The following is a 115,343-nucleotide window of genomic DNA, read 5'->3' on the forward strand; positions in this document are numbered from 1 at the left end:
TGACCCAGCAGAACCTGGAAGTGGCCCAGGAGGTCGTCTACGTCCTTGAAAAAATGCATGCAGACGATCATTTCATCGATCGCTTCCTGGAATCCGTCGGTCAGTTAGGGTACCAGATTTATTTCGTTGACGGCTCCGGCCATGGGGTTACCTTTGGGCAGCCCTTTGAGCAGCAACAGCTCCCTGCAGGAACCGTGGACCGGGTACTCCAGGGTGGGAGCTACATGGGCAAGGAAGGCCTGTGGGATCAGTTTTGGATGATGGGGCATTTCGCTAATGACATTAAAAATACGATCGGCCTGCCGCTTTTGATTGATCAGGCGCCGTTTGCACTCTTTCTGAAACCGGACAGCGAAATATTGTTCTCGGATATTCATATGATGCTGGCCGGCTTTATTGCAGCCGTTGCTTTTGTCAGTGTACTGGGCGTCATCATCATGACTAAACGCCTGATTCACCCGATATCCGAGCTGTCGGAAGCTACCAAAGCGATAACAAACGACGATTTTACGTATAACCTGAAGATTAACCGGCAGGATGAACTCGGCCAGCTGGCGGACAACTTCCTGCAGATGCAGCAGCAGCTGCTGCATAATGACGTCGCGCGGAAGTCGTTTATCAACAATGTATCTCATGATTTCCAGTCGCCTCTGATGAACATTCAGGGCTATGCGGAGCTTCTCCTTAGTCCGGATCTGGAGGAGAAGGATCGACTTCAATATGCAGGCATTGTTAATGATGAAGCCCGGCGGTTATCCAATCTGACCAAACAGCTGTTGCTGATTACGTCTCTGGACCAGTCCGGATATCCCGTCAAGAAAAGCCTGGTAAGGCTGGATGTACAAATCAAGGAATCGATCAGGAAGCACCAGTGGAGCCTGCAGGACCAGAACCTGAGCATCTCCTATAAACTTGAAGAGATCGTATACGTATCCGACAGGGAGCTTCTCGCGATCGTATGGGATAATCTGCTGACGAACGCTATTAAGTATAACCAGCCGAGCGGCCATATTTTTATTGCATGCCGTGCAGACCGGGACAAGGTGATCATTACGTTTCAAGACACCGGTATCGGGATGTCGGAAGAATCCATCAGCCAGGTGTTTGAACGCTTCTACCGGGCAGATACGACCCGCAAAAAAGACGGGACGGGTCTCGGGGTGTCCATTGTTAAAGAGATCATTACACTATTAAACGGAACCATAACGCTCGAGAGTGAGCCCGGAAAAGGAACCACCTTTACCGTCATGTTACCGAGGGAAGGAAATGATGAATAAATGGAGCAAGTCTGGAGTATAAGACTTATACGCTTTGCGGCCCTTTTCGGGATTATCGGGACCTTTATCGGGTCCCAGATGTCCGGAAGTATGGATTATTCCATGCGGCCGATTCATGCGCACATCTTGCTGGTAGGATGGCTGTCGGTTTTCGCCTGGGGGATTTTTTACAAGGTGTACAGGGTGAAATACAAAAAGCTGGTTGCTGTCCACGGCTGGCTGTCCATGCTGGGGGCGCTCGGCCTGACGGTTGGCATGTGGTTGTACCGCTTTAATCCGTTTCAGCTAAACGAGACCTTTGTCATGATTCTGGTTATTGTGGGCGGTTCGCTGCTGCTGTTAGCCTTTCTGCTGTTCTCTATCATTACTTTTCTTACGGTAAAAGAATAAACAACGACATGATGGTGCGCGGATGATTTTTGTTTTTTAGTCTGTCTACTTGGCAGGGTGCATTTCACAGTCCATAACATCATCATGTCTTTATTGTTTGGATTACTAGAAAGGGCTTGCGGCCGCATTTCGCCTTCAATCCGCATTATAAATTCTTCGGCGTCACTGTAGCCCATTAGGAAGACCGTCTGAAAAGGCGGTCTTTTTGCATTTCTTACGGCTATTATTAGAAATTCCCACAGTCCATTAGGCCATATCATGTCTCTTAACAATCAATTAAAGAGATTTCCTCTTTGCATAGTCCCCTACAACAAATTATGATAGGGAGAATAGAGAGGTATAAATTACATTAGGGTGTGGGACAGACGATGTTAATAACGAAAGATTTTCTTAAAGATATTCCCCCGGAGAAAAAAAGCTTTGTTCTTGGCAAGATGGAAGCATTCAATCATGCTCTAATGGACTGCTTTAGGATGAATAATCTGCCTCACGGGTTTTGGGTGCGAAAGGTAGTTGGAACAGACATATACAAATTCAGGGTCAATAATGGGGATCGTGTGCTGTTCACTCTAAAGGAAGAGCGCGGTGAGAAAAACATCCTTTTCCTTCGCTACTGCAATCATGATGAGCAAATCCGGAGGGCGAAGGTTCAAAACCGGACCCTCGGTTCCATTCAAATAGCGGATTTTGATCCCGTCATTGCGGATTATGAGGAAAATGAGCTTGATGCTGAATTGACAAGTGAATACGATGAATACGCAAAAAAGCATGCCTACCTCAGCCTGTCACAGTTAGCCTCCATTGTACTGGAGGATGAATATATCGCGTTATTGCTGGATGAAGACAACGATGACTATCTGTATTACCTGAACGACGATCAATACGACTGCCTGAAAGTGTTGGATAAGCCTTTGCTGGTCAGCGGCAGCGCAGGAAGCGGAAAGTCGATGATCGGCATCAGGAAGCTTTTGCTTAATCAACTGGCCGGGATCCGAACCGCATATGTAACGAACTCGAATATTTTGAAGGAGCATATGTCATCGCTTTTTGATAAATTTAAAGATTCGAACACGACGGAAGATGTCGTGGATTTTACCACGTTGAATGAATATTGCCTCAGCCGATTGAGCCTTTCTCCCAAGCAGGTCGTTCAATATGCGGATTTTGAAAAGTGGTACAGAAGCGCCAGCCGGTTGGAGAAGCGAAAGCCTTTGGACGTTCTTATGGTATGGTTTGAAATTTCCAGTGTGATCAAAGGAAGCAATGAATCACTTGTTGAACCATCAGGATTTCTGAAGGAAACGGTGTACTTGGCAAAAAGCAAGCTTGCTCTTACGACGGCGGAGAAAAGCCGAATTTACCATATCGCCAAGCGTTATCATCAGTGGCTCGAGAAAAACCAGCTCGTTGACGAGAATGATCTGGCCAGAATGTGCCTTGAACAGCGGCAGACACAGCCTGCAGACTTGGCTTATGATTTTGTCGTCATGGATGAGGTTCAGGACATGAGCGAGGTCCAATTTGCGCTGCTTATAACATTGGCTAAACGTAAAGAGCATTATATGGTGCTTGGCGACGTTAATCAGAATATACATATCGGCTGGACGGCGATTAACCACCTGAAAAGCCTCTTTTTTCAAAGCTGCGGGGAATTCGAAGAGCGTAATCTGATTAAAAATTACCGGAATAGCTCTGAAATTGTTGAGTTGGTCAACAAATTGTCTGATTTACGCGAGCAGCATATTGGGCGGAACGCGTACGATATACGGGAATCTTTTATCCGAACGGGAAACCGTCCATTACTTGTCCAATATTCGCAAGAGGACCGGAAGCGTCTTTTTGAACAAATGAATGAAAGAGATTATTGCGCCATTGTCGTTGCGCACGCGGATGAGAGGGACAAGCTGCAGCTGGAAGGATATCCGACAGACCGGATTTTTACGATACATGAAATCAAGGGACTTGAATATAAAACGGTGCTGTTGGTTAATGTCATGTCAGCCTATGCCGGCTATTGGGAAACCATTTTAAACGGATGCGCAAAGGGAAATGATTTTTATCGGTTCTTCTTCAATCTCGTTTATGTCGCTGCAACACGTGCCAGAGATCAGTTATGTATCGTTGAGGATAACTCATTTAACTCACTTCTTCAGGAACTGCAGCCTTACCTGGAAACGGTGAGCCGATTTGATCTTGCTCAATTGCAGCTGGAGAGTGAAACAACGATTCAGTCGTGGAAGAAGGAAGCACAGCGATTGGAGAAAGCCGAGCTATATAAAAAGGCGCTTGATATTTACCATCGGCTTGGGGACCACGAAGGGGAAGAACGCTGCCAAAATCATCTTAAGGCTCTATCTGTTCATTATTGGGACGACATGCTGGGGGTAAGAAACGAAACAGCGATTCGTATTGAAAGAGAGAATGGAGCGCTTAGCTCTAATGATGTTTATCAGGCGCTGATTCACTTCAGCTTGAGACACAGCATTTCTTTTGACGTAAATGAACGGATTCACGTAGTTGTACAGAGTAAAGACGGAACCAGCGGGCAAACGGCTGATATCAAGATGATGAACAAAGGAGACATCCTGCAAGAGTGCTCCAGTGCTGCTTACGAAATGATGGCTCTTCAAGGTATGAAAAATAACAAAGTAACCATCCATACCAAGCTGATCTCTGAAGGGCGAAATGTCTTAATCACAGATCTCGAAGGTACCGGATATGACACTGTAATTATGGAGTATACACGAAAAGGACTGACCTTCCAGTATACGAATACAAAAGAACAATCGATCAATCGAATGCTGGATGAGATGCTTCCTGATGCTTTTGAGTCTTTTCAGAAAAATGAGACCTTGCACAATGAGGCTTTGATGCGAAAACATTTGCATAAAGCTAATGATCTTTCAGATTCCGGGCATTATGCCTTGGCGATAGAGGAATATGAGACAGCCTTTACGCTAACCCATCCGAATAATAGTGAAATGCTGTCAGCGATCTCGAGCTCGATAGGATATTGCTTTTTGCAGAAAGAGGATTATAGAAATGCTGAGCTTTATTTAAAAAAGGCGGTTTCCTGGAAGGCGCCTACTATTTTTGAAGCTTATAATAGCTTGGGCGTGATCAAGCTGAGACAGGGGGAGTTCCCGGAAGCCGCTGCATTTTTCCGAAAAGCGATTGCTTGTCATCCTGCTTATCAAGTGGCCAAAAGCAATTTGCAATTAGCCATGAGTATGATGCGGGAAGAGGAGAGAGAATCTCAACATTGGCGGTCTCTCCCCGCTATGAATGGGAAATCCGCTGGCCGCAATGACCCTTGCCCTTGTGGAAGCGGAAAGAAGTATAAGAAATGCTGCATGTGATCATAGCCGTTGTAATAGGGATTTAAGGAGGGGCGCATGGAATCATGAAGCAGCGGAATAGAAAGTCCAAAAAGAAGAAGTCAGTCAGTTGGGGGCTGGTATTATTCGAAGTCATTGGTTGGATTATTCTTGCTGGAATGCTTGCAGGCATTTACGACACCAGCAGAATGATATCCATGATCCTGAATGCTAAGCCAATCACGCAGCTTTCGGCAGATACGACAGGAATCATAAGACTAGAGGGTCCCGCTTCCAGTCCAATAGAGGTAACGGAGCAAGGCATATTGAGGAAGGGCTATGCTTTGATACAGAAGGAACCATTTTACTGGAGATGCAGCCGGGGCTGTGATTATAAACCCAATAATGGCGCCAATCCGCAGGTATGGGGAAGCATAAGCGTGTTAGGTGTTGAAGTTCAAGCAGACCGGTACCGGTTCTATAAGAGCTGGTTACCACTGAATCGTTTGACGATAGAAACAGATCATTTGCTGAGTATCTATGAAGGGGGAACAACTCGGCCGCTCCTGGTGGAGGAGCAGGATAGTACGGCGCATGGATATCATACGGTTTCCCTAGGAGAAAAGATCACGGTCATCGGGAATGCGGTTCATGGTCGGATAGAGCCTATAAAGATTGCAAATAACGAGATGCCCGCTGTACTTATTGGGGACAATATAAAGCAAATGGTTACAAAAGAGAAGAAAGAGCGAACCGCTTATACCCTCATCGGGATTCTCGTAGTACTGCTATTGTCGCCACTGATGATCGGAAGGATCCGGCGATTTCTTGGAAGGGAAGAGCGAAGAGGTTAAGGATGCGCAGCCCTATAAGGTAAGATATCTCGATAACCCACAGTATCTTGATGAAAGTCTCTATGAAGGGGACACTCCCGGCAAACAGATACTGAAGAATATGTAAAGAATATGAAGATAACGTATTTATCTGATCCGCATTTTTATGATGGTTCTTTGGCGGGTCATGCTGATATGAAGGTATTTCCTAAAGTAGAATCCTACCATCCCAATACCGACATGGCTTCTTATGGGAGGTCGCTATATCTAATGTTTAAGGAAGACGGCCAGTGGAAGATTGGTGAGGAAAAGGATTGACCTGGCTATGCCCAGTAAGACACATACTTCATATGCAGGATTCCATATATACCAAAAGACACCCAAGGGTGTTTTTTTTTTTTTTTTTGGTGTATTAGTTTTATGCAAGAAAAAACCCCGTATCACCAGAATCATCCCTAGTCTAAAGTCCAGCATTAGATACCTCCCAAGACGGTTATGTCAGATGATTAAGGCGGATATAATGGATTTATTAATCAGAGCGTGACTTATAAAGATAAAGGAGTGTTTGAATATGAAGACAGCAGAATCGTCTGCAGCGGCGCAGACAGGGAGGGTGAATTGGGTGCTGTTTAATCCCAAAACCTATGCAACGATCCTCTATTTATTGTTATCCCTCCCGTTAGGGATTATTTATTTCACCATAGCGATAACGGGACTTGCTTTATCAATCGGTCTAACTCCCCTATTTATCGGAATACCGATGTTTTTTGGAGTAGCGAAGCTGCTTGGCGGGATGGTGAATTTTGAACAAAACATCATTAGACAAATTTTAGGCTTGCCTGCTCCTGTATCGTATACCAACCATCGACAATCTGAAGCCGGGCAGAGCTGGCTGAAGCAAATGTTCGCGGGGTTTGACGGAGGGCTATTCATTCGAAACCTGCTGCTCGTATTCCAAAGATTTGTAACAGGCATTGTATTCTTTATCATTATGGTAACGGCGCTTTCACTGGGACTCGGATTTATTGCTCTTCCAGTCGTGCATATTATTCTGATGAATGAATTGCAGATAGATATTCTAGAGAATAGCCTGTTTAGCTATTTTCATATCGATTGGACATATAATCAGCAATATCTGCTGTATTTGGGAGTAGGCCTTGTACTATTCTGGGCTGCGCTTCGCGTTGTGAATGGGCTCATGCAAATTCAGCGCAGAATCCTGTACGTGGATGAGCCATATCAGCAGCTGTCAGTGCCGGTGGAAACACAAATGCATAAGGCGGCTCAGCCGGAATATGAATATTATGACTATAAAGAAGATCAGCCTGCTCAAGGGATGATGCGGCCGGCCTACAGAGAGCTTTAGAAGCTCTCTTTTTTTTAGAAAATCCACGATGTGATGCATGATTTATTGGGACATTCTCTTCGTTTTTTATTTTGAGTGATATAACAGTTATTGTTATCAGTCAAAATATTCCTCGCAATATTCCAATGACTTATCCAGGAACTCTTGCAGCTTGTCTAAATCGCTATACAACCCATGATTGGAATTAGGAAACGCAATGTAGTCATAGGTAACGCCGTGTGAATCCAAAGCATCCATCAGCAGAAATTTGAGCTGCGCAGGGACACAATGGTCTTTTAATCCGTATCCAATTAAAAACGGAACAGTATCATCTGTAATCATCCTTGCCGGGGAGATTTCGTCGATATACTTGCTATATTCCCCAGACTCCATCATAGCGTCAGTAATGGGGTAGCCGGTCATCATCGTTGCAAATTCTGCATCCGTTTCTAGTTTATCCACCTTTTTGAGCAAATCCCACTCGCTAGGTTCAAAATCAGCAGGCGCGGCAAGCTGAAACACAAACTTCACCGGGATTGCTGACTGAGATGGGCTCATCAGGGCGTAATTCATCGCCAAAGTACCTCCGGCAGATACACCGCTGGTTGCCATACCGCCGAGATCAAATCCCAGTTCTCTGCATTTTGCGTAAATGGCATCCACAGCGTTTTTTATTTCACTGTTCATAATAGAAAGGGATGCGTCAAGTCCCTTTGTCTGCAAGGTGTAATCCAGTGTCGCCGTAATGTACCCCTTATCGGCATAATATTTGCAAAAGGAGGCCATGTCCTCTTTTGAACCGGAATTAAAACTGCCCCCGTGAATGAACAAAATTAGATACTGGGTTTTCTCAGGTTCTAAACTGTTTGGTATATATAGGTCAAGCTGATGCCCGTTCTCATTTTGATAGTCCAGATTGGTGTATGTTCTTCCAACAGTATCATTCCATTCGACTTCCAACAGTTTTTGCGGCAAGGCGCCATAATAACCGGCAGTCAGAACGGCACTTAGAACAAATACCACTAAAAACAGAACTGCGTATGCCATAATCTTTCGTTTTCTGTTCATTTCTGCTTTCCTCATATCAGATTGTCTAAGAGGAGCTTCCCGCTGATTCCTCCGAGAATTGCCGCCACAACTATGATCGCAGCGACTACACCTATTTTTATCATAGTCTCTTTGCTCATAAAGCCGTTCTCCTTATCTGTTTTTCTCTATATCCTGATAATAGCGATTGGAGAGAATTTCAGCGTTCTCCCCGGCAAAGGCTTGTGCTGCTTCCTCGTCATCTTGTAATTGCCACATAAAGAAGGCGGTCATATAGCCATCGACAAAGTACAGCATATCGCCGTGGTCACCATCATTTCTGCGGAACATCAGCTTTGCTGTGGAATCGGGGATGCTGTTGTATATTTTCTGCAGGCCATTGAGCGGACTAATCGTGCTGCTATCCGTATTTCCGGTTGCAGCAAGTAATAAGGTTGGTACAGTTAGTTTACTTGCATCATAATCCCATTCGATCGCCGCTGCCAAATCCGGCCAGGTAGGACTTGCTGCAAAGACAGCTTTAATCATCGAAGCATGTTTGATGTCCGTCGCAGCATTGATAGCCCCGACGCCGCCCTGGGAATGCCCGGAAACGCCGATGCGCTCTAAATCCACTTTGCCAAAGAAGGGGTTGCTTTCCCAGTTCGCAAGCTGCGCCTGCCCGTTCATCTTCATTGCAAACCGTAGACTCATTTCGGCGGAAAATCCATTCCAGGAGTATTCCTCCTCCGTAGCCATAACGATAAAGCCCCACGAGGCTAAATGCTCCAGCACCATCGTATATTTAGAGGCTTTTACACCTGTACCGTTGCAAAAAATAACAACGGGATATTTTTCATTTTTAGTTTCAAGAGCGGAAGGATACCATATCTCATATTTCTTGTATGGCTGCAGTACGCTTGCTTCTTTATAAGAAACTTCATATGCACCGTTTTGCAAATATTTTGCTTCTATTTCTCCACCGGTCTGCACCGTCTGCGTGTAAGTTTTCGGAACAGCTGGTCGGGATGACAGCCACAGACACCCGCCAATCAGGGCGGCGGCAAGACACAGAATCACAATCACAATAATTTTCGTATTCATTCTTTTTCTCTCTTTCATTCGTACCTCTTGATGTATATAAAATTTGAATGTATATTAGCGATGGAACGAAAGTTCCAAAGCAATAATAATTTTACTGAAAAACTTCGATGAATCAAGTGATTAACTGCGATTGGAACGAAAGGGGGCAAAGCGTTCCACGATGAAAAAATACACAGAAGAAGGCAGCGATTATATACGAGCGGTCATCGGCGGGGCGGTATTCGCATTGCTTGAAAACACCAATTATGATGCTATCAAGGTGGTGGATATCTATCGAAAAGCAGCTGTGGGCAAGACTACTTTTTATCGCTATTTTGGAAACAAAGACGGCAAAAAAGACGCAATGTTTTTCAACTTAAAAGAAGGATTTCTGGAATTTTGCAGAAATCACCCCGAACTTGAACAGATAGATGATCGTTTCGGCGGCTACATCTGGGAAGAAAAAGAAAAAATGAAACTGCTCAGTCGGGAAAACTGTATGGATGTACTGGACAAGCTGATTTTATCCGTTTACGGACCAAAGGACGATCAAAATGACAACATTTATTTTCACTATATGGGCGCGGGGCTCTGGATGGGACTCATTCGAGCCGTAATCCAAAATGACTTTTGTGATGAGCCACAAGTTATCCGTGAAAAATTAGCGATTGGGTTTACGCAGCTATTTCAAAATCAGACACCGCATAATTAAAAGCCATATTTTTAGGAAAAGGAGGTTAATGATGCTGACATCCAAACAAGAAGAAAGTTTAAGTGAATTTATGAGTAAAAATCTTAGGCATACTCCTGAGCAATATGGAGTTGAGTTAGATCATGAAGGATTCTGCCATATTCATGACCTGATTAAAGGGATTAAATCGGAGAATAAATGGTCTGAAATTGCTGATTCCGATATCCTTCAGGTTGTAGAGAATTGTCCCAAGCAAAGATACGAGATCATCAATGGATACATAAGAGCCAATTATGGTCATAGTGCAGGCAGGCTCGAATATAAAGAATCCACTCCGCCGGCAGTGCTCTATCACGGCACAAACACTAAGGTCGTCGACAAGATTCTGCTCGAAGGAATCAAACCCATGGGAAGAAAATACGTTCATTTATCTGAGGGCCTGGAGTTTGCAACTTTAGCTGGCAAAAGACGCGGTGAGCTGGTTATCCTCAACGTGGATACTGTAGAATCAGCAGCCAACCATGTTAAGTTCTATGTTGCCAAGCATGGTGTTTGGCTTGCTGACTATGTGCCTCCACAGTATTTATCCGTAAAAAGGTGAGCGTATATGTCTAACAACAAACGACGCGCATACCGGGATTTATATGGCAAATATTGAGGATTTTTTTAAATTAGATATTCCTGTCGGCACGATCATCAACGCCACACCTTTTCCTGAAGCAAAAAACCTGCTATAAAACTAGAAATCAATTTTGGAGAAGAGATCGGGTTTAACATTCCTCAGCTCAAATTACACGCCATGGGCGCCCATGTATCCGCAGTGCCGAAACATCAGGTAGGATGGGTGACCCACTCAAGATGAGAGGTGATGTGACCATGTCGGGTAATTTCTGTTGCGAAATGGACCTGACCCGGTTCAGCGAAAAGAAAAGGAGCTGGCAAAAGAGCAAGTCCGGCGTTATAAAGAAATCCGCGGATTGGTGCAGCAAGGAGAGCTATATCGCCTGGTCAGCCCATTCGCCGGTCACGAAGCCGCCTGGATGTTCGTGTCTGATGATCGGAGCGAAGCGCTTGTAATCTACTTCAAGGTCCTGGCAGAGCCGAATGCGCCGCAGCGCAAACTGCAGCTGAAAGGCTTGAATCCTGCATTAAGTTATCAGGCTGAAGATAGCGGGCTTGTCCTGAATGGAGACCGGCTGATGGAGATCGTACTTACGATTTCAACAGAGCTTGGTGATCATTATAGCTATTCCGTTCACCTGAAAGCTGTCAACAGTCCTTCAACCTAGGTTGGATAGACAAACTAAGGCCCGTAAGATGAATACTTTTTAAGTGCCGTCTTACGGGTCCTTTGTTTATTGTGAGCGGCTGCGAGCAGAAGAGATGTCATACAACATCTTTTCTGCTCTTTTATTTCATATATAAATTCATAAGTATTGTAGGGGGAAATCTAATATGATACGATCCGTAAGATACTGTTCAAAACTATTAAATTCTTGTAACAGTGATTAAACGCGCAAATTATAATCGGAGGATGGTGAACTGCTGCTTACATACACAGTTTTTTTTATTTTCTTTTACATATAATGATTACTATTTCTACAGGAGTTGACAGACGTTATGAAAAAATGATGATTTTTACGTGCATGATTGTAATTGTGATATTGGCAGGATGCGGTTCAAAATCGGGTGATAAAGCAGCGGGTCCTGCAACCATGAAGACGGAAGGGAAAATATATGAGCAGGATTTTGGATCAAAATTCGAATATTATAGAACAAATGCAGTAAACAAGGTTACCTCCAGGGTCGCAATTACGCTAAGTGCACCAGAGGTGGTAAAAGAAAGAACTGATGAAGAAGCTAAGAATAGCGATACAGATTATGTAAAAGTTTTTGTGAAGGCAGAGAATGTAGGAGATGGAAATTCAACGGATATGGCTATTCGTTGGTCAAGCTTTAAAGCTTACGATGCCAACGGTAAAGAGATATCTACGTTTAGTTATACAGAAGGGTATTTGGAAGACGAATTTGAGCCCGTAGAACTGCGTCCTGGCGGGAAAAATGAAGGATTTATGTATATCCCAATTTTAGAAGGAGAAATACCTGCCGAAATCATTTATTTTGATTCTACTCTTAAAGGGGCATATACGAATCAATTCGTTTTTAAATTATAGTACGCTGTTTCATATCCTTTTATTATTTCGTAACCCCAAACGCTCCGTCCTTGCGCTATAATGTATGAACATATGGAAATGTTTAGGATAAACAAAATGTGGTAAATACATGCTACAAGGAGGAGTAGATCTGTTATGAAGAAAATCATAAATTCCAAAAAAATACTGCTGGCAACCGCCATGGCCGCCGTCGTCGGGTTGGGCTCTATCGGAGCGGAGCAAGCGATATTACCGGGCCACCAGGTGAATGCCGCGCCTGCAAGCGTAAGCGATAAGGATGTTCCAACACCATTGAAAGCGTTGAGAAGCTTTTATAAGCCTGCCTTAAAAGGCCAATTCCCGGGAGCGGTGAGCGGACTCACGGTCGGTAAAAGCACCAGACAGGATGTCATCCAAAAGCTCGGAAAACCTTCGCAGCCGCGTAAAACGACAAGCTCGTTTGACGTTTATGGCGCGCATATGGGGAATCCCGGATATGCTATCTCTTACAATAAGTCAAACAAAATCCAGGAAATGCGCTACTACGGGACGAATGTGGAACGTCACACCAATATCGGGGGCATTACGATGAGATTGGTCAAGCAGAACTGGTACGCCCCTAACTCCGTGAGCAATTTTAAGAACGGAAAAAAAACACAAACCAAGCTAACCTATAACCGCGGTGAGTATAAAATTGAATTCATCTTCAATAGCAGTACCGATCTGGATCACATCAACCTGTTGAAAAGATAATACCGAGTATAGTACCCAGTGCTTTTTGGTGCTGGGTTTCTTGTTTTTAGAGAGTTTTAGAACCAGGTAAACTAGAAATTTCGAAAAATATCCCCAATCCCCTCCGTGCAGCTCCATCAAGATATGTTACTCTAATGCCATCCCCGGCAGGGGAGATAAAATGAGTTTGGAGGTTATCAAAATGGCAGAAACGCAGGATATTTTGGAGTGGACGCTGATAGCGGAGTGCCCCATTCCGCAAGATGTGACCCCACTGCTTGTTCCCGGGGAAGTGCCGGTCGCGGCTTACAAAACTCTTCGAGACAGTGCAATCTTCACCAATAAACGATTGATCGTCAGGGATGCGCAAGGCATTACGGGGAGAAAAGTAGAGATTTACTCTTTACCTTACTCGTCCATCAACATGTGGTCTACAGAGAACGCAGGAAGACTTTTGGATACGAGCGCAGAAGTTGAAATGTGGACGCGTGCAGGTCAAATTAAAGTTAAACTGCAAAGAGGGGTCGATATCCGAAAGTTTGATATGCTGATTGCCAATGCACTTTTGAGGGATTGAGCCCAAATCTTAATACGGCGAATTGAAATTTTGCGTAATGACAGTTCGCCTCATCCAAGAACCCGCTCATTGAGCGGGTTCCTTACATTTGAACTTGAAATGATTTTTCAATCAAAACCTAACGTTTGTTGACTATAGTATCAAGAGTTTCTCGTCTAGATAAAAGCATTTTAATTACATTAAGATAAATGTATAAAGAACAAGAGTGCGAACGCGTTGGCGTAAGCAGGTAGCGGAGCTGACAAATTTGGACTGCCGACGATCGTATGGTACATACTTTTTTGTTTTTACCGATGTTATATAACCCTGCCTTGAATGGCCAATTCCCCGGGTCGGTGAGAGAGCTCAGCTTGTAAAAGAACCAACTTGCCTGTATTCCCATTTTTCCATGCCCGAGCTATCGATCCAGAAATGACACAAGCAACACCGGAACGAGCCACATTGATTATTGTCTTGTTATGAAGGAGTCCCTAGACAATCGATATTAGAACCATTTGAACTTGATCCTAAAAGGCAGTTCTTACCGAAGTGCACTGCACCTCATGAATCATGCTGGTGAAAATGAGCCGTGCTGGCTTAAAAAGCTAGCGGAGTAACAGGTGCTGGCATTGAGGTTTTCATATTGTATTGAAACAAGGTCTTATGAGTTGTTAGCTTCATGTTTAGTAGATAGTTTTATTAACATCTTTTCTAGCTAATTATAACGTTTCACGTACTGGTTAATTGTAAAAGTATATAAATTTCACAACCGTTTGTACCAATCAATATAATTATTTCATTTTGGATTCTTTTTTAGTTAAATACCTAGTTGATGCATATCTAAGAGTCTAAGTAACTAGTTCTAAAGTTCCATACCGCCTAGAAATTTAATCCTTATTAGGTATAATAGTACATAGATAAATGATGGATTTGAAATAATAAATATACATTTTCAAGAAAATTAATTAATGGAAAAGGGGAGATTGTGTTGGCGAGAAGAAGTGGTCTTATAGCTACAATTGCGAGAGAAGCCGCAAGGCAGGCAAGAATAAATGAGTCGGAGAGAAAACGATATGAACGTGAACAAATTAGAATTGCAAAAGAGCTGCAAAGACAACAGATTCAGAATGAAAAGGAAGCCAAATTACGTTATATAGAAAGCAGATTAGAGGAAACAGATGATTTGAATAATGAACTCGCTGAGAAATTAGAGGGATTATACGGTATATTAGATCACACCTTACAGGTGGATGATATGGTTTCATTTTCTTCATTGAAAATTAATGAAAAGTTTAAAGATTTTAATGTACCTATTAATATTTCTAATCCGTTAGCTAGACCCCAGTTAGATGATTATATCAGTAAGATAAAGCCACCAAATCTTTTTACAAAGTTAATACCTGGCTCGGAAAAGAAATATCAAAGAGATCTTAAAGAAGCAAAACAACAATTTGAGACTGATTTTGTTCTGTACGAAGAAAAAGAAAATGAAAGATTAGTTATATTGGACAAGTTAAAGGCAGAATATGATCATGAAAAGTCTATGTTTGAGTTAAAAGTTAGAGATAGAAATCTAGAGATTGATGAATTTGAGGAGAGTTATCGAAAAGGTGAAAGTGAAGCAGTTATAGCATATAACACCATGGTGCTTGAACGTTCTGAATATCCAACCGGATTCCCTCAAATTTTCCGACTAGCATATATACCAGATTCAAGAGAATTAGTAATTGATTACGAACTTCCAAATAAAGATATTGTGCCAACAGTAATGGAATATAAGTATGTAAAGACAAAAGATGAGATAAGTGAAAAGTCTAGAAAAATTCAAGATATTAAGAATATTTATTCAGACGTTGTAGCGGGTTTAACTCTTCGAACCATTCACGAGGTATTAGAGGCTGATCAGGGAAATGTTATTGATGTTGTAGTTTTAAGTGCTTATGTGCATTCGATAGATCCTGCTACGGGAAAAGATATCACTCCATACCTCATTTCAATTCGTGTTACGAAGGAAAAATTTGAGGAACTTGACTTGAATCGTGTGGAAAAATCAGTATGTTTGCGAAACCTAGGAGCTCAGGTGTCCCCTCGACCTGCTGAACTACAAGCTGTAAAACCAGTTGTGGAGTTTGATATGGTTGATAAACGCTTTGTTGATCATGAAGATATGCTCGGAACATTGCAAGATCTCCCCAATTTAATGGAGCTGACTCCATATGAGTTTGAAATGTTAGTTACAGATTTATTCGCGAGAATGGGATTAGATGCAAAATTAACTCGTTCATCAAAAGATGGTGGTGTTGATTGTGTTGCCTTCGATACCAGACCTATTGTAGGTGGTAAAGTAGTAATACAGGCAAAACGTTATAAAAACACTGTAGGTGTTTCAGCTGTAAGGGATTTGTATGGGACAATGTTAAATGAGGGTGCAAATAAAGGGATTTTAGTCACAACAAAAAGCTATGGTCCAGATGCCTACGATTTTGCAAAGGATAAGCCTATTGAGTTGATAGATGGTGGAGGGTTGCTCTACCTATTGGAACAGAATGGAATTAGAGCGAGGATTCTTTTTGAATAATCAATTATGAAGAGAACCTAAACAATACGAAAACCCGCTCAATTGGCGGGTTTTCGCATTATTAATGGGACGAAGTTAAAACATACAGCCCTAGCTTCGTTTAATTGTGAATTGCCTCTTCATGATTCGCTCGCCTCCATACATACCATCAAAAAATCGACCTTGATTAAACTAAAAAAAGAAGGGGCTATTAAAAACATTCTTGACTAGTCAAAGAAGCGGGTGTACTATTGTGGTATCGATTTCATAAAGTAATGTAATCTCAACTTAAGTGACAAAGTGAGGTGAATTATTATAGCGAACATATCAGATGTAGCGAAATTGGCTGGTCTTTCGGTCAGCACGGTTTCTAGAGTCATCAATAATCACAAATATGTGTCTGAAGATAAACGAGAGGCTATTCTGAAGGCTATGAAGGAGCTGAATTATCAGCCCAGCACGGCTGCTCGCCAATTAAGAGGTCAAAGCTCCCAGATTATCGGTATTATTGTACCGCGTATAACCAATCCCTTCTTCTCCTACTTGGTGGATGAGATTCAACGGATTGCTTATCAAAACGATTTTCAGATAATGATCTTCCAGAGCAACGAGGATAAAGCGAAGGAAGCATCCTTTCTGGAATTGCTTGTGAAGAAGCAGATTGATGGAATCATTATGTGTGCCATTGAGAATGATCAGGATTTTGTGGAATCGTTTACGAGGTATGGACCGATCATTCTTTGTAATGAGAGCTTTGAGAGCAGCAGTATTCCAACGATTATATTGGACCAGATGAATGGTGCGTATATGGGGATTAAATACCTGCTGGATAAAGGCTGCCGCAAGATTGCGTATTGCACGGGCGGACTATTCGATGAGAATGGCAAAGACAAGAGCAGAAATTCAGGCTTTCATAAAGCGATTACAGAATACGGGCTGAAGGTTAACCCGGAATGGATTTTTGTTGATCAGCATACGATCGATGACGGGAAGCAGATAGCCCGAAAGATCAGTGAAATGGGCGAGCATCGGCCGGATGCCGTGTTTACTGGAAGTGATGAAGTAGCTGCTGGCCTCATTGTTGAAGCGAAGAGGCTGGGAATTGCGATCCCGGAGGAGCTCTCCGTTATGGGGTTCGACGATCAGCCCTTGGCAGAATTAACGACGCCGGCGATCACCACCGTTAAACAGCCCATTCAGGAGCTTGGAAGGGAAACGGTTAACCTTATGCTTAGCATTTTGCAATCATCTAGATATGAGCCTGATAGAGAGAAATTGAAGATGACATTGGTTATTAGAGAATCTGCGTGAGCGAGAGTCCTTCATGAAAAGAATACATCGAGCAAGCAGATTCTTTTTTTTCTTCCCTGTGGTATCGATTTCAGATAACGTTTTCAAACATGCAATTTGTTACCCGCATCCTATGATGAACAAACAATTGGAGGTTATTGAAATGAAGAAGAGCTGGAAGACTGTTTTGGCTGGAGTATTAACGGCTGCCCTTATCCTGCCTGGTTGCGGCAGTGCAGGAGGCGCCAGCAGCGGAAAAACCGATGTAAGCATGTTGATTGGTAAGGAAGAGATTGCAAAGGAACTGGATGAGACGGTTGCAAAGTACAATAGCTCTCAGGACAAATATAATGTGAAGATCATTCCGCTTGCTGGTCAGAATGCGACTGAAAAGCTGACTTCATTGTATGCCTCTAAGAACGCGCCGGTTCTCATCAATGCAGGTGTGTATAAGGAATTGGAAGCATGGAAGGATAAATTCCTGGATCTGTCGGATATGCCGCTCGTTCAAGGGATCGATGAGCAATATTTAGACGCAGGTAAGGTGGACGGTAAGCTGATCGGTATTCCGACTACCATTGAAGCCTTTGGATTCCTCTACAATAAAGATGTGCTGGATGAGGCGGTGAAGGGTGACTTTAACCCGGAAACCATTCAAAGCCGCGCAGACCTGGAAGAGCTGATGAAACAGATTGAAGCGACTGGCAAAAAAGCACTCGAAATATCGCCAATGGACTGGTCCCTGGGCGCTCACTTCTCTAATGTGATGTTCACAAACCAATCGGATGATACGGCAGCGCGTCATGAATTCTTAAAGCAGCTGCAGGAAGGAAAGGTTGATCTTGCTAATAACCAGACCTTCAAGGATTGGGTAGCTACATTCGATCTGATGAAAGAGCATAACACAGCTAAGGCAGCTCCGCTATCTGCAGATTATGATTCAGCAACCCTGCAATTTGCTAATGGAGATATCGGTCTATGGTTCATGGGTAACTGGGCTTATCCGCAGATTAAAGAAGCGAATCCGGATGCCAATATCGGAGTTATGCCAGTCCCAATCAAAGAGGAAGCTGGAGCATACGGTAACACACAAATATCCATTGGTGTACCACAAACCTGGACCATTGATGCAACACAATCAACGAAAGAACAGCAGGATGGCGCTAAAGACTTCTTGAACTGGATGTATGAAGATGAGGTTGGCCAGGATTACTATGTGAACAAGTTAGGCTTCATCCCAATCTCCAAGAATAATAAGATCGAGCCAAATGATGAATTGTCAAAATCCGTATTGAGCTATTTGCAAGCAGAGAAGAATCTGGAATGGATGAATGCATTCTATCCACCGACTGGTTTCCCGGCGATGGGTGCAAGCCTGCAAAAATATCTGGATGACAAGATCGATATGACAGGCCTCGCTGCAGAGTTTGTTGATTACTGGAAGACAAGCGCTAAATAGCGCTTGTCTTCTCCCAAAAGGGGAGGGGAATTATGTATTCCGAGAAAGGGTTCATAAATAAATTTAAGGTATTCGCCTTATTCGGTGCAGTACCACTGTTTGTCTTCTTGAGTGTGGTCATCGTTCCTTTTTTACTCGGGATCTTCATGACCATAACAAACTCTACAGGTACGGATATTTCTACAGAGTTTGTAGGATTGCAGAATTACATGGCTGCTTTTAAGGATCAGAAATTTTGGGAGTCTATGAGCCTGACTTTTCAATATACATTCTGGTCATTGATTATTACGAATGTCGTAGCTTTCCTTCTGGCTTTATTAGTAACCAGCGGAATGAAAGGTCAGAATTTCTTCCGAATGGGCTTCTTCACCCCCAATCTGATCGGTGGGGTTATCCTCGGCTTTATCTGGCAGTTTGTGTTTAGCCGCATTCTTGTCTACGTGGGGACATCGATGGAAATCGGGATCTTCAGCGGCTCATGGCTTTCTGATCCAAGCACAGCGTTATGGGCGTTAATCATTGTAGGCGTGTGGCAAAATTCGGGATATATGATGCTTCTCTATATCGCAGGTTTGACAGGCATTCCAAAGTCATTGATAGAAGCTGCTTCATTGGATGGCGCGAGCTACTGGCGTACGCTGACAAGAATCAGAATTCCAATGATGATTCCTTCATTCACGATCAGTATCTTCCTGACCCTGCAGCGCAGCTTTATGGTCTATGATACGAACCTTTCATTAACCAAGGGCGGACCGTATCGTTCAACAGAAATGATCTCTATGCACGTCTATAATGAGGCATTTCTGTATCAAAATTACGGTACAGGACAAGCCAAAGCAATTATTCTCTTCCTTGTGGTTGCCGCAATCGCTGTAACTCAAGTCGTAATTATGAAGAGGAAAGAGGTGGAAGCATAATGAACTCCCGTTCGGGTAAGAAGGCAAGCAAAATATTGGCTGGCGGCGTTTCTATACTTCTGTTTATTTTATATATCTTTCCTTTTCTATTAATACTGATCAACTCTTTTAAGACTAGGCTTGAAGTTGTAGCGAATCCGCTGTCTCTCCCTAAGTCATTGGATTTCAGTAACTATATTAATGCATTTCAGACGATGAATTACGGAAGAACGGTGATGAATTCCCTGTTCATTACAGTGCTGTCCGTGCTGGTCATCCTGATCTTTGCATCGATGCTGGGTTATTTCCTGGTTCGTTGGGATTGGAAAATGAATAAGATCATTTTTATGCTCATCGTCGCTTCCATGATTATTCCGTTTCAATCTGTCATGATTCCGTTCGTAACTATTTACGGTAATCTCAATCTGCTGAACAGCCAAGGGATGCTCATTTATTTTTACCTGGGATTCGGTATAAGTATGGCCACATTTATGTACCACGGGTTCATTAAGAATGTGCCAGTTGACTTGGAAGAAGCGGCAATTATCGATGGCGCAGGCAAAAATAGAGTGTTCTTTAAAGTCGTGCTGCCGATCTTAAAGCCAATTACAGCAACGATTGCGATCCTGGATGTATTGTGGATCTGGAACGACTTCCTGCTCCCGTCATTAGTACTTGTGGATGACAATGTTCGTACATTGCCGTTATCAACATTCTACTTCTTCGGGAAATATACTTCGAATTACAGCGTAGCTATGGCGGCACTTGTGCTCGTATTGCTTCCAATTTTGTTTTTCTACTTTATTATGCAGAAAAGAATTATTGCAGGTGTGGTCGAAGGTGCGGTCAAATAAACACGATTTTGAGCAGTGTACTCACATATCATCGTAACTGCTTTTTCAAAATGTAAGGAGAATACGCAGCATGAATAGAGAATGGTGGAAAGAAGCTGTCGTCTATCAAATATATCCGAAGAGCTTTCAGGATGCAGACGGCGATGGAATGGGTGATATACGAGGCATCATTCAGCGTTTGCCTTACCTGCAGCAGTTGGGGGTAACTGTCGTATGGATATGTCCTGTGTATAAATCACCAATGGATGATGGCGGTTATGATATATCCGATTACTATTCGGTAGATCCGATGTTCGGAAGTAATGAGGATTTAGATGAGTTAATTGTGCAAGCAGATGCCCTGGGCATCAAGATCATTATGGATCTGGTTATTAATCATACCTCAGATGAGCATGAATGGTTCCAGCAGGCACTGAAGGATCCGAACAGCAAATACCGCGACTATTACATTTTCCGGGAAGGTGTGGATGGTCAGCCGCCAAACAATTGGCGATCGTATTTTGGAAATTCCGCGTGGGAAAAGGTTGAGAATGAGGATAATATGTACTATCTTCATGCCTTTACCAAGAAGCAGCCTGACCTGAATTGGGAAAATGATGAGGTGCGTGAAGCACTATATGATATGGTTAACTATTGGCTCGATAAGGGAATTGGAGGCTTTCGAATCGATGCGATTCTCAATATCAAGAAGCGCATTGAAACCAAGCAATTTGAGCCGGATGGTGAAGACGGACTTGCCTTTATCGGTCACTGGATATTGAATCAGCCAGGCATTGAGGTGTGGTTGAAGGAGCTCAATGATAGAACCTTTAAACCTCACAACAGCATGACCGTAGCCGAGGCAAATGTGCCGGATGAGAGATTGTCCGAATATATTGGCAACGACGGATTCTTCTCTATGGTATTTGATTTTAGCTATACCGATATTGATGTTCCCATCACAGGCGAGTGGTTCAAGTTCAGCAACTGGACACTCAGCGACCTGAAAAAGCATATGTACCGGCACCAATTAGTATCTCAAGAGAAGGGCTGGGGCGCATTATATCTCGAGAATCACGATCAGCCGCGGTCCATCAATAAATACGTGCCTGAGCAGGACATTCATGATTACAGCAAAAAGATGCTGGCTACATTGTTCATGATGATGCAAGGAACACCGTTTATCTATCAAGGACAAGAAATCGGCATGACGAATACTCAGATGGACAGTATGGACGATTATGATGATATCGCTACCCATGACCAATATCAACGCGCTCTGCTCGCGGGACTAAGTGAAGATGAAGCATTTGCAGCGACGAATCGCCGCAGCCGGGACAATTCAAGAACGCCAATGCAGTGGGATACATCCAAGAATGCCGGTTTTTCTACTTCGGATAAGACATGGATGAAGGTCAACAGGAACTATGACCAAATTAACGTCGCTTCCCAGCAGCATGAAGCATCTGTGCTTCATTATTACAAACAGCTGATAGCCTTGCGCAGAGAGGGTAAATATTCCGAGACGATCGTTTACGGGGCATTTTTACCGGCAGAGACTGATCGAGAAGAGCTTTTTGTATATCAACGTGTGCTTGGTGACCGAAAGCTCCTTATTGTCATCAACTTCTCGAATCAGGACCGGAGTTATCCGGTTGATCGTGAATTTCATAACGTGGTTCTGTCCAACTACGCTGAGATCGGCCTGAATGCGCAGCATGAATTGAATCTGAAGCCTTATGCAAGTGTAATCTTGTCCAATGACTAAAGGAGACTTATCGAGATGACCATAAAAAATAAAGCAATGCTCATCACTTATGCGGATAGTATGGGCACCAACTTGAAAGATCTAGCCCATGTGCTGGACAAGCACCTGGACGGAGTTGTCGGCGGCGTTCATTTGCTGCCTTTTTATCCTTCCTCCGGAGACCGCGGATTTGCGCCAATGGATTACACCAAGGTTGAAGAAGCGTTTGGTACATGGGAAGATATTGAGCGGATCAGTGAAAAATACGATTTCATGATGGATTTCATGATCAATCATATCTCGCAGCAGTCCCCTTATTTTCAGGACTTTCTAGCCAAGAAGGATGAGTCCATGTACAAGGATATGTTTATCCGCTACAAGGACTTTTGGCCAGGAGGCGAACCAACGCAGGCTGATATCGATCTGATCTATAAACGCAAGCCGCGTGCTCCGTATGTGGAGGTAACGTTCGCAGACGGTTCATCTGAAAAGGTATGGTGTACGTTTGATGAGCAGCAAATCGATCTGGATGTAACGACAGAAACGACGCGCCGCTTTATTGAGGAGCAGCTGACCTTCTTGGCGAATAAAGGGGCAACCATTATCCGTCTCGATGCGTTTGCTTACGCGAATAAGAAGCTTGGTACGAATGACTTTTTTGTAGAGCCGGAAATCTGGGATATGCTGCAGTACTGCGAGGATATCGTGAAGAGGCACGGAGCAACGGTACTGCCTGAAATTCATGAGCATTATACGATTCAGCAGAAGATTGCCGCCAAAGACTACTACGTCTATGATTTTGCCCTGCCAATGCTTGTGCTGCATGCTCTATTCAGCGGAAAGGCTGAGCGCCTGGTTCATTGGATGGAAATCTGTCCTCGGAAGCAATATACAACACTGGATACCCATGATGGGATTGGCGTTGTGGATGTGAAGGACCTGCTGACCGATGAAGAGATTGAGATGACGCGTGAATCGCTGTACAGCCAAGGGGCGAATGTAAAGAAGATTTACAGCTCGGAAGCCTATAACAATCTCGATATTTATCAGATCAATTGTACTTACTACAGTGCCCTTGGCAATGACAATGAGGCATACTTGCTGGCTCGTGCTCTGCAGTGCTTTGCACCTGGCATTCCGCAGATTTATTATGTCGGTCTTTTGGCGGGACAAAATGATATTGAGCTGCTGGAACGCACGAAGGAAGGCCGCAATATTAACCGTCATTATTATAGCCTGGATGAGATTGAACAAGAGGTTCAGCGTCCGGTTGTCCGTGATCTGTTTGATCTTTTGCGGTTTAGAAACCGCTCTGCTGCTTTTGACGGGGAGTTCTCGGTCAATCAGCATGGAGAGGGTAGACTTGTGATCACATGGACGAATGGCGATACGGCAGCAGCGCTGAAGGCGGATCTCGCCTCGAAAAAATTTACAGTAACGGAGCAGATCGAAGGCCGTACTGAGCTCATCTTTGAGCAGTAAGTGATATATCCGTTGGTCTATGGTCAGACTCCGCGCCTTCATACATAAACCCGCTCATTGAGCGGGTTTTTCTTATTTTAATGATGCAAATATTTACGAATTCGATTGGTGCATCAGCTCTTTGATTTCAAGAAATTGTGCATTCGTTATTTGCTGAGATTGTTGAATGGCGTCCAGCTTATCCTCTATTTTTTTCAATTGGAGCTGCGTTTCTTTCTGGATTTTATCGGTCTCCATTTGTGTCTTGGAGTTATCCATGATGACTAAAATGGTTAGTCCTGCGCTCAACACCGTCAATCCTCTGGCGATTTGATCTAAATCGGGCTGGTTCATGGCAATCAGGCAATCGGCAAATCCGGCTCCGATAAGTAGACCACCAATTGTGACAATCCCGGTCCTTTTCCATTTATCTAAGATAATTTTCAATGGCTGCTTCATCTAAAGATCTCCTTCAGTTAGGTAATATAGTAAAAGTGAATACGAACCTATATTTAATAAAACACAAATTATGGAATAGTTAAAGGAGATACGTAGAAGATTATGGGGTGATCTTCGGAGAGAGGTTTATCGGTTCGGAGGTTAAAGATTTCATAAAAGGAACTTCTTTTTGTGAATGGATAATGTTGACAACATATGGATCCTCGCTAATAATGAACGCATCATACTTTGCAGAGCTGAAACATAAGCTGATGTACAAGCATACAGTCCGGATTCAATACAGACGAATGAGCTCCGTGTTCGAGAACATGAACCCCCAATTTCTGTGATGATTGTCCGTCCGTAAGAATGGGGGAGAGGTAATAATCTTGCGTTTTACCGATACCGAATGATTCCAAAAAGTTTTAAATATCGTATTTTATTATAATATCCGGCGCTTGCCTTGACCTCTCTTGCAGGAGAACGTTACTCTCTGACTAAAGAAATACTACTCGGGAAACATTCGCGTTTCTCCGATGCACTGGTCGGCAAGCGCGATGATCGTACAGCTTATTAATTTGCGAAGCGGAGTTGTCGAGCCATGAATATCTTACAGCACCTAACAAGCCGAAAATATTTGCTGCGGATCTTTTTCTATTTCAACTTATCTATGGCGGGATTGTTACTTGTAACAGCCATTTCTTTTTACGTGTATTCCCAGCAGATGATCTTGCAAACGCAGAAAGAAGCCAATCAGAAGGTACTCTCGCAAATCAAACAAAATATTAATTATATTAATGATATCGTGGAGAACATTGGCATCATGGCGAGCCTGGATCCCAATGTCATCTATTTGATGAATGCCGCTAATCCCGACCCATTTATGAAATTTCAGACCCACCGCAAGCTGGATACGCTTGCCGATTCTACCACCTTCGTGGATTCCATCTTTGTGTTCAGCGGCGTAACTGATACATTTTACACCGCAGGATCAGGAACTTGGACGCGCACACATTTGAAAGCGCTTCAGGATAGACTGATGAAGCAGCTGGAATCGAGGGGGACGGACTCCTTCGCACAATTAATTCCTATTAAACTGGATGAAAGACAGCCCAATGTCGACCTCTTCTCGTTCCTCATTACCAAGAATCATCCTTCGAACGGCGAGCTGCCCAATACGGTTATCGTAAATATAAGACCGCAATGGATTTTTGAAAATATTATGAATCTGAACAATATGTCGGGCAGCAGCGACGGCACGGTGCTCGTGGACCAGCATGGGGAGATTCTGCAAACGGAGGGGATGTCCTCGCCGCCGTCGGAATCTGTACAGCATTATTTGGCCAGCTCAAACCTGTCGGCAGAAATACCGTCCGAGGTCTTCTCGATCAGGAAGATCAACGGGGACAAATATGTGATCTCGGAAACCGGCGTTGGGGTGAGCCAGTGGAAGGTTATGAACATTCTTCCCTACGAGAAAGTGATGGGCCGGGCAGATACACTGCTTGATATTACGCTGCTATTCACTTTTATCTTCCTGATGGCAAGCTTTATTCTATCTCTTGTCATTACAAATCGATTATATCAGCCGATTGGCAATCTGTTCGACTTGTTCAAACGAAACGGCATGCATTCCCCTCATTCCCATCCGCCAAATAAGGATGAGGTGAGTTTCATGTCTGATGTATACAGACTGACGCTGGATAAGCTCCAGCAGGTGAATCAGGAGGAGCGTCGGAACCATCAGATCATCGGCGACTACTACCTCCGTCGCTGGGTAACCGACAGCCGTTCGATGACTTTGGAGGAACTGGATTACTGCGCCGAGGCTAGTCCCGAGCTGTTCGCAGATGGAAAGGAGCAGTCCTGGCAATTGGTCGTCATTCTGCTCGATCAGGCACCGCTGGACGGCACATCCAAAGAACATGCTTCGCAAGAGAAATTATACCGGTTCGCTGCATGCAACATTATAGAAGAAACAGTCGGCCTGTCATTCTCTAATCGGGTTGTCGATATGAATAACGAATATATCGTCGTCATCGTTGGTGTACAGGCTGACGGGGTCGATCTTGCTGCCTTGTCCCGCCTTCTGAAGGATGCCCAGCAGACGTATAGGAAATTTTACCGCAAACGGAGCTTCTCTGCGGCTATTAGTCATACAGTAACCCATTGTAGGGAGTTGACAGCAACCTACGAACGAACGGTGCAGCAATCCATGTACCGACTGGCTTATGGCTTAGGAGCGGTCATCACACCGGAAATGGTCAAAGAGAATAACAGCCGCCATGACTTTATGATCCCGGCAGAGCTGGAGAAAAGACTCCTGGAGGGCATTAAAACCAGGGATGAGGACGCCGTACAAGCCGCTCTGGCACGGATCTTCGAGCTAATCGCCTCTATTCATTACGATTACATGACCTATGCGGTCATTCAGGTCATTCTATTAATTAAGCAGGTGCTGCGTGAACCGCCTTTCACCTCGTATGCCAATTCGGTCGAGCTGCAAAATATTAATCAAAAAGTGCTCAAGGCTGAAACGTTAGCGGACATGAGAGAGATCATCGAACATTTCCTGCGGCAAATCTATACAGAAGACCAGTCTCCAATGAAAGAAGACAGAAACAAAATGATCGTTGATACGATTAAGGAGTTTATTGAAAACAACTACTCGGACCTCAACTTGAGCCTGCAATCGATCGCAGCCTTCCTAAAAATGTCCCCAGCCTATGTCGGTAGAATCTTCAAACAATACGAGCAGAAATCGGTCGGCGACTACTTAAATGAATACAGGCTTGAGAAAGCTTGCGAATTGCTCGTTGGCAGCGCCTATAACATTAAGGAAATCGCCGATTACCTGGGATTCAACAATTCGAGTTATTTCATTACCTTATTTAAGAAGAAATACGGGGTAACGCCCAAAGAACATCGCCTGAACGTGACGCTTGGCAAATAATTTAGGGCCTCCAATAACATGTTATTGGGATGATTATCAAAAAACAAAACGAAAGTCCGGATATTTCATTGATTTTAGGATTCCGGCCCATGTGCTCCTTTGTCACAATAAAACCGCAGGACCATTACGTAGTAGCGAAAGGGTGAATGCGGTGGCAAAGAAGAAGTTTTTATCCGCTTGGCTGATTGTGTGCATGCTCGCCATGGGTATGCCGTACACAAGCGCGCTGGCGGAACAGGGATCGGAGCTGGCAGAACCAGCACCGGAAGCAGGGGAGGTTATTTATGTATCACCAAATGGAAGCGATTCCAACAATGGCTCGGCAGACGAACCGCTTCAGACGCTTGAAAGCGCCAGAGATGCGATCCGTCAGTTCAAAGCGGATGGCGGACTTCCTGATGGAGGCGTGACGGTTTACTTGAAGGAAGGCAGCTACGAACGGATGAAATCATTCGAATTGTCTGAAGAGGATTCAGGTACGGAGGATTCGCCAATCGTCTATCGTGCCTATCCGGGCGACACCGTCAGGCTGACGGGCGGCAAGCAGCTAGATAGCAACAGCTTCGTTCCGGTTACCGATTCGAACGTGCTGAATCGAATAATTGATGTCTCGGCGCGGGGTAAGGTGGTGGGGATCGATCTTAAGGCACTCGGCATCGAAGACTATGGTCAAATGAGCCGCCACGGTTATTGGAAGGCGAACGACCTCAGCTTGACCCCTCCTATGGAGCTGTATATCGGCGGGCAGGGCATGACGCTGGCCCGCTGGCCCAATGTCGGCACCGTGCAAATGAATGATATTGTGGAGCCGGGGCCGACGGTAAATGATCCGGACCTGCATCAGCGTGGAGGAACATTCAGCTATAAGTACGATCGCCCAAGATTTTGGACGGAGGCTGACGATATATGGCTGGACGGCATTTTCGGCTATAGCTGGGAGTGGTCCTACAACAAGGTAGCCGCGATCGATACGGAGAAAAAAACAATTACACTGCAATATGGAGAAATGTCGGGTATTTTTAAAAACTGGTATCCGGACTTCCATTTTGCCCAGAACCTGCTTGAGGAGCTTGATGCCCCAGGCGAATATTATATCGACCGCGCAAGCGGGATGATGTACATGATTCCGAATGCCGCGTTCCTCAGCGGGCAAGGCGAAGCAACGGTAACGATGCTCAAGGAGCCGATGATTCGCACGGTAGGCGCCTCCCATATCCGCTTCGAGGATATCGTGATGGAATACGGTCGCGACATGGCTGCGATTATTCTCGGCGGCAGCGATATCGTCATCGAGCATGCCGAAATCCGGAACTTCACGAACGGAGGCGTACTCATCAATGCACCCGGACGTTACAATTACGATGGAGTTGAAGACGAACTCAACGGGCAGAATCACGCTGTCATCTCCTCTCATCTTCAACATATCGGCGGAACGGGCGTTACGCTGAACGGCGGAGACAAGGAGACGCTCGAACACGGAAACAATAAGGTGGAAAACTCGCATATCCACGATTTTGCCTATTACCACAAGGCTTATAATCCTGGGGTGTTGTTTTCCGGCGTTGGCAATCAGGCCATAGGCAACGAAATTCACGACGCGCCTCACCCCGGCATCATCGTATATGGTAACGACCACCTGATCGAATACAACAACATCTATGATATATGTAAAGATTTTCAGGATTTAGGCGCCATCTATATGAATGCAGGTATGGTGCCCCACGAAAGAGGAACGATCGTACGGCGCAACTACTTCCACCACACCGGAGAAGACAAACACGGCGTGGAGGGCATCTACCCGGATAACATGACGATGGGTATGACGATCGAGGAGAATATTTTCTACAAGATGGGCAACAGCGCAATCAAAAGCGGCTCAGGCTCCTACATCCATGCGAGCAACAATATTTTCGTAGACACATTTGTCCCATTCGACAACTATGAAATGTTCATGAGCAAAGAGCCCGGCAACCGCGTGGATCGCGACTATATGCCGGCTTGGCGGGAACTCTTCAAGAAGTACAACGACTTCGTAGGCACGCCTTATGCCGAGAAGTATCCCGAGCTTCTGACGTTTTTCGAAGAGGACCGTTACTTCCCGACTACCAACACGTTCGAAAACAACGTCATTTACAATCCTGGGCTAACCCGCTCTGACCAAACGAACGAGCACGGCGCCAGGGACGTTAACAACCTGCTTAATTATAAGGACAACTGGATCGCAAGTGAGGACCCGGGTTTTGTCAGCCTTGCGAATGAAGACTTCAGTCTTACCGCCGATGCGGCCGTATTCGAACACATTAAAGGATTCAATCCCATCCCGTTCGAAGACATCGGTACACAAGGCAAAGTAGGCTTGTCCCATGCGCCAGACTCCATCGAAGCTTCGGGTGTCTATTTGCCCGACGACATGACGATGTCGATTGGCAAAATGGTATCGGTCGCAGCCGAAGTAGTACCTTGGAATGCGACGAACAACGGTGTCATATACAGCAGCAGCGATACGGCTGTAGCAACAATTGATGCGAAGGGCCAAGTGACCGCATTAACTGCCGGAGTGACAACGATAAGGGCCGTATCCAACCACAATGCGGACCTTTCGGACGAAATGCTCGTAACTGTAACCGAAGGCGAGGGCATTATGCATTTTACCGATTTTGAATCGGGAGGCAACGGATGGATGATCGATTCCAACCACAGTATTGTGGAGGATGAAGAAGGGAACCACTGGTATCGCATCGTGAATAAAGCGAATTCGCAGCATCCAAGACAATTCGCCGATTATGAGCTGGAATACCGCTTGAAGACACCAGAGACCATACCGGAAGGGGCAACCCTGCTCATGTATGATCGCAACGGTGATAAAGGAGGCGGATACGTTCGGTATAAACAGTCGGAAGAAGGCTCATCATGGATTATTTATAACTCGCAGTGGCAGGCGCTAGAAGAAGCTGCGGTGAGCGAAAGCGATGAACTGCAGCCTGACACCGTTTATACGATCCGGATGATTGTACAAGATGCGATGATCAGCGTCTTTGTTAACGATAAACTGGTGATTCAGGGCCGGAATGAGACGCACAACGCATCCGGTAGGGTCGGATTTTACGTAGAAAACTTCGACTATCTCGAATTTGACGACATTACCTTCTCCGTCGTGAGAATACCGATCACGGGCATAAAGCTGGAACAAGAGCAGTTAACGCTCCAAACGGGCGAACGCCAAACCTTGACGGCTCTGATTACACCCATCGAGGCAACTAACCAAAAGCTAGACTGGAGCTCCAGCAATCCTAAAGTAGTTGCTGTTACGGAGACCGGTACAGTAACAGCGATGGCACCGGGCTCGGCGGTTATTACGGCAGCTTCCGGGGACGACTCCTCCATATCGGCATCTGCGACCGTTACGGTAACCGAACAGTCGTATCCTGTAGTCCTGGCAGGCGCGCAGCTGAAGGACAAAGCCAGCTGGACCGCCTCCGATGCTGTATATGGCGGCGAGCAGAGCGTTAGAATGTTCGGAGACGGCGTATATGGATACGAAGCCGAGACGTTCGGCAGCGAACTGATCCGCTTCAAGGCGAAGTTTAGTGATTTCGGAACAGGCTGGTACGGATTCGCTGTTCGGTCCGATCGGACGGGAGATCCGACTTGGGTGAAAGCCAATAAAGGCTATCTCGTCGTTATTAAGGCGAATCAAATCGAACTTCAGAACTGGAAGCCGGGACAAACGATGATGCAAATCATTCCGAATTCCGTATTTCGCCCCGGTCAAGAGTATGATATCGAAATTGGCGCGGTACAGGTCGATAATGGCACGCGATTTATTCTCAAAGCGGATGGAAAACCTGTGTTGAACGTGCTGGATTCCGATCCGAATAATCCAATCGCGGCCAAAGGGTATTTGAACGTTTATCATTACACAGGTCCGAATAATGGTTTCGAGTTGAAGCCGATCGACAAATCGAATCCAAATCCAAATCCAAATCCAAATCCAAATCCAAATCCAAATCCAAATCCAAATCCAAATCCGATTCCAACTCCAACTCCAACTCCGAATCCGGGATCACCGGGCACCGGACCTATCTCTGGTGGAGGCGGGAACCAGAAGGATGATCTGGTCGTTGTTAAAGACGGCGATTTGACGGGAGGAAGTCAGGACAAACCGATAACGATCGGGCTAGATAAGGATAAGAACGGGGTTCTGCTGACACCGGGTATTATCGGCAAACTGGCAAAGCCGCTTGCAGTGCAAGCTGGCAAAGCAAAGCTTACCTTCTCTCCTTCCATGCTGCGGACGATAGCGGACGCGCAGAAGGAAGGTGTTGAATTGATTATCAAAGCGGTACCGGTATCCGATGATCATGCCGTCTCTCTTCCGCAAGCGGGTGGGAATGCCGCCTCATACCGACTCGTGGGCGCTCCCTATCGATTTGAACTGCTGATTAGAAGCGGCGGCACGGAGACTGTATATGCTTCGAACTTCCCGGAGCCCGTTCAAGTTTCTTTCTCGGTTGATTCGTTCAACGGCAATGGGAACTTGCTTGGGGTATATCACGATGCCGGTTCGGGCAACTGGGAATACGTAGGCGGCGAGTTCGTGGAGGCCAGCCGTACAATTTCAGCGGAGCTCAGACGCTTCAGCTCCTACGCCGTTATGGAATATAAAGCTGCATTCACAGATATTCCGGCCGGGCATTGGGCGCTAAAGGCGATTCAGACGCTCGCCGCCAAACATATCGTAAGCGGCAAATCGACAGATCGCTTTGATCCGGGCGGCGAGACGACACGCGCGGAGTTTGCAGCGATGCTCGCGAGGACGCTTAAGCTCCCGAAGGCGCAATTGAAATCGCCGTTCCAGGATGTAAAGCCAAGTGATTGGCATTCGGATGTGGTGGCGGCTGCTTACGAAGCGGGAATCATTTCGGGACGTTCGGAGCAGCGTTTTGCACCGGATGATCGGATTTCCCGCCAGGAAATGGCTATGATGCTCATGCGCGCTTACCATTATGCCGAAGGCCCTGTAGAAGCACGAGATGCTGCAAGCCGTCCGAAAGATCTGAACCAAGCATCGGAATGGGCCCGTCTGTCCATTGAGGAAGTAATGAAAGTTGGAATTATGAAGGGTTATCCGGATGGGGCATTCCAACCAAGCTTGTTTACGAGCCGGGGCGAAACAGCTCAAGCTATTTATAACTTGCTGAGCCTCTTGTAACTTTCAGTTTTTAGCCATTTTATCGCGATTTTTATATCCGATTTAATATTTTGTCAGCATTTTAAGATTTTTTTTGCACCTCCCTTATGCCATGATTTGGAGCAAGGCCGATTAAGGCATACATGGATAAGGGAGGTGAACTGAAATGAAGAAACGCCGATTCCGATTTACCAAGGGAGACCGAGAGCTGAGCCTGCTCGCGCTTCCGTCGATCATTTACATATTCGTATTCAGTTATTTAACAATGTTCGGCGTCATCATCGCCTTCAAGGATTACCGGTATGATAAAGGGATTTTGGGAAGCGAATGGGTAGGGCTCAGCAACTTTAAATTTTTCTTCATTTCCGAGAAAGCGTTTATCGTCACACGCAACACGATTATGTACAGTTTATGGTTTTGGGTCATCACAACGTTGTCTGCACTGCTCATCGCGATCCTGCTGAACGAAATATCGCGAAAGTGGAGCAAATACTATCAAACCATTATGTTTTTGCCCACCTTCGTATCTTGGGTTGTCGTGATGTTTCTTGCGCAGATTTTTCTAAACCATAATTACGGTTTTCTTAACCGTTTTTTCGAAACGATAGGCCTGGAACGCATTTCTTGGTACCTGGAGCCCGTTTATTGGCCAATTATTCTAACGATCGCTCATCTCTGGAAAGGGATAGGCTTCTCCGCGCTGGTCTATTATGCAGGTATTGTAGCCATTGATCCTTCCTACTATGAAGCCGCTCGCATGGATGGTGCAACCCGTTTTCAGATGGCCCGGAAAATAACGATACCGATGCTGTCGCCACTTATTATTATCTTAATGATTATGGCGATCGGCAACATGTTCCGCGGAGATTTCGGACTTCACTATTTTGTTTCGAATAATGCGCCGTTATTGTACAATACCACGGATATTATCGATACATTCGTCTATCGCGCACTCAGCGTTAGCGGGGATATGTCGATGGCCACGGCTGTCGGATTCTACCAATCGTTTGTTGGTCTGCTGCTCGTTGTTGGCGCCAATTACACCGTTCGAAAAATTAGCGAAGAGAACTCTTTATGGTAGGAGAACAGCCGATGGAAAACTACGCAATGCATCGAAACAAAATCTTAGACGGTCTCTTGAACTTATTTTTTATAGTGCTGTCTATTCTGATTATCGCTCCTTTCGTCCTGATCATCTCCGTCTCATTAACAGATGAAAGCACCCTTACGACGTACGGCTACACATTCTTCCCTAAGCAAATAAGCTCGCTTGCCTACGAGTTTTTGTTCCAAACGCCGCTCGTTCTGATACGTGCTTACAGTAATACTTTTTTTATTACCGTTGTCGGGACGCTGCTTAGCATTCTGATGACCAGTATTATCGGTTATGCCATATCAAGAAGGGATTATTCGCTCCGGTCTCCGCTCACCGTCTTTGTGTTTATCCCGATGATGTTCTCGGGAGGTCTGGTACCTTTCTATATCCTCATGACACAATATTTGCATATGAAAAATTCGTTATGGGCGATCATCCTGCCCGGACTGATCTCACCTTTTTATATTCTTATTATGAAAGGGTTCATGAGCAAGGTCCCGTATGAAATTATCGAGTCGGCTAAAATGGACGGGGCAAGCGAATGGCGGATCTTCTTCCGCATCATCCTCCCGCTCTCTACACCCGCACTTGCAACGCTGAGTCTGTTTATTGCCTTCAACTACTGGAACGAATGGTTCAACGCACTGCTGTTCATCGACGATGACAAGCTGGTTCCGCTGCAGCTGCTGCTTGTGCGAATCATCAACACCCTCGATTTCCTGCGCAACAACAGCCAGTATATTCAAGGGCTCGGCATTGATCTGAGCCAATTTCCGAACGAATCCGTCCGGATGGCGCTAGTCGTGCTTGTTGCCGGTCCTATGATGTTTGTGTTTCCGTTCTTCCAGCGATATTTTGTGCAGGGGATGACGGTTGGTTCTTTGAAGGGCTAATGGACGATTATGAAATGATATTGGAGGGGTTCATATGAAAAGGATACAAATGACATTGCTTCTGCTGTTATGTTCAATCGTTATATTATCGGCTTGCGGTGGCGGAAATAGCGGGAATAGTTCGAACGGAAAGCAAGGAGAAACAGCGGCACCATCGAATAATGTGGGTTCAAAGGACAATGAGGGTTCAAAGGACAGCGACCTGCCTGAAGTAGAGCTGATCTGGTATTACGGCGTATCCCAAGTATCCCCTGATCAGCAGAAAATTGAAGACGAAGTGAATAAAATCATTAAGGAGAAAATCAATGCCACTGTTAAGCTCAAGCCGATCGACTTCGGCAGCTATACGACCAAGCTGAATACAGCAAGCGCGGCGGGCGAGAAATTCGACCTCGTCTGGACGGCCAACTGGGCGTTCAATTATGATGAAAATGTGAAAAAAGGCGCCTTTATTCCGCTCGATAAGCTGCTGGATGAATACGCGCCGGAAACAAAAAAAGCGATCCCGTCCTTCACTTGGGATGCAACCAAATATAAAGGTGAGATTTACGCCGTACCGAATTACCAAACGATCACTTCGCGTTATGGCGCGAGCATTCGGAAGGATTTGGCGGAGAAATACAATTTCGACACAAGTACGATCAAGAAAATCGGGGACTTGGAGCCGTTCCTCAAGCTGGTTAAGGAAAACGAGCCGGGGATTACGCCGCTCATGCTGACCGGTCCAGGCACCAAATTTGAGCCTTTCATGTACGGCTACGATGATAGCGGCGTCAAAATTGGCGACACCACTTTCAAGACAAACACCATGGAGGAAACCCCCGAGTACAAAAGTTTTGTCGATATGATGCACAGCTGGTTCAAGAAGGGATATATCAACGATGATGCTTCAACAGTGAAGCAGATCGATTCTGTCTATAACGGAAAATACGCCACAAGTATCGAGAGCGCTATGAAGCCTGGGTACGAAGCGGAGAAGAAATCGAACAACGGCGGTTACGACGTGATCGGTATTCCGTTCACGGAAGCAACAACTCGCCGCACCTCCAATATTACAACGTTGACGGCGGTTAGCCGGACCTCCGCAAATCCTGAACGGGCGGTTCAGCTCATCGAGCTGGTCAATAACGATCCGGAGCTGTACAACTTGTTGAGTTTCGGAATCGAAGGAACACATTACGAGAAATTAGACGACAAAACCGTCAGAGTAACAAAAGGCGGCGGATATGTTGCGCAGAACTGGGTATTCGGCAACGTGTTCAACGGTTACCTGGTCGAAGGACAGGCGCCGGACACATGGGAAGTAACGAAGAAGCTAAACGAGTCGGCCTTTGTCCAACCAACCTTCGGCTTCATGTTTGACGATTCGTCTGTCAAGGCGGAGTTTGCTAACGTTAATGCCCTGAAGGCAGAATACGAGCCGCTCCTGATGACCGGAACCGTCGATCCTGAAAAGTATTTGCCGGAATATCAGGAAAAGCTTAGAAAGGCGGGTTCAGATAAACTGCGAGAGGAGATGCAAAAGCAGCTGGATGCTTGGGTAGTGGAGAACGGAAAGAAGTAAGGGATTGACAGAACGGCAAAAACCCGACCTTTCGCGGTCGGGTTTTTCTTGTTTGGTGGAGATGATGTTTTCAAAAAACGAGCACGTGAGCTTATTGATTTGTATAGTAACTCGCCAACTTGGTTAAATAGGCTGAGGTTGCTGGTTCATTCACGGATAATGTTGACATACCCACAATCCTCGCTAATAATGAACATATCATACTTTGTAGCGCTTTCACCTTAGGAGGCAGCGAGCTTAATAAGGACCCCGAACGAGTGATTAAACGAAGATTAGAATATTGTAAATAAAGCAAACGGATGGCTGAGAGGTCGTCCGATTATTTTTGTCCTAACTGGGAGCGCTCACAACAAGTGAAGGGATGATATGATGATGAACAATCAAGAGCATCAAACGTACGATGTACAAGCATGGAGAGAGCATACCGTACTGAATTTTGCGGTAAGCGAGTATGTTCAGCATGCGGCTTGGGCACAAGCAAAAGGACTCATAGCTCCATCCAAGGTGTGGATTGGAACCTGGGATGATGTACAAGCATACAGCCCTAATACATTACAGGAGAATGAGCAGCTGCAGATGGAGGATAGTTCTTTTTCGGATGACTTTCTAATTTGTGAGCGTGAAGATCAGCTGATTCTTGCAGGTCGTTCAGAGCGTGCGGCCTTGTATGCGGTTTATCAATATGCGGCTGACCGATGGGGGATGCACTGGATTTATCTTGGTGAAGCAGAGCCTTCGATTTCATCACCGAAGTCTAATCGTGAAAGCTTTGAGCTGCATTCTCCTGTCATGGAGCGCAGAGGCTTCGTGTTCGAGAATATTTACGATTTGGAATACATCAAGTCCATGGTGGACTGGTTGGCCAAAAATAAATGCAACGAAATCTTCTTCACCTTTATGCTGTGGGATTCGATTGGCGAAGGGCTTGCCGAGGAGATTAAGCGCCGGGGAATAAATGTGACGTTAGGCGGCCACAGCATGAAATTTTTCTTGGAGAAAGCGGAGAATGATTCTGCAGATAAGCTCAGTGATCATCCTTATACAGCGAAGAAACAGCTGAATTATGAGGACCTATCCTGGCAGGACAAGCTAATCGATGACATTGTCTTGTATTGCCGCAGCGTTCCGAATCTCACAAGGCTTTCTCTATGGCCAGAGGATATCGCAGATCGTGGTGGAACAGGATTTCTTAGGCACTACATTTCCTTTACAGAAAGACTTCACGACCGGTTAGCAGCTGCTAATTTCCCTCTTGATGTGGAGCATATCGCTTACAATGCCGGTCTCACGTGGCATATGCTCGAACGTGATGAGCTGGATGCATCTAAGGAGATTGATACCCTATTCGCCTATTGGGGAAGAGATTACCGCTACCCATTCGACAACAAAGCTAACCAGAGTGATGAACGGGCAAGACAATCGCTCCTGGATTGGATTAGCACCGTCCATAAGAATGACCGGAGCCTTCACGTATTTGAGTATTACAGCGATCATTTCATGCTTACACCGTTATTTCCGATGCTGCCTACGCGAATTGCAGAGGATATCATTTATTATCGGGAACTAGGCGTAGACGGAATCACTAATCTGGTCGTCCCTTGCAGGAACATGGATCATTATCCATGGAAATGGAATCACGGCTTCAATAGCTATGTATTTTGCAGGTCATTATGGGGCGCTCCGATCGAGCAGATTCTAAACGATTATTTTGCCTACTATTCGGATCAGGAACGGCCTGTGGTGATGGCATTATTTAAGGCGATAGAAGAGATTGTTACAGAACTCACTTACTGGAATGTTGAATTATTCCCTGCCCGAGCGGTCGATCCGGAAATGGCACAAGCAACACCTGAACAAGCCGCATCGATTATTGCTTTGCTAAGAAAGATTCAATCCACAGTAAAGTCGCTGATAGAGCCATCCAGCCTTGATCCCCAAGGCGGGCCTTATCGAAGTGCGCTGCATCTCATGACTCATGCAGGCGAAATTGAGCAGCGCTGGCTTAAGAAGCTTGCGGAGTAGCAGTACGGAGATGGAGGCTTTCAGAAATATCATAAATATACTTTTTCATACATTAAACCCGCTCAATGAGCGGGTTTTTCTTAGGGCGTTGTGTTTTGGAGTTATCCATGATAACTAAAATGGTTAGTCCTGCACTCAAGGACCGTTAACCCTCTGGCGAGCTGATCCAAATCGGGTTGGTTCATGGCAATTTAGGCAATCAGTAAATCCGGCTCCTATAAGTAGACCACCGATCGTAACAGTTCCGGTCCTTTTTCATTTATCTGAGATCATTTTCAATGGTTGCTTCATCTAGAGAATTCCTTCAGTTCGGTAATTATAGTAAAAGTGAATAAGAATCTATATTTAATTAAACACAAATTCCGGAATAGTTAAAGGAGATAAGTAGAAGCTTATTGGGTGAACGTCGTAGGTTGTGTCCAATTACTGGTTGCGCCCACCTGCAAACCCCTCACTTATTAGAAGCAAAACGACCTGGGATTAACGTTCTGTTTGGTTGTGTTTTTTGTTGGCGCTTTCGCTATTCGTGAAACGCATCAGGACAACAGTGTTCTTCAAACTGGTGAATCGTTAATGTCCATGAATAAGAAAAAGCTCCGAAATTCGGAGCTTTAAACTATTTTTAATAAGGTTGACCAATTTTCCTTGAATCCCATTCTACCCATATCCACATCATCATACTTCTCAATTAATGCCTCTAGACGAGTGACCCAGGAATCCCAAAGAGAACGTTCCTTAATTAGATACTTCAAATTAAATATCTGTGTGAAAATGTGATGTTGCTGTAAGTCTAGCTGTTTATCTTTACGTAATATGGTTGGTTTTGTGATAATCAGACTATTAAACAATCTACTATGGTGTGCACAACGATTTCTGAGAATTTTCAAAACGTTAAGCCAATTTCTGAGTATGTTGCTGTGTAAGTTAAACTGGCTCGATATCTTTATTTGATCATTAGTATTTAGATTGCTATAAAGACCTACAAGATTAGAGAATGTGGCCATCTCTAAAGCCACCCAAACTGGAAAAATTCCATCTCGATTCTCACGATGATGTTTTACAAATAACTCATTTGATTTACTGAGTTCATTATCTAATATTTCTAATAAGCCAAGATGTTTTTCTTCGCTAACAAAGTTACTCGGTTCTCTATATCCCAAATCAGGATAGCCGTGGGCAATCATATAGGATAATTTTGTCCTAATGGAAATCTCAATGTGTTCGATAAGCTCCATTAACATCAACCTTAGGGCTTTATCGAACTCGTAATGTCGATAGATTTTTTCAAAAGTTGTACCTTCAACATATTTATTATCTTTTTTAAAGGTAAGATCATATCCAGTGAAACGGTAATAGCTGACTCTTGATAGTACCTCGATTGCTTTTTCCTCGTCTTCAATGATCAGTCCACGTTCTTAAAAAGAGAAATCATCTCTTGATGTGTAAGAGCTGGCTTTATTCCTATTGATGAAGTCATAAAAAAGCCCCTAATAAAAAATTGGCTCGCCCTAGGCGCCAGTCAGTTGGAACTGATTAGCGGGGCGAGAACTGTTACCATAATTTTACTACCGTTGTACACTTTAGTCAACATTTTGTTGACATCAAAAGCTCTTCCCATCACAAGTGATTGGATTACTATTTGTTGTGTTTTTTAGCCGATTGTTCTTTTAGGGGTTGTTGTGGAGAAGTGTTATGAGAGAGCACTGCGAAGAAGTACACGAGGCTACTTATAAAGGGTTATAATAAATATAGGAGAAACAATTTACAACTCTGGACCCTTCTCTGAAGCAGTATAAATTATTAAAAACAAAAATAACTCTTAAGGGGGGAGTAGTTTGAATAAGGAAATTATAAAGAGTTTTAAGTTTGTTATGAGTGATGAGACCCCAGTTTTCAATTCCTATGTTATGAGAAAAGCCCAAGGTGAGATGATGAATTTAGAATTACTTTCATTAGAGGATTTACAAGAGATGTTTATCGATGAAAATATTCCTGATAGTATATTAGCTGACTTATTTAATACTGACAAAAATAATGTTAAAAAAAAGAGATATAAGTATAATATAAAACTTGGTCAAACACTTCCAAAGAAAATGATAAATGAATTGAATAATCTCTTTGATAGTTCTTCTATAGAAAAGTCTCAACGTATCGAACATGTTCTCATACCGATAAAGATTATTTTTAATCCAGAAGATGATCTTATCTTTGCACCTTACAGGGTACTTGAGAATGATGGCAGACCTTATCCGTTTTATGATCAAGAGGGCCTGCAGGAGGTTGATACTGAAGCCTTCTGCATAAGAATTAGTAAAGTAAAGAAAGAAATCCGAAAAATTTTGAGTGAAATTGTTTCCTTTTTGGGGGATTATGAATGGAATGATGAAGTTGATTTTGAATGGAAGGATGAGAAAGTAACTATTTCTGCAACTCTCTATAGGGAAGAAGATACAAAATCAGAGAGGATTTCATTGGCATTGTTCTTACAAATTTCAGGATCGCACCCATTAGGTGATCTGATTTTTGATTCAGAGTATGACCTACAAAACAATACACTGCGAATAATTACTGATAATTGTGATTTTGAAACAGATGCTGAGGTAATTCATGAGATTTTTATGAATAGTTGGGATGAAGTGCGAAACTTCGTTGAAATTCAATATGAGATTGAAGAAGAATATGAAGAAGATGATGATATGAGAACTGACTAAGAGGAAAGGGTCATGTTGTCTGATCTGGTTGAAGTATGCCAAGAGATTTTTCACTGTTTCATTCGAATATTGTATTCTTTAAGCAGTTATTTCAGAGTGCCCTCTGTAATAGCTGCTTTTTTTTTTGAATTGTAGTCGAATTAGCTTAAAAGTAAGTATAAGTTGCGGTGTTTGCTCTTTTAGATACTAGGTATAGTACTCTAGTAATACAACAGTCGACGGATTCGAGTTTTACCCCAAAAATGATCATTCCATGGTGAACGATTACTTCGGCATCGTTTTGGAGTAATTTAATTGTATATTCTATAAAAATAATCTTGTAACATGTTCTATATTCTTCTATGGAATTTGTTGCTATGATACTAGGTAGATGTCTCACACCTCAGCGCATGAACTCAGAACTAGATTATGAAGTAAGAAGCTATGATTGAAAGATAATTTGGTGGAGCTAGACATCTACTACCATAGAGATGATCACCAGGAGGGAACGAAATTGAGCACACAGAAACTTGGAGGTCCATTAGAAGGATTTGCTGAATTTAGCAGACGTGTAGCAGCAGAAGGTGCTGTACTGCTAAAGAACGAAGGACAAGTTCTTCCCATTCAAAAAAACGAAAACGTTTCCGTGTTTGGCAGAACGCAGATTAATTATTATCGCAGTGGTACAGGTTCGGGGGGCAGTGTTCATGTAACCCATACAACAAATCTGCTGGATGGCCTTCGACATAAAAAGAATATTACCGTCAACGAAGATTTAGCGGCTGTATATGAAAAGTGGATTGAGCAGAATCCGTTTGATAATGGCGGAGGCGGCTGGGCGGCTGAGCCATGGCATCAGAAGGAAATGCCTTTAAGTGATGAGCTGGTATCAGCAGCAAGAGAGAAATCCGACAAGGCGATCGTTGTTATTGGACGCACAGCTGGAGAAGATCAGGATAATGCCAATGAGCCGGGAAGCTATCAGCTAACGGCAGAAGAAAAAGAGATGCTAAAGCAGGTAACAGCCTATTTTGAACAAACTGTTGTTGTACTGAATGTATCCAATATTATCGATATGAGCTGGATGAATGATAAAGATTATGTACACCCGATTCCATGTGTCATTTACGCTTGGCATGGCGGCATGGAAGGGGGCAACGCGATTGCTGATGTATTGGTTGGAGATGTGACGCCAAGCGGTAAGTTAACGGATACCATTGCATTTTCGATCGAGGATTATCCATCCACTCAAAATTACGGCAATGAGTATAAAAACTTGTACCAGGAAGACATCTATGTAGGATACCGTTATTTCGAAACATTTCGTCCGGACCTGGTTCAGTTCGAATTCGGTTACGGTTTGTCTTATACCCAGTTCGAAATTATGCCCGAAGAAGCCAAGCTGACCGTCAAAGACGGAGAACAATATATTGAAATTGGCGTAATCGTAAAAAATATCGGCACTACCTATGCAGGTAAAGAGGTCGTGCAGGTCTATTATGAAGCGCCGCAAGGAAAGCTGGGCAAGCCTGCTAAAGGTTTAGCGGCATTTGGGAAGACGAAGGAACTCCAACCGGGTGAATCGCAGCATCTTATCGTGAGCTTTCCCGTTTCCTCCATGGCTTCGTATGATGACGCCGGTGTAACAGGGCAGCCTTCTGCTTATGTTCTGGAAGAAGGAGCATACCGACTATATGTAGGAACCAGTGTGAAAAATGTAGAGGCAATCAACATTGACGGCCAACAAGGTTACGTTGTAGAGACGCTTCAAGTCGTTGAAAAGCTGCAGGAAGCGATGGCGCCAACGGAGGACTTTACAAGAATGAAGCCTGGTGCCCGCAAAGAGGACGGTTCATATGAACTGACCTTCACGGAGGTACCGAAGCGCAAAATTTCCATGGCGGAACGGATTGAGAATAATCTGCCGCAAACCTTGGAGCAAACCGGCAATCAGGGCTACAAACTCCGGGACGTGTATGATGGAAAAGTCAGCATGGAAACCTTTATTGCCCAGCTCAGCGATCAGGATCTGGCGGTGATTGTTAGAGGAGAGGGAATGAGCAGTCCGCTTGTTACACCGGGTACGGCTTCGGCTTTCGGCGGGTTAAGCGACAGCTTGCTGGACTACGGAATTCCGGTTGCTTGTACAGCGGATGGACCGTCCGGAATTCGGATGGACAGCGGGCAGAAGGCTACGCAGGTATCCATTGGAACCTTGCTTGCGGCTACCTGGAATACAGAGCTGGTCGAAGAGCTTTATGTCATGGAAGGCCAGGAATTACTAAGCTATAACGTTGATGCTTTGCTTGGGCCTGGTTTGAATATCCGGCGCAGCCCGCTGAATGGACGCAATTTTGAATATTTTTCAGAAGATCCGCTGATCTCCGGGGTATTTGCTGCAGCGTGCACGCGCGGAATTATGAAAGGCGGTTCTAATGCCACGCTGAAGCATTTCGCCTGCAACAACCAGGAGAAGCATCGCAGCAAAGTAGATGCTGTTGTCTCTGAGCGTGCGCTTCGGGAAATATATCTGAAAGGCTTTGAAATTGCCGTGAAGCAGGGCGGAGCCAATTCAATTATGACCTCTTATAATCCGATCAACGGACACTGGGCGGCTTCCAACTATGATCTGAACACCACCATTCTCCGTGGAGAGTGGGGATTCCAAGGCATCGTAATGACGGACTGGTGGGCTATTATGAACGACGTGGTTCATGGAGGCCCTGCAGACCGGAAATATACGAACTGGATGGTCCGTGCACAGAACGATCTTTATATGGTGGTCATGAACTACGGTGCAGAAACCAATGCGTGGGACGATAATACGATAGAATCCCTGGAGAATGGGACTCTGACTCGTGGAGAGCTGCAGCGCAGCGCCGCTAATATTTGCAGATTCATCATGCAGGCACCGGTATTCTCCAGAAAACAGGTGATCGAAGAAGCGGTCGCTTCCTTTAAAGCGAATCCTTCTCTTTCTCCGGAGCAAGTTCAGGCTTTAACCGAGAACGCTCAGGTAAAACCTTCAACAACCGGTTCGACCTTTATAAAGGTAGATCAGTCAGGGAATTACCGGATTATTGTGCATATCATGTCTCCGGAGCCGGAACTGGCGCAAAGCGCCTGCAACGTAACGCTGAATGATCAGTCGCTGACAACCATTCAAACGAATGGCACGGATGGCAGATGGATCAAACAGAAGCTTGTAAAAATCGAATTGGAAGCAGGCCTTTATGAGATGAAGCTGGACTTCGTTAAACCAGGCTTGCAGATCGACTGGATCGAGTTCAAACGAGTTTAACTTAAGCTATCACCAAACGACTGATTCAACATTTGTGCAGCAGATGAAGAGACACCCCCCCCAAGGGTGTCTCTTTCACTTTTTTATGCCGAATGCTCTGCCAAAAAAAGCAGCGTATTTGCTATTTGTGATTTATAGGGGTATAGTAGATTGATTAGGATTTGACCTGATTCACATATCGCAGAGGGTTATTATTTTAATGGCTAACCTTGTGCAATATGTGAATTTTTTGTTTTTAACCGAATAAAAAATCATATAAAATTTGGAGGTGTTTCTATGCAATCAGGAACAGTAAAATGGTTTAACGCAGATAAAGGATTTGGTTTTATCGAGGTTGAAGGCGGCCAGGACGTATTCGTACATTTTAGCGCAATCACGGGTGACGGCTTCAAGTCACTTGATGAAGGTCAGCGTGTGGAATTTAATGTGGTCCAAGGCAACCGTGGACAGCAAGCCGAGAATGTCGTAAAACTCTAGATTAGTGAAACGGTCCCCGAACCTGTCGTTTGGGGATTTTTTTATAAGAGGCGCTTTGTGTTCCATTAGCTGAGAATAGGAAGGATGCTGATTTTATGCAGGTATTTGAAGACTGGAATCTAAAAGTGAAGGCAACCTTCAATGCGACAAGCAACAAAGTTGTATTAACGGTATCTGAGGCTGGAGCATTGTTAGGCTTGTCTAAAGATCAAATGAAAAGCTATGTGGATCAGAATAAGCTAACCAAAGTTCCGATCATGAGAAGTGTTCATAGATACCTTTTACTAAAGAGTGAAATCGATAGTATTGTAAAAAAGCTATAAGCAATAATCATCGGTGTCTTATAGCAGGTATTTGAAAGTAATATCATATTAAAGGGGTTGTCCCAAAATTCATCTGCGATGACTGAGGGACGCCCCTTTTTTTGTTACTCGAAGGGAGACATACAGGTTCAAATCGCATACTCGTTCAATTAATTCCCACTCACTTTGTGCTTCTAATCACAATCTCTGCCTCATTTGGATGTTAGTTTAAAGAAGGAAACAAGATCAAATTTAATCTTTTTTATATAAAGAGGAAGTTGATCGACTGGCGAATTTCAAAATCTCACTGCATCTGGATCAATTTCTTAAGGATCAGGGAGAGGCTAATCGCATCAAATTACTGGAGGATTTCAGTCTCCTCTACGATGTGGATAAGCACTACAGCCGCAAGGAGAATTTACTGTTTCCTTTCCAGAAGATGAATGGCTCCAAATTGCTGCTCAAAGTGAAGATGTCGGTTATTGCCTGACTGCACCGGATCAAGTATGGATTCCTGAAAGAGCAGCTGAACCTGCCACAGATCAGGAAGGGGAGCATTCTCCGCTGCAAGAAGGATATATCCGAATGAGTACCGGTATTTTATCAGTCAAACAGTTGGAATCGATATTAAATCATTTGCCGGTTGACCTGACTTTTATAGATGAGAATGATATTGTCCGGTATTTTTCACACGGTAAGGAAAGGATCTTCGTTCGTACCAAAGCGGTGATCGGCAGAAGTGTTCAGAACTGTCATCCTCCGCAAAGTGTTCATGTCGTCAATCAACTGCTTGCTGATTTTAAAGCTGGTGTCAGCCGATTCAAGAAATCACAGGCCAAAAGCGGATACTCTCTCAATAAGGGAAAACTTCATCGATATAAGAGTCTAGTTCATAATAATTGGCGGTTTGCCTCTATCACTTTCCTTCTTTGATCATAAGATATGCTGAGAATGAAAAAAGGAGGATTCATATGACAGCTAAAGCGAGGGTAAGCCGCCGCCAATTTGAAAGGCTGTGTCAACAGTTTGGACAAATTTTGGGCGGGGAATCGGAAGTGGAAGACGGACCGGTTTGTTTTGTGACAAGAATGACAAACCTGAGTGAAACGATTTTGGGAAGAAGAACACGTTCTCCTTTGGTTCAAATGCAAATGTTTTCGTTTGAGTCCCTTGATAGTTCAGGCCGTGCACTTTGCTTGGGTGAAACCGCAGTACACCAAAATCAGGTGAATCGGTTGATTTCGAATCTTCGTAAACGGGGGATCAAGGTAACCGCGATTCATAATCACTGGTTCAAGGAAAATCCGAGATTAATGTATATGCACTGGGAGTCCATTGACAATCCTATTAATTTTGCCAGAAAAACAAAAGAATCGATTCGATTCTTAGGTTAATCCGAGTGCGGCTGTAAAGGTGTATTTATATTATGCATGAAAGGATGAATTGGCATGAACGGACAAGTGAGCGCAAGTCCCCGCTTTAGAAGATTATGCAATCAGTTTTCTAGCATTTTAGGCGGAACGGAGCATGAAATTACAAAGGGCCCGGTTTGTTTTGTGAGCAGAAATAGAGTCATCAATGCTTCCATTTTGAGAAGAAGAACGACTTCTCCTTTAATTCGCTATCAGCTGTTTTCGTTTGAATCGCTGGACAGCTCGGGTCGCGCACTATGTTTGGGAGAAACTGCACTCTTCCAAAACCAGGTCAATCGGTTACTGACCAATCTCCGCAAAAACGGAATTAAAGTCACAGCCGTTCATAATCACTGGCTGTTTGAAGAACCGCGTCTTATGTATGTCCACTGGGAATCCATCGATAATCCTATAGCATTCGCCAGAAAAGTAAAACGTTCGATTGCGTTCCTGGGTTAATGTTCATAACGGCAGCCCCGCTCTTAAATGAGCGGGGCTGATTTTTTAATGCGATTCAGGAACAAGAATACTTGTTGACCAATCCAAATATATACAGGTAAAATACATGTAGATTTACTAACGAGCGCAATTTCTTCATTTTTATAGGAGAGAGGTGATTCTATATAAAACAGATATCTTTACGCTTTATTGAAAGCGCTTCAATTATTTGACTATAAAAAAGAGGAAGGAAGATGATATTTGATATTTCGAAAAGGAATAACACTGCTGCTTATTGGCCTGTTGAGTATGTTTACTCTGGTGCCTGTTTTTGCAGACAGCTCGGAGAGTATGGAGGTGATGAATAATGAATTAACACAGGAGGCCATTCCGAAATCAATCAAGATTGTCCCCCAGGCGCTGAATCTGAAGGTAGGGAAGGCGAAAGATATTCGGGTGATTGCCCAATTTGACAAGAAAGGCAGCGAGAATGTATCGGATGCCGTCCTTACAGTCAGTGATGACAAGGTGCTTTCTATTTCCGGGATGACGGTGACAGCGCTGAAAAAAGGTGAGGCGAAACTGATGGCAACCTATCGCGGAGTATCTGATGAAGTCCATGTAAAAGTCGATGGCAGCAGCAAGGACAGTCAAAATTCCACTTATCATTTTCAATATGACCTTCCGGAAACGATAGGAGCCGGGCAATATCTGCAGGTTCCGGTAACGTTGGAGACGGAGGAGTCCGGAGAGAACGGATACCAGGATGTGCACATTTCCTTCGGGAAGGTGGAAGGGCCGGGGGATATTTTGTTCCGGGCGGAAGACAGCTCCGGAATGATTCAATCCTTCTTAAATCAGGGAGAGTGGATGAAGTCGGGTTTTGATCTTCCTGCACAGTACCGCCAGACAGACGTCTGGACATTAAAATTCTCCAAGACGGGAACCTATACCTTCGTTTATCGCATTGTCAAATCGGACGGGACGGTCATTGCGGAATCTTCCCAAGTGGTTGAAGTGACTCCCCAATTGGAAGATTTGGGTGTGCAGATTGCCAACTTGACGATTATGACCGGTGCGTTCGGTAAAGATCAGGACGGAAGAGATGTCGGCTATACGGTTATCGTGGGAGAGCCGGGACAGTTCGCTATTGTCGATGTTGAAACGGAAAAAGTTGTCCGCACCATTGACCTTCCGGAAGTAACAGGTTCGTGGACCATCGTAACAACGGAAGACGGTACAGCTTATATTGGCTCTTATCCCAACGGGCACCTCTACAAGTATACTCCGGGTGCAGATCAATTGGAGGATTTAGGGCAGCCCGTTGCGGGGACTACTGTCATTTATGGTCTGATTCCCGGCAAAGACGGGAAAATTTATGGAGGTACGTACCCTGGCGGCAATTTATTTCAATATGATCCTGCTGGCGGAATAACCGATTTCGGCAAAATGAAGCCAGGCGAACAGTATGTCCGGTCAGTAGCTTATGATGAGGAGAGGGAAGTTCTTTATGCCGGAGTCGGAGCTCATGCGACCTTAATTGAATATGATCTTGCAACAGGAACGAAACGAAACTTATTGCCCGAGGCGTATGCAAAATACAGCTTTGTTTACGATCTCAATCTGATCGGCGGGAAGCTGTTCACAAGACTGGATCCGGAAAGTAAGATGGTCGTGATTGATGCAGCTACCGGTAAGGTGGATGCAGAGTTTACTGCCCATTCCAGAAGCGTGATTGCTGATCCGACCCGAAATGTGGCCTATTACACGAATGGCATCTATCTCTATGAATACAATTTGGATACGAAGATATCAAGCCAGGTGATAATTGGCGGACATCCTGCCGAGCTTGGCCAGACGGCTATTGGGTGGAGCTTTGTTCATTTGAATGACACGGACTATCCGGGACCGACCTTGTTCGGCTTCATCGGCAACTATGAAGGCAAAGCGTTCAAGTACAATTTGCAGACACAGAAATTGAAGGTCTTCACGCTGCCTTTGCCAGAACAGCCAACCGATATTTTCAATGTTGCGACAGGTCCGGACGGTAACATTTACAGCAACGGATACATATCCGGCGGTGTCGGTATTTTTTCTCCGGATACAAGAACCCTTGTGAAGAAAACAGGCATAGGTCAATCCGAGTCGATGTGGTCGATGGGTAACAAAATGTATTTCGGGGTTTATCCCGATGCGAAGGTATTTGAGTATGATTTAAGCAAACCGTGGAAAAGCAAACAGAACCCGCGTCAATTGTTTACAATGGCGGAGGAGAGTCAGAATCGGCCGTTAGCCATGGTCGGATCAGAGGAGCATCAGAAGCTGTTTATCGGCACTTCCCCGCAATACGGAAAGCTCGGTGGGGCTTTTGCAATCTATGATATCGCATCCGGACAAGCGGATATCCGCCGCAACTTGATCCCTGACCAAAGCGTCACTTCCCTGGTTTACAAGGACGGGAAAATATACGGCGGATCCAGTATCTATGGCGAGAGCACAGACCCCGTGGCGAAAGAGGCAAAGCTGTTCGTCTGGGATATTTCCGAGGGCAGAGTTACCTATGAAACGGTACCTGTTCCCGGAGCTACGGCTATAGGTGCATTGCTGGTGGGCCCGGAGGGGAATATTTGGGGATTGGACCAAGGGACTCTCTTTATTTTCGATCCGGAAAAGCAAGAAGTCATATACCAGGAAGATAAATTTCCGGGGCTGCGCTATTCAAGAGGGGGAGTTGCTCTTGTGCTTGGCAAGGACGGGGAAATATACGGAACAGCGCAAGGGAAATTATTCCGCGCGGATCCGGACAGCAAGGAAATAACTATTCTCCGGGATCAGGATTCGCACCGATTGACACAGGATGAATACGGCAACCTTTATTTTAAAAATGGTTCGTCAGCCTCCTACGGTAATACCCTGTGGCGTTATACGTTTGAGGATCGAACGATTTCCGTAACGAGCGTTCAACTGGACCAGAAGGAACTAAATCTGAGGGCGGGAGAGTCCGTCGTCCTGCAACCGGAGATTGCCCCTGTTATTGCCACGAATAAGACGGTTACCTGGGAATCGGATAATATAGCGGTTGCAGCAGTCGATGGCAGCGGCCAAGTAAAGGCGATGTCCCCTGGAACTGCTACGATTATGGTGACTACGCAGGATGGCGGTCTGATCGCTACTTGCAAAGTTCATGTAGAGTAGAGGAAAGGATAACTGTCCCACAAGTGAATTAAAATCAATTAGGCAGCCTTGGTCCTGAGTTGCACAGGACTAAGGCTGCTTGATTTTCTTACCATCTAAATCGCCCGAATAAGGCATCAAGTTTACTATATCTTATCTGAAGGTCAAATAAGGTCAAATTAAAAAAAGAGCCCCATCACCTTCGAAAAATGGCAGAAAACAAACTCAAATCAAAGATTACAGGCTTTAATCGACTTTGGCAAAAGAGGGTGCGGTGCATATAATGAAGATGTAAGGTCAAATAAGGTCAAACCATTGAAAGGGGTTGTGAATGATGTTTGATTTGATTCCTTTTGGAGCAAGACGCCGGGACGATGCGTTCGGGCAGATGATGAAGTCGTTCAATGACGTGTTCAGTGAGGACTGGTTTGCACCGTTTAAAAGTTCTCTGACGTCATTCAAAACTGACATTCGCGAAACGGAGAAGGCATATCTTGTAGAGGCAGAGCTTCCCGGATTCAGCAAGGACGACATCGAGATCAGTTATGCTGACCCTTACTTGACGATTAAAGCCGTACGCAAGGAAGACAACAAACTTGAAAATGAGGATCAGCAGATTATACGCAGTGAACGCAGCTACGGTGAATATGTGCGCCGGTTCATAGTCCAAAGCATCAACCCGGACGGTATTTCGGCATCGCTCAAGGATGGTCTGCTGAAGCTGGAAGTGCCAAAACAGCCGGACACCGGCATCAAGCGCATTCAAATTAATGATTAATTAATACACCATTTCAGCTTAAAAGCAGTATGATATCACACTGCCAAAAGCGCTCCCGGGCGCTTTTGGCAGTGTTTTTGTGTTTACATAAACGAAAAAAGCCTGCCTCTCTCCATATAAATTCTAATGTAAGAACCCTGACCTATCAGGCCAGGGTTCTTGTCTACCAGGCAGTAACCACCTGGTTTTTGCCCGTCTTTTTTGCCATGATTTCTGCTTCATCCGCTAATCGAATCAGCTCCGTTGGTGTGGAGACATCGCTCAAGAAAAGAGAGGAGACACCAATGCTGGCTGAGACCCTATAGGGGCGGCCTTCTGACAGCTCCCCGATTCTCTTGCGAAGCTGTTCGGCTATCCGCATTGCGAGCGGGCCGCAGGTTTTACTGGTTATTTTAAAGGGTTATTCGTCCTCAGGAATGCTCTCAATCGCGGTGAAAAATACATCCCAAAGCTCCATGCCAAACTGTTCCTTTATATAATCGCAGATTCGCTCTAATTCTTCCTCAAGGTCATACTCCAGGCATGCACGCCCCTCGCACCATAATACCCTGCACTTGAAATGCTGCTTGATCTGCTCAATCACATAATCCTGCTCTACGCATTCACGGACAGTGACGGTCATTCCTCTCACATCCTTACCTTCTACAATCTTCCGGTTTGATCGTCGTTACCTCTATTATTCAAATTTTAAATATATTTTCGACGACATTTGTCACACAGGGAGTGGGCAGGCGCAATCTGTCATTTCCACTCAAATAAAGTCATATTCCACGATTAGAGTTATAACCTCTATTCGACATGCTTTGAGTATAAAATAGGTAATATTGTTGATACATAGGAGATTGTATGGTACAGTTATCCTGTTTTTCCTCTATATTTAGTTCAATAGGCTTAAGTCAAAAGGAGGAAGTTTCTTGTTTTGTTCAAAGTGCGGTGCTTCTGTCTCTTCTGAGGCAGGATTTTGTGGTGCTTGTGGAAATGCGATTCATAAGAATAAATCAGAGATAGAAGTTCTACCCGTAAAGGTAGAACAGGATAATTCGGAAGTCTCTGCAACGAGCGAAATTGCTGTTCAGCATGAACCGGTTTTACCGGGATTGACCGGTGGGGGCGAGGAGGTACGGTACCTTAAGTTTTTGAAGCGCTATCGGACTGCCTTTGCAGGAGTATTAGGAGCGGCTATTCTAGCAGCTGTGCTTTATTTTGCGGTTATGCCGTTACTCTTTCAGGAAAAAGAAGAGCCTGTTATATTTATGGGCAATAATGAACTGTTTCTTCATATACCAAGTCAGAAGGAGCCGGTTGAGCTTAGTAGAAGGCTGCTCGTTGATGATGAGGATGAAGAAGAATGGGATAATTACGGGTCATATTATGGATATAATCAGATGATAGGTCAAATCGTTAAGATTAGTGAAGATAAAAGCAAGCTTTTCTTTATTAATCGTATTAAAAATGAAGGAACAGCTAATCTCTATTATCGCGATTTGAAGAAGAAGGCATCGAGTTGGAAGGATGAGCAGGCTGTGAATCTGGCCACCAATATTTCCAGCCTGGAGGGAAACGGATTTACGATTAGCAGCACCGGCCAAGAGGTTTTGTATGTGAAGAGGAATAATGACGAATACAAAGGTAAACTTTATTTGCACAATTTGTCGGACGAAACCGTCATTGACACACGTGTAACGAACTATTGGTACGCTGATGCGAAATCTGTAATCTACTATACGAAGAGAGACGATAACGAAGAACAAAACCTGTATGTCGTTAATACCAGTAAACTTGATGATAAGATAAAGGTTGATTCTAACGTAAACAATATTGTCCAATTCGATTCATCCAATGGGAATATATACTACACCAAAAATGACAGCAGCAAGAATGTCAATTCACAGACTCTGTACAGCAAAGAGTTGAATGAGGATAAGGAGAAGCTAATATCCAATATTGACAGCATCGTATCGGATATTAAGAATAAACAGTTTTACTATACGGTAGCTGAAGAAAAGGAATTTGAACTCTATTCTTTGGTAGAGGATGATATGGCGGAAAGCGATGGTGACATTGCAGAGCCGTTATTATCGGATTATGAGTCGTTAGTAAATACACCGTATACAGACTATTGGTCGGGTGAAACATATTATGAAGAAGAGCTCGTGACAGATTACGATTCATATAACATCGCATATGACATATATTCAGCCAAAATGTCGAGAGATCAGCTTCGACAATCGCTGAAGGAGGAATCAGTCTATGATGTATCTTTATCGCTCTATTTGTTTAGTGAGGGTAAAGCGAATAAAGTAACAGATGGGTACTACTCCAATTCTTTTAATGATCCGGGTGTAAAGACTATTTTTTATAGTAAAAATGAACGCGGCTCCATGAAGAAGTTATATCTATCCGAGATTGGGGGTGCAGAGGAGGTCCGCTCCGAGTATGAGCAGCGGTTAATGCAATCTACGGTTACTTATATGTCCAGCGGTCAAGTACATGATACGAGTTTCCTGAAAGAAGGAACTGCCATGTCAATGGCTGTGCTGTCATCTGATGAAAAGCAGCTATACTTTATCGAAAGTACAGAGTCGAATAATGAGCTGGTCTCCTATGAAATCATAGACGGCAAACCAACGAACCGGAAGCGTCTGGATGAGGATGTTGAATACTTTAATTACATTCCAACAGACTCAACCTTGTTCTACTATAAAGAAGTTCATGATGATGCAGGAGAGCTGTATCAATATGCTGATGGTGAGAGCAAACGAATATCTATTGATGTTAAACTTGGCTATACGACTTATTATCCTGAAGATAAAACGCTTCTTTATATGAAGGATTATTATGATCAAGATGGAACAGGCGATGTGTATAGATATAAGAATAAAGAATCCGTTAAAATAGCTGGCGATGCAGGAGCTTATTATTATAATGGACCCACGGAGCTTTATTATTTAGATCATCTTGAATCAGATCGGACTTATGGAAAACTTAATAAATATGAAGATAAAGGCAAGTCTGTGGAGATCTCTGATCGGGTATATTCGATGTTTTCTCCCGTGCATCGATTTAATTTTTGAAATAGAGTATCTTGAAAACGACCGAATCAGGGTCGTTTTCTTTTATTTATTAACGGTGAATATGACCATCTCGGACAAATCGGAGGCTGGACCCGGGAGTGTTCAGGGTATTATTACCATATTAATAAGGTATCTATATATACCCAGGCATGCTATACTCAGTATATCGAAATAGTCACCTAACGAATTCACATAGCGTAGAGGGTTATTATTGAAGAAGTCATAACCTTGTACCATATGTGAATTTTTATTTTTCAAGAGATTTTGCAAGAGATTTTTTAGGGATAAAATTGACATGTAATAAGTATTTGTAAAAGATCTAACAAGAGTTTTCAGATGCTTAAATTTAAATTAGGTGGTAATGAATGATGGAAACAGGAACAGTGAAATGGTTTAACGCAGAAAAAGGATTTGGCTTTATCGAGATCGAGGGCGGCAACGATGTATTTGTACATTTCAGCGCAATCGTAGGAGATGGCTACAAGTCACTTGATGAAGGCGATCGCGTCGAGTTCAATATCGTGGAAGGCCAACGCGGCCCGCAAGCTGAGAACGTAGTTAAGCTTTAATAGACAACGATTAACAAAAGCCGCAGTCCTCAGACTGCGGCTTTTGTGTTTATACATAACCCTATACACTAAAGAACCTTCCCGCATTAGCGGGAAGGTTCTTGTTCCATGCAAAAGTAAAAGGGAGAATGAGCCTTTGCACGGGTGCAACGTTGTTATTGTGTCAATTGTGGTGTGTTTACAGGAACGACTCTGGCATGAGCAGCTTGCTCGAAGGAATAAGCAAGGTCAAGCAGCTTCTGTTCGCTGTACGCTGTACCAAGGAAGGAAATACCGGCAGGAACGCCTGCTTCCACAACCCCAGCAGGTACAGTTACTTCAGGGAATCCTGTAGCAGATGCTACATAGCTTGCAGCATAAGTATCGTATGCGTTGCAGACATATGTAGGATCTTCCTTGTCAAAACGGTTGGAAGCAGGGCAAGACATCGTAGGGAAGACGATCGCATCCAGATTGTTTTCCTTCATGATTTTTTCGATTTCTTTACGAGTCTTCGGAATTTCTTTATTCACGATGTTGTTATATTCCTTGGAATACAATTTATCCGCTTCGGCCAAGGTTGTCTTCAGGCCTTCCAGGCGTGCAGGGTTTACAGGTGTATCCGAGTTCATTACTTCAGGAGACTCACTGATATCGATGACTTCCTGCAGAGTTTTAGGTCCGTTTCCTGGAACGGTGCTTAAGTATTTTTCGAATTGGCTCTTGAATTCCATATCGCCAACCGGTCCAAGCACTGGAGTCCAGAGGTATTTGGTTTGTTCGGAGAAGGACACAGGAACAACAGTGGTGCCCTTATGCAGCATAGTAATAATCGCTTGGTTTGTAATGGCGTCGATTTCTTCATTATCTCCAAAGAAATCTGTTGCGACACCGATACGCGCGGTTTCAAGAGAAGAAGCATTCAGCGTTTTAGCGTAATCCTGAACATGCTTGTCTGCAGATTTTGTAGCTTCATCTGCGCTATCTGTTCCAGCCATGGTTGAGAGCAGGATGCTTGCATCCTTTACACTGCGTGCCATAGGGCCAGTTACATCCAGGGAAAGAGAGGAAGGAACAACTCCGCCGCGGCTGGTCAATCCCAGTGTCGGTCTGATTCCTACAAGACCTGTAACATTCGCAGGACCTCTAACAGAACCGGAAGTATCTGTTCCAAGTCCGAACACAGCGAAATTCGCTGCTACCGCTGCAGCGCTGCCGCTGCTTGAGCCCGATGCATCACGGTTCAGGTTGTAAGGGTTGATTGTCAAGCCGCCCATGGAGCTGTAACCGAGTCTGCCAAAGGAAGCAGCGAGCTCGGACATATTTGTTTTTGCGATGACAATTGCACCAGCATCAATCAGCTTTTGTACGGTGTATGCGTTCTTAGCTGGATAGATATCCTTCAGCGCTGCAGAGCCGGCAGTTGTTGGCATGCCAACAACGTCATAGTTATCCTTTACGACAAAAGGAATACCATGAAGTTGGCCTCTTGGTCCTTGCGTTTTGCGCTCGGCATCCAGAGCTTTTGCCGTTTTAAGAGCGTTTTCGTTAATGGAAATAATAGAGTTGATAGCCGGGCCTTGCTTATCAAAGGCATCAATACGTTTCAAATAGTATTCAACCAATTCTTCCGAAGTGATTTGTCCGTTGTTTAAAGCAGTTGAAATTTCTTCAATGCTTTTCTCAAAGGGATCAAACCCTGTTTTTCCCGCTTCGGCATTTGCCTGATTCCACGGGAACATAGAAATGACCAGCACAATCGCTAGTAAAGCATTCAAATTAAATAGTTTCTTTCTCAACTGTGGAACCTCCTGATGTCTGTTTATTAGTTCTTATTGCTTACTTATTTCTCCCTCTCCTATGTGTATATCGGCAATAGTCCTAAAATTATGAATAGAATCCGACAAAAGTCCTCATTTTTTAGCAAAATAATTCGACATGATATAACAAAAAACGATATTTTGCCGATAGTATGTAAAGACGCATTACAAAGTTCTTAAAAATGGGGGAGACAACTTGAGAAGGAAATTGCAGTGGAACTTAAAGATTCAATTGTTGGTAACGATGATCGTTCTAGTCCTGCTGTCCACATTATCACTAGGATTCGTAGTGGACCAAAAGGTTACGAGTGATATGGAAAAAAGCTTTTATAAGGCCACACATAAGGAAATGAAGCAAGTAAGCAATGCAATGAACTTATATTTTGAAACGGTGAACGAATCGGTTCAATACTTTGCTAATCTGCCCTATGTCAAAAAGGCTGATAGCTCGATCACCTCTTATGTAGATGTGAAAGGGAAGGATGGAACGATTCAGATGACCCCATCCAAAAAGCCGGGTATGGAATCGCAGATTTACAATTCCTATTTAAATTATGCGAAGACACATCCGAATGTAGCTTATATTTATATGGGAACCAAAGATGGCGGATATATACAGTGGCCGGAAGGGACCTCGAAGGACCAATTTGATCCAAGACCCAGAGCATGGTATACCCAGGCTATTGAACAACCGGATAAGGTGATGCGCTCGGGAGCATATTCAGCTTTTACCACAAATACGCCGATTGTCAGCTCTTCCGTTACTATAAAAGACGAGAAGGGGAATATCGTTGGTGTTCAAGGTGTCGATGTAAGCTTGGAATCACTGACCAATATGATCAATGATATTAAGATCGGTGATAACGGTTTTGTCATTTTGGCCGATCAAACGGGCACCATTCTGGCACATCCTAGGCAGCCGGAGATGAACTTCAAGACGTTAAAGGATTTGAATGTGAAGGAGTTTGCCGACATCGATAAAATGGCAGACAAGAATTTTCACATCACCGTGAATGGCAAGCAAGTCCCTGTCAGCGTGTATGTTTCCCCCGAAACGGGCTGGAAATATATTGCGATGATGGACAAAGGCGAAATAGATGCTACGGTTAAAGATATCCGAACAATGATCGCCCTCATCACATCCATTATTGCCGTTGTTGCTGTTGGGATCACCCTGCTGGTATCAGGTGCAATTACGAAGCCGATCAAGGCTGTTGTGCAGTATTTGCAGCAGATCGGCAGTGGTGATCTGGCTACTGAAATACCAGAGGCCATGCTGAGCAGGAAACATGAAGTAGGCGATATGGTCCGGGCTCTGAATGATATGAAACAGGATATGCAGAATATGATTGGCGGGATTTCCGGTTCAGCGCATACCGTCTCACGGGCAACATTTAGTCTTACAGACAGTTTGGATCAGACTCAGAAGGCTTCTTCACAAATTACAGAATCGATCATTCAATTATCGACGGCTTCCAGCGATGAAGCGAGTACCGTTATGGCGGGCTCGGAGAAAGTGGATGATCTTGGAGAGTCTATTGATCAGGTAACTGATTCTACACAGGAAATATTGGCACTTGCTCATCACACCGGGGAGCTGAATCAACGCGGTATAGGCATTGTGCAGGAGCTCGTTGGGCGCTTTAACAAGACACTGCAATCTTCCGAGGAATCTGCGAAGGCCATTAAGGATGTAAGTGACAGCGCAGGAGAAATCAGCTCCATCCTGATTACAATTCTAGAGATTTCGAGACAGACTAACTTGCTGGCTCTGAATGCATCCATTGAGGCTGCAAGAGCAGGCGAGCATGGGCGGGGCTTCTCTGTTGTGGCATCCGAGATCCGTAAGCTTGCGGAGCAGTCAGCTTCTGCGGTGAATGACATCGGTCATATTATTACGAATGTAAACAATCAGGTGGGAGCTGCAGTTCAATCGATCGGAACTTCCCGGGAATTGTTTATGGATCAGGAAACGGCCGTTCGGGAAACGGAGTCTATCTTTAACGAAATTATGGAGTCTGTAGACAGCCAGACGAATAAAGCAGGCCAGGTGGACGAATATATTCAATTGATGATTGAAAAGCGTAATGAACTTATGGATGTCTTTACGAACATTTCCGCTATTACAGAGGAAAATGCTGCGATTACCCAGGATGTATCCGCTGCGGCTGAGGAGCAGCTCGCTACGATGGATGATGTAGCAAGCTATTTGTCCAAGTTAAGCGAGCTTTCCAAGGATCTGGAGGATAACATCAAGAAGTTCAATATTAACAAGTAAGCATTTGTGAAGTTTTAATAAGGGGCAAGACTGAACCGCTAATGTTTTGGGCTTGTGTAGAGGGCCGTTCCAACAGTCATCCTAGATGACCAAGGGGCGGCCTCTTTTTTCGTTGAAGGGGATGTCCATTCTGTTTCGGACCTGTGCTTCGATATTTTGTTACTCTTCGGATCAATATTTATCCGCTACCGCACCCAAAGTAACGCCTCTTACGTAAGGCTCATCGCTTAATACTCGAAGCTCTTCCGCAGTCCCTGTAACAACTACGCCCAAAACACGGATATCACTGGCATCTGGCTTCTCTTTATCTTTCTTTAGGTAGTTGTAGATACGGTTGAAATCATAATGGTGATTTCCCTCCAGCCGGACTCCCGCTTCTAGTGCGTCCAGGAACTTCTGCTCCGTTACTTCCATTGATGATTCTGATGATAGGTTAATGCCAAAACCATGTACCCATGATTCTGAGAACGGAGTGGAGTAACTTTTATTTCCGTTTCCATCGATATATGACTCTAAGTATTTTTTATTGTCATACGTGTCTACCCAATACCAGGTTTGGGTTAGTCCAGGAGGAATTAATTGTTTAACTTCGCTTAACGAGTAATCCTTATCAAAAGAAATGGCCATTTCCACTAGTTTTGCCGGGTTCATCTCCTGAAGCAGGGGAAGATCGTTGAGAATTTTGTCGTTATAGTCGATGCTCGGTATGTAAAATAACATTTCTCTTTGTCCGCTTAATCCATTGAAGCTGCGGTTATACTCATAACTGTTTTCCTGCATGTCGGCATCAGGCACTGAAAGACTTTGATTGATACTTCCAGATAGGGAAGTAAAGCTGAGGAAGGGGAATACATTATATTTCGTTTCCTTATGTGACCACGGGACAACTGCACCTTCAATGACTTTAGCAGTATAAGTCTGTAGTGTACCAGACAAAAATCCACTGTTGTTCCTTCGAGCGGTTACCACTTCATTTGGACCTGTGATTTGCATTAGGGCATTTTCACTTTTCGAGACCCGTTCAGCACTCCAGCTCGCTAAATGGGCATTTCCAATCATTGCTCCAAACAGAACGATGACAGTGACAAGTAGTGATATGATTGTCGTTCGAAAAGTCGATTTCCATTTTGCCCTCTTAATTGCCTTCGTGAAATTGCCTTTATCCTGCTGATTAAGAGGATGATTCATCCCACTTCACCCCTATACTTTAGTTTAAACTGTTGTCTCGCTTGATAGAGCGCCGCTTTAACATGTTCCATACGCAAACCGAGCAATTTTCCGATTTCCTTATACGATAGCTCCAGCTCATACTTCATAATGAGAAGCTGCTTATGAAGAGGCATGAGCTGATTTAAAACCGCCTCAACTTCCTTTTTCTTCTCTAGCAGCAGCAAGGGATCCTCCGGTAATTCGGCAGCTGGAAGGTCCATGGCGTCAATCGGTACGGTAATCCATTTTTTTCGACGGCAGAGGTCATAATATTGGTTAATTGCTACCTTATACAGCCATGCGCTAAAATTCTTTTCTTCTATGGAGTCCATATATAAAAAGGCTTTGTATACCGTATCCTGCACCAAATCCTCTGCATCGGATGGAGAGGCGCCAAGGCGGATTAGGTATTTTCGAATTTCATACAGCTTTGGCTGCAGCAGCTCATAGAGCTGTTCGGTGTCCATGCTCCACCACCTTTCATAGGTATAACGGACGGGAACATGAAATGTTAAGGATTTCGTGAAAAATTCTTCTAAAAACATATAAACGCGCAATGTATGCGCATTCCTATCATGCTATAATAGTGTCTAATATCGTCTTATCATGTTGAACATGGGAATCATGATGGGAAGGGTCAGGAGTGTGTGGGGATGAGATATAATATTTGGCGTCCGATAATTTTGATTTTAGTGGCATTCGCTACGAAAAACCTGGTTGCGAGCATATGCATGTTATTCGGTATGGCGCCTGAATCGGCTGAAAGCGCTGGATTTATAGGAATGATTGCTGCTGGATTGATTATGTATAATCGACTAACGAAGAGCCGTCGCAAATGAAGTATCGAACAAGGCTTTAAAGAAGGGTAAAATTATATATCAAGAAAAAAGCACCTTTCGCAGGTGTTTTCTTTTTTATTTTAAAGTGGGATTCAGCCATCCTCTGCTTCAGCATGAATTGATTATGAAACCTTTTGCCTGGATGAAGGGTATATTATTGATAAGTAATTTGTTGAGGAGGGTCTCCAATCATGGGAATCTTATCGAGGTTTAAGGATATTATGAACGCGAATATGAATGTCCTGCTCCATAAAGCAGAGAATCCAGAGAAGACGATTGATGAATATATGCGCAGTTTAAGCAGTGATCTTGGGAAGGTAAAGGCCGAGACGGCATCCGTTGCAGCGGATGAGCGAAGAGCGAAGAGAATGCTGGATGAATGTGCGGACGAGATCAGGAAAATGGAGCGGTACGCCGAGAAGTCGGTGGAAGCAGGTAATGACAGCGAGGCGCTTAAGTTTCTGGATCGCAAGGCAGTCCAGACAGAGAAGCTGGGCGAATTGCAGACGGCCTATGACCAAGCGGCTGAAAAGGCAGCGAAGATGAAGCAAATGCACGAAAAGCTTGCAGCGGATATAGGGCAGCTTGAAGCGCGTCATGCTGAACTGAAAGGGAAAATGGCCGATGCGAAGGCACAGCAGGCACAGAATGATCGGAATTCCTCAGCAGGCGGTGTGAGTGCTGCCTTTGATGCGATGGAGGAGAAGGCGAGCCTTGCCTTGAATGAAGCCATGGCACTGGCCGAGCTTAGAGCAGGCAAGAAGGAAGATGATCTGGACGATCTGATTGCCCAATTGGAGAAAGATCAGAATTACCAGGTAACGACCGAAGACGAATTGGCTGCCATGAAAGCTCGAATGGATAAGAAAGACTAGCATAACTATTTCTTTTTGTTATCGGGGTGAGAAGATGCCGGTTATTGAATACAAATGTCCGAACTGCGGCAGCGGTATGGTTTTTGACAGCGAAACAGGAACACTGTCTTGTCCAAGCTGCGGCAGAAAAGATGATATCGAGAATATGTCCGATCCGATTGAGACGAATGTGTTTACGGAAGACGAAGCGAAGGAATATCACTGTACCAGCTGCGGAGCGGTTATTATGACGGATGCCGAAACGGCGGCTACCTCCTGCAGCTTTTGCGGATCGGCTGTGGTCCTTGGCGATAGACTGACGGGGAAGCTGGCTCCAGCGAAAGTGATACCTTTTTCAATCAGTAAGGAAGAAGCGATGCAGGCTTTCAAAAAGTGGTGCAAGAACGGCCTTCTGACACCGAGCGGATTTATGACGGCGGACCGAATTAAAGGGATTACCGGGATTTATGTTCCATTCTGGTTATACGATTTACATAACAAAGTGGAGGTTTTTGCTCATGGCACAAGGGTAAGGACCTATACGAGAGGAGAATACCAGTATACGGAGACGAAGCATTATGACATCTACCGTAAAATTCGTCTCAATTATGTAAAGGTACCGATTGATGCCTCGGAGAAAATGAATGACGAGCTGATGGATAAACTGGAGCCTTTTCCGTACGAGCAGCTAAAGAATTTTAAGACGCCGTATCTGGCAGGTTATATAGCGGAAAAATACAGCTACGACGGGCAGCAGCTGTTCCCGCGGTCCAAGGAAAAAATCAAAGGCTATATCGATGCATATATCTCATCTGCGGTATCCGGTTATACCACGGTTAGTTACACGAACAAGCAGATTGATACCACGATGAAAAAGGCGGATTACGTGCTGCTTCCGGTCTGGATGGTGCATTATGATTACAATAAGGCAGAGCACACCTTTGCGATGAATGGTCAGACAGGCAAGGTTGTTGGCAAGCCTCCAATTAGCCGAGCGAAGGTAGCAGGATGGTTCGCAGGGATATCGGGCGTCTCGTTTCTGTCCCTGAAGCTGATATCCTGGATGATGGGGGGCGGATTCTGGTGAGTATAAGAAAATGCAGAGTCGTGCTGACTCTGCTGGTCATTCTATTTGTTTATGGAGTCGCTCCAGCTGGCATGACAGCAGCTGCGCCGGAAACCAAACAGTTAATCTTTGATAACGCGGAGCTGCTTACCCAGGAAGAGAAGAATGAGCTGAATGAGCTCGCTAATGAATACGGAGCGGATCGCGAAACGGATATCATCATCCTTACGGCTGACAGCGCTCCAAACGATGACTATGAGCAAATGACAGAGGATTTCTATGATGAATACGGACCCGGCTATGATAAGAAGCATGGAAATGCCGTCATCCTGACTATAGTGATGGCTACCAGGGATGTACACCTGGAAGGTTACTATAAAGCTGAGGAATATCTGGACAGCGGCAGACTGGATAAAATACGTAACAAAATTACACCGGCACTCTCGAGTGGCGATTACCGCTTAGCTTTTGAACAATATATTAAGACAGCTCATCGTTATATGGGCTTCAAGCCCGGCGTCAATCCGGACAATATACTGTTTAATATTTGGTTTCAGCTCGGAGGAGCAGTGGTGATTGGAGGTATTGCCGTATTTGTAATGGCTTATCGTTCCGGAGGCCGTGTAACCGTCACTCGCCGAACCTATGAGGATACAAGCACATCAGGAATTCTGGCGCATGAGGATCGTTATTTGCACACAACGACAACGAAGCGGAAGATTGAACGCAATACGGGCGGCGGCTCAGGCGGTGGCGGTGGAGGCATCTCCAGAGGCGGACACTCGCACAGCAGCAGCAGCGGAAAATTTTAAGGAGAGGGATGAACAGGTATGGGATTTTTTAAAAATCAATTTTCGAACGTGGTGGAATGGGAAGAGTTTAGAGATGATATGATCTTCTGGAAATGGAGCAACCGTGAAATTAAAAAAGGAAGTAAACTGATTATCCGCTCCGGCCAAGACGCGATCTTCGTGAATAACGGCAAAATTGAAGGAATTTTTGAGGATGAGGGAACGTATAACATCGACTCGGAAATCATTCCGTTTCTATCTACATTAAAAGGGTTTAAATTTGGCTTCAACAGTGGAATGCGGGTGGAAGTGTTATTCGTCAACACGAAGGAGTTCACGGTTAGATGGGGAACACAGAGCCCGGTTCTGATCCCGACGCCGCAGCTTCCAGGCGGTATGCCGATCCGCGCGAACGGTACCTTCAATTTCAAAGTGTCGGATTATGTGACGCTCATTGATAAGGTGGCCGGAATGAAGAACAGCTATCTGGTGGAGGATGTGAAGATACGGATTACCTCCGTGCTGGATCAGCTGCTGATGAAGTGGATTAGCCGGGAAGGCAAGGATATGTTTAACCTGCAGGCTAACGCTTCGGATATTGCCAAGGGTATTCAAGAGGATCTGGATATGCAGATGATGGGTAACGGGATGACGATTACAGGATTCCAGATCATGAGCTTCAACTACCCGAAAGAGATCCAGGACATGATTACGAAGACCGCATCCCACGAGATGATCGGCAACCTGCAGAAATACCAGCAGGTGAGCATGACCGATGGTATCGCTTCCGGTAAGGTGCAAGGCGGGGGAGCTGCTTCTGATATGGCAGGCATGATGATGGGCATGAACATGGCGAATGAGATGATGAAGAATATGAACCAGGGGCAGAATCAGGGACAGGGGCAGAATCAAGGCCAAAATCCCGCAAATAACTCATCGCAATCAGCGTCCGCCTCATCTGCATCTGACGGAAACAAGAAGCCTAATTTTTGTCCAAACTGCGGTGCGAAGAATGAAGGGGCTAATTTCTGCCCGAACTGCGGTCAGAAATTGAGCTAAGCTGAATAGTCCAGTGCTGATTCTTTTTGCTCAGCAGGATACAATACCCCGGAGCTGCAAGAGCTCCGGGGTATTTTTTAAGGACAAAGCCGGGTGTTACCCTGGGGTTCGTTATTGCTTTCTAGTGAAAGTTGTCAGACTCACTTTCCTTATACTTGCCATTGCTGTCATGCTGGGATGCTTTACGGCGATCGTTACGGGCTTGCTGCTGCTGCTGCGCATCCAGGCTGTTTACGGGGGTTGATTCCAGGTCTTTTACCGTGTTGATCAGATTCTTGTCTGGTTGGTTTGTACTCAATGGAAAGCTCCTCCTTATAATGCTGAAATAGGCTGTTCTAGTATGCGTCAGCAGCCGCCAGGATATTCGTGCTGGTTCAAAACGGATTCAGCACATGATAGAACACATTTGGCGAAGCCATGCGGTAATAGAAGCTGCACCAGCCAACGCCCTTGTTGTTGAAACGGTTCGTTGTGCTGTACACCAATCGTTCCTGCTCCAGCTCTTCGATTCTCGGTATACGGCCTTCTACATAGTCAAGAATTCGAAGCGACGCGGTATCTAAACGGCCAATCACACCGCTGTAACGGATGTCGATGACCTCCCAGCTTGAGTTGGCTTCTCCTCTGTGTAAGCATGCTCGGCATAGAGCTGTAAACCAAGCAGCGCGGCAAAAGGATTTCCTTCATTACCGTCGTCTCCCCACATCGTTGCGTATACCTCGCGGATGCCTTCCTTTTTACATACCTGCAGGGCTGTATCATGAATCTTTTTGCTGCGGAATGGTGCGCTTGCGGCATCGATCATTCTCTCGATCAGTGAATGGGTCTGTTCACTTCCGACCAATAGAGCCCCTTTCGTATCCTTGTAATGTCTGACCGGCTCCCATTTCAGGAATTCCTCGAGATGAGCAAGGGTCTGGATGCTTGGGAAGGCCTCAATCCCGAATTGATCCGCATAATCGTCAATCTCCTTCAATTCTTCATGGGAGTAGCGACCTCTCATGTATCCGAAATAAGGTTCATCTGCAATTTCGTATGTATCCTCCATATACAGCATGACGGTGCTCATGCCCATTAGCGCCATTTTGTTCAGCATAAGCTTGAAGCTGTCCACGGTGAGCACGGCGTTACGGGACAGGTCGAACATCGGTCCGATGTTATCAAACTGCTGTTTCTCTTGAATGTGGAATGAGTCGCTCTTGCGGCTGTGCTGAATGAGGAGTCCAAGGCCGCGGAAGAACTGATGCTTTCTCCCATAACGGATATAAGCTTGGCTTCCCTCAAATCCGACCTCGAGATCGCCTTTCGATCCTTCAACGTGAACAGGAATACCGTCTTCACTTATCTCTATGCCAAGCTCAGGCAAGAGCAGTTGAACACCGGGCATGATATCCGAAATATTGCCCTCGAAACGAAATTTCATTATGAAATCCCCCTGCAACCATATTTTCATAGCATACTAAAAGTTATAACATTATAATGTTTAATGTTATTAGAATCACTTGGGTAAATCAATGATTACTTTCCGCGAAAGAGTGAGTATTGTTGATAATTTTTTTATTCATTTATATAACTTTAGCTTCTTGTTATGAGTTCTAGTATTTAAAGACAAGTCAGTTCAAGGAAAAGGAGTTTAAACGCAGTGCATGACCTTAAAAGAACGAATACTCAAACCCAAATATCGGCGCTTAGGATAGTACTTATCATGCTTCTGCTATCCGCTTGTTCCCAAAGCAGTGAGCCTGAGGCGATTCCAGATCAATCGAAGTCAGAGGCTCCTACCGAATTAGTCCATATCAATACAGAGGTGAAGATTAATAAGGTCCATATCGATGCCAAGGAGGACGGTGGATGGTGGGTGGTCCCTCAAGATGCGGAGACATTAACGATCAATGTGGAAGCGGATCATGCTGATACCGTTCTGTTTTGGTCTGCTCCTACGGGTACGGAGGTTGGCAAAGAACGGGAGTTAATAGGGTATGATATCGATGGAGAAGATGGCTGGTCGCTGAAGTGGAATATCAAAGGCCAGATCCTCCATAATCATATTGACGTTCAGGTGTTAGGGATGGATGGAAAATCATTAACCCGCCAGACATTTAATCTGCATACAGCCACCGAGTACGACAATTAATATCGTTGAATCGCAGCCTCCCGGAGTTTTGCACTAATGGACATTAGACAATAGGCGTGACATCATAGTTATATCGCATAAAAATATAACAGGCGCCGTTTCAAGGCACCCAGTTCAGCATAAAGGAAGTTAGGACATGGATTTAGATCATCTGCAAAAGTCAGTCTCCTCCATCGATCTAAGAAGCTGCCTTATCAGCCGGCATGGAGCGACCGTTTTTGAATATTATCGGGATCAGCGGGCCAAGGACGAGCCTGCCAAGATTAATTCCTGTACCAAGAGCATCGTTTCTGCACTATTCTGTATCGGTATGGACCGCGGGCTTATTCCGGAGGTACCGACACCGGCGGCGGAATTCTTTCCTCAGCTTGCCGCATCTGACGACAGGCGCAAACAACAGATCACATTGGAGCATCTGCTGACGATGACAGCCGGCTTCCAATGGACGGAATTCGGCGGGCAGAAATCCTTTCCCCGAATGACCAGATCACCGCACTGGGTCGATTTTGTCTTGGAGCAGCCGTTATCTGATATACCCGGCACACGTTTTGAATACAATTCCGGTGTATCACAGATGCTGTCTGCGATCCTTTGCAAAGCCACCGGCATGACAACCGCAAGGTTCGCGGAACTGAACTTATTCGGGCCGCTTGGTATCGAAAACTATGAATGGGAGGCCGATCCGCAGGGCGTACACACCGGCGGTTATGGCTTACGAATGATTCCCGGTGACCTGTTGAAGTTCGGGCAGCTCTACCTGCAGCAAGGACGATGGGGGGATAAACAGCTCATATCCGCCGAACTGGTTCAGCGGTCTGTCCAGCACTATATTACAGCTGAGCCGCCCCGGTCTGGCGGGTATGGCTGGCATTGGTGGGTCGATGCATTTACCTCACCGGTGAATGCGGATGGACAAGCTCCCAATTTATCCATAGATTACTTTTACGCCCGCGGTTTCGGCGGCCAGTTTATCTATGTGGTTCCACAGCTGGAGACGGTTATCGTACTGACGGAGGATAAACGCAAGAAGGATCGGCATAAAACAGACGTATTCCGGGAATGGATCGTCCCGCTGCTGCTTCACTGGTAACCAGTGAAGCTTATTTTTTATCGGATGGGATTCTTGTATATCCTAAATTTCACCATTACGAGCTAATTTGTGATATTTTCCTTTATAATAGAGAAAATTCAATTCTGCTACATAACGAGTAACATTCGAGATTGCAGTAAAATGCATCTAACTTCCAATTGTTACGTATTATGTGTTATATTCAACAATCACTTGCCTGGGGATATGAACCGTTGTACGCACAGAAGGAATTATGTAGGAACTAGTGGGGGAGGTGTTTGTTTGTGAATGGCCCGAATGCCATGAAGCTGGTCTTGCTGGCAGCTGGAATTGCAATTCTTAATATTGTGGTATTGTCACCGGGATTGATAGGCGTGGAAATCGGAGGGGACAATGCGCTCCAGTCTGCTTTTGGCGTAACGGTATTATTTATGAGTCTTCTGATCCTGCTGTATGGCAGTTATGCTCTATTGTTTAAACGGCCTGTCCTGGCCCCTGTGAGGGATCTGAAATCACGTGAGGAATACATAGCGGCAGTTCAGCGTTATCGCAATGTGAAGGTATTAAAGAATGAAATCGCACAAGCCCTGGATCAGTTGGAGCGGATTGAGAAGAAGAAGCTCACCCTGCTTGTTGTCCTTCGTCAGCGGTTTGAACCTGCAGAGCTGAGCTATAAGAAGTTCCATTCTGTGATTACGGAGGTAGAGAAGCTGTTCTATCTCAATATCACGGGAATGCTGAACAAGCTCGGAGTCTTCAGTGCTTCTGATTTCTCAAGTCTGGATGACCAGCGAATATCAACACAGCGGTCTGCAAAAGTGATGCAGCAGAAGGCTGCGTTATACGAGGAATACCTGGCCTATGTCGCCGGTTATCTTGACGGTAATGAAGAGATTCTGCTGAAGCTGGATCAGCTGCTGCTGGAAATATCTTTATTAGGCAGCATTGAGTATAAAGAGATTGATGAGATGCCCTGCATGAAGGAGATCGATTTGTTGATTAATCATACTAAACTATATAAGCAATGAGAGGGGGATTGGCATGGGGAGCAAAGGCAAAGCCTTTCTGGTACTAGCTTCGATTGCCGTTGTTGTATTTATTCTTGTATATGCCGGAATTAATTTCACATCTAATTTAGGAAAAAGCCAGTCTGAGGTAAGCTCGGAGGACGCAGCCAAGAAGCTGAGTAAGATGTATGGCAAAATTTCAGTCACGACAGCTGAACCGATCAAGGGACAGATCGATCTGGACCCGGTATCGGTTGCAGATTCACTGCCTGATATTTCGAAGCACCCGGTTACCGTGGAGAATACAACAGACAGCTTCGTTGAAATTTTCTCCTCACCGGAGAAAGCGGGAACGGGCATCGATGGGTGGCTGAATGAAGTTGCAGAGGAGTTTAACAAGTCGAATACGGTGGTGAACGGCAAGCCGGTGTCTGTAAAGATCCGCAATGTTGCTTCCGGTACAGCGAAGGATTACATCATATCCGGTAAATATGTGCCGGATGCATATACGCCTTCCAATGAGCTGTGGGGGGAGATGGTGAAAGAGAGCGGTGTCAGCATTCAGCTTGTATCCAAGCGGCTTGTTGGTAATGTAACGGGAGTCGTGACCAAGAAGGACAAATATGATGCCATCATCCAAAAGTACGGCTCGTTAAATATCAAGACGCTGACGGATGCGATTGCCGCAAATGAATTATCTATGGGTTATACCGATCCATTTGCAAGCTCAACAGGCCTTAACTTCCTTGTAACTGCGCTGCGGACCTTTGACAGCGACGATATGCTCGGGGAAAAGGCAGTTCAGGAATTTGAAAGGTTTCAGGCCAATGTTCCCTTCATTGCGTCAACCACAATCCAGATGCGTGATGCGGCGAAGTCCGGTAAGCTGGACGCTTTTGTTCTCGAATACCAGACCTCTGTGAATGCAGCCGATCTGAAGACCGGGTATGTGTTTACTCCTTTTGGTGTAAGGCATGACAGCCCGTTGTATGCGGTTGGGGATGTGCCGGAGGAAAAGGTTGTTATTATTAAGAAATTTGCCGAGTTTGTAGAACAGGAGAAATACCAAAAGTTAGCTGAAGAAAAAGGCTTTAACGGGCTTAATGACTACGAGCCGGAGATGGGATTGGATGCTGTGGAGAGCAGTATCTTGCCTTCTGCACAGAAGCTGTGGAAGGAGAAGAAGGATGGCAGCAAGCCGGTTGCGGCCGTGTTCGTAGCGGATGTATCCGGCAGTATGGATGGCGAACCGATTAATCGTTTGAAGGAGTCTCTGATAACGGGGCAAAAATACCTCGGCAGTGACAACAGCATTGGCTTTGTCTCTTATTCCGATAAGGTGTCCATTAAACTTCCGATCGGAAAATATGATACGAATCAGCAGTCCATGTTCGTAGGGGCAATTAACAGTCTTCAGGCTGGCGGAGGAACGGCTACTTTTGATGGAATTGTGGTTGCGATGAAGATGCTTCAGGATGAGATCGCGCAGAATCCGGATGTGAAACCGATTATTTTTGTGCTTAGTGACGGGGAGACGAATAAAGGACATTCGCTTGAAGATATAAGAGGACTCATCGAAACCTTCAAAATCCCGGTCTATACCATCGGTTACAACGCCAATATTAAGGCACTGCAAAGCATCTCCAGCATCAACGAAGCAGCCAGCATCAATGCAGATACAGACGATGTTGTTTACAAGATCAGTCAACTGCTTAATGTTCAGATGTAATTGGGTCTAGCTGTTTGGATATAGCTCATAACACAATTAGGGAGGGGTTAACAGGTGTCATTTACGATGGAGGTCATTAATGAAGAGAAGCTCAAGACAGCTATTGAAGAGCAGGTGAAGCCGGAGCCGGAGGAAGTTAAACAGCTGAAAGAACTTGCGTCTAACAATGTACAGACGATTCTTGAACTGGATATGGATTCGTTGGAGAAACGGAAGCAGGTACTACAGTCCATCGATAGCTTCGGCATGAATACGATGAGGGCTTCCTCGGAGAAGAATTCCTTGCTGCAGGTGTCGGTCGGCAATCTTTCCAAAACCGGAGATGAAGGCGGGCAAGTCGCGAAAGGATTAACCGAGCTGCAGCTTCAGTTAAAAGATTTAGACCCGAGTGTTATCGATTTTGCCAAGAGCGGCATATTAGGCAAGTTCTTTAACCCGCTGCGCAGTTATTTTGCCAAGTATCAGAGGGCGGATTCGGTCATCTCTGACATTATTGTATCGCTGGATAAAGGAAAGAACGTATTACGGAATGACAATACGACCTTGGAAATTGAGCAGCAAGCGATGCGTGACCTCACCAAGAAGCTTCAAAAGGAAATCCAGCTTGGGATGCTTATGGATACCGAGATAGAATCCCAGATCGAAGCCGCCAAGCTGCGTCAGGAATCCGAGGATAAAATCCGGTTCATCACCGAAGAGGTGTTGTTCCCGCTGCGCCAGCGCGTGATGGATCTTCAGCAAATGCTGGTTGTGAACCAGCAGGGGATTATGGCGATCGAAGTCGTTATAAGGAATAATAAAGAGCTTATCCGAGGGGTAGACCGGGCAAGAAATGTGACGGTATCCGCTCTAAAAATTTCAGTGACTGTAGCAAGTGCGCTGTACAATCAGAGAATTGTACTGAAGAAGATCGAGCTGCTGAATCAGACAACAGACAATCTAATCAGCGGTACCTCCAAAATGCTGAAAGAGCAGGGGGCCGCGATCCACAAGCAATCGCTTGAAACGAGTGTATCCGTGGATACTTTAAAGCAAGCCTTCTCGGACGTGTTATCCGCGCTGGATTCGATCAGTACTTACAAGCAGGAAGCGCTCCCTAAAATGCGGGAAACGATTAATCAATTCAGGGAACTGGCGGATAGCGGTGAACAGCAGATTCATCGGCTCGAGCGAGGAAAGCAGCTGGGATTATAAAAAAGAGGTGCTTTTCTTAATGTGGGCAGGAACGATCTTCCTTGAAGAACATTCCTGCTTTATTTTTTATGATGATGGAGGAGTTTACAGCTTCTGGATATTACATAAGGACAATTGTGTGGAGGATCTGTTAATTATCGCTGAAGTAAGGTTAATTTTGCTCCGCTAAGTTTACAATACCTTTAGTACTATTTATTTAACAACAAAACAGAGGTGTCCGTGATGTGGTATTCGAAAACCAAGGAAGAAGTTCTAAACAGCTTCCAGGTAAGTCCTGAACGTGGTCTGACCTCGGAAGAAGCGCGATCCAAGCTGGAGCAATTCGGTCCGAACCAGCTGAAGGGCAAACCTAAGAAAAGTATGGTGGCACTGTTTTTTGAACAGCTGAAAGATATGCTCATTTATGTGCTCCTCGGCGCTGCTGTGATTACTGTTATTGTCGGGGAATACATGGATGCAGTCATTATTCTGTTCGTCGTGCTGCTGAACGCAGCAATTGGCGTGTTTCAAGAACATAAAGCAGGGAAAGCCATTGAAGCTCTGCAGCAAATGACAACCCCGAGGACGCTCGTGAGGCGTGACGGTGAAGTAAAGGAAATCGATTCCGTGGAAATTGTTCCGGGGGATATTGTAATTCTGGATGCGGGCCGGTATATCCCGGCTGATATTAGGCTGACTGAGAGTGCGAACCTTCAGATTGAGGAGTCTGCCTTAACGGGAGAATCCGTACCTTCAGATAAAAATGCCGAAGCGATTCTTGAAGACCCCAAGACGCCAATTGGAGATATGTCCAATATGGCCTTCATGTCCACCCTGGTGACCTATGGTAGGGGCGAGGGTGTAGTTGTAGGTACGGCGATGAATACAGAAATGGGTAAAATTGCCGGGATTTTGGATGAAGATACTCAGGAAATGACTCCGCTGCAGAAGAAGCTAGAGGAGCTTGGTAAAATTCTGGGCCTTATTGCCATCGGCATATGCGTCGTTATTTTTGTCATTGGGCTCATTCAAAAGCGGGATCTGTTTGAGTTGTTCCTGACATCGATCAGTCTCGCGGTTGCGGCGATTCCAGAAGGACTCCCGGCGATTGTGGCCATCGTGCTTGCTCTTGGTGTGACGAGAATGTCCAAGATCAACGCCATTGTCAAGAAGCTGCCGGCTGTGGAGACGCTGGGTTCTGTCAATATTATCTGCTCAGATAAGACAGGAACGCTGACCCAGAATAAAATGACGGTCGTGAAGCACTACACGGCTGCACCGTTAGGCGCAGAGCCTCCGGTTGAGCTGATCAAAGCCTTTGTGTTATGTTCAGATGCAACTTATGAGAATGGACATGGCACGGGTGACCCGACCGAGGTGGCATTAGTCGTATACGGTGAAAAGAACAGCATTCTGAAAAAATCGCTGGAAGCCGAATACAAGAGGGTGTCCGAAAAGCCGTTTGATTCTGACCGAAAGCTTATGTCCACCTTGAACAAGACACGTAAGGGCTACCGTGTACATACAAAGGGAGCCATTGACCAGCTGCTGCAAATTTCCACCTCTGCTGTCGTGGGCGGAGAGGTTGTTCCTTTAACGGAAGAGCTGAAGCAGCAATATCTGAAGGCTGCGGAAGAGATGTCGGATGAAGCCTTGAGGGTGCTGGCTGCAGCCTTTAAGGATACAGAGGAGCTTTTGGATCCGGAAGAGATGGAGAAGGAGCTTACGTTCCTTGGCTTCGTGGGTATGATTGATCCGCCGAGAATTGAAGTGAAGGATTCGATCCGCGAGGCAAAAATGGCAGGAATTACGCCGATCATGATTACAGGTGACCATAAGAATACAGCTGTTGCTATTGCCAAGGAGCTGGACATCGCCTCCTCCATTAATCAGAGTATGACGGGTGCGGAAATTGACGAGCTGCCCGATGAGGCTTTTGCCCGGAAGATCAAGGATATTCGGGTATTTGCACGTGTCTCACCTGAGCATAAAGTGAAGATTGTCAAGGCTTACAGAGCTCAGGGGAATATCGTGTCCATGACAGGTGATGGGGTGAACGATGCGCCTTCCTTGAAGAATGCCGACATTGGCGTGGCGATGGGTATTACCGGAACCGATGTATCGAAGGGCGCAAGCGATATGATCCTGACGGATGATAACTTCACAACGATCGTTGCGGCGATCAAGGAAGGCAGAAACATCTATGCCAATATCCGGAAGACGGTTACGTTCCTGCTGGCATGTAACTTTGGTGAGGTTATCGCGATTCTTTTATCCATCTTGTTCTTCTGGCCGCTCCCGCTGCTTGCCACGCAGATTCTCTGGATTAACCTGGTGACAGATACACTGCCGGCGATTGCGCTTGGTGTGGACCCTGGCGAAGAAGATGTGATGAAGAGGAAGCCGAGAGACCCGAAAGAAAGCTTTTTCGCAGGCGGTGCAGCGATCAATGCCGTTATTGGCGGTGTTCTGATCGGTGGATTAACCCTATTCGCTTTCCATTTGGGATTACAGGAGTTTGGATACTCCTTGGGTTCAGATCAGATTCCGGATGATGCCATGACCTATGCACGGACGATGGCCTTTGTCGTTCTTGCCGCTTCCCAGCTGTTTTATGCTTTTTCGAAGAGAAGTGCAACGAAGTCTATTTTCCAGATTGGAGTGTTCTCTAACAAGCTGCTGGTCGGTGCGGTTGTGGCAGGTCTGCTGCTGCAATACATTTCAATCAGCGTTCCATTCTTGGCAAATGCATTTAAAGTGCACAATCTTTCTTTTGCAGACTGGGGCCTCGTCATTGGACTGGCGCTGATTCCGCTTCTTATTAATGAGATTATTAAGGTGTTTGTGCGAAGCTCGAAGAAATCGTAAAGAAAAAATAATGCGGGGCATTCCAAAAGATTTATGATCTGGCGGGATGTTCCGCTCTTTTTTGTTTATAAATAGGTATGCCCATATACAATTCGCAGCTTCTTGTATGTATTGATTCATTGACAGAAATCGGCTGCAGTGATATCCTCAATCAAATTGAGGGTGATTCGTCTGTCCTTTAAGAAAACATTAAGCAGGAGCTCTTCACACGAAGAGTTTTTTCCATTTTAAACGAAAAGAATGTGATACTTTATGCAGGCTCGATTACGAATGAATGGTTTTTTAACCAAGTATTTTTCAGGGGAGTCGATGGATTACAGGCAGATCTTCGCCTTATTCCTGCCGATTCTGATTGACCAGGCTTTCATTGTCGGGCTGAATCTGGTGAATACCGCAATGATCAGTTCTTCAGGAGTAGGAGCGGTCAGTGCTGTAAATATGGTCGACTCGCTGAATATTTTTCTAATTAACGTGTTTATAGCTGTTGCAACCGGGGGAACGGTTGTTGTGGCGCAGTATAAGGGAAGCGGCAATGATCTGATGGTGTCTCGTGCGGCAGCGGGTACGGTAACCTCGGTATCCCTGATGGCACTGGTGATCGGATCCTTGATTATGATATTTCATAATCCTGTACTCAATATCCTGTTCGGATCCGCCTCGCCGGATGTGCTGGATAGCGCCCGCGTCTATCTGATCGGCAGTGGTGCTTCCTACGTAGGCATAGCCATCGTTCAGGCTGTCTGCGCTGCCCTGCGGGGGGTCGGCAAGACCAGGGCTTCACTTGTGCTTTCACTCATTATGAACTTTATGTATGTAGCGCTTAACGTGGTCTTCATCAATTTTATGGAGATGGGCATATACGGAATGACTCTTGCCGTCAACATCGCTCGTTACGGAGGAGCTGTATGTGCACTGTACTATTTGTTTAAGGTGGATGATACGTTCCATCTGCGTGTTCGTGAACTGGTTCATTTCCCGCTGTCCATGCTGCGGAAGATTATGTTTATCGGGGTTCCGTTTGCGGCAGAGCAGATGTTTTTTAACGGGGGGAAAATATTAACCCAGGTGTTTATCGTCAGCTTGGGTACTTATGCCATTGCGACCAATGCGATCGGTTCCTCTCTCGCGGGTGTGTTCCAAATCCCTGCAAGTGCTTTGTCTTTAACCGTGGTTACGGTTGTAGGGCAATGTATTGGGAGCGGGAATCTTGCGGATGCCAAAAAATTCATTAAATCCTTTCTCTGGCTGGGTTCCGCTTCACTGGCGCTTACGGGGTTAATTCTGATGCCGTTATTCCATCTGCTCGTAGGCTTGTTTGCACCGCCTGCCGAGATTGTAGATGATATTTTCTTGCTTCTCATCATCAACACGCTTGTTCAGATTCCGCTGTGGCCGATTAGCTTCATCCTGCCATCAGCACTCCGGGCGGCTGGGGACTCGAAGTTCACTTCGATTACCTCGATGCTGACCATGTGGCTGTTCCGGGTCGTGCTCGGTTATGTTCTGGGAATTGTTATGGGCATGGGAATTCTCGGGGTATGGCTGGCCATGAACTGTGAATGGGGTGTACGCGGAGCACTGTTTCTGTGGCGTTTTCGCGGGAAGAAATGGTATGCACATAAGCTTATCTAAGGTTGTTTTCGTCTAACAACAAAATAAAGGAGCTGTCACACTCTTGTGACGGCTCCTTATTTTTGTGCTTCCAGGCTTTCGATTGCTTTATCCCCACATCCCGATCAGCAGGATACCGGTTAGAGTAACGAAAGAGGATATAATCCGCTTCATGCCTTGCTGTTCCTTCAGGATGAAGATGCCAAGGAAGGCTGCGAATACGGTCCCGATCTCCCTTAGCGGACCAATATGGGCCATGGGGGCTTGCTGCATGGCAAAAAGAAACAGCAGATAGGAGCCGGGGTTCAAGACAGCTCCTAATAAAATCGTTGAACGGTTGACCTGCCACTCCCGCTTGACAGCTTTGGACCGAATTACTAGCGGCGTCAGGCCTGCAACGAATCCAATATTCGTAACCTCCAGGAGTGCCAGGGGAGAGATATTCTGCAGGTTCAGCTTATCTACAAATACATAACTGGTTGTACATAATCCAACACAGAGCGCCATAATAAAAGGCTTCAGCATTTGCCATCTTGTCCCGGATTGTACGCTGCGCGATCCAAGGCCGCTGAGAAGGAGAAAGCCGATGAGCATACAGATGACGCCGATCCATCCATAGACCGACAACGATTCCTTGAGAAACAGAACCCCGATGATCGGGACAAGCAGTGTGCTGGTTCCCCGCATGATCGGGTAAATCTGCGACAGATCGCCGAGCTCATACGTCTGGGACAGCAGCCAGGAGTATACGGATTGCAAAATAGCGGATACAAGCAGTAATCCATAAGCGCCCAAAGACAAAGGAGTCTGCCACAGCTCGATGATTAAGGATGGCAGCAGCAGGACGGTGCACATCATCATAATCATCCACAGAAATACACTTTTATTAAGACTTTTCTTCGTAAATAGGCTCCAGACAGCATGAGCCATACCGGATGCGATTACGAGCAATATAGGTATAATCATTAATACTTCAGCTTACCCTTCTGCTTCTGTGCCAGGTTCGTGAACAGGCTGCTTATCTACTACCGAGCCGTCAGCAAGACGAAGCCATGTTTTGAAATCCGATTCTCCGGCCGTCAGCTGGATCAGGCGTGCTCCCCGCAGAAAGCCTTCTTTGCCATAGGTGTTATAGCCGCTTGCCCGACCGTAGCAGAGACGTATTCCATGCAGCGTACCTTCGAAATCATTAATATGATCATGTCCGCAAAAGGTACCCATCACATCTCCCATCTCAACCATTGTAGTAAATAGTCCCGAGTTCACTTGAGGGGGGCAGACGCCTTCATACTTGTGCCCGTAACATACTTGGGTGTCCCACACTTCCTTGTATTCCGGCAGCGGGATATGGAAGAAGGCGAGCGCAGGCGTCTTGCTTTCCCGCCCTTCTGGATTCAGGCGCTTCGATTCTGCGGCAAACCAGTTGATCTGGTCCCGGCGAATCCAGTCGTAGCCAGGTACCCCCGGAAACCCCGTGTAGTCGCCTGAATCGAGAAAATACAGGTTGGCTGCCGGTTTTCCTGCAGCATCCATGAGCTCAAGCACATAATTGCCTTCACCTGTAATTTCCTCAGGTCCTGCTTCCACGAAAGAATGAGGAAGTGAAGCTGCTAATTGGACGAGTTCTTTACGGGTGATTCCGCAGCCGTGCTCTGTATCGTGATTGCCAAATACACAAGCCCAAGGAATACCTCTCTCTTCCACAGCTGCGACAGCATCGCGAAATGCCTGCTTAGGGTTCTCACACCGGGCCTCCCCCGGGGATACAGGGGCCGTGTAGATAAGGTCTCCTGTAATTACAACCAGGTCCGGCTTCTCCAGATCTAAAGTACGCTCCATTAGTTCGCGGGTGAGCTGATCCTCTGCTCTGCCGTCCATGTAATGAAGATCCGTAAACTGCATAATGGTAAAGGTCCCGTCTTGGCGGAAAGATAGCTGGCGACTCATAAAACTTCCCCCTTAAATTCGTGTTCGTTTTTATGTGGTGTCAAGTTATATCGTGTGGTTTCTTGTTGATTCTATGTCCGTTTCAAACTTCTGTCAATTCATTTTTACACTGAATTTACAATAATCTATGAAAGTTTGACATAAAAAAAGCCGAACTATAAACTGAATGAAAACAACACAATAACACATAAAACATATAATTATAATCCTTGGAGGAGACCGGATATGTCTTTAACTTATGAAGAGCGCAAGCAAACCATTCTTGCCCGGTTGAGTACGGAAGGAAAAGTTCAGGTTCATGCGCTGGCGAAGAATTTTAACGTCTCAACCGAAACGATCAGGCGTGACCTGGACCGACTGGAGAAGGAGGGAAAGCTGCGCAAGGTATACGGAGGGGCGGTTCAGACGCGGTCGGAGTGGATTGAGCCGACCTTTTTAAGGAGAACCGAAATGCATCAACCGGAGAAGCAAGCGATTGGACGGTTGGCTGCTTCACTCGTAAAAGCAGGTGAGACGGTTATTCTGGATAACGGTACGACGACCCTGGAAATTATGCGTCACCTTAAAGGTCGAGGCGATGTGACGGTTATTACGAATTCCGTGCCAATTATGGCTTGTGCACTGGAGGGTTTTCAGGGAAAGATCATTTTTGCGGGCGGCGAAGTGAATATGAACTGCCAGGCGGCGACGGGAGCTGTTGCCCATCAATTGCTGGATCAGTTCAAGGCGAACAAGGCGTTTATTTCGGCAGGCGGTATTTCATTATCTGAAGGCATTACCGATTACAATCTGGATGAAGCTTTGCTGTCCCGCAAGATCATGCAGCGAACGGAGGAAGCCATTCTTGTAGCAGATCACTCCAAGTTCGGTGTCACGACATTTGCGCAAATCGCACCTATTGATCACATATCGATGATTATTACGGATTCGGGCTGTACCGAAGAATGGGTTGAAGCCATAAACAAGCTGGATGTTGAGGTGCTTTTGAGCGAGTAGGCGGATGTTAGCTTTGCAAGGGAACTCCATAAATATTGATCACTGCGCTGCTTCTCTGTGTTTGCAATTCTATCAAATGGAAAAAGAGCATGCCTTTGCCGGATGCTCTTTTTTGCCGATGATTACAAGCCAGACGCAGCTTCCGCTGCTGCCGGTTCGCGAGGAGGATTACGCTTCAATGGCTGCGCTGAATGGGAAGATTAAAGAGTTTATGGTTGTCCCTTGATTACTATTTTATATAGTTGTTAACTATTTTGTCTTTCGACCATCCTTCTTCCATCATCCTCCACACGTATAGTGCATCTAATTGCTTGGCGTTACTTGAGATTTGCTTGAATTGCGAAAAATATTTGACTCTGTTTTTATCATAGTTGGATTTACTCATCTTTTTGCCTTTAAAACTAAACTCTGTCCCTTCTTCGAATTGTTTAGACACGCTAATCTCCTGACTTACCAGTTTTGAACCCTTGAGACTGATCGCATAGTCACCAACTACTGAACTCACTGCGCTGCTTGTTCCGTCTCTAACAATAACAATTGGTTTGCCTGTCTGTTTATGTTTAAAAACTCTAATTTTTCCTTTATCAAAACCCTGCATCCCAAGATTGAAGCCCAATCCGGAGTCATAATCCCCTTGCCCAGGGCCAGTCTGTTTTAAGCTATGTACCTTACCATTCTTGAATGTGTAAGCAAATTCCATATTATTTACTGTGCGGTATGCGAGACCTCCAAATAACTCAGGTATCCCATCTTGATCAAGATCTACAAGCGTAATTAGATTATCTGATCCATAATCTTCAGAGTTAACATATTTGCTGATTATTAGTTTATATGCATCTTTCCAGTTAGAGGTTGACTTGCTTGCGCCGTATACTGAAGATGTACAGGTTAACAATGAAAATATAAGTAGCAATGTTGTCAAACGTTTCAAAATGGTTACCCCTTTTCATATCAAACTTTTAGTTATTTCTCTTACTGCAGATATAATATCTGTTCGTTGGTTAATCCTCTTGTAGTTCATCAGAACTATCACCTCCAAATCGTAGGATAATAATACCATTTATATCGTGCGCGTGAATAGTTTTCCTGAAAAAGAAAGTCAGCACTCTGAATCTCAGCCTTGTTGGATGGATCCAAGTAATTTGATTATCCCTGCTATCTTTTTTTGTGGATTTGCAAGTAAAAAAGTCACAAAATCAAAAATACATATTGTAAACGATTACAAAATATATTATGATACACCCAAGTTACCGGAAACGTTCCCGGTAACGTTTCCGGATAGGCTGCAAGGAGGATACTGTGACTAATATTAAAGACATTGCCAAACATCTGGGTGTGTCCGTTTCTACCGTATCAAGGGCTATAAACAATCATTCGGATGTAAGCAAGGAAACCAAACGGCAAGTGATGGAAGCGATTCGTGAATTCAATTACCGACCGAATGCGATTGCGAAAGGGTTGATTCAGAAGAAAACATTTACGATTGGTTTACTTATTCCGGATATCTCGGACCCCTTCTTCTCTGCACTGGCCAATGCGGTGGAAGAAATGTTGTTTGAGTACGGATATCAGGTGGTTTACGGTAATGCAAACCGTAATCCGGACAAGGAAAAGCAGTTTATTGCCAATGCTATTTCAAGGCAATTCGACGGGCTGATTATTACTCCCGATTCCCTTGACCCTGAATTAATCCATTTGATTTCAGAGCTTCAAATGCCGGTCGTTTTCCTGAGGCGGAGGACTCCCAAGGAGCTTTCCATTCCGTTCGTAGACGTGGATCATTATCAGGCCGCTTGTACTGCGGTCAATTATCTGATCGAGCTTGGGCATAAGCAAATCGGGTTCATCGGTATGCCGGAGAAATCTTTTACCGGTTCGGAGAGATTGCGCGGCTTCAAAGACACGATGAACAAGCATAGAATTGTCTGGGGTACTGACGATATCGTCGTAGGGGGCCGGACGATTGAGCATGGTCGGGACGCCATGGATAAGTTACACCGGAGGAGTCCCGAATTGACGGCCATTTTTGCCGCGAACGACCTGCTTGGTATTGGCGCTCTGGAATGGCTGGCAGTCAACCGGATTTCCGTGCCGGAAGAAATCTCGATCATAGGCTTTGATAACCTGGAATACGCGGATCTTCACTGGATCCAGCTGACGACCATGGAGCAGCCGCGTGTTGAGATGGGCAACAGGGCAGCTAGACTGCTGCTTGATATGATCAACGACAAAGACAACAGCAAAGAATTCACAGCGCATAACATCGAAGACTCGAGCGTCGTTCCGCCATCCGAATTGATCGAGGCAAGGCTTATCGAGCGTAAGTCCTGCAGACCATTGGGATAATTGCGGCGGTCCAATAAGAGGAGGATTGATGATTTATGGTAATGGGCAGAAAGATGGTTGGCGTATTCACATCACTGGTGCTTGCCGGTGTGCTTGTCATTTCGGGCTGCGGCGGGAAGGATAACAACGCTTCCGCCAACGGGGAATCGAACAATCCAGGTAAGGGCTCAGGAAAGCTGGTTGTTTATTCGGCATTAAATGAAGACGATACCGTGCAGATCCAGAAGCAATTCAAGGAGGATACGGGGATTGAGATTGAGTATTTAAGACTGAACAGCGCCGGTGAAGCCAGCACCAGAGTACAGGCGGAGAAAAATGCACCTAAAGCAGATATCCTTGTTGGCGGATCCGTCGAGTTTTACACGCCGCTGGCTGACCAGGGCTTACTTGAAAAGTACACTTCGCCTAACGCGGACGGTCTCGACACTATGTTTAACGACCCGGACGGTTATTGGCAAGGATGGTACATGGGAGTTCTGGCGATTGCCATGAATAAAGAGCGGTTTGAGAAAGAAATTTCCCCTAAGGGTGTACAGGGACCGAAAAGCTGGGATGATCTGCGTGATCCTGCATACAAGGATGTGCTCATTATGCCGAATCCGGCAACAGCTGGAAGCGGCTACATATTTACGGCAACCCAGATTTTCCGTCTGGGCGAGGACAAAGCATGGGATTATGTCAAAGACCTTACGACAAATGTGCACCACTATGTTGCTTCTGGTGGTGATGTGGTCAACCTGACAGCAACCGGCGAATTTCTGGCTGGTATGCATTGGGCTCATGATATTATCAAATCCGGCAAGAAGGGTTACCCGATTGAAGCTGTCATTCCGGAAGAGACAGCCTTTGAGATCGGCGGGGCTGCGATTATCAAGAATGGCGGTAACACGGACAATGCGAAGAAGTTTATCGATTGGCTGCTGACCAAAGAAACCCAGGATATGAGCACTCAAATGTCGAGCCGTTATTCGGTGCGCACCGATGTGTCGCCTCCTGAAGGTTTGCCGGCGATGGATGCGCTTAAGCTTGTCGAATACGACCGTGTGAAAGCTGCAGAAATGAAAGAAGGTGTCATTAAAAAATTTGAAGAATTCAGCGGCGGCAAATAATCATGCCGTCTTCCGGAAAGGTGTGAGACATCAGTGGTCACAACAGCCTTTAAAGAGGTATGGTCTGAATTTAGAAAACTGCGAAATGAACCTGTATTAGCCTTGGTCATCATTGCAATTGTATGCATTACCGCATTTTTCGTGCTATGGCCGATCATTAAGGTGGTTAGTGCTCCGGGCTTGGCGGATTATGCACAGCTTGTCACCAATTCCCGCTGGACCCAGGCAGCGCTCAACAGCTTAATGATGACCGTATTATCTACCGCTTCATGTACCTTTGTCGCATTTATATTTGCATACACCATCTCGAGACTGAACATTCCCTGTAAGGGTCTCTTTAAATTCATTACGATTCTTCCCATTGTTTCTCCCCCTTTCATCGTGGCTTTATCCTATATTTTGTTGTTCGGAAGACAAGGCATCATCTCCAAGCATGTCCTGGGCATCAGCCTTGATGTTTACGGCTGGCACGGTCTATGGATGGTGCAGACGATCAATTTCTTTCCTTTTGCTTATGCGGTCATATACGGCGTTCTAAGATCAAATTCCACCAATCTGGAATATGCGGCGTATAACCTTGGTGCCACCAGATGGCAGGTGTTCAAGGAAGTATTTCTTCCGCTGTGCAGACCCGGAATCGCAGGCGGGGCATTGATCGCGGCCATGAATATTTTGGCGGACTTCGGCAATCCCATCATTATCGGCGGCAATTTTTCACTGCTCCCGACCGAGGCCTATATGCAGATGTCCGGCTGGTTTAACCTCTCGGAAGCTGCAATGCTCTCCACCACCTTGCTGATTCCTGCGCTTGCTCTATTTATCCTCAACAGGCGGTGGGTAGGAAAACGCTCATACGTCACGGTTACAGGGAAAGAAACCTCCCTGGAGCCTTATCCTGTGCCCGGGTATGTCAAGTGGGGAATGTTCAGCTTTTGTATGCTTGTAACCATTGTCATTATTGCCGTGTACGGTGTGTTATTCTTTGGCGCTTTCACGCAGACCTGGGGATATGACTGGTCGCTGACACTTAAGAACTTGAGCTATGTCTTTTTCAAGAAGCAGGAAGTCATCAACAGTCTGAAATTTGCGCTTATGGCTTCCGTCGGGGCGGCCTTCCTGTCCATTATTCTGGCTTATATCGTACAGCGGAAGCAGATCGGCATTAATCGGTTTGTTGACTTTTTGGCTATTTTGCCGGGTGCGGTACCCGGCGTGTTCTTAAGTCTTGGATTCGCCATGGGCTTTAGCGAGTCGCCGTTCACGCTGTCCGGTACTTCGGCCATTATGGTTCTGGCTCTTATGTTCTGGAATTTGCCGACCTGTTACAGTGCGAACCTCGCCTCGCTTCAACAGATCGGGCACTCCCTGGAAGAAGCCTCGACTAACCTCGGGGCAGGCAGCTTCCGCACATTCCGGAATGTTCTGCTGCCTTTGCTGAAGGGATCCTTTATTTCCTGTATTGTACTTTCCTTTCTCAGGTCAATTACCTGCCTTAGCGTCATTATATTCATCTACTCGGCCAATACCTCGGTTGGCACGGTTTCCATCTTAGGCCTGGTCAGTAACGGTGAGTGGGGAAGTGCATCCGCGTTTACCGTCGTGTTGATTACGATTGCTTTTACGGTTCTGGGCATCGCCAAGCTGTTGTTTAAACGGCAGGGCAAGAATCTGGAGATATAAACGGAGGTACTTATGAGCGCAGCCGAATCCATCATTAAGATTGAGAATGTAACCAAGACATTTGGAAAATACAAAGCCATCAATGATATTTCCCTGGATATCCCCAAGGGCAGCTTTACAACCCTCCTCGGTCCCAGCGGCTGCGGCAAAACAACGCTTATGCGGCTGATTGCAGGCTTTCATGATCCGGATGAGGGCGGGATTTTCATAAACGGAGCCCGTATTAACAACATTCCCGCATACAAAAGAAAGACGCCGCTGGTATTCCAGGAGTACGCCTTATTCCCTCATATGACCGTATACGAAAATATATCCTACGGATTAAAGCTGCTTAAACTGCCTAAGTCGGAGATCAAAGAAAAGGTCAATGAGATGCTGGAAATGTTCGGTCTGCAGGGAATGGAGAACCGGTTTCCCAAAGAGATGAGCGGCGGTCAGCAGCAGCGGGTTGCTTTTGCCAGAGCCTTGATCACAGGGCAGGATATCCTTCTGATGGATGAGCCTTTAAGCAATCTCGATGCCAAGATGAGAGTAGAAGTGAGGAATGAGCTGAGAGAGCTCCAGCAGCGTACAGGGGTGACGGCGATTTTCGTGACTCATGACCAGGATGAGGCACTTTCACTTTCGGACTATATCGCGGTATTTAACAAAGGGGTGATATGTCAGGTTGGAACACCGTGGGATATCTACTTTAAGCCGGAGAGCAAGTTCGTGGCTGACTTCGTGGGCGTAGCCAATTTTATCGATGGTGAGGTTGTCGGCTTTTCTGGTGAAGACATCGTCGTGAAATGCAGTGACCATGTATTTGAAGTTAACCAGACGGGGCATGCGGTAAAAGCCGGCGATCCGGTGACGATTATGGTCCGGCCCGAATGCATTTCGGTGATGCCTAACGCGGGTGAGGATAAAAGCGAAGGGTACTGCTGGAACGGATATATTCAGAAAAGCAGTTTCCTGGGGAGAATGATCCGGTACTGGGTGGACTGCGGACCTTTCCAGTGGATTGTGGATGATTCCAGTCCGAGCCAAGTGCTGAAGGGATTAGTGAATATACAGCTGGATAAAAGCAGGATCCATCTGTTGACGAAGGACCGGTGATGCGAATGCCTGTAGAGCCAATATTGTATGCGCTCAATGTGGGGCGTGGTGACAGCTTTTTCATTGAAATTCCGGCTTTGGAAGAGTCCTATGTCATTCTCATCGATGGCGGAGACTGCCAGAAGGAGATGCGGGTAACGCCTTATGCATTTATCCGGGAACGCGGGTGGAAGCGGATCGATCTGATGATATTGACGCATCTTCATCCGGATCACCTATATGGCTTGCTGGAGGTTTCTGAGCATATCCCTGTAACAGAGGCCTTACTTCCTTACCCCGAAATGAATCTCAGCATTGGAGAGCTGACTAACACCAAGGCAATTCAGACTGCTGAGTTATTAAGGGTCTACGAGGAACTTCAAATGAATCTGACCAGGCAGCAGACGTCCATCGTCAGACGTCCTCCGTTCGGAGAGAAATCGGTCTGGGCATTTGGAGAGCTGATATTAAGGCATATTGAGCCGGTTGATCCGCGGGATATGGCTGCTTACCTGACCCTTGAAGAGCTTCGAGAAGCACCTGAAGACCAGCAGGATAGGCTTCTGGAAAGGTTCGACGGACAATCGAATGCTGACAGCAGTGTACTGCTGCTGGAGCATCAGGACGGGACGCAGCTGCTGCTTCTTTCCGGTGATGCCGTGCTTTCGAACTGGGAACGCATTTTGGAGCGTGAGAAGCTTAGCCCGTATGTGTTCAAGGTGGGACACCACGGGGTCCGGGATGCATGGGATGAACAGCTGCTTGCGGCCTTATCTCCGGATTGGGTGCTCGTGACGAACCATAAGGAAGAATACGAGATGTTTCAGGACGAATGGGAAGGGCTGGTCCGGACTTCCGGCTCCCAGCTGTTTGTAACAGGAGCGAAGGATAACTCCCGCTGTCTGATATCCCGTTTACCAAGGAGACCGGAGAGGATTGAGCTGGAATGAAACCGTTAGTACGGTCTTTTCGAATGGTTGTAACCGATATTGACGGAACGCTGGTGGATTCGTTTCAAGAGATCAGTGAACTGAACAAAGAGAAAATACATGCTTTTCAAAGGCAGGGAGGAATCGTGACCCTGGCGACCGGCCGTATGGAGGATGCAGCCTATCGGTTCGTGCAGGAGATGGATATACGACACCCGGTCATTCTCTACAATGGAGGCAAAATCGTCGATTTCACTACGAATCAGTGCTATTTCGAAGCCGTTTTGACAACGGAAGTCGTTCTGGATGCGCTCCAGCTCCTCAGCAGAAATCCATTGAATATGATTTTTTATTCTGAACAAAAGCTCTGGGTCCGTGAGATCAACTCTGTGATTTCGGACTATATGAATAAAGACCGGGTGGTCTGTCATGCCTGGGAATCGCCGGACTTTCTGCTTAGAAGTAAGGTGAATAAAATTTTGATTATTCAAGAGGATCAGAACTTTGACGCTGTGCTTGAGGTGTTTCTTCCGATGGTTGGAGCCTCTTGTGAATTGGTAACTTCCGAAGCGACATATATGGAGATACTTCCGTTCGGCGTATCCAAAGGAAATGCGCTCAAGCTTTTGGCTGATCAGGTCGGGGTGGAGATGCAGGACGTCATCGCCATTGGGGACCATATGAACGATTTGGCGATGCTTCAAGAGGCAGGGTTGGGAGTAGCCGTTAATAATGCCCATCCGGATCTCAAGGAGCATGCGCAATATATTGCCCCTTCCAATTTGGAGCATGCGGTAGCGCATGTGATAGATAAATACTGCCTGAATAAAGCGCAGGAGTCGAGGTGACGAGGAAGATGAAGACGGTGCGATTGACGATGGCACAAGCTTTGCTGAGATTTTTGGATCAACAGTATATAGCGGTGGATGGACAGGAGAGCAAGTTTGTCCAAGGCGTTATGGGCATATTCGGCCACGGAAATGTGACAGGAATCGGTGAAGCGCTTGAACGCGAGGCTGGAGAACTTCTCTTTATACAAGGCAAAAATGAACAGGGTATGGTGCATGCGGCAGCGGCCTATGCGAAGCAGAGGAACAGGCGCGGGATATTTGCCTGCACCACGTCTATCGGGCCTGGTGCCCTGAATATGTTAACCGCGGCGGCAGCCGCAACCGTCAACCGTATTCCGGTCCTGCTGCTTCCGGGCGATAACTTCGCTTCACGGCAGCCTGACCCTGTCCTCCAGCAGTTGGAGTGCCCGGGAGATTACACGGTTTCCGCGACGGATCCGTTCAAGGCTGTAAGCCGTTTCTGGGACCGCATTGTCAGGCCGGAGCAGCTGATGTCATCGCTTCTTCAAGCGATGCGGGTTCTGACGGACCCGGCGGAGACCGGGGCGGTAACGATAGCGCTGCCGCAGGATGTTCAGGGGGAGGCCTATGACTATCCGGAGCATTTCTTCGATCGGAGAGTTCATTATATCGACCGGCGGCCGGCTGGAGAAGAGGCTTTGCACAGGGGAGCCGATCTCCTTATGAGCCGCCAAAAACCGCTGATCATCGCAGGTGGAGGCGTCCATTATGCAGGGGCCTTGAAAGAACTGCAGGATTTTGCAGAGGCTTTCGGGATTCCGGTTGCTGAGACGCAGGCCGGTAAAAGCGCCATTCCATGGAACCATCCCCTCAGTCTCGGGGGAGTCGGAACGACGGGAACGCTTGCGGCGAATGTTGCAGCGGCTGAAGCGGACTTGATTATCGGGATTGGCACCCGCTTGTCTGACTTTACCACCGCATCAAAGTCAGCATTTCGAAATGAGAATGTCGCTTTCCTCAATCTGAACGTCAGTTCATTTGATGCGATAAAGCTTGAGGCAGCGGCGATAACGGCAGATGCGAAGCTGACACTGGGCGCGTTGCAGGAAGAGATGACGAAACGGGACTACCATTCAGGCTGGGACATGAATGCAATCTCCGCTCTGAAGGAGGAGTGGGATCTTGAAGTGGATCGTTTGTATGCGCTGAGACATGCCGATGGATTAACGCAGACACGGGCGTTGGGTGTGATTAACGATTTTGTAGACCCGGAAGATGTAATCGTCTGTGCGGCTGGAAGCCTGCCGGGGGACCTGCATCGGCTGTGGAGAACGGAAAGGCCCAAAACCTATCATATGGAATATGGCTTCTCCTGTATGGGGTACGAAGTGAGCGGCGCATTTGGCGCTGCACTTGCTGAGCCGGATCGCAGTGTATACGCCATGGTCGGTGATGGAAGCTATCTTATGCTGCACTCGGAGCTGGTAACGGCGATCCAGGAGAGCGTCAAAATTACAGTGCTGCTGTTCGACAATCACGGGTTCCAGTGCATCCATAATCTTCAGCGCGGGCACGGCAGCGACGGGTACGGCAATGAATTCCGTTTCAGGTCCAAGGAGACCGGAGGCTTGACGGGATCGTATATCCCTATTGATTTTGCGGCTCATGCCCGCAGCCTGGGGGCAGCCTCGTATACAGCGGCAACGCCTGAAGAACTGGAAGAGGCACTTCATCAAGCCAAGGACGAAATAGGTCCGGTGCTCGTAGAAATCAAGGTACTGCCGGGAACGAATACCGATGGATATGAATCCTGGTGGAATGTCGGCGTGCCTGAAGTCTCTGCCAGTGAGAAAGTGCTCGAAGCGCACCGTCAGATGAGGAGTAAATTGTCTACCGCACGTCCTTATTAATAACAAAGGAGCGCTCCCTATGATTTATAGAACGTTTCGCCTCGGTATTCATCCCATCAATTGGGTCGGCGAGGATGTTGCAGAGCATGGAAGTGAAACGACTTTTGAGGACATCATGGCGGACATCGGGCGGCTGGGGCTTACGGGTACCGAAATGGGCAGGAAGTATCCTAAAGAAGCCGCTGTACTCAAGGAAGAGTTGGGCCGGCGCGGGATACAGCTGGTGTCGCAATGGAAATCCGTATTTATGTCGGATCCGGAGAGGCGAAAGGAAGAGCTCGCCGCATACAGGCAGCATGCGGAATTTTTGAAGGAGCTCGGGGCCAAGGTTATCAGTACGGCAGAGATTGGCGGTTCGCTGCACTGGGATCCCCGTCGATCAGCGAACGAGAGAGAGGTTCGCCGATTAACGGATGAGGAGTGGAACTGGTTTATTGAGGGGCTGCATCAAGCGGGGGAAATTGCACGCGAATTCGGAATGAAGCTGACGTACCATCACCACGGAGGGACCGTTGTGGAGAGGCCTGAGGAGATAGACCGGTTAATGGAATCGACCGATCCGGAGCTGGTTTCCCTCTTGTACGATACCGGGCATGCCTATTACGGAGGGTATGATCCTCTTCAGCTGCTGACCAAACATTACGACCGGATTGCTTATGTACATTTGAAGGATGTTCGCCAATCCGTCCTGGAGCAGGGCAGGACTGAAAACTGGGATTTTGTGACCTGCATCCGCAAGGGCGTGTTTACGGTTCCTGGTGACGGGGATCTCGAATTTGCACCGGTGATCAGGGAGCTTAACAGGCGCGGATACAATGGTTGGGCCATGCTTGAGGGGGAGCAGGATCCTGCGGTACACCCTCCATATGATTATGCACGGAATGCCATCCTGTATCTCGATTCTCTTATACGGAAGGAGGAAACCGGATGAAACCTGTCATATTCGCAGAAGACAGAGCTTTCGATTTTACAGCTATAGGACGCTTGTGCATTGACCTGAATGCGAATGAGATCAACCGTCCGATGGAGGACACGCTAACGTTTACGAAATATGTAGGCGGCTCCCCGGCCAATATCTGTATCGGCATGGCCCGAATGGGGATGAAGACGTCCTTTATCGGCAAAGTGTCGGACGATCAGATGGGTCGTTTCATCCTCCGTTATTTGAAGGAGAACGGGATAGATACAGCGGGTGTGACGACTGACAAGACGGGGGCAACAACGGGGCTCGCCTTTACGGAAATTAAAAGTCCGGATGACTGCAGCATCCTCATGTACCGTGCCGATGCCGCTGATCTGAAGCTTGCTCCCGGAGAAGTTGACGAAGAGCTTATCGCCAGCAGCAAGGTGCTCCTGGTTTCAGGTACCGCGCTTGCGAAGAGCCCGTCAAGAGAAGCGGTTCTGCTGGCTCTCCGGTATGCGAGGAGGCATGGCACCAAGATTGTATTTGATATCGATTACCGGCCGTACAGCTGGGCAAACGAAGAGGAGACGGCCATCTATTATTATGCGGCAGCGGAGAAGAGTGACATTATCATCGGAACCCGTGAGGAGTTCAATATGCTGGAGCATTTCGACAGCGGAACGCTGCGGAGTGACGAGACAACAGCAGCCCGGTGGTTTGGCTGCCATGCGGAAATCGTCATCATCAAGCACGGAAAAGAAGGGTCGATCGCTTACAAACAAGACGGAAGCGTGCACCGCGGAACCATTTTTCCGGCGAAAGTGATCAAAACATTTGGCGCAGGTGATTCATATGCGGCCGGATTTCTATACGGTCTGATGCAAGGCTGGAGTGTTGAACGCAGCATGGAGTTCGGCAGTGCGGCGGCATCCATCGTCATCTCAAGCCACAGCTGCTCGGATGCCATGCCAACCGTTTCTCAAGTCGACGACTATATTGCTGCTGCCCGATCATCCTAAACCCGGAAGGAGCTCAACGAAAGTGACACATCACACAGTCCCAGAGGTGCTTCAAAATTTTATTGGGGGTCAGTGGGTCGCATCGGAGTCCGACCAATCTGAACCTGTGAATAACCCCGCTACCGGTGAAGTTATCGCTTATGTTCCTCTGTCTTCCACCGAAGATTTAAATGCAGCTGTACTCTGTGCGAAGGATCGTTTTACTGCCTGGAGCCAGACGCCGGTTCCGCGCCGGGCCCGCATCCTGTTTAAGTATCAGCAGTTGCTGATCGACCATTGGGAGGAGCTTGCCCGGATTATTACACTCGAGAACGGCAAGAGCTATCAGGAAGCCTACGGCGAGGTACAGCGAGGCATTGAATGCGTGGAGTTCGCTGCCGGCGTGCCGACCCTGATGATGGGCAGACAGCTTCCGGACATCGCGACAAACGTGGAATCCGGCATGTATCGTTACCCCATTGGTGTTATCGGCGGTATTACGCCGTTTAACTTTCCGATGATGGTCCCGTGCTGGATGTTCCCGCTAGCCATTGCATGCGGCAACACATTCGTGCTCAAGCCTTCGGAACGCACTCCGCTCCTTGCTAATCGGCTTGCAGAGCTGTTTCATGAAGCCGGCCTGCCTGGCGGTGTACTGAATCTGGTGCACGGAGCCCGCGATGTCGTGAACGGTCTGATTAAGCATCCTGATGTTAAAGGGATCTCCTTTGTCGGCTCTCAGCCGGTGGCTGAGTATGTCTATACGGCTGCTTCCGCGGAGGGCAAGAGAGTGCAGGCGCTTGCCGGTGCCAAAAACCACAGCATTGTCATGCCTGACGCTGATTTGAATGCAGCCGTACAGCAGATTATCGGCGCGGCATTCGGTTCGGCTGGTGAGCGGTGCATGGCCTGCTCGGTCGTTATCGCAGTCGGCGAAGTCGCTGATCCGCTGATTGAAAAGCTGGTTGCAGCCTCCAATGAACTGGTCATCGGCAACGGTATGGACGAGGGCGTATTTCTCGGTCCGGTTATCCGTGATTCGCACCGGGAGCGTACCCTTGGTTACATCGGGCTTGGCGAAAAAGAGGGGGCGGTTCTGCTTAGGGATGGACGCTCCGATGCTGCTGTAAAAGGGGAAGGGTATTTCATCGGGCCAACGATTTTTGATCAAGTGACCTGCGAGATGAAAATCTGGAAGGATGAAATTTTCGCTCCCGTACTCTCCGTCATGCGCGTGGAGAGTCTGGATGAAGCGATTGAGGTGGCGAACCGATCCGAATTCGCCAACGGTGCCTGTATTTTCACTCAGATAGGAAGCCACGTCCGCAGGTTTCGCGAGAATATCGATGCCGGTATGCTCGGGGTTAATCTCGGCGTTCCCGCTCCGATGGCGTTTTTCCCGTTCTCCGGCTGGAAGAAGTCCTTCTATGGAGATCTTCATGCCAACGGCATGGATGGCGTAGAGTTCTACACCCGTAAAAAGATGGTCACCGCACGCTGGTAATCATATCGGGGATACAACAAACATGATTGTAAGCTGTTTATATCCGGCTGTCCCTGGCAGCAGAGAGGATGAAAACCATCATGGATAAACTGATATTTGGCATTATCGGCATGGGACGGATCGGGAAGATTCATGCCGAGAACCTGCTTAGGCTTCCGCAAGTGGAACTTAAGGCAGTAGCCGACCTTTACGCCGATAAATCCCTGCAAGACTGGGCATCCGCCCGAGGCATTTCTACGGTAACACGAGACAGCGCAGACCTGCTTGGCGATCCTGATATTCAAGCTGTCTTTATCTGCTCCCTGACAGACTCACATGTACCGCTTATCGTACAGGCCGCGCAGGCTGGAAAGCATATATTTTGCGAGAAACCGATCTCTCTGGACAGGGAGCAGACGCAGATTGCGCTTGCAGCCGTTCAGGAAGCCGGCGTAAGCCTGCAGATTGGATTCAACCGGAGATTTGATCATAATTTCCGGTGCCTTCAGGAACGGATAAAAGAGGGGGCTGTCGGTGATCTGCATCTGATCAAAATTACTTCCCGGGATCCAAGTCCTCCTCACGAGGAGTACATCGGCAAGTCCGGCGGCATTTTTATCGATATGACGATCCATGACTTCGATATGGCCCGGTTTCTGGCGGACTGCGACGTAGAAGAGGTATACGCTCAGGGCGCAGTCTTGGTGGATCCGGTATTTGCAAAATACGGCGATGTGGATACCGCAGTCGTGACTTTGAAATTTGCGAATGGAGCGCTGGGTGTGATTGATAACAGCCGTAAGGCTGCCTATGGATATGACCAGCGGGTAGAGGCCTTTGGCTCCTTAGGGTCCATATCCGTGCAGAACGATTATCCGAATACGCTGGAAATCAGTACGGCCGAGGGTGTGATGAGAGATAAGCCGCTCCATTTTTTCCTTGAACGCTATAATGAGGCTTATATTTTGGAGACTAAACAATTTGCCCAGAGTCTGCTTGCCGGCTCGGAAGTTCCCGTGAACGGTCAGGACGGTCTTCAGGCTGAACTGATGGCACTTGCCGCAAGGTGGTCCTTGAAGCTGGGAAGACCGGTGAAGCTCAGTGAGCTGGATATGCTTGAAGCTGAACAAGAGGCGGTGAAGCTATGAGCAGACTCCTCATTAAACCCCAGCTTCCGGATGAAGAGGGGAGGGTGCTTTGCATTACACCGGAATCGGCGGGCTGGGACTATGTCGGATATGAGATGTTCGAGCTGGCGCCGGGGCAGAAGCTGATCACGGATACAGGGGACAGGGAAGCCTGTCTTGTGCTTATTGAAGGAATAGCGGATGTTTCCAGCAGAGACTCGGATTGGAGATCCATTGGCGGGCGAATGAGCGTATTTGAGAACATCCCTCCTTATGCGGTATATGTTCCTTCGGAGGATTCCTTTGAAGTGACTGCCATCAGCGAATTAAAGCTTGGTGTATGCTGGGCTCCGGGATCCGGTACACTCCCTGCGCGATTGATCAGCCCGGATATGGTTGGTGTGGAGATTCGTGGGGAGGGAAGCACAAGGCGGCTGGTTCACAATATTTTGCCGGAATCGGAGGCGGCTGATAGCCTGCTCGTTGTGGAAGTGCTGACGCCAAACGGCAATTGGTCCAGCTATCCCCCGCACAAGCATGACCGCGATCTGCTGCCGGAGGAATCACTTCTGGAAGAAACCTATTATTTCAAAACACGGCCTGAGCAGGGTTTTGCTATCCAGCGTGTATACACAGATGACGGCTCTTTGGATGAGACGCTTGCCGTCGGTAGCGGCGAAGCGGTGCTTGTTCCCCGGGGCTATCACCCTGTTTCAGCGCCTCCCGGCTATGATGTTTATTATCTTAACGTGATGGCTGGCCCGACCCGGACCTGGAAGTTCTGCAACGACCCCAAGCATGCGTGGCTGATGCCTGCACCGGCACCCAAATAAGCAGCATCTGCAGCTGAACTACGGCATTGATCATAAAATCTATCCTTGCATGATATGCACAATGAAGACAGCGGATGAAATGACTGTTCTTAATTTGTGAGGCATAAACGAAAATTCGTTTATTAAGGGAGGATAATAATTTTGATCAGAAAAATGATGTCTGTCGTGCTGCTCGCTGCATTGGTCATAAGCTTCTCTCCAATGGTCCACCGTGCAAACGCCACCCCGACATATGCCGATTTGGCTGCGCATTGGGCACCTACCATTTACCAGGATGTAAATGAAACCTACGGTGTCCGTGCCGATTTTATGACCAAGTTCAATTATGACGGGGATTGGAGAGGGGACAACAACTGGGAGAACCTGTACAATTATCCGATCCTGCCGTCCGTTTATTATTCTGTTCGTGAGACGTTAACCCATTATTTCATCGAATATGACTTTTATTATCCGAGAGATGACGGCCCGATTAATCTTGAGCGGCATGAGCACGATCTGGAAGGGAGCATTTTTGTCATTCGCAAAGACGGCTCCACTTACGGTTCCCTTCAGTTAATGGAAACACAGGCGCATAATCACTGGTACCAGTACAGTAATGATTCCTCCATTACGAACGGAAGCGAAAATATTGACGGAGCCATTCCTTTAGATGGGCATAGGGCAAAGCTGTATATATCGGCCAATGGAATTGGGTCCGATGCCGGTCATGGCGTTAAGGCCTATGACGGCAGAGCGGCGAATGGCGGGGATGGGATTGTATTCAAGTATCAGAATGGAACCTCTGTGATGCCAACGGACACCTCCGGAAGCTACACGAACGTCTATGATTATGCTCTGATTACAATGGATGAGATATGGAACCGTCGTAACGATACCGGAGGAGCGGGGCATACTTTCAATACCTTTGGTTTCTTCCACGGAGATACGTATTCAAACAGCTCCTGCACGCTGCCTTGGACCAAGGATGATCCGGATGACGGTCCGCTATATAAGGGGATTTATTGGTCAGACCCGGCTTTCTTTATTGATACGCATCTGAATGGGTTGGGTAATTTCTCGCATACGTATGTCTATAATCCGTATTACTCGCACAAAATTTCGCTGCTGAACGTGACCAGCAAGGCGAATAAGGACCCGTCTAATGATGAAAGCGATGTGTACCTTAAGGTTAGCGTGAACGGTCAGGAGCATATCAATAACAAGCACTGGAAGGATAATCAGGCTCCGTTGAACGTCACTAAGGAAATCTACTGGGGCTATGAGCAGGCGGAGTTTGATAACCAGTATTCGGAACCATTCAACACCATTTATATCGCCGAACCGCAAAACTCCGTGGTCCGTATTGAGGTACTGGATAAGGACGGCACATCAAGCGATGATACAATGGGCTACCTCACAGCGAACCCTGCGCCAGGGCAGTCTGTGACCTGGACGAATACGCTGACTTCAACGGGAGAAGCTGCGGTATCTGCAGTGATTACGGCTTATTGAGTTCTATTACGTTCCCCTGTGAAGGGGAACCCGGGATAATAATTCATCGAATAGGGAAACCATAACCCTTACGCAAAAAGAGAAGGCCGATTTACGGCCTTCTCTTTATTATGCTGCCCTATTAAGCCTACCTTGCGGCCCGAACTATAGTCCTCTACGGACTTATTTGGCTTTATTCAGAACCGTAACTTTTAATTTCAGCTTCGTATCGCCAACCTTAATGATTACTTCGGCATCTCCCTTTTTGTCGGCAGTAATCGTATTTCCTTTGATCTGTACGATCTTGGAATCCTTTGTCGACAATACAGCCTGGGCCGTTACATCCTCGGTAAGAGGACCGTAAGATGCCTGCACAGATACGGTATGCTTCTCTCCCCGAACCAGTGTTACTTTTGTCTGATTAAGGGTGTATCCGCTAAATCCGTGCACGTTAACGACGGGAAGCTGCAGCTCCTCGCTGCTGGTCAGCAGCGGGAAATGAGCGGATACGGTATATTGATGCGTGCCTGCCGATGGAGCTGGAATCGTTACCTGAACGGGTGTCTCTCCTGTTCCAACTGCCTCGGCTACGACAGTGTCTCCTTCTTTTACGGTCACTGCAGCACCCTCAGTGGCGGCAACCGACAGCGTAAGGTCTGAGCCTTCCTTGACGTCGGTGGAAGAGAATTCAGCACTTCTGATTTCCGGTACTTCTGAAGGATCGATAACGGTATAGACCGATACTTCATCATAATGTGTAGTTGATACCCACAAAGGTGAAGTAAAGAGCACGAGCCGCATGGTGACGGCGTTATCAGGAACAACGGTTGTCATTTCGATAGGAAGCCAGCTGTATTGCGGTCCTTCCACATGCTTGTTCATAGCGGAAGTGATCGGAATAAGCTTGTTGTTCGCATCATAATAACGAACGCCAACGGAAGAGCGGCTGCTGCTGAATGGCGGATCATTCGGATTTGGTCTCGGGAATGAGCCGTTCAAGTACATATTGAAGTTAGCCATGTAAGTTCTTCCCGGAATGACCTGAAGCGGATCCGACATCAGCTCCGTTGTATGCGTGGTGCTTGCATCCACCAACTTCAGACTCTTGTCTCCTGTATATTTGTTGTCGTCCGTTACTGTTACAGACGACACACCCTCCGTGGCAGCTGTTACGGTCCATCCCGGAATGGAACCGTCTGCAGCTGCTTCCTCAAATCCGGAATTGTGAATATCGAGGTAATGCTTCTTAGGCTCCTCCGGTTGTTCGGGTTCTACCGGCTTCTCGGAAGGCGGGTATTTCAGAAGCTTTGTAGATTCAGCTACATATAAATTATCCTCACGGTCGAGTGTGAACAAGGAGGCTTTATCCTTAATCAGTCGGTAAGCCATCGTCTCCGGATCAATGACCACCAGCTTCTCGCCGGCATTGGAATAGAGTAAACCATCACTGCTGAACCGCTGATATACCGGACGCCATTTACCGAACGCTTTTACATCCGGATGAATGTTTCGGGATTTAACAATTTCGCGAGTATCCGGATCAAAGGCAAACACGATGCCGTTTGCAGCTGCCCAGATCAGTCCGTCCGGACCGAGCTGTAAGCCGCTGATCATCTGCAGGCTGCTGAGGCCCTCAAGCTGAGGTTCCCATTCATGGATCTTTTTCTTGCTGGCGACATCCCATACGAACAGCTTTGCCCGCATGCCTGTCGGAGCATTTCCAAGACCACCGGATATGGATGTCGAACCATAGATCAGGCCATCTTTGTATAATAGTCCAGTTATGCTCTGATCCTGTACAACATTCCGGAATACTTCAAATACAGGTTCACCGCTGGCCTCAGAAGCCGCGGGGTCATAAATGGTAAGGGCTCCACCGGTCTGGGAGTAGCCTGGAATCGTTCCGAGCAGGAGCTTGCCATCTCCTTCGGTAACAACGAATGGACGGTCTTGATCCTCACCGATGGAGAAGATCGTCTCCGGTCCGGTGCTGGTTGGCAGCGGTGTAGTCGTATCCCAGGCAGCTACTTCAGCTTTAGGATAAATGCCGAAGTACATCGTATCGCCGACATGACCGAGTCCCTCAGCCTGTCCAAGCGGGAATACGGTGAACTTTCCGGTTTCCGGATCATACTGGGCACCTTCCGAGTTCAGGTAAGTACTTATATAGAGCTTGCCATCTGGTCCTGTCTCCAGTGCTTGAAGATTGATGCCCTGTCCCTGAACGAGCAGCTTCATGGATTTCTGCTGTCCCGTGGCTGGGTCAGACAGAGTGATGCGCGCATTGAATCCAATGCTGACCATAGCTCCATTTGGGAAATCCGGCTGATTCGCAATATTCATCCACACGCTGTGCCGAATATTATTGTCAAAATCCAAGACTTCACGTTCACTAAAGTCAGACAGAGAGATTTCCCACATCTTGCCGTCTTTTTTGCTTGTGTATACCTTGCCATCCTTATACCCGACGGCAGCTTCAAGGCCGCGAATATTAGAGAATCCGGCGTCCGTCCATTCCTGCTTCTCCAGATCATAAACCTGGATAATGGAAGGGCCATTATAGAAAGCAAACAGATAGTTTTCATGAATATTCATACCGTATGCGAAGCCCATTTTGTCATATAGGCCCTTGTAAATCGCATCATCTGGGCTGCCCGGTAATCCGAGGCTCGTCTTGTCTGTCTGCGGATTGCTTGTGCTGATCTTCCAGACCCGTCCGTTAGTGGAGCCTGTGCCCGCGTAGAGGTAGCCGTCATAATAAGCCATGCTGCGAATGTAAGATTCATTGCTGTCTACCGGTGCGTTTAACAAGTCGGTAATCTCAAGCGTTTGCGCATCAATGCGGAAGACGCGTCCTTGTACGCTCTCTGAGTATATCCCGCCGTACACATTGCCTTCATCATCGGTGGTTAAAGACCAGATGGAGCTTGTGCCGGGAAGAGGAACACCAAGATCGGTTACCTCCTTGCTCTCTGGCGAGTATACGAACATCTTATGTGATGCACCGATAAATACGCGGCCATCCGGTGTTTTGACATGGTTCCAGGCATTCGATGCGCCCTGCAGCTTAAATTGGCGAAGGAGCTTTTCATTATCAATATCAAGAACGCTGAATGTGGCATAATCGCCGGCAGATGCACTGCCAGTTACAGTGGTATAAGCTACATTAACGCCATCCTCCTGACCGAATTCGGCGTCAATCGCTTGAGCCGTTTGAACCGGAGTGCCAAGATCGACAGGTTCGGTTGTCTTGTCAGTAGATGTCGAGGCTGCCGAGACCGGCAGGGGGGAGATGAACATCCCAATGATTAATGACATTGTTAGAATACATGATAATAAGATACTGATACGTTTGCGCATACTTAATTATTCCTCCCTCGTAAGTTGTTATAGCGTTTCGATTACATCCAACCCCCTTTATAACTGACTTGTGAGACTTCCTTTAAGGGTATTTGCAATTTATCCGCTAAGTAAAGAAAGGGTTTTCATAAATTTGTCAAAAATCTACATTGAAGAATATGGAGCGGGAGGAGCCCTTGATATAGAGCGATTCCTATAAATCTGAAAAATATAAAGGAATGGAAAAATCTAAATTGCTAAAACAGGCTGGCAGAAGATGGGTCATCTCCCTGAGTCTCTGATGAATAACCGGAAAAGTATCCGGGATTTCACGGACAAGGACGGCATCGGGAACTTCTGCAGCACATTAAAAAGCTCCCGGTCAGTGATCGGGAGCTTTAGCTTGCGGACTGTGCCTCATAGAGGTAAATTAATAGATCGTTTTAGGCGCGATTTTTATATTGCTGATCTGCAGCTTCATAAAGCTTCGTCTGCTCAAGGTAGCGCTTAGGCGCTTGGAAGGTGACGGTTACAACGCCGGGATGGCGTCCGATCTCAATTGAGCCTGTGATGGTAGCACGGTTCATAATCTCAGGGACCGACACGTTGAACAGTTTTGCTGCGCGTGCAAGTCCGTTATCGGTCGCAGCATTTAAAGTGGGGCCTGTTCCAATTACAGAAACAGGGAGTGACTCTTCCAGCTCTTGAAGTCCCCACTGGGCAGCGAGGGCCTCAGCGGAGCGTTTCTCTGCTGCGGTGAGCGGCTTGGCTGTATAAGGCAGGTCCTCTTCATTCGGCAGGAGGACAGGGCCTTCCAGATGGATGCCTTTAAGCACTTTGACCTGCAGATGTACAATTCCAGCGACATCCGCTGTATGGCCCGCGATTTCACCATCCCCTTGCATGGCATGCATGTCTCCGAGATAGACGCCACCGCCAGGAACCTTAACCGGACAGATGAGTGTAGCGCCAGCACGCACGCGGCTGATATCCATATGTCCGTCCGTACGGTGTTCGTCCAGCTCTTCCTGAGTCACTGCATATTGATGCGGTGCACCGATTAGAAATGACCCGAAATCGCCGGCGTTGTGAGAATCGGGAAGTGCCTTGGAAGGTGTTGTACCAAGCTGCCCCATGAAGGGGCGCATTCGTGCAACCATGCCGACGAGATCATGCGGTGCAAAGGTTACAATCGGATTTTGCACCGACGCATCCGGTGTACGCATGTAGTGTCTGCCTTTCCGTGCAATTTGCTCAGCCGCTTCCTTGGAAAGTGTTACACCAACCTGACCGTCTTCGTCAAATGTAATCGTATATCCATTCGTAAATACAAAAGGAGTGATGTCGCTATCGCAATGAGCACAGCGAATCGCCTCCTGCCCAATGCCTTTAATCACTGTTTCGGGATTCAGTGTTCCGCACTTTGGACACTTGCCCGCGACAAAGGGGTCCCCCAGAAACCGGCCTTCAACAGGTCTGTCATTACCAGACGCGGTAGCAATGGAAGTTACCTGGATTGATTTAATCTTAATGGCAATCGCGTCACCGACCTCTGCACCTTCGACATAGACTGGCTTCGTTACTTCATGTCCGCCCTTCAAGCAAGGGGTAATCATGGGACCCCAGCATCCTGGCGCCGTGTTGGCGACGATTTGTCCGCCGTCTTTGATCGGGCCGAGCATTTCTTGCTCAGGGTCCAGGATTCCATCCGTGAAGGAGTTGACGAATAATGTTTCTACTGCTTGCTTCATTGTTTAAGCCTCCTTTTGATATGTAAGTTGATGATGTACCTATATTATTTATTGTACTTGTGAAAATAGTTTCAAACGGTTAGTTAATAACCATAATATGTGAAAATCAAATGTATAATGATGGGTATGTTTTACAGGGGGGTGAGATGGATGAAGGCGATCTATAAGAAAACGATAAAAGCCCTAGCTTGGGGCGTGATTCACCTCACTTTGCTGATTTTTGTCCTCGTGTTTTTATTTGGGCTTATCTTTTTTGCTGGTGTTTGGTATAAGGAAAACTTTATGTAATGATTTAAGGCAATATAGCTCATGATTGGAAGTTCACGTTAGGGCTGTTTTCATGAAGAGAAGAATACAGGTTGCCATTTCCAAAAATAACGATTATCATATACATAGATTAACGATACATAGAATTACTAGGTATAGGAGGACAGATGACATTGGCGATTAATAAAGAGCTGCTTAAGGGAAGTACTGTGATCCTGCTGCTTAGTGTGCTGAGCCGGAAAGAAATGTACGGTTATGAACTAATCAAGGAAATTGAGAAGAGCTCGAATGGTGTGTTTATGATGAAGGAAGGGACGCTGTATCCCATCCTTCATACGCTTGAAGCGGAAGGGTGGCTCGAAGCGTACTGGAGCCAGCATGAAGGACGTAAACGGAAATATTACCGGATCACGGAGCGGGGGCGGGATCAGATCAGGGAGAAGAAGGAAGAGTGGGTCAGATTCCGAACCGCAGTCGATACCGTTATTGGAGAGGGGAGCTAAGTCGTGACACAACAAGAACCAAATGTCCGTCAGTTTCTGGACCATGTATGCCAGCATGTCAGAGCCAAGGAGCTTCACCCTGAGATTCGGGAGGAGATCAGCGGTCATATCGAGGAACGGGCGGAAAGCTTGCAGCTTGAAGGGTATACGAAGGAGACAGCTATCAAGGAAGCAGTAAAGCAGATGGGATCTTCCGAGGCCATCGGTAAAAGCCTGGATCATGCGCATCGGCCGCTGCCCAATTGGAGAATGCTTGCGATTATTGCCCTGATGGCTGTGATCGGTATATTGGCAGCGCTGAATATACAGATCTCCGGGTCAATGAACAATCATTATTCCAATCTGTTTGAGAGCAAGACCATGCTTACCGGAATTGGCCTGCTGGCACTTGTGGGATTCTATTTATCAGATTACCGGAAGCTGCTGAAATATGCTGATGCGATATTTTTGATGACCCTTGGTCTTATGGTGATGACGATATTGAATAGTACGGTGGTAAATGGATCTGGAGCGTATTTTCGAATTGGACCGTTAGTTATCAATACGATGGCACCTTCTCTTCTTCTCTTGCTTATGTCTTTGGCAGGTATGAAGTCAGGACGACATACGGGATGGCTCGAATTCATTACTCAATTTTGTTATAGAGGCGCAGTACCTGTGTGGCTGTTTAGTCTGGGCGGCTCCATGCCGCTTGCTCTGATTTATGTTATTGGGTATCTATTGATAACCTGGCATGCCAACAAAAAGAATATGAAGCAATGGTTTATCCTCGGTCTGCCTATCATTGGGGTGTTCGGCTTTATATTATCCCGGGTAGATCAAGTTCGTTATCGAATTTCTGCTTTTTTAAATCCAACACAAGGTGAGGATTATCAGTTGATTCAAACCGCTGAAGCCATACGCTCGGCCGGTTGGACCGGACACGGATTCGCTGCGCCGAACGAAATGCTTCCGTCTCTCCAGAGTGAGTCGCTGTTTCCATACCTCATTTACTGCTTCGGTTGGGGGGCTGCTATTGTTATTGGTTTGCTCGTCCTGCTGTTTCTGATCGAAATCTGGCGCATGAGCACTTCACTCCATGATCCGGCTGCCCAAAGAGTGACCATCGCATTTACAACCGTATTGGCGTTCCACATGCTGTGGCCTATACTGATGGCATTTGGCATGGTTCCATTTGCGAATATTGAACTGCCGTTTATGGCATATGGCGGCTCGACACAGATTTTATATTTTGCAGCTATAGGGATGGTTCTGTCGATGTACCGTCGTAAAAATATGCTGCCGAGCGCAGAGGTGGCGGCATAAAAATACTAAAATTATTATTGAAACAGAGGCGGCAAATTCAATCTGCACGCCTCTGTTTTGTGTTTTCTATCCGGAGGAGGATTAAGCGATGGTGCTCATTCTGTTCAGTTATATCGGACAGGCACGCTTTATTCTACGTTCAGGAAAGGAGGAAGGCTGTGATCAAAAAGAGAAGTATCAACAAGGTGAAAAACATGGGTGCTGGACCAATGTGCAATCAGCTTTAGCACGTCAAAGTATCGGGTGCAGCTCTGAAATAAGATGGATACGTTGGAGGTATAGCATGCTTACTAAATATATTGTGAGCCGTGATAATACTGTATACGAGGCTTTTCCCGCATTGGAAAAGACAGAAAAAGAGCATTTGATCTGTGTATTCCTGGAATGTGTTACGCATGGAGATCGCTCGAGAACACGCATTGTTTACACCAAGAGCATAGATAAGGGCCGTACTTGGGGGCCGAAGAAATGTTTGACGGAGAGCCTTCCGGATTCATCTCATTATGATGATTGCCCTAGCATTAAGCGACTTCGAGATGGACGGCTGGTCATTATCGTGAACAAGTGCCCGAGACAGCTTCCTGTTGGCACAAATATGGGGAATACCTCTTCTAGTTTGCTCTTTATCGGTGATCCGGACGGTGAAGTATGGAGTGAACCGATCCTAACGCCGGTAAAGGGAATCGTACCTGATACACTTGTGGAATTGGAGAGCGGGCGTTGGCTTGTATCCGCTCACTATAAAAGTGATGACCATGCGTTTTTGGAGCAGGTTCTCTGGTATACGGATGATGAAGGGAAGAGCTGGAGCGATAGAATTATCGTTGCGAGTAAGGAGGGTCTTCATTTATGTGAAGGAAGCATCTTGCCACTGCCGGATGGTACCCTTGTCACCTATCTGCGAGAGAATTCAAATATGGGCTGGGATGCGTACAAAACGATCTCTCATGATCAAGGATTAACTTGGGAAGGGCCGTATCCTGCACCCATTCCGGCATGTCATCGGCCTGTCGCTCGTATGCTCCATAGCGGACGTGTCTTTATCACCTATCGCTTTATGCAAGGAGGAAGCGGATGGCTCGGGAAATGGACGCAGAATTTTTTTGCTTGCATGACCGATGTGGAATCTGCTAAAGCGACCCGGCGAAATGACCAATGGTCCCGCATCTTTCCGATTGACTTTGACCGCAGTCCGGAATCCGATCTTGGTTATTCGGGCTGGGTTCAATTCAACGATGGTGAGATCTACATTGTGAATTATATTGTGGATGACGCACCGAATGCCCATATTCGCGGATATTCCCTGCGTGAATCGGATTTGCTGCTTTAGTTATAAGATAAGATGCTGCATTATATTCAATTAAGTAAGGCTTAATCCTTTATAGTCTTAGATCATTCCTGAAATTAAGATGGAAAAAAACGACCTGTCATTCACAATCGAATGACAGGTCGTCTATATGTTTTGCCGCTTATTAATTGCTTCCCCAAGTCCGCTCGCCTGTCAGGTACTTCTCGGTCAAAACAGACAGGAGCTGGATGCCAACCTCATTCTCCCCGCCTTCAGGGATAATGATATCCGCATATTTCTTGGATGGCTCGATAAATGCCTCATGCATCGGCTTAACTGTACTCAGATACTGATCGTGAACCGATTGAATCGTTCTGCCGCGATCCTCGATATCCCGGACTACCCGGCGGAGAATACGCACATCGGGATCCGTATCGACAAATACCTTGATGTCGAGAAGTTTTCGCAGATTTTCGTCAGACAGTACATGCAGGCCTTCGATGATGATAATATTCCTTGCCTTCAGCTCAAGCGTTTCCTCTTTGGAACGGGCGTGGATGGTAAAGTCATATACCGGAGCGTAAGCAGACTGCCCTGCTTTCAAGAGCCCTACATGCTCGATAAGAAGATCATTGTCAAAAGCAAAGGGGTGATCATAGTTGATCTTCTCGCGTTCCTCCAAGGTAAGATGAGGGTTGTCCTTATAATAATTATCCTGAGATATAAACGTAACTTTTCCGTGGCCAAGACGGTTAATGACGGAACGGGCTACTGTCGTTTTGCCGGAGCCTGTTCCACCGGCAATACCAATGATGAGCATGATACTATTTTAAACCTCCCTAAGGTTACGTGCTTTGCATTTCAGTATTTTAACATACTGTATGGGCTTTTTCACGCTAAGCTATGTAGAATTTGTGAGGGTATTATTCCCTTGTACTTAATAATATGAAATACTAATCTTATAACGAAAGGAGCGGACATTATGAGCACAGAACCAACTTTAGCTGATGTATTTAACGAGACTCCATACAAGGTTGCCGGTCATGGCAGCAGAGACGTTCAAGTATTGAAGCAGGCACTCGAATCATTCGATGGCTCTCTAAATAGCGACATGTATGGAAAAGGCAAGCTGATTGAAGATTTTCAGGACAAACTGGCGAACATACTCGGCAAAGAAAGTGCCGTGTTCTTCCCCAGCGGAACCATGGCCCAGCAGATCGCCCTTCGCATCTGGTGTGATCGGCAGGGGAACCGGAAAGTTGCGTATCATCCTTTATGCCACTTGGAGATCCATGAAGAAGACGGACTGAAGGAGCTTCATCATATTGAACCCGTACTGCTTGCAGATTCGGATCGATTAATTAACCTGGATGATGTGTTACATATGGACGACGATATCGCATGTCTGCTGCTGGAGCTGCCGCAGCGGGAGATCGGCGGACAATTGCCGGATTATAAGGAGCTTGAAGCGATATCCGCCTACTGCCGTGAGAAAGGGATCAAGCTGCATTTGGATGGAGCGAGATTATTTGAGATCGTGCCTTATTATGAGAAGTCGGCGGCAGAAATATGCAGCCTGTTTGATAGTGTGTATGTATCCTTTTATAAAGGAATCGGCGGAATTGCTGGTGCTATCCTTGCGGGGGAGAAGGCATTTACGGAAGAATCGAAGATATGGAAGCGCCGGCATGGCGGCGATCTGATCAGCCTGTATCCCTATATTCTGAGCTCGGATTACTACTATGATCTTAGAGTAGGGCGGATGGGTCAGTATTATGAGGAAGCGAAGGAGCTAGCAGCCTACTTTAACCGCTGTACAGCAGCAGCTTCCTTGCCGCTCACACCCGTATCGAATATGTTCCATGTTCATTTCGAACTGCCGAAAGAGAAGATGGAGCCTGTGCTCAAGGCTCTGTATCAAGAGACGGGTGTAGGATTAGTAGGATATCTAAATGAGAATAGCAACGGCGGCTGCTCCAGTGAGATTAGCATCGGCGATCGGTATGCGAATATACCGAAGGAGACTCTAAAGAAGGCGTTTCAGGTGCTGGATGAGAAGCTGACAGAATTGAAGAGTTCATAGTTGAACTTCATGTGATTGATTAGTAACATGCTTAATATTAAACGGCAAAAAAGCCTGTCACATCCTTCCGCTTGGGAAGCCGTGACGGGCTTTGCTGTTATCAATGATGGGTCCTGAACTACCGGGGCTGATGCTCTGCTTGTGACTGACCATGAACCTCGGTCGTGAACGTAAGGGATCCGGCGAGCAGAATCGCCTTACGCACAAAACTAATATAAAGAAGTCAGCATTTTTACACCTGTCCAATACGACTACCGAGACAAAAATGCAACCGCTGAAGAAAAGGCATGAGGGGTTAGCCCTCATGCCCAATCTCTCCGTAATGTAAACAGATCCTTCAGCTCGTCGGTCGACAGCTCGGTGATCCAGCCTTCGCTGCTGGAAATAACGTTGTCGCTGAGCTGCTGTTTGCTCTCCAGCATCTCATCGATTCGTTCCTCGAGGGTGCCGAGTGAGATGAATTTATGCACCTGCACATCCTTTGTCTGGCCCATACGGTACGCACGGTCGGTCGCCTGGTTCTCAACGGCCGGATTCCACCAGCGGTCGAAGTGGAAGACGTGGTTCGCTGCGGTCAGATTCAGACCGACTCCGCCTGCCTTGATCGACAGAATGAACACATTAGGCTGTTCGGACGGTGGCAGCGTCCGTGACTGGAATTGGTCAATCATGCGGTCACGCGCCGTCTTCGAGGTGCTTCCGTTCAGGTAGAGCACCGGCTCACCAAGCTCCTGCTGCAGCACCTGCTGCAGCATCTCACCCATACCAATGTACTGGGTGAAGATGAGGCACCGTTCGTCTTCCTCACGGAGTTCCTTAATCATCGACAGCAGGCGTTCGAGCTTGGCTGAACGGTTGATGATCGTCTCCGCATCCAGCATACGACCAGAGGCACTCGTAACCTCGGGAAGAGCTTCCTTGGTCAGGAGCACCGGATGATCGCACAGCTGCTTCAACTGCGTGAGCGCCGACAAAATAGCACCCTTACGCTCAATCCCCTCTAGCTTCTGCATACGCTCCATCAGCTGATTGACCGTCTGGTCATAGAGCGCGCCCTGCTCCGTCGTGAGATGAATATACGTCTTCATCTCATTCTTCTCCGGCAGATCCAGCTGGATCGCCGGGTCCTTCTTCTTGCGCCGAAGCATGAACGGCTTGACAAGCTTCTGCAGATCGGCGGTCTTTTGCTCATCATGATCCTTCTCGATCGCTTGAATGAAGCGGTTCGTAAAGGCCCTCAGATTACCGAGATACCCCGGATTAATGAAGTCGTATATCGACCACAGCTCAGACAGTCTGTTCTCAATTGGCGTACCGGTCAGGGCGATTCGATGCTTCGCCGGGAAGCTGCGGACCGCCATGGACTGCTTCGTCTGCGCGTTCTTAATGTTCTGGGCTTCATCAAGACAGATGGATTCCCATTTGAATTCTTTAAGCAGCTCCTGATCGAGCGTGGCTGTAGCGTAAGAGGTCAGGATAATGTCGGCCTCCATGGCTTCTGCCTGGAATTCCTCGCTGCTGTACCGCTTGCTTCCGTAGTGAAGCATGACCCGAATGGACGGGGCGAAGCGGCGCAGCTCCTTCTGCCAGTTGCCCAGAACGGAAGTCGGACAGATAAGAAGCGAAGGAAGTCTGGATTCCTGACCTTCGGTCGTTTCTTTCACATGCAGCAGATAGGTGATGAACTGAACGGTTTTGCCAAGACCCATATCGTCGGCAAGACAGGCGCCAAGCCCGAAGCGCCGCAGGAAGGAAAGCCATGCATATCCTTCCCGCTGATAGGTCCGAAGCTCTGCATGGAGTCCTTCGGGCACCGGCAGCTCAGGCCATTCGTTCTGCCGCTGAAGCTGGCTGATTAGACCGAGCAGATACTCATTGAGCTCAACCTCCAGCTTTATGCGCTCGGGGCCTTTTTCCTCCTCTTCTTGCTGTTGATCACCTTCTGGTGACTCATCATTACCGAGCAGGTGGAGATGGAGAATATCCTGAAAGGATAGACCTTGCGATGAATCCATCCCTGCCATGGCCTGGCGAATTTGCGCGACAAGGGCAGGGTCGAGCGCGATCCACTGCCCACGGAAACGAACCAACCGTTCGTTCCGGGCAACAAGATCTGCGAACTCGGCTTCGGTAAGGCTGGTATTCCCGATAGCAATCCGCCAATCGAAGTTGACGATGGAATCCAGGCCGAAGAGGGAGCTGCCCGCCGTGCGTTCACGGCCCTCGCCGGAGCGAACCTTGGCGCGAAGCTTCGGCTTCTTACGCGTAGCCGCTTCCCACCAAGCCGGGAGGAGCACCTGCCAGCCTGTCTGCAGAAGACGCTGGCTGTCCACCGTCAGGAAGTTCCATGCCGCTTCGTCGGACAGCGCCGAGCTGATCACATCCTGGCTGTGGCCCTCCAGCATATGTGCCGGAAGTGCGCCTCGCAGACGCTCCAGCCAGCCGGCGGAGCGCTCCACCACATGAGGCGTCCAGTGTGCCGGCCATGTTCCAAAGGCATGGCCTTCTTCTGTCAGCCGAACCGGACAGAGCAGAGCGGGATCGCGCTTGTCCTGAAGGACAAGCTTGAGCCGCCACTCGAATTCTTCTTCGTCCGGTTCCAGCAGCTGAAGTACAGGGCGGAAGGGAGCCGTATCCGGCTTCCATCCGATAGCAATCAGCCAGGACTGCGCATCCATTCCGGCTGCTGCTGTACGATCCTTGGCGAAGAGAAGGGGATATTCACGGCGCAGATCTGAGGCTTCCGCTTCGGTTCCATAACAGCGGTTAAAGACAGATGCAGAGAATGCTGCCTCTAAACCTTCTCCAAGCAGGGGGTCTTCCACCAACTGAGACAATATCTCGCGGCCCGCGGGATCCATCGCCTCCGGGTCCCATGTCCACTGGAGCTTTCCTGCCTGATAGGCGGTAAAGCTGGGCATGAAGGCTTTTTGCTCAATGCATTCATTAAGCATCGGAGCAAGCTGAACGAAGGGCGCGCTTTCCTCTCCCCACACCCATTCGATGTGACTCAGCAGCTTGATATCGGCAAAGAATGGAATGACCTGCTCGGCAGGCAGCACCACAAGCTCAACATCCTGAACCTGCTGAACCTCCAGTTCCGTGCCGTAAAAGGATTCCTCATGCCACGCGAACAAACGCTGCTTTAAAGTCTGGCCCGGCAGATAACCCTGCATCAGGGTGGAGCCATAGATGAGCGCATCTCCATAAGCGCTTAGTGTGATTTGGACGTTGATCGTTTCGGTATGTCGGCTCATGATATCAGTTTTCCTCTCCGAAGCTCCTCCTGAAGTGCGCGAAGGCGGCTGTGCCGCTCGGAAAAGGCGGTAATAAAGTTCTCCCAGCGTTCTTCCTGCTTCAGTTTTTTGTACAGCTTGGCTAATCGTTTCAGCAGCTTGACTGCTGATTTATAACTGGATCTGTTTTTCTGAAGGATATACCTTTCCACAGCCTGGTGAAAAAAAGGCAGCAGCAGCTCTGGCGCATTCTTCTCAATCGGCTGCAGGACGCTGACCCGGAACTCCAGCGGTTCTCTGCCTGTACTCAGCTGGTAATCCATCCACTCCTGCCATTTACCGTGGGCCAGCAGTGTTTCTTGATAAATGTCCTTGGAATAAGGGAGCATGTCCACAAGCGTATTCCAGAGATGCTGTTCCGCTTCCGGCTGCTCCTGCACAACCTGATCCCAGTAGGCCATATAGCTTTTGAGATTATGATTGCGGTAGCTGGCCAGTAACGGGCCCGTCTCGGTCAGCCACTTCGACAGACGTGTCCAATCTTCAGCATGGGAGAGCATATTCAGAAAAAACATCAGCTGTTCCGGCTGGATATAAAGCGCCTTGTCAGCAGCACGCAGCAGTTCAAAGGCCTTATCATCCTGCAAAAGATAAAAGTGCATCAGGCTCTGGGCAAGCATGCCCGCCGCTTTGGAATAGGCATTCCCAAGCTCTGTTTCTGCGGATTGCAAATGCTCCAGCTCTTCAGTGTAGAGACGGGTATCACCTTCAAGAGGGTGTATCCCGAATGTCCACAGCTGATTGTATATATTGGAGAAGAAGGGATGATAACGTGATTCGGTCAGCATTTTTCCCCTTAGGTAAGACAACGTTTCACTTACTCGAGGTGAATACACGCTCTCTCCTGGAATGGAGAGCTCCCCGGAAGCGAAGCGTTGATTTATATCCTTCTCGATGTCGTCCGCGGCAATCTGAACATGATAGCCAATGAAAAGACCGGAGCCAATTCCCTGGTTCGGAGGCTGCTTCACCAGCTTGTCGAGCACAAACAGCCGGGCATGAAGCTCAAACAGCGTATCCATTACACCGGTAAGCGAAGGCTTGATACTGAGGATGGCCTCAAGAGCATTGTGGGAGTACAAGGAGTTTAAGGTGCGGATTCCTAGTGTTGAAACGCATTGACCGAACAGCTGATGCCAGGAAGAGACCGGCATATCCTGCAGATGCCGGGCCTGCTCACGGATCGCCTGGTAAGGGCCTGACGGATTGCCGGAAGCAGCTCCAGCCCCGGCAGATCCGTTACTCCCAGAAGCAGCACCTGATTCAGTGGAGGATGTTTCCTCGTGCCGGATCAGGTAGGTCGTATGAGCATTCACAAGTGCATGAACAGACCGTCCCTGCTTGCTCGCCGCCTCCAGCAGGACCGCAACCATATGCTTGCACTTATGTCTGACCGGGCAGGTGCAGCGGCTGTCATCCAGTGTTCCGGGAACCAGATCGACCTTGTAATCATCTGTTCCTTGAACGATCGCTTCGATGTGATCGTCATTTGGCATGTGCAAGGGCCCAACCTTGCCCTGCTTGTAATATTGAAATCCGCGTTTGATCGTCAGATCACTAAAGTACGCGGCTGTATTGTGTATGAGTGTCTGCCACTCTGTATCATCCAGCGGCTGGATAAGGTTCATGGTGAATCCATCTCCTGAAAACGAATAGTTTTATGGACTCTAGCCTACCATATCCAGTCTTCTATATAAATAAGTTGGCAGAGAAAGGCATGACATTTATGGAATATAAGGTATGATGAAAAATATGGTGATAAGACTGTTATGCGTATGTAATCTCCATGTGGGCGGCGCTGCGAATCAATTAGATTTCGGCCTACCGTCTGATTGTGGAATAGAACGGTGATTTAACAAGCCCCGGGAGCCGGGGCTTTTGTGTCTTTATTATGATGCGCGATGATACAGCCACTCAAAACGGCCGATTTCGCTTTTCGTCTATGTAGAGCTCCAAGGCTGTTATCGCCCGGATTAATAGTTTAATGAGAAGATAAAGTGCATATAAACCGAGCAGAGCAAAAAGCCCTTGTACAATAAGAAACAGAACCGGCCACAACCCGAACGTGAAATAAGTGAGATCCATATTCATTACACCTCCTTCTGGATTCCTCTTTATAAATAGACAATCAAATCTGTATAAAAGTTTGACCTATTCTAATATTCAGGAGATGAAATCCAGCTTCAGTATAATTAATTGATTCTCACATTCCTGGCCTCTCGAAACTTTACCGGGGTCATGCCATACTTCGCCCGAAAGACCCGGTGAAAATACGAATAGCTGGCAAAGCCGCAGGTCTCTGCAATTTCCTCAAGGGTCATCGAGCTGTATTTGATTCGTTCAACCGCAGCATTCAGCCGGATTTCCTGGGCATACTGGATCATGGTCTTGCCGTACGTGGCCTTAAACAGCTGGACGGCACGGGACAGGCTGAGTCCGACATGTGCGGCAGCCTCCTCAAGTTTAAAGGTCATGATAGCATGCTCCTCAATGAATCTCTTCAAGCGTAATGCTGTGAATGCGGAACGATCTGCAGGCTTGGTTTCGGTGATCAAGCGGTCCAGATAAATACATAATCCCCGCAGTAAATATCCGGTCAATTCCGGATCCTCTTCAGGCCCGCGGTTCTTCTCCAGCAGCAGCAGCCGCCATATACCGAGCAGATGGTCATCAATGCTGATCCGGTTGACCTTAGGGCGCTTTATGCGTCTCCACCAGGCATCGATCCAGGAGCCGTCGCAAAAAATATAATAGTCCCCGCTCGAAATGCGCCCATCACTTTTCTCTTCGTGGATATACAATTCATAGTCATCCCCGGGTTTAAGAAGCAGCAGATCTCCTGCCTGCAGATGATAGTCTTTGCCGCTGGATTTGACCGTACAAGAACCTTCGGTCTGGAGCCGGAATAAGTAATTGGTTAAACCGTTTCTGTAACTGTTGCTATAAAGCACAGTGTGATAGGAATAACCGCAAATGAGTAGCCTAGCCTCTGTCATGATGTTCCTCCCAAAATAAAAAACAAGCAGATAGTTCATGTTCTAACCATATAGTTTATTCTCATATCAGCTAACTGTCATGTATGATGGTATCAGATTGAGCAATGAAAATAAACATTGAATAGAGGTGTCCTTTCATGAGAAGGATGGGGATCGGCTTACAAATGTACACACTGCGTGAAGAGACGGCGCAGGACTTTCGGGGAACACTCCGCAAAGTAGCGGAATTAGGATATGAGGGCGTTGAATTTGCAGGCTATGGGGATATTCCAGCAGACGAAATGAAAACGATTCTACAGGAGCTTGGGCTGCAGGCAATCGGAAGCCACGTAGGGCTTCATCTCCTTCGTGAAGATTTACAGAAGGAGATTGATTATTTAAAAACAATTGGTGCCAAGTATATGATGTGTCCGTATGTTGCACTAGAGGATCGCTCAAGCGCTGAGGATTGGAGAAAACTGTTCGTGTTTCTGGAGGAAGTCGGAACCGAGGTGCGTAAGCAGGGATTAGTTTTCGGGTATCATAACCATGCGTTTGAATTCGAAGATCAAGTAGGGAATGCATTCGCTTATGACGCGTTGTACGAAGCTACTTCCCCGGAGGCCGTTCAGGTGGAGATGGATGTATGCTGGATACAGTACGCAGGCCAGGATCCGCTTGTCTATATTCCGAAATATGCAGGCCGTCTGCCGCTTCTCCACTTGAAAGATTTCAGTGTAGATGATCAAGGCGAAATGAAGACGCTTGAGCTGAGCCAGGGCAATGTAAACCTGCCTGCTGTAATCAAGGCTGCTTCGGATGCAGGGACACAGTGGTTAATTGTGGAACAGGATGTATGCCAGAATCCTCCATTTGAAAGTATATCTAATAGCCTCAATTGGGTGAAGAACCATTATTTGAATCAGTTTTAGAACGTGGATAGATCGAATCCTAATTTGATAGATATACCAGTTTGAAAATGATACAAAGTTAGTTATCCCGTTTAATTTTTTTATATAAATGATCCATTGAAATGATTTATGAATGTTAAAGGAGACGTGCAGACATGAACAAAATTAAAGTAGCCGTACTTGGCTGCGGTGCGATTGCCCAGCGTAGACATATTCCTGAGTATGCTTCTAATGAACATGTAGAGCTGGTTGCTTTTGCGGACCCGAATAAGGAAAGAGTAGAAGCAGTAGCCCGCGAGTACGGCGGAAAAGCTTATACCAACTATGAAGAATTGCTTAAGAACGAGAAGCTGGATGCCGTTAGCGTATGCTCACCCAACTATTTGCATGCTCCGATGGCCATTGCAGCTGCGAATGCCGGACTTCATGTATTGGTTGAGAAACCAATGGCTGCTTCGGCTGAAGAAGGGCAGGAAATGATCGACGCAGCCCGCAAAAACGGTGTCTACCTGATGATTGGTCATAATCAGCGTTTGATGCCGCCGCATGTGAAGGCTAAGGAGATTCTGGATTCCGGCAAGCTTGGCAGAGTACTTACATTCCGTACTTCCTTCGGCCATGGCGGACCAGAGGGCTGGAGCCTGGACGGCCGGGAAAGCTGGTTCTTCCAGAAAAATAAAGCGATTATGGGAGCAATGGGAGATCTCGGTGTCCACAAATCGGACTTTATCCGTTATCTGCTTAACGATGAAGTCGCAGAGGTGGCAGGCTTCATCAGCACGATTCACAAGGATGGAACGGATGTGGATGATAACGCCACTTGTATTCTCCGCATGGAAAGCGGCGCAGTCGGAACGCTGATGGCGAGCTGGACACAGTACCGTTCAGGCGATAACAGTACAGTATTGTGGTGTGAGAACGGAGTCATGAAGATCGGTACCGTCGAAGGAGACGAAGTCATTGTTGAGCTGACGAACGGTACGATAGAGACCTATAAAGTCGGCGCAATGGCAACGAATGAGAAGCAGGTTCCAAGCGGCGTCATTGATGAATTTGTGAATTGTATACTTACGAACACACCTCCGTCCATTTCTGGTGAGGAAGGCCTGCGTTCGCTGAAAGTGATTCTGGCGGCGTTCGAGTCCCAGGAAACAGGTAAAATCGTAAAACTGTAACGATCAACACAAAAAGCGAAAAGAGCCATATACATATATGACTCTTCAGAATGTTGAGAAGGAGCTGTCCATGCAGCTCAAGCAAGTGCAAATAGGCATGGCGGTGTCAGGAAGGTTATCCCGACACCGCCATGCCTTTATTTTATGGGTGTTTTATGGATATGCACGAAGAGCGGAGGGGACGAATCGATTCCGAAGAAGCGACAGCGGTCGCCTAAAAGCTTTCCGAAGGAAAGCTCGCATCGGAAGCATATGCTTTGTGTTCCAATTTCAACCCTTGAGAAAATTAGTTTGGGAAATGGGAACACAACAGCGATAGTAGGAATGATTCGTACCCGCAGCGTCTCCAAAAGGCATAATCCGCACCAATAAAATTAATTACCCTCGAAAGCCCGCGCAAGCTCCTGAAAATTCAGCTCAGCTGTACTCGAAAGCACGATATCCGCATGCGGGAAATTAGCACTGTTGCCGATGGCTACGGCGAACATATTCGCTGCTTTGATGGCATCTACACCAGAGGCAGCATCCTCCACCCCGATGCAGTTGTTTGGTTCGACTTCCAGTTCAGCCGCAGCTGTCAGGAAGATTTCCGGATCAGGCTTGCTGTTCTTCAGCTTGACTACATCCACAATGACGTCAAACTGATCCATAACACCAAGGCGTGTCAGAACAGCGATAGCATTTTTGCTGGCGGAAGCAATGCCGGTCTTCATACCGGATGACCGGATTTCAGCAATAAATTCCTTGATGCCCGGCAGCAGATCTGCCGGTGTGATCGTTTCGATCAAATCAACATAAATTTTGTTTTTCCGGTCTGCAAGCTGCTCCATTTCTTCATCGGAATAAGATACCGGAGTCTTTGCCTGGGTCAAGAGAAGTTTAAGGGAGTCCATGCGGGACACCCCTTTAAGCTTCTCATTGAACTCGCGGGTGAATGGGATGCCAAGCTCATTCGCAATGGCTTTCCATGCTTGATAATGATGCTCGGCTGTATCGGTAATAACGCCGTCCAGATCGAAGATAACGGCTTTAAGGGAATTTTCTTTGCTCATATCAGAATAGCTCCTTTTGATGTCTTCAGCAGTTTTAAGATTTAAACTTAGCCGTGAATGGGCTGAGTAACAGAATGATTCGCTTCGAGTTTCACCAGTTCATCATACAGCTTGATCTCGATTTCATCGCCCTCTACGAGTTCCAGAGTCACGCTGCCTTTTTCGATCAGCACACCGATCAGGCGGCCGCGGAAGTTCAAACGGAACGCATATTTCTCCCAATCCTGCGGAATGGCAGGGGATAGAGACAACCCGCTTTCTTTCAGACGCATA

The 115,343-nt window shown here is 46.5% G+C and carries 94 protein-coding genes and 2 pseudogenes (2 of these 96 cut by a window edge); 72 read left to right on the top strand and 24 right to left on the bottom strand.

What is annotated here, in order from left to right; genetic code table 11:
- The 6 genes from BN1234_RS01050 to BN1234_RS01075 all read left to right on the top strand — a co-directional run.
- Nucleotides 1-1,277 carry the 3' portion of a sensor histidine kinase gene (locus BN1234_RS01050; RefSeq protein ID WP_054954809.1) on the top strand. It extends 115 nt beyond the left edge of the window, so only the last 1,277 of its 1,392 coding nucleotides appear in the window; the start codon falls outside the window, past its left edge; it ends in the stop codon at nucleotides 1,275-1,277.
- Nucleotides 1,278-1,667: a hypothetical protein gene (locus BN1234_RS01055; RefSeq protein WP_054954810.1), complete on the top strand. Its 390-nt coding sequence runs from the start codon at nucleotides 1,278-1,280 to the stop codon at nucleotides 1,665-1,667.
- A 368-nt stretch (nucleotides 1,668-2,035) separates the two neighbouring features.
- On the top strand, nucleotides 2,036-5,026 hold the full coding sequence (locus BN1234_RS22655) for a UvrD-helicase domain-containing protein (protein WP_054954811.1): 2,991 nt from the start codon (nucleotides 2,036-2,038) through the stop codon (nucleotides 5,024-5,026).
- A 44-nt stretch (nucleotides 5,027-5,070) separates the two neighbouring features.
- Nucleotides 5,071-5,838 carry a hypothetical protein gene (locus BN1234_RS01065; protein ID WP_054954812.1) on the top strand — a complete coding sequence of 256 codons (768 nt, stop codon included), beginning with the start codon at nucleotides 5,071-5,073 and terminating at the stop codon, nucleotides 5,836-5,838.
- 111 nt (nucleotides 5,839-5,949) lie between these two features.
- Nucleotides 5,950-6,135: a hypothetical protein gene (locus BN1234_RS22100; protein ID WP_156337096.1), complete on the top strand. Its 186-nt coding sequence runs from the start codon at nucleotides 5,950-5,952 to the stop codon at nucleotides 6,133-6,135.
- Between the two features lie 253 nt (nucleotides 6,136-6,388).
- Nucleotides 6,389-7,183, top strand: a complete 795-nt coding sequence (locus BN1234_RS01075; RefSeq protein ID WP_054954814.1) for a sensor domain-containing protein — start codon at nucleotides 6,389-6,391, stop codon at nucleotides 7,181-7,183.
- Nucleotides 7,184-7,279: 96 nt separating this feature from the next.
- Here the strand turns inward: BN1234_RS01075 and BN1234_RS01080 are convergent, their stop codons facing one another.
- Nucleotides 7,280-8,230 carry an alpha/beta hydrolase gene (locus BN1234_RS01080; protein WP_170307952.1) on the bottom strand — a complete coding sequence of 317 codons (951 nt, stop codon included), beginning with the start codon at nucleotides 8,228-8,230 and terminating at the stop codon, nucleotides 7,280-7,282.
- A gap of 132 nt (nucleotides 8,231-8,362) precedes the next feature.
- Complete coding sequence (locus BN1234_RS01085; protein ID WP_054954951.1) at nucleotides 8,363-9,292, bottom strand: poly(ethylene terephthalate) hydrolase family protein; 930 nt, start codon at nucleotides 9,290-9,292, stop codon at nucleotides 8,363-8,365.
- A 160-nt stretch (nucleotides 9,293-9,452) separates the two neighbouring features.
- Between BN1234_RS01085 and BN1234_RS01090 the strand changes: the two genes are divergently transcribed.
- The 14 genes and pseudogenes from BN1234_RS01090 to gtfA all read left to right on the top strand — a co-directional run bounded on the left by BN1234_RS01090 (nucleotide 9,453) and on the right by gtfA (nucleotide 23,667).
- A complete protein-coding gene (locus BN1234_RS01090) occupies nucleotides 9,453-9,983 on the top strand; it encodes a TetR/AcrR family transcriptional regulator (protein ID WP_054954816.1) in 531 nt (176 codons plus the stop codon).
- Nucleotides 9,984-10,014: 31 nt separating this feature from the next.
- A complete protein-coding gene (locus BN1234_RS01095; protein WP_054954817.1) occupies nucleotides 10,015-10,563 on the top strand; it encodes an RNA 2'-phosphotransferase in 549 nt (182 codons plus the stop codon).
- Between the two features lie 43 nt (nucleotides 10,564-10,606).
- Nucleotides 10,607-10,772, top strand: a pseudogene (locus tag BN1234_RS22660) (tRNA-binding protein); the annotation flags it as partial.
- An 83-nt stretch (nucleotides 10,773-10,855) separates the two neighbouring features.
- Entirely contained in the window at nucleotides 10,856-11,251 is a 396-nt protein-coding gene (locus tag BN1234_RS22105; protein ID WP_054954818.1) for a GH36 C-terminal domain-containing protein, read from the top strand.
- Nucleotides 11,252-11,608: 357 nt separating this feature from the next.
- A complete protein-coding gene (locus BN1234_RS01105) occupies nucleotides 11,609-12,136 on the top strand; it encodes a DUF4352 domain-containing protein (RefSeq protein ID WP_170307953.1) in 528 nt (175 codons plus the stop codon).
- 135 nt (nucleotides 12,137-12,271) lie between these two features.
- Nucleotides 12,272-12,868: a YjgB family protein gene (locus tag BN1234_RS01110; RefSeq protein ID WP_054954820.1), complete on the top strand. Its 597-nt coding sequence runs from the start codon at nucleotides 12,272-12,274 to the stop codon at nucleotides 12,866-12,868.
- 181 nt (nucleotides 12,869-13,049) lie between these two features.
- Nucleotides 13,050-13,424 (top strand): PH domain-containing protein, encoded by a 375-nt coding sequence (locus BN1234_RS01115; RefSeq protein WP_054954952.1) that lies wholly within the window; start codon nucleotides 13,050-13,052, stop codon nucleotides 13,422-13,424.
- A gap of 967 nt (nucleotides 13,425-14,391) precedes the next feature.
- Nucleotides 14,392-15,981, top strand: a complete 1,590-nt coding sequence (locus BN1234_RS01120) for a restriction endonuclease (RefSeq protein ID WP_054954821.1) — start codon at nucleotides 14,392-14,394, stop codon at nucleotides 15,979-15,981.
- Between the two features lie 303 nt (nucleotides 15,982-16,284).
- Nucleotides 16,285-17,271, top strand: coding sequence for a LacI family DNA-binding transcriptional regulator (locus BN1234_RS01125; RefSeq protein ID WP_281177636.1), 987 nt, complete (start codon nucleotides 16,285-16,287; stop codon nucleotides 17,269-17,271).
- A 142-nt stretch (nucleotides 17,272-17,413) separates the two neighbouring features.
- Complete coding sequence (locus tag BN1234_RS01130) at nucleotides 17,414-18,709, top strand: ABC transporter substrate-binding protein (protein WP_054954823.1); 1,296 nt, start codon at nucleotides 17,414-17,416, stop codon at nucleotides 18,707-18,709.
- 32 nt (nucleotides 18,710-18,741) lie between these two features.
- Nucleotides 18,742-19,626 (top strand): carbohydrate ABC transporter permease, encoded by an 885-nt coding sequence (locus BN1234_RS01135; protein WP_054954824.1) that lies wholly within the window; start codon nucleotides 18,742-18,744, stop codon nucleotides 19,624-19,626.
- Complete coding sequence (locus BN1234_RS01140) at nucleotides 19,626-20,459, top strand: carbohydrate ABC transporter permease (protein WP_054954825.1); 834 nt, start codon at nucleotides 19,626-19,628, stop codon at nucleotides 20,457-20,459. Before BN1234_RS01135 ends, BN1234_RS01140 begins: the two co-directional genes overlap by 1 nt.
- Before the next feature lie 70 nt (nucleotides 20,460-20,529).
- Complete coding sequence (locus tag BN1234_RS01145) at nucleotides 20,530-22,206, top strand: glycoside hydrolase family 13 protein (RefSeq protein WP_054954826.1); 1,677 nt, start codon at nucleotides 20,530-20,532, stop codon at nucleotides 22,204-22,206.
- 15 nt (nucleotides 22,207-22,221) lie between these two features.
- Entirely contained in the window at nucleotides 22,222-23,667 is a 1,446-nt protein-coding gene (gene gtfA, locus BN1234_RS01150; protein WP_054954827.1) for a sucrose phosphorylase, read from the top strand.
- Nucleotides 23,668-23,760: 93 nt separating this feature from the next.
- On the opposite strand, the gene BN1234_RS01155 is transcribed toward gtfA, so the two are convergent.
- Nucleotides 23,761-24,105, bottom strand: coding sequence for a hypothetical protein (locus tag BN1234_RS01155; RefSeq protein WP_054954828.1), 345 nt, complete (start codon nucleotides 24,103-24,105; stop codon nucleotides 23,761-23,763).
- Between the two features lie 580 nt (nucleotides 24,106-24,685).
- Here BN1234_RS01155 and BN1234_RS01165 point away from each other — a divergent pair.
- The 6 genes from BN1234_RS01165 to BN1234_RS01190 all read left to right on the top strand — a co-directional run bounded on the left by BN1234_RS01165 (nucleotide 24,686) and on the right by BN1234_RS01190 (nucleotide 37,803).
- On the top strand, nucleotides 24,686-27,037 hold the full coding sequence (locus BN1234_RS01165; protein ID WP_054954830.1) for an AraC family transcriptional regulator: 2,352 nt from the start codon (nucleotides 24,686-24,688) through the stop codon (nucleotides 27,035-27,037).
- 151 nt (nucleotides 27,038-27,188) lie between these two features.
- Nucleotides 27,189-32,249, top strand: a complete 5,061-nt coding sequence (locus BN1234_RS01170; protein WP_054954831.1) for an S-layer homology domain-containing protein — start codon at nucleotides 27,189-27,191, stop codon at nucleotides 32,247-32,249.
- Between the two features lie 145 nt (nucleotides 32,250-32,394).
- Nucleotides 32,395-33,309, top strand: coding sequence for an ABC transporter permease subunit (locus BN1234_RS01175; protein ID WP_054954832.1), 915 nt, complete (start codon nucleotides 32,395-32,397; stop codon nucleotides 33,307-33,309).
- Nucleotides 33,310-33,320: 11 nt separating this feature from the next.
- Nucleotides 33,321-34,217, top strand: a complete 897-nt coding sequence (locus BN1234_RS01180; RefSeq protein ID WP_082423060.1) for a carbohydrate ABC transporter permease — start codon at nucleotides 33,321-33,323, stop codon at nucleotides 34,215-34,217.
- Nucleotides 34,218-34,251: 34 nt separating this feature from the next.
- Entirely contained in the window at nucleotides 34,252-35,781 is a 1,530-nt protein-coding gene (locus tag BN1234_RS01185; protein WP_054954833.1) for an ABC transporter substrate-binding protein, read from the top strand.
- Between the two features lie 366 nt (nucleotides 35,782-36,147).
- Nucleotides 36,148-37,803 (top strand): hypothetical protein, encoded by a 1,656-nt coding sequence (locus BN1234_RS01190; RefSeq protein ID WP_054954834.1) that lies wholly within the window; start codon nucleotides 36,148-36,150, stop codon nucleotides 37,801-37,803.
- Nucleotides 37,804-38,414: 611 nt separating this feature from the next.
- On the opposite strand, the gene BN1234_RS01195 is transcribed toward BN1234_RS01190, so the two are convergent.
- The gene (locus BN1234_RS01195) at nucleotides 38,415-39,209 is read right to left on the bottom strand and encodes an Abi family protein (protein ID WP_082423054.1); all 795 of its coding nucleotides are present in this window, start codon (nucleotides 39,207-39,209) and stop codon (nucleotides 38,415-38,417) included.
- A 429-nt stretch (nucleotides 39,210-39,638) separates the two neighbouring features.
- Between BN1234_RS01195 and BN1234_RS01200 the strand changes: the two genes are divergently transcribed.
- From BN1234_RS01200 to BN1234_RS01240, 9 genes and pseudogenes are all read left to right on the top strand, one after another.
- Complete coding sequence (locus BN1234_RS01200) at nucleotides 39,639-40,514, top strand: hypothetical protein (RefSeq protein WP_054954836.1); 876 nt, start codon at nucleotides 39,639-39,641, stop codon at nucleotides 40,512-40,514.
- A gap of 493 nt (nucleotides 40,515-41,007) precedes the next feature.
- Nucleotides 41,008-43,794, top strand: a complete 2,787-nt coding sequence (locus BN1234_RS01205; protein WP_054954837.1) for a glycoside hydrolase family 3 C-terminal domain-containing protein — start codon at nucleotides 41,008-41,010, stop codon at nucleotides 43,792-43,794.
- A gap of 276 nt (nucleotides 43,795-44,070) precedes the next feature.
- Nucleotides 44,071-44,271: a cold-shock protein gene (locus BN1234_RS01210; RefSeq protein ID WP_054954838.1), complete on the top strand. Its 201-nt coding sequence runs from the start codon at nucleotides 44,071-44,073 to the stop codon at nucleotides 44,269-44,271.
- Nucleotides 44,272-44,366: 95 nt separating this feature from the next.
- Nucleotides 44,367-44,594, top strand: a complete 228-nt coding sequence (locus BN1234_RS01215) for a helix-turn-helix domain-containing protein (protein ID WP_054954839.1) — start codon at nucleotides 44,367-44,369, stop codon at nucleotides 44,592-44,594.
- A 241-nt stretch (nucleotides 44,595-44,835) separates the two neighbouring features.
- A pseudogene (locus BN1234_RS21665) lies at nucleotides 44,836-45,383 on the top strand (PAS domain-containing protein); the annotation flags it as partial.
- Nucleotides 45,384-45,544: 161 nt separating this feature from the next.
- The gene (locus BN1234_RS01225; protein ID WP_054954841.1) at nucleotides 45,545-45,967 is read left to right on the top strand and encodes a DUF1259 domain-containing protein; all 423 of its coding nucleotides are present in this window, start codon (nucleotides 45,545-45,547) and stop codon (nucleotides 45,965-45,967) included.
- Nucleotides 45,968-46,021: 54 nt separating this feature from the next.
- Nucleotides 46,022-46,444 carry a DUF1259 domain-containing protein gene (locus tag BN1234_RS01230; RefSeq protein ID WP_054954842.1) on the top strand — a complete coding sequence of 141 codons (423 nt, stop codon included), beginning with the start codon at nucleotides 46,022-46,024 and terminating at the stop codon, nucleotides 46,442-46,444.
- Nucleotides 46,445-46,684: 240 nt separating this feature from the next.
- A complete protein-coding gene (locus tag BN1234_RS01235) occupies nucleotides 46,685-49,618 on the top strand; it encodes an Ig-like domain-containing protein (RefSeq protein ID WP_054954843.1) in 2,934 nt (977 codons plus the stop codon).
- A gap of 313 nt (nucleotides 49,619-49,931) precedes the next feature.
- Nucleotides 49,932-50,375: an Hsp20/alpha crystallin family protein gene (locus BN1234_RS01240; protein ID WP_054954844.1), complete on the top strand. Its 444-nt coding sequence runs from the start codon at nucleotides 49,932-49,934 to the stop codon at nucleotides 50,373-50,375.
- 163 nt (nucleotides 50,376-50,538) lie between these two features.
- Here the strand turns inward: BN1234_RS01240 and BN1234_RS01245 are convergent, their stop codons facing one another.
- Nucleotides 50,539-50,736, bottom strand: coding sequence for a nucleotidyl cyclase domain-containing protein (locus tag BN1234_RS01245; protein WP_054954845.1), 198 nt, complete (start codon nucleotides 50,734-50,736; stop codon nucleotides 50,539-50,541).
- 39 nt (nucleotides 50,737-50,775) lie between these two features.
- A complete protein-coding gene (locus BN1234_RS01250) occupies nucleotides 50,776-50,997 on the bottom strand; it encodes a hypothetical protein (protein ID WP_054954846.1) in 222 nt (73 codons plus the stop codon).
- Nucleotides 50,998-51,289: 292 nt separating this feature from the next.
- Here BN1234_RS01250 and BN1234_RS01255 point away from each other — a divergent pair, with 292 nt between their 5' ends.
- Together BN1234_RS01255 and BN1234_RS01260 are read left to right on the top strand one after the other, a co-directional pair.
- Complete coding sequence (locus BN1234_RS01255) at nucleotides 51,290-53,449, top strand: zinc ribbon domain-containing protein (RefSeq protein WP_054954847.1); 2,160 nt, start codon at nucleotides 51,290-51,292, stop codon at nucleotides 53,447-53,449.
- A gap of 368 nt (nucleotides 53,450-53,817) precedes the next feature.
- On the top strand, nucleotides 53,818-54,018 hold the full coding sequence (locus tag BN1234_RS01260; RefSeq protein ID WP_054954954.1) for a cold-shock protein: 201 nt from the start codon (nucleotides 53,818-53,820) through the stop codon (nucleotides 54,016-54,018).
- Nucleotides 54,019-54,173: 155 nt separating this feature from the next.
- On the opposite strand, the gene BN1234_RS01265 is transcribed toward BN1234_RS01260, so the two are convergent.
- A complete protein-coding gene (locus tag BN1234_RS01265; RefSeq protein WP_054954848.1) occupies nucleotides 54,174-55,796 on the bottom strand; it encodes an amidase family protein in 1,623 nt (540 codons plus the stop codon).
- Nucleotides 55,797-56,013: 217 nt separating this feature from the next.
- Here BN1234_RS01265 and BN1234_RS01270 point away from each other — a divergent pair, with 217 nt between their 5' ends.
- On the top strand, nucleotides 56,014-58,095 hold the full coding sequence (locus tag BN1234_RS01270; RefSeq protein WP_054954849.1) for a methyl-accepting chemotaxis protein: 2,082 nt from the start codon (nucleotides 56,014-56,016) through the stop codon (nucleotides 58,093-58,095).
- Nucleotides 58,096-58,266: 171 nt separating this feature from the next.
- Here BN1234_RS01270 and BN1234_RS01275 read toward each other — a convergent pair whose 3' ends face one another.
- Both BN1234_RS01275 and BN1234_RS01280 read right to left on the bottom strand, forming a co-directional pair.
- Nucleotides 58,267-59,283 (bottom strand): anti-sigma factor, encoded by a 1,017-nt coding sequence (locus BN1234_RS01275; protein ID WP_054954850.1) that lies wholly within the window; start codon nucleotides 59,281-59,283, stop codon nucleotides 58,267-58,269.
- Nucleotides 59,280-59,771 (bottom strand): RNA polymerase sigma factor, encoded by a 492-nt coding sequence (locus BN1234_RS01280; protein WP_054954851.1) that lies wholly within the window; start codon nucleotides 59,769-59,771, stop codon nucleotides 59,280-59,282. The genes BN1234_RS01275 and BN1234_RS01280 overlap by 4 nt, the downstream gene beginning before the upstream one ends.
- A gap of 186 nt (nucleotides 59,772-59,957) precedes the next feature.
- Between BN1234_RS01280 and BN1234_RS01285 the strand changes: the two genes are divergently transcribed.
- The 5 genes from BN1234_RS01285 to BN1234_RS01305 all read left to right on the top strand — a co-directional run bounded on the left by BN1234_RS01285 (nucleotide 59,958) and on the right by BN1234_RS01305 (nucleotide 63,913).
- Entirely contained in the window at nucleotides 59,958-60,143 is a 186-nt protein-coding gene (locus tag BN1234_RS01285; protein WP_054954852.1) for a hypothetical protein, read from the top strand.
- A 191-nt stretch (nucleotides 60,144-60,334) separates the two neighbouring features.
- Nucleotides 60,335-61,018 carry a PspA/IM30 family protein gene (locus BN1234_RS01290; RefSeq protein WP_170307954.1) on the top strand — a complete coding sequence of 228 codons (684 nt, stop codon included), beginning with the start codon at nucleotides 60,335-60,337 and terminating at the stop codon, nucleotides 61,016-61,018.
- A 34-nt stretch (nucleotides 61,019-61,052) separates the two neighbouring features.
- Complete coding sequence (locus BN1234_RS01295) at nucleotides 61,053-62,084, top strand: TFIIB-type zinc ribbon-containing protein (RefSeq protein WP_054954854.1); 1,032 nt, start codon at nucleotides 61,053-61,055, stop codon at nucleotides 62,082-62,084.
- A gap of 2 nt (nucleotides 62,085-62,086) precedes the next feature.
- Complete coding sequence (locus BN1234_RS01300) at nucleotides 62,087-62,875, top strand: TPM domain-containing protein (RefSeq protein WP_054954955.1); 789 nt, start codon at nucleotides 62,087-62,089, stop codon at nucleotides 62,873-62,875.
- Nucleotides 62,876-62,893: 18 nt separating this feature from the next.
- Nucleotides 62,894-63,913 (top strand): SPFH domain-containing protein, encoded by a 1,020-nt coding sequence (locus BN1234_RS01305; RefSeq protein ID WP_054954855.1) that lies wholly within the window; start codon nucleotides 62,894-62,896, stop codon nucleotides 63,911-63,913.
- Between the two features lie 121 nt (nucleotides 63,914-64,034).
- On the opposite strand, the gene BN1234_RS22385 is transcribed toward BN1234_RS01305, so the two are convergent.
- The 3 genes from BN1234_RS22385 to BN1234_RS01315 form a co-directional block, all read right to left on the bottom strand.
- On the bottom strand, nucleotides 64,035-64,211 hold the full coding sequence (locus BN1234_RS22385; RefSeq protein WP_170307956.1) for a hypothetical protein: 177 nt from the start codon (nucleotides 64,209-64,211) through the stop codon (nucleotides 64,035-64,037).
- Between the two features lie 76 nt (nucleotides 64,212-64,287).
- Nucleotides 64,288-64,488 carry a hypothetical protein gene (locus tag BN1234_RS23170; protein ID WP_054954856.1) on the bottom strand — a complete coding sequence of 67 codons (201 nt, stop codon included), beginning with the start codon at nucleotides 64,486-64,488 and terminating at the stop codon, nucleotides 64,288-64,290.
- Nucleotides 64,485-65,336, bottom strand: coding sequence for a hypothetical protein (locus BN1234_RS01315; protein WP_054954857.1), 852 nt, complete (start codon nucleotides 65,334-65,336; stop codon nucleotides 64,485-64,487). Before BN1234_RS01315 ends, BN1234_RS23170 begins: the two co-directional genes overlap by 4 nt.
- Nucleotides 65,337-65,618: 282 nt before the next feature.
- On the opposite strand from BN1234_RS01315, the gene BN1234_RS01320 reads away from it, so the two are divergent.
- The 7 genes from BN1234_RS01320 (at nucleotide 65,619) to BN1234_RS01350 (ending at nucleotide 75,525) form a co-directional block, all read left to right on the top strand.
- Nucleotides 65,619-66,047, top strand: coding sequence for a response regulator (locus BN1234_RS01320; protein WP_082423055.1), 429 nt, complete (start codon nucleotides 65,619-65,621; stop codon nucleotides 66,045-66,047).
- 136 nt (nucleotides 66,048-66,183) lie between these two features.
- Nucleotides 66,184-67,137, top strand: coding sequence for a serine hydrolase domain-containing protein (locus BN1234_RS01325; RefSeq protein WP_054954858.1), 954 nt, complete (start codon nucleotides 66,184-66,186; stop codon nucleotides 67,135-67,137).
- A 263-nt stretch (nucleotides 67,138-67,400) separates the two neighbouring features.
- Complete coding sequence (locus BN1234_RS01330) at nucleotides 67,401-68,144, top strand: hypothetical protein (protein ID WP_054954859.1); 744 nt, start codon at nucleotides 67,401-67,403, stop codon at nucleotides 68,142-68,144.
- A gap of 13 nt (nucleotides 68,145-68,157) precedes the next feature.
- Complete coding sequence (locus tag BN1234_RS01335) at nucleotides 68,158-69,852, top strand: vWA domain-containing protein (protein WP_054954860.1); 1,695 nt, start codon at nucleotides 68,158-68,160, stop codon at nucleotides 69,850-69,852.
- Between the two features lie 54 nt (nucleotides 69,853-69,906).
- A complete protein-coding gene (locus BN1234_RS01340) occupies nucleotides 69,907-71,046 on the top strand; it encodes a toxic anion resistance protein (protein ID WP_054954861.1) in 1,140 nt (379 codons plus the stop codon).
- Between the two features lie 222 nt (nucleotides 71,047-71,268).
- The gene (locus BN1234_RS01345; RefSeq protein WP_054954862.1) at nucleotides 71,269-73,893 is read left to right on the top strand and encodes a cation-translocating P-type ATPase; all 2,625 of its coding nucleotides are present in this window, start codon (nucleotides 71,269-71,271) and stop codon (nucleotides 73,891-73,893) included.
- Between the two features lie 270 nt (nucleotides 73,894-74,163).
- Nucleotides 74,164-75,525: an MATE family efflux transporter gene (locus BN1234_RS01350; RefSeq protein ID WP_245640050.1), complete on the top strand. Its 1,362-nt coding sequence runs from the start codon at nucleotides 74,164-74,166 to the stop codon at nucleotides 75,523-75,525.
- An 87-nt stretch (nucleotides 75,526-75,612) separates the two neighbouring features.
- Here BN1234_RS01350 and BN1234_RS01355 read toward each other — a convergent pair whose 3' ends face one another.
- Entirely contained in the window at nucleotides 75,613-76,470 is an 858-nt protein-coding gene (locus tag BN1234_RS01355; protein ID WP_054954864.1) for an EamA family transporter, read from the bottom strand.
- Between the two features lie 12 nt (nucleotides 76,471-76,482).
- Nucleotides 76,483-77,451, bottom strand: coding sequence for a metallophosphoesterase family protein (locus tag BN1234_RS01360; protein ID WP_054954865.1), 969 nt, complete (start codon nucleotides 77,449-77,451; stop codon nucleotides 76,483-76,485).
- 225 nt (nucleotides 77,452-77,676) lie between these two features.
- Between BN1234_RS01360 and BN1234_RS01365 the strand changes: the two genes are divergently transcribed.
- Both BN1234_RS01365 and BN1234_RS01370 read left to right on the top strand, forming a co-directional pair.
- Nucleotides 77,677-78,447: a DeoR/GlpR family DNA-binding transcription regulator gene (locus BN1234_RS01365; protein WP_054954866.1), complete on the top strand. Its 771-nt coding sequence runs from the start codon at nucleotides 77,677-77,679 to the stop codon at nucleotides 78,445-78,447.
- Nucleotides 78,448-78,451: 4 nt separating this feature from the next.
- Nucleotides 78,452-78,673 (top strand): hypothetical protein, encoded by a 222-nt coding sequence (locus tag BN1234_RS01370; protein ID WP_170307957.1) that lies wholly within the window; start codon nucleotides 78,452-78,454, stop codon nucleotides 78,671-78,673.
- A gap of 3 nt (nucleotides 78,674-78,676) precedes the next feature.
- On the opposite strand, the gene BN1234_RS01375 is transcribed toward BN1234_RS01370, so the two are convergent.
- Entirely contained in the window at nucleotides 78,677-79,378 is a 702-nt protein-coding gene (locus BN1234_RS01375; RefSeq protein ID WP_054954868.1) for a hypothetical protein, read from the bottom strand.
- A gap of 368 nt (nucleotides 79,379-79,746) precedes the next feature.
- Here BN1234_RS01375 and BN1234_RS01380 point away from each other — a divergent pair, with 368 nt between their 5' ends.
- The 13 genes from BN1234_RS01380 (at nucleotide 79,747) to BN1234_RS01440 (ending at nucleotide 95,146) form a co-directional block, all read left to right on the top strand.
- On the top strand, nucleotides 79,747-80,793 hold the full coding sequence (locus BN1234_RS01380) for a LacI family DNA-binding transcriptional regulator (RefSeq protein WP_054954869.1): 1,047 nt from the start codon (nucleotides 79,747-79,749) through the stop codon (nucleotides 80,791-80,793).
- 35 nt (nucleotides 80,794-80,828) lie between these two features.
- On the top strand, nucleotides 80,829-81,902 hold the full coding sequence (locus BN1234_RS01385) for an ABC transporter substrate-binding protein (protein WP_054954870.1): 1,074 nt from the start codon (nucleotides 80,829-80,831) through the stop codon (nucleotides 81,900-81,902).
- 33 nt (nucleotides 81,903-81,935) lie between these two features.
- Nucleotides 81,936-83,582, top strand: coding sequence for an ABC transporter permease (locus BN1234_RS01390; protein ID WP_054954871.1), 1,647 nt, complete (start codon nucleotides 81,936-81,938; stop codon nucleotides 83,580-83,582).
- Between the two features lie 12 nt (nucleotides 83,583-83,594).
- The gene (locus BN1234_RS01395; protein WP_054954872.1) at nucleotides 83,595-84,680 is read left to right on the top strand and encodes an ABC transporter ATP-binding protein; all 1,086 of its coding nucleotides are present in this window, start codon (nucleotides 83,595-83,597) and stop codon (nucleotides 84,678-84,680) included.
- Entirely contained in the window at nucleotides 84,680-85,609 is a 930-nt protein-coding gene (locus BN1234_RS01400; RefSeq protein ID WP_054954873.1) for a ComEC/Rec2 family competence protein, read from the top strand. Before BN1234_RS01395 ends, BN1234_RS01400 begins: the two co-directional genes overlap by 1 nt.
- Entirely contained in the window at nucleotides 85,606-86,436 is an 831-nt protein-coding gene (locus BN1234_RS01405; RefSeq protein ID WP_054954874.1) for a Cof-type HAD-IIB family hydrolase, read from the top strand. Before BN1234_RS01400 ends, BN1234_RS01405 begins: the two co-directional genes overlap by 4 nt.
- A gap of 8 nt (nucleotides 86,437-86,444) precedes the next feature.
- Nucleotides 86,445-88,310 (top strand): 3D-(3,5/4)-trihydroxycyclohexane-1,2-dione acylhydrolase (decyclizing), encoded by a 1,866-nt coding sequence (iolD, locus tag BN1234_RS01410; protein WP_054954875.1) that lies wholly within the window; start codon nucleotides 86,445-86,447, stop codon nucleotides 88,308-88,310.
- Between the two features lie 19 nt (nucleotides 88,311-88,329).
- Nucleotides 88,330-89,241: a myo-inosose-2 dehydratase gene (gene iolE / locus BN1234_RS01415; RefSeq protein WP_054954876.1), complete on the top strand. Its 912-nt coding sequence runs from the start codon at nucleotides 88,330-88,332 to the stop codon at nucleotides 89,239-89,241.
- Nucleotides 89,238-90,233 (top strand): 5-dehydro-2-deoxygluconokinase, encoded by a 996-nt coding sequence (gene iolC, locus BN1234_RS01420; RefSeq protein ID WP_054954877.1) that lies wholly within the window; start codon nucleotides 89,238-89,240, stop codon nucleotides 90,231-90,233. Before iolE ends, iolC begins: the two co-directional genes overlap by 4 nt.
- A 22-nt stretch (nucleotides 90,234-90,255) precedes the next feature.
- Nucleotides 90,256-91,716, top strand: coding sequence for a CoA-acylating methylmalonate-semialdehyde dehydrogenase (locus BN1234_RS01425; RefSeq protein WP_054954878.1), 1,461 nt, complete (start codon nucleotides 90,256-90,258; stop codon nucleotides 91,714-91,716).
- Nucleotides 91,717-91,796: 80 nt separating this feature from the next.
- Nucleotides 91,797-92,843: an inositol 2-dehydrogenase gene (gene iolG / locus BN1234_RS01430; protein ID WP_054954879.1), complete on the top strand. Its 1,047-nt coding sequence runs from the start codon at nucleotides 91,797-91,799 to the stop codon at nucleotides 92,841-92,843.
- The gene (iolB, locus tag BN1234_RS01435) at nucleotides 92,840-93,655 is read left to right on the top strand and encodes a 5-deoxy-glucuronate isomerase (RefSeq protein ID WP_054954880.1); all 816 of its coding nucleotides are present in this window, start codon (nucleotides 92,840-92,842) and stop codon (nucleotides 93,653-93,655) included. Before iolG ends, iolB begins: the two co-directional genes overlap by 4 nt.
- Before the next feature lie 141 nt (nucleotides 93,656-93,796).
- The gene (locus BN1234_RS01440) at nucleotides 93,797-95,146 is read left to right on the top strand and encodes a C2 domain-containing protein (RefSeq protein WP_054954881.1); all 1,350 of its coding nucleotides are present in this window, start codon (nucleotides 93,797-93,799) and stop codon (nucleotides 95,144-95,146) included.
- A 162-nt stretch (nucleotides 95,147-95,308) separates the two neighbouring features.
- Here the strand turns inward: BN1234_RS01440 and BN1234_RS01445 are convergent, their stop codons facing one another.
- Both BN1234_RS01445 and BN1234_RS01450 read right to left on the bottom strand, forming a co-directional pair.
- Nucleotides 95,309-98,485, bottom strand: coding sequence for a hypothetical protein (locus BN1234_RS01445; protein ID WP_054954882.1), 3,177 nt, complete (start codon nucleotides 98,483-98,485; stop codon nucleotides 95,309-95,311).
- Nucleotides 98,486-98,907: 422 nt separating this feature from the next.
- Nucleotides 98,908-100,215 carry an acetamidase/formamidase family protein gene (locus BN1234_RS01450; RefSeq protein WP_054954883.1) on the bottom strand — a complete coding sequence of 436 codons (1,308 nt, stop codon included), beginning with the start codon at nucleotides 100,213-100,215 and terminating at the stop codon, nucleotides 98,908-98,910.
- Between the two features lie 150 nt (nucleotides 100,216-100,365).
- Here BN1234_RS01450 and BN1234_RS22110 point away from each other — a divergent pair, with 150 nt between their 5' ends.
- The 4 genes from BN1234_RS22110 to BN1234_RS01465 all read left to right on the top strand — a co-directional run bounded on the left by BN1234_RS22110 (nucleotide 100,366) and on the right by BN1234_RS01465 (nucleotide 103,620).
- Nucleotides 100,366-100,503: a hypothetical protein gene (locus tag BN1234_RS22110; protein ID WP_156337100.1), complete on the top strand. Its 138-nt coding sequence runs from the start codon at nucleotides 100,366-100,368 to the stop codon at nucleotides 100,501-100,503.
- A 152-nt stretch (nucleotides 100,504-100,655) separates the two neighbouring features.
- Nucleotides 100,656-100,985 (top strand): PadR family transcriptional regulator, encoded by a 330-nt coding sequence (locus BN1234_RS01455; RefSeq protein WP_054954957.1) that lies wholly within the window; start codon nucleotides 100,656-100,658, stop codon nucleotides 100,983-100,985.
- 3 nt (nucleotides 100,986-100,988) lie between these two features.
- On the top strand, nucleotides 100,989-102,290 hold the full coding sequence (locus BN1234_RS01460) for an FtsW/RodA/SpoVE family cell cycle protein (protein ID WP_054954884.1): 1,302 nt from the start codon (nucleotides 100,989-100,991) through the stop codon (nucleotides 102,288-102,290).
- Between the two features lie 283 nt (nucleotides 102,291-102,573).
- Entirely contained in the window at nucleotides 102,574-103,620 is a 1,047-nt protein-coding gene (locus BN1234_RS01465) for a sialidase family protein (RefSeq protein WP_054954958.1), read from the top strand.
- 142 nt (nucleotides 103,621-103,762) lie between these two features.
- Here BN1234_RS01465 and udk read toward each other — a convergent pair whose 3' ends face one another.
- On the bottom strand, nucleotides 103,763-104,398 hold the full coding sequence (udk, locus tag BN1234_RS01470) for a uridine kinase (protein ID WP_054954885.1): 636 nt from the start codon (nucleotides 104,396-104,398) through the stop codon (nucleotides 103,763-103,765).
- Nucleotides 104,399-104,560: 162 nt separating this feature from the next.
- Between udk and BN1234_RS01475 the strand changes: the two genes are divergently transcribed.
- Nucleotides 104,561-105,661 carry a threonine aldolase family protein gene (locus tag BN1234_RS01475; protein ID WP_054954886.1) on the top strand — a complete coding sequence of 367 codons (1,101 nt, stop codon included), beginning with the start codon at nucleotides 104,561-104,563 and terminating at the stop codon, nucleotides 105,659-105,661.
- Nucleotides 105,662-105,963: 302 nt separating this feature from the next.
- Here BN1234_RS01475 and BN1234_RS01480 read toward each other — a convergent pair whose 3' ends face one another.
- From BN1234_RS01480 to BN1234_RS01490, 4 genes are all read right to left on the bottom strand, one after another.
- Entirely contained in the window at nucleotides 105,964-108,918 is a 2,955-nt protein-coding gene (locus BN1234_RS01480) for a DEAD/DEAH box helicase (protein ID WP_054954887.1), read from the bottom strand.
- Nucleotides 108,915-110,585 (bottom strand): SWIM zinc finger family protein, encoded by a 1,671-nt coding sequence (locus BN1234_RS01485; protein ID WP_054954888.1) that lies wholly within the window; start codon nucleotides 110,583-110,585, stop codon nucleotides 108,915-108,917. Before BN1234_RS01485 ends, BN1234_RS01480 begins: the two co-directional genes overlap by 4 nt.
- 286 nt (nucleotides 110,586-110,871) lie before the next feature.
- On the bottom strand, nucleotides 110,872-111,048 hold the full coding sequence (locus tag BN1234_RS22390) for a hypothetical protein (RefSeq protein WP_170307958.1): 177 nt from the start codon (nucleotides 111,046-111,048) through the stop codon (nucleotides 110,872-110,874).
- Between the two features lie 101 nt (nucleotides 111,049-111,149).
- Nucleotides 111,150-111,953: an AraC family transcriptional regulator gene (locus BN1234_RS01490; protein ID WP_054954889.1), complete on the bottom strand. Its 804-nt coding sequence runs from the start codon at nucleotides 111,951-111,953 to the stop codon at nucleotides 111,150-111,152.
- A gap of 137 nt (nucleotides 111,954-112,090) precedes the next feature.
- On the opposite strand from BN1234_RS01490, the gene BN1234_RS01495 reads away from it, so the two are divergent.
- Together BN1234_RS01495 and BN1234_RS01500 are read left to right on the top strand one after the other, a co-directional pair.
- Nucleotides 112,091-112,864, top strand: coding sequence for a sugar phosphate isomerase/epimerase family protein (locus BN1234_RS01495; RefSeq protein ID WP_054954890.1), 774 nt, complete (start codon nucleotides 112,091-112,093; stop codon nucleotides 112,862-112,864).
- Nucleotides 112,865-112,998: 134 nt separating this feature from the next.
- Nucleotides 112,999-114,018: a Gfo/Idh/MocA family protein gene (locus tag BN1234_RS01500; protein WP_054954891.1), complete on the top strand. Its 1,020-nt coding sequence runs from the start codon at nucleotides 112,999-113,001 to the stop codon at nucleotides 114,016-114,018.
- Nucleotides 114,019-114,392: 374 nt separating this feature from the next.
- On the opposite strand, the gene pgmB is transcribed toward BN1234_RS01500, so the two are convergent.
- A complete protein-coding gene (pgmB, locus tag BN1234_RS01510; RefSeq protein ID WP_054954893.1) occupies nucleotides 114,393-115,070 on the bottom strand; it encodes a beta-phosphoglucomutase in 678 nt (225 codons plus the stop codon).
- A 47-nt stretch (nucleotides 115,071-115,117) separates the two neighbouring features.
- On the bottom strand, nucleotides 115,118-115,343 hold the end of the coding sequence (locus tag BN1234_RS01515) for a glycoside hydrolase family 65 protein (RefSeq protein ID WP_054954894.1). Its footprint extends 2,063 nt past the window's final position; the window shows 226 of its 2,289 coding nt (coding positions 2,064-2,289); its start codon lies beyond the right edge, outside the window; its stop codon occupies nucleotides 115,118-115,120.

It is taken from the genome of Paenibacillus dakarensis, assembly GCF_001373415.1.
GTDB classification, from domain to species: domain Bacteria; phylum Bacillota; class Bacilli; order Paenibacillales; family Paenibacillaceae; genus Paenibacillus_AQ; species Paenibacillus_AQ dakarensis.

What these genes read in the sequence shown, in the direction of transcription:
- BN1234_RS01110 (WP_054954820.1), top strand. Translation starts at nt 12,272, where the DNA reads ATGAAGAAAATCATAAATTCCAAAAAAATACTGCTGGCAACCGCCATG.
- BN1234_RS01385 (WP_054954870.1), top strand. Translation starts at nt 80,829, where the DNA reads ATGGTAATGGGCAGAAAGATGGTTGGCGTATTCACATCACTGGTGCTT.
- BN1234_RS01305 (WP_054954855.1), top strand. Translation starts at nt 62,894, where the DNA reads ATGGGATTTTTTAAAAATCAATTTTCGAACGTGGTGGAATGGGAAGAG.
- BN1234_RS01190 (WP_054954834.1), top strand. Translation starts at nt 36,148, where the DNA reads ATGATGATGAACAATCAAGAGCATCAAACGTACGATGTACAAGCATGG.
- BN1234_RS01260 (WP_054954954.1), top strand. Translation starts at nt 53,818, where the DNA reads ATGGAAACAGGAACAGTGAAATGGTTTAACGCAGAAAAAGGATTTGGC.
- BN1234_RS01180 (WP_082423060.1), top strand. Translation starts at nt 33,321, where the DNA reads ATGGAAAACTACGCAATGCATCGAAACAAAATCTTAGACGGTCTCTTG.
- BN1234_RS01240 (WP_054954844.1), top strand. Translation starts at nt 49,932, where the DNA reads ATGTTTGATTTGATTCCTTTTGGAGCAAGACGCCGGGACGATGCGTTC.
- BN1234_RS01145 (WP_054954826.1), top strand. Translation starts at nt 20,530, where the DNA reads ATGAATAGAGAATGGTGGAAAGAAGCTGTCGTCTATCAAATATATCCG.
- BN1234_RS01245 (WP_054954845.1), bottom strand. Translation starts at nt 50,736, where the DNA reads ATGCGGATAGCCGAACAGCTTCGCAAGAGAATCGGGGAGCTGTCAGAA.
- BN1234_RS01165 (WP_054954830.1), top strand. Translation starts at nt 24,686, where the DNA reads ATGAATATCTTACAGCACCTAACAAGCCGAAAATATTTGCTGCGGATC.
- BN1234_RS01090 (WP_054954816.1), top strand. Translation starts at nt 9,453, where the DNA reads ATGAAAAAATACACAGAAGAAGGCAGCGATTATATACGAGCGGTCATC.
- BN1234_RS01495 (WP_054954890.1), top strand. Translation starts at nt 112,091, where the DNA reads ATGAGAAGGATGGGGATCGGCTTACAAATGTACACACTGCGTGAAGAG.
- BN1234_RS01055 (WP_054954810.1), top strand. Translation starts at nt 1,278, where the DNA reads ATGGAGCAAGTCTGGAGTATAAGACTTATACGCTTTGCGGCCCTTTTC.
- BN1234_RS01080 (WP_170307952.1), bottom strand. Translation starts at nt 8,230, where the DNA reads ATGAACAGAAAACGAAAGATTATGGCATACGCAGTTCTGTTTTTAGTG.
- BN1234_RS01365 (WP_054954866.1), top strand. Translation starts at nt 77,677, where the DNA reads ATGTCTTTAACTTATGAAGAGCGCAAGCAAACCATTCTTGCCCGGTTG.
- BN1234_RS01295 (WP_054954854.1), top strand. Translation starts at nt 61,053, where the DNA reads ATGCCGGTTATTGAATACAAATGTCCGAACTGCGGCAGCGGTATGGTT.
- iolD (WP_054954875.1), top strand. Translation starts at nt 86,445, where the DNA reads ATGAAGACGGTGCGATTGACGATGGCACAAGCTTTGCTGAGATTTTTG.
- BN1234_RS22110 (WP_156337100.1), top strand. Translation starts at nt 100,366, where the DNA reads ATGAAGGCGATCTATAAGAAAACGATAAAAGCCCTAGCTTGGGGCGTG.
- BN1234_RS01315 (WP_054954857.1), bottom strand. Translation starts at nt 65,336, where the DNA reads ATGAAATTTCGTTTCGAGGGCAATATTTCGGATATCATGCCCGGTGTT.
- BN1234_RS01285 (WP_054954852.1), top strand. Translation starts at nt 59,958, where the DNA reads ATGAGATATAATATTTGGCGTCCGATAATTTTGATTTTAGTGGCATTC.
- BN1234_RS01485 (WP_054954888.1), bottom strand. Translation starts at nt 110,585, where the DNA reads ATGAACCTTATCCAGCCGCTGGATGATACAGAGTGGCAGACACTCATA.
- BN1234_RS22655 (WP_054954811.1), top strand. Translation starts at nt 2,036, where the DNA reads ATGTTAATAACGAAAGATTTTCTTAAAGATATTCCCCCGGAGAAAAAA.
- BN1234_RS01065 (WP_054954812.1), top strand. Translation starts at nt 5,071, where the DNA reads ATGAAGCAGCGGAATAGAAAGTCCAAAAAGAAGAAGTCAGTCAGTTGG.
- BN1234_RS01085 (WP_054954951.1), bottom strand. Translation starts at nt 9,292, where the DNA reads ATGAATACGAAAATTATTGTGATTGTGATTCTGTGTCTTGCCGCCGCC.
- BN1234_RS01350 (WP_245640050.1), top strand. Translation starts at nt 74,164, where the DNA reads ATGAATGGTTTTTTAACCAAGTATTTTTCAGGGGAGTCGATGGATTAC.
- BN1234_RS01400 (WP_054954873.1), top strand. Translation starts at nt 84,680, where the DNA reads ATGCGAATGCCTGTAGAGCCAATATTGTATGCGCTCAATGTGGGGCGT.
- BN1234_RS01360 (WP_054954865.1), bottom strand. Translation starts at nt 77,451, where the DNA reads ATGAGTCGCCAGCTATCTTTCCGCCAAGACGGGACCTTTACCATTATG.
- BN1234_RS01130 (WP_054954823.1), top strand. Translation starts at nt 17,414, where the DNA reads ATGAAGAAGAGCTGGAAGACTGTTTTGGCTGGAGTATTAACGGCTGCC.
- BN1234_RS01095 (WP_054954817.1), top strand. Translation starts at nt 10,015, where the DNA reads ATGCTGACATCCAAACAAGAAGAAAGTTTAAGTGAATTTATGAGTAAA.
- BN1234_RS01370 (WP_170307957.1), top strand. Translation starts at nt 78,452, where the DNA reads ATGTTAGCTTTGCAAGGGAACTCCATAAATATTGATCACTGCGCTGCT.
- BN1234_RS01405 (WP_054954874.1), top strand. Translation starts at nt 85,606, where the DNA reads ATGAAACCGTTAGTACGGTCTTTTCGAATGGTTGTAACCGATATTGAC.
- BN1234_RS01175 (WP_054954832.1), top strand. Translation starts at nt 32,395, where the DNA reads ATGAAGAAACGCCGATTCCGATTTACCAAGGGAGACCGAGAGCTGAGC.
- BN1234_RS22100 (WP_156337096.1), top strand. Translation starts at nt 5,950, where the DNA reads ATGAAGATAACGTATTTATCTGATCCGCATTTTTATGATGGTTCTTTG.
- BN1234_RS01185 (WP_054954833.1), top strand. Translation starts at nt 34,252, where the DNA reads ATGAAAAGGATACAAATGACATTGCTTCTGCTGTTATGTTCAATCGTT.
- iolG (WP_054954879.1), top strand. Translation starts at nt 91,797, where the DNA reads ATGGATAAACTGATATTTGGCATTATCGGCATGGGACGGATCGGGAAG.
- pgmB (WP_054954893.1), bottom strand. Translation starts at nt 115,070, where the DNA reads ATGAGCAAAGAAAATTCCCTTAAAGCCGTTATCTTCGATCTGGACGGC.
- BN1234_RS01225 (WP_054954841.1), top strand. Translation starts at nt 45,545, where the DNA reads ATGACAGCTAAAGCGAGGGTAAGCCGCCGCCAATTTGAAAGGCTGTGT.
- BN1234_RS01480 (WP_054954887.1), bottom strand. Translation starts at nt 108,918, where the DNA reads ATGAGCCGACATACCGAAACGATCAACGTCCAAATCACACTAAGCGCT.
- BN1234_RS01500 (WP_054954891.1), top strand. Translation starts at nt 112,999, where the DNA reads ATGAACAAAATTAAAGTAGCCGTACTTGGCTGCGGTGCGATTGCCCAG.
- BN1234_RS01115 (WP_054954952.1), top strand. Translation starts at nt 13,050, where the DNA reads ATGGCAGAAACGCAGGATATTTTGGAGTGGACGCTGATAGCGGAGTGC.
- iolC (WP_054954877.1), top strand. Translation starts at nt 89,238, where the DNA reads ATGAAACCTGTCATATTCGCAGAAGACAGAGCTTTCGATTTTACAGCT.
- gtfA (WP_054954827.1), top strand. Translation starts at nt 22,222, where the DNA reads ATGACCATAAAAAATAAAGCAATGCTCATCACTTATGCGGATAGTATG.
- BN1234_RS01215 (WP_054954839.1), top strand. Translation starts at nt 44,367, where the DNA reads ATGCAGGTATTTGAAGACTGGAATCTAAAAGTGAAGGCAACCTTCAAT.
- BN1234_RS01105 (WP_170307953.1), top strand. Translation starts at nt 11,609, where the DNA reads ATGATTGTAATTGTGATATTGGCAGGATGCGGTTCAAAATCGGGTGAT.
- BN1234_RS22390 (WP_170307958.1), bottom strand. Translation starts at nt 111,048, where the DNA reads ATGAATATGGATCTCACTTATTTCACGTTCGGGTTGTGGCCGGTTCTG.
- BN1234_RS01075 (WP_054954814.1), top strand. Translation starts at nt 6,389, where the DNA reads ATGAAGACAGCAGAATCGTCTGCAGCGGCGCAGACAGGGAGGGTGAAT.
- BN1234_RS01155 (WP_054954828.1), bottom strand. Translation starts at nt 24,105, where the DNA reads ATGAAGCAGCCATTGAAAATTATCTTAGATAAATGGAAAAGGACCGGG.
- BN1234_RS01135 (WP_054954824.1), top strand. Translation starts at nt 18,742, where the DNA reads ATGTATTCCGAGAAAGGGTTCATAAATAAATTTAAGGTATTCGCCTTA.
- BN1234_RS01335 (WP_054954860.1), top strand. Translation starts at nt 68,158, where the DNA reads ATGGGGAGCAAAGGCAAAGCCTTTCTGGTACTAGCTTCGATTGCCGTT.
- BN1234_RS01355 (WP_054954864.1), bottom strand. Translation starts at nt 76,470, where the DNA reads ATGATTATACCTATATTGCTCGTAATCGCATCCGGTATGGCTCATGCT.
- udk (WP_054954885.1), bottom strand. Translation starts at nt 104,398, where the DNA reads ATGCTCATCATTGGTATTGCCGGTGGAACAGGCTCCGGCAAAACGACA.
- BN1234_RS01210 (WP_054954838.1), top strand. Translation starts at nt 44,071, where the DNA reads ATGCAATCAGGAACAGTAAAATGGTTTAACGCAGATAAAGGATTTGGT.
- BN1234_RS01325 (WP_054954858.1), top strand. Translation starts at nt 66,184, where the DNA reads ATGGATTTAGATCATCTGCAAAAGTCAGTCTCCTCCATCGATCTAAGA.
- iolB (WP_054954880.1), top strand. Translation starts at nt 92,840, where the DNA reads ATGAGCAGACTCCTCATTAAACCCCAGCTTCCGGATGAAGAGGGGAGG.
- BN1234_RS01450 (WP_054954883.1), bottom strand. Translation starts at nt 100,215, where the DNA reads ATGAAGCAAGCAGTAGAAACATTATTCGTCAACTCCTTCACGGATGGA.
- BN1234_RS01345 (WP_054954862.1), top strand. Translation starts at nt 71,269, where the DNA reads ATGTGGTATTCGAAAACCAAGGAAGAAGTTCTAAACAGCTTCCAGGTA.
- BN1234_RS01140 (WP_054954825.1), top strand. Translation starts at nt 19,626, where the DNA reads ATGAACTCCCGTTCGGGTAAGAAGGCAAGCAAAATATTGGCTGGCGGC.
- BN1234_RS01475 (WP_054954886.1), top strand. Translation starts at nt 104,561, where the DNA reads ATGAGCACAGAACCAACTTTAGCTGATGTATTTAACGAGACTCCATAC.
- BN1234_RS01465 (WP_054954958.1), top strand. Translation starts at nt 102,574, where the DNA reads ATGCTTACTAAATATATTGTGAGCCGTGATAATACTGTATACGAGGCT.
- BN1234_RS01290 (WP_170307954.1), top strand. Translation starts at nt 60,335, where the DNA reads ATGGGAATCTTATCGAGGTTTAAGGATATTATGAACGCGAATATGAAT.
- iolE (WP_054954876.1), top strand. Translation starts at nt 88,330, where the DNA reads ATGATTTATAGAACGTTTCGCCTCGGTATTCATCCCATCAATTGGGTC.
- BN1234_RS01395 (WP_054954872.1), top strand. Translation starts at nt 83,595, where the DNA reads ATGAGCGCAGCCGAATCCATCATTAAGATTGAGAATGTAACCAAGACA.
- BN1234_RS01445 (WP_054954882.1), bottom strand. Translation starts at nt 98,485, where the DNA reads ATGCGCAAACGTATCAGTATCTTATTATCATGTATTCTAACAATGTCA.
- BN1234_RS01230 (WP_054954842.1), top strand. Translation starts at nt 46,022, where the DNA reads ATGAACGGACAAGTGAGCGCAAGTCCCCGCTTTAGAAGATTATGCAAT.
- BN1234_RS01275 (WP_054954850.1), bottom strand. Translation starts at nt 59,283, where the DNA reads ATGAATCATCCTCTTAATCAGCAGGATAAAGGCAATTTCACGAAGGCA.
- BN1234_RS01320 (WP_082423055.1), top strand. Translation starts at nt 65,619, where the DNA reads ATGCTTCTGCTATCCGCTTGTTCCCAAAGCAGTGAGCCTGAGGCGATT.
- BN1234_RS01490 (WP_054954889.1), bottom strand. Translation starts at nt 111,953, where the DNA reads ATGACAGAGGCTAGGCTACTCATTTGCGGTTATTCCTATCACACTGTG.
- BN1234_RS01250 (WP_054954846.1), bottom strand. Translation starts at nt 50,997, where the DNA reads ATGACCGTCACTGTCCGTGAATGCGTAGAGCAGGATTATGTGATTGAG.
- BN1234_RS01280 (WP_054954851.1), bottom strand. Translation starts at nt 59,771, where the DNA reads ATGGACACCGAACAGCTCTATGAGCTGCTGCAGCCAAAGCTGTATGAA.